Below are 111,810 nucleotides of genomic sequence, written 5' to 3'. Positions count from 1 at the left end.
GCGAACTGCGCGCGAGCGGTATCGTCAATGTCGCCTCCAACCAGGAGACCGCGACGGTGCTGGGCGATCGCGGGCAACTGGCGCAGGTGCTGCGCAACCTGATCGACAACGCGCTGAAATACGGGCGCAAGGACGGGACGGTGCACGTCTCGCTCGAAGCCAGCAGCACCGGCTGGCTGCTGGTCGCGGTGCACGACGATGGCGACGGCATCGCGCCCGAACATCTGCCGCGTCTGACCGAGCGGTTCTATCGCGCCGACAACAGCCGCAGCCGCGCGGCGGGCGGCACGGGCCTGGGGCTGTCGATCGTGAAGCATATCGTCGAGCGGCATCGCGGACGGTTCGACATCACCAGTCGGCAGGGTTCCGGGACCACCGCCTCGATGATGTTACCGCTGAAACAGAACTGACCCGCGCAGCATAGTCGCACTTCGGTCACAAAAGTGTCATCACAGACGAATAGGAGCACGTCACAGGCGAAGGGCCCGCAGTTCAAGGGCAGGGGTTATCCATGCACAGTGTCTTCAGAGCCGCCGCCATCGTCGTGGGCGCAACCGCGCTCGCGGCTTGCGGCTCTGGTGGGTCGGCGGGATCGCGCGACTATATCCGTGCGGTCGGCTCATCCACCGTCTATCCCTTCGCCACGTCGGTCGCCGAGCAGTTCGCCAAGACCGGGTTCAAATCGCCGGTGATCGAATCCACCGGCACTGGCTCTGGCATGAAGCTGTTCTGTGCCGGGCTAGGCTATGCGCACCCGGACATCGAGAACGCCTCGCGCCGGATCAAGAAGTCCGAGTACGAGACGTGCCAGAAGAACGGCGTGAGACAGATCGTCGAGATCCAGGTCGGCCTCGACGGGATCGCCTTTGCCGAAGCGGCGAACGGCCCCGGCATGCAACTGACCCCTGCGGACGTCTACAAGGCGATCGCCGCCAAGCCGTTCGGTCGGCCCAACCGCTACGCCTCGTGGAAGCAGGTCAATCCCGCGCTGCCCGACATGCCGATCATGGTTTACGGCCCGCCCTCGACATCCGGCACGCGCGATGCGCTGGCCGAACTGATCCTGACCAAGGGCTGCAAGACTGACCCCGCCACCGCCGCGCTCGAAAAGAGCGAACCGGACCGCTTCAAGGCGATCTGCACGCAAGTGCGCGAGGATGGCGGCTATGTCGACGCGGGCGAGAACGACAACCTGATCGTTCAGAAGATCTCGCAGAACCCGCGCGCAATCGGGATATTTGGCTATTCGTTTCTGGAGGAGAACCCGCAGAGCCTGCGCGGCATCCCGATGTCGGGCGTGACGCCGACGTACCAGACGATCTCCGACTTCACCTACCCCGGCGCACGTCCGCTCTACATTTACGTCAAGAAGTCGCATCTCGGCCCGATCAAGGGCTTGGCCGCCTATGTTCAGGAATGGCCCAAGGTCTGGGAGGCGAACGGCGTGTTGCAGAAGAAGGGCATGGTCATCGCACCGCGGGACGTGCGCGAGAACAGTGCGCAGATCATCGCCGCGATGACCCCGCTCGATCCGGCGGGCCTGAAATGACGAGGCACCTGACATGATCGGCAGCGTGGTCCTGATCGCGGTGCTGGCGCTGGGCGCGGTCGGCTGGTTCACCGCGCGTGGCCGGGCGCGGCTGCTCTATCATGGGCGCGATTCCATGCATTCGATGCCGGTCTATCACGCCTGGCATCTGGCGCTTTGGGTGCTGGTACCGGCGCTGGTGATGTGGGCGCTGTGGTCCTCGCTCTCGCCGGGGCTGGTGGATGGCGCCGTGCTCGCCAACCCTGCCGCCGCGAGCATCCCCGACGATCAGATGCAGCGCATGGCGATCCTGTCCGAAGCGCGGGTGATCGCCGATGATCCGCAGTTCGTCGGCTTCTACGAGCAATCGCCCAAGCTCGCCGAGCCGATGCGTGCGGCGCAGACGCGCTACTCGCTGATCGGCGCGCTGCTGGTCGCTATCGCCGCGTTGGCCGGCGGCGGCTATGCCTTCACCCGTGTGCGCAGCCGCTTTCCGGCGCGCACCCGCGTCGAGCGCGGCGTCATGCTGCTGCTGCTGGGTGCCTCGCTGCTGGCGATCCTGGCGACGTTCGGCATCGTCGGCAGCCTGGTGTTCGAGGCCGCACGCTTCTTCGGCGAGGTGTCGCCGCTCGCATTCCTGACCGGCACGCACTGGGCGCCCGCCAATGCGGTGGGCAACGATCTCGACGCCAATTTCGGCGCGGTGCCGCTGTTCTGGGGCACGCTCTACATCGGCGCGGTGATCGCGATGATCGTCGCCATCCCGCTCGGGCTGATGAGCGCGATCTACCTCACGCAATATGCCGACCGCCGTGCCCGCAAGATCCTCAAGCCGGTGCTGGAGATCCTCGCCGGCATCCCCACCGTCGTCTATGGCTACTTCGCCGCGTTGACCGTCGCCCCCGCGATCCGCGACCTCGCCGCGTCGCTTAGCTATCAGAACCCCTCGACCGAGAGCGCGCTCGCCGCCGGCCTGGTGATGGGCGTGATGATCATTCCGTTCGTTTCCTCGATGGCCGACGATGCCATTGCCGCCGTGCCGCGCGCGATGGCGGATGGCTCGCTGGCGATGGGCGCGACCAAGTCGGAAACGATCAAGCGCGTGCTGCTGCCCGCCGCCTTGCCCGGCATCGTCGCCGGCGTGATGCTGGCGGTCAGCCGCGCGATCGGCGAGACGATGATCGTGGTCATGGCCGCCGGCGCCACCGCGCGTCTTACCGCCAACCCGCTCGAATCCATGACGACGGTGACCTACCAGATCGTCCAGCTGCTCACCGGCGACCAGGAGTTCGACAGCCCCAAGACGCTGTCCGCCTTTGCACTGGGACTCGTGCTGTTCGTCGTCACCCTGATCCTCAACATCATCGCGCTTCGCGTGGTCAAGCGGTTCCGCGAGGCTTATGAGTAATCCCCTGAACTCGCCCGAGATGCTGCGCCGCATCGCCAAGCGCAACGCCTCCGAGCGTCGCTTCAAGGCGATTGGCCTTGGCGCCGTCGTGCTCTCGCTGCTGTTCCTGGCGGTGCTGCTGTTCATCATGCTCAAGAACGGGCTGAGCGGGCTCGATTGGGAGTTCCTCAGCGGGTCGGACTCGACGGACGCCGACACCGCAGGCGTGTGGGGCGCGGTGGTCGGATCGTTCCTGACGATGCTGGTGACGCTGCTGTTGTCGTTCCCGATGGGCGTGTGCGCGGCGATCTACCTCGAGGAGTTCGCGCCGCGCAACAAGTGGATCGACTGGGTCGAGGTGTCGATCAACAACCTCGCCGCCGTGCCTTCGATCATCTTCGGCCTGCTGGGCCTCGCAGTCTTCATCAACGCTTTCGGCATGCCGCGCTCCTCGCCGCTGGTCGGTGGCCTGACGCTGGCGTTGATGACGATGCCGGTCATCGTCATTTCGGGTCGCAACGCGATCAAGGCGGTGCCGCCGTCGATCCGCAACGCCGCCTTGGCGGTGGGGGCGAGCCCGGTGCAGACGGTGTTCCACCATGTGCTGCCCCTCGCGCTGCCCGGTATCCTCACCGGCACGATCATCGGCATGGCCCGCGCGCTGGGCGAGACCGCGCCGCTGCTGATGATCGGCATGCGCGCCTTCGTCGCCACTCCGGCGAGCGGCATCACCGACCCGTCGAGCGTGCTGCCGATGCAGATCTTCCTGTGGTCCGACGAGATCGACCGCGGCTTCGTTCGGGATACCAGCGCCGCGATCATCGTGCTGCTGGGCTTCCTGCTCGCCATGAATGGCCTGGCCATTTACCTTCGCAACAAGTTCGAAGTCCGCTGGTAGGATATGACCGTAGCCCAAATCTCCGAGCCGAAGCTCACCGCGCGCAACGTCGACGTATACTACGGCGACAACAAGGCGATCGACGACGTCTCGATCGACATCGGCAACGGCGTCGTCACCGCCTTCATCGGACCTTCCGGTTGCGGCAAGTCCACGTTCCTGCGGACCCTCAACCGCATGAACGACACCATTGCCGGGGCTCGCGTCGATGGCGAGATCCTGCTCGATGGCGAGGACATCTACGGCAAGCAGATGGACCCCGTTGCCCTGCGCGCACGCGTCGGCATGGTGTTCCAGAAGCCCAACCCGTTCCCCAAGTCGATCTACGAGAACGTCGCTTATGGCCCGCGCATCCACGGCCTCGCCCAGGGCAAGACCGAGATGGACGCGATCGTCGAAAAGGCGCTGACTCGTGCCGGCTTGTGGAACGAAGTCAAGGATCGCCTGACCGACGCCGGCACCGCGCTGTCGGGCGGCCAGCAGCAGCGCCTGTGCATCGCGCGCGCCATCGCGGTCAGCCCCGAAGTCATCCTGATGGACGAGCCGTGCTCCGCGCTCGACCCGATCGCCACCGCGCGGATCGAGGAACTGATCGAGGATCTGAAGAGCCGCTACGCCATCGTCATCGTTACCCATTCGATGCAGCAGGCCGCGCGGGTCTCGCAGCGCACCGCGTTCTTCCATCTGGGCAAGATGGTGGAATACGGCGACACCGACCAGATCTTCACCAATCCGCGAGAAGTCCGCACGAAGGACTACATCACCGGCCGGTACGGCTGAGGGGAACTGACATGGTCGATCACACCGTCAAGAGCTTCGACAGCGAAATCAGCCAGTTGCGCGGACTCATCGCTGAAATGGGTGGCCTCGCCGAAGTGGCGATCCGCGATTCCATCGATGCGCTGACCCGCCATGACGATGATCTCGCACGTCAGGTCGTCGCCGCCGATGCCCGGCTCGATGCGCTGGAGGCCGAGGTCGATCGCCTCGCCGTGCGCACGATCGCCCTGCGCGCGCCGATGGCGGACGACTTGCGCGACGTGATCGCCGCGCTGAAGATCTCCGGCGTGCTCGAGCGTATCGGCGACTACGCCAAGAACATCGCCAAGCGCGTCAACGAGATGGAAGGCCGCGCCAAGGTCGAGCCAATCACGCTGGTGCCCGCCATGGCCGAGATCGCGCAAGGCATGGTCCGCGACGTGCTCAACGCCTTCGGCGCGCGCGACCCCCAGCTTGCCGTCGAGGTGATCCGCCGCGACGAGAAGCTGGACCAGTTCTACAACACCCTGTTCCGCTCGCTGGTGACCCACATGATGGAAAACCCGCAGACGATCACCAGCGCCGCGCAGCTGCTTTTCGTCGCGCGCAACCTCGAACGCATCGGCGACCACGCCACCAACGTCGCCGAGATGGTCTACTACGCCGCCACTGGCGAATACTGCTCCGAGCGCGACAACAAGGAAACCGCGGTATGAACCCCAGCGTTCTCGTCGTCGAAGACGACCGCGCCTTGTGCGAGCTGCTCTCGTGGAACCTGTCCGCCGAGGGCTACGACGTGCGCTCCACCGGCGACGGCGAGGAAGCGCTGCTGATGGTGCGCGAGCAGATGCCCGACGCCATCATCCTCGACTGGATGATCGAGCAGGTGCCCGGCATCGAGGTGTGCCGCCAGCTGCGCAAGGACCGCGAGACCGCCAAGATCCCCATCGTCATGCTGACCGCGCGCGGCGAGGAGGAGGATCGCATCCGCGGCCTCAAGACCGGCGCTGATGACTATGTAACCAAACCGTTTTCCCCACGCGAGCTGATGGCCCGCGTCGAAGCGCTGCTGCGCCGCTCACGCCCCTCGCTCAACGGCGACAACCTGGTGTTCGGCGACATCGAGCTTGACCCCACCAGCCATCGCGTCCGCCGCGATGGCGAGGCGCTGCACCTCGGCCCCACCGAGTTCAAGCTGCTGCGCTACTTCATGGAGCGCCCCAGCCGGGTGCTGTCGCGCCAGCAGATCCTCGACGGCGTGTGGGGCATGGACTCCGACATCGACGAGCGCACCGTCGACGTCCACATCCGCCGCCTGCGCAAGGCGATCAACCGCCCGCTGGACGAAGACCCGATCCGCACCGTTCGCGCTGCGGGCTATGCGATGGACGTGAGCTAGACGCCCGCGCCGACGAAGGCAGGGCAAGGCTTCCAGCCCGCGCCAACCTCATCTATGCGGGTGACTTCAGCCGGGGCCCGCCTTTGATCGACGATACCGCCAACACTGCAGAAGAGCGCCGCGCCGGGTCGCCGCAGTCGGTGACGCGCGTCATCCGCCTGCTCGAAGCGCTGTGCGCCAGTGCCGACCCGCTGTCGCTGGCCGATCTCAGCCGCCGGCTCGATACGCCCAAGAGCAGCCTTGCCGCGCTGTTGCGCGGGCTGGCGGAGGAGGACTTCGTCTCGCCCGCGGACGGTGCCTGGCGATTGGGTCCAGGTGCGTTCGGGTTGGCCAGCGCGATCACCGAGGCACGCCGACGGTTGCACTCGTCCGATCTCATCCGCGACGGCATGCGGCGGCTGGCGGAGCGCGCGCAGGAGACTGTGCTGCTGGCGGTGGGCGATATCGAGGGCGACCAGCTTACTTACGTCGACATGGTCGAGAGCCGCCATGCCGTGCGATATGCGGTCGCGACCGGCGACCGGCGGCCGCTTTACGCCACCGCCGGTGGGCGGGCCTTGCTGGCGACTTGTTCGCCCGAAGCGGTAGCGCTTTACCTCAAGCGCGTGCGGCCCGAGCGATTCACCCCCGCCACCGATACCGCCCTGCCGGACTTGACGGCCGCCATCGAAGCGGCGCGGCAGGTCGGTTATGCGCAGACGGTGGATCAGGCGGCGGACGGTGTGACCGGCACCGCCGCGATCATCCGGGATGCGGCGGGCGGCATCGTCGGTGCGCTGGTGATCGCCGCGCCCAGCACCCGCACGCAAGGCCGCCTGGCCGAGCTTGCCCGCATGGTGCAGACCGAGGCGGCGGCGATTTCGCGCAGCCTGGGTTTCCGCTAGGCCGCGCGCCTGCGGGCGCTGCCGTTCAGCGCGAAGGTCAGCGCCTGTTCGAACTGGTCGGTCGCGCGATCCCACGAGAAGCGCGAGCCGAGACTGGCCGCAGCGCCGCGATCGATCGCCAGCGCCCCGTCGATGGCGCGCTCCAGGCTCTCGTCGATCGCCCCGGCGGCCTGTGGCAGGGCAGGCTCGCCGCGTCCGTCACGGCCCAGAATATCGAGCGGACCGGTGACCGGATAGGCCGCCACGGGCACGCCGCAGGCCAGCGCCTCGATCACCACCAGCCCGAAGGTGTCGGTGCGGCTGGGAAACACGAAGCAGTCCGCCGCGCGATACGCGCTCGCCAGGGCCTCGCCCGAGAGTGCGCCCAGGAACACCGCGCGTGGATACTTGCGCTGCAAGCCGGCCAGCGCGGGCCCATCGCCGACGACGACCTTGGTTCCGGGCACGTCGGCGTCGAGGAACGCGGCGAGGTTCTTTTCGGCGGCGACCCGGCCGACGTTGAGCAACACGGGGCCGGTGAGGCGCGCCATCGCCGGGTGGCGGGCGCCTTCGGGCCGGAACAGCCGGTCGTCGATACCCCGGCTCCAGGCCATCGTCGGCCCGATGCCGCGGCGTTCGAGTTCGGCCGCCAGACTTCGGGTGGAAACCAGCACCGCGCTGCTGGGCGCATGAAAGCGGCGCATGATCGGCCAGAACCGCTCGGCGCTGATGCCGGTGCGCACCGCCGCGTATTCGGGAAAGCGCGTGTGGAAGGCCGAAGTGAACGGCACCCCGCGCGACAGGCACCAGCCACGCGCGGCCCAGCCGATCGGTCCTTCGGTGGCGATGTGCACCAGTTCGGGCGCCATGGCATCGAGCATCCGGCGCACGCCGAACCGGGGGGCCATCGCCACCCGGATCGAGGGGTAGCCCGGCATCGGCACCGTCAGGAAGCGATCCGGCGCGATCACCTCGACGGCGTGACCGCGCGTGCGCAGCACGGCGAGGGTGGTCGAGAGCGACCGGACGACACCATTGACCTGCGGCGTCCAGGCGTCGGTGGCGATCGCGAGGTTCACGCGCTCGCCCCGGCCTCGGCTTCCCGTTCGAAGCGCACCGAAGCCTCGGCCGCCTTTTCCGCCGCCCAGTCGACGATGACGATGGCGCCCATCGCGTCCTCGGTCAGCGCGGTGCAGCTTTCGACCCAGTCGCCATCGTTGTAATACGTGATGCCGCCGAACTCGCGGATCTCGGCGCAGTGGATGTGGCCGCAGACGACGCCGTCCAGCCCGCGCGCGATCGCTTCCTGCGCCACCGCCTCCTCGTAGCTGGAGACGAACGCCACCGCGTTCTTGACCTTCTTTTTCATGTAGGCGGACAGCGACCAGTACGGCAGCTTGAACCGGCGGCGTATCGCGTTGAACACGATGTTGGCGCGCAGCAGCAGGCCGTATGCCTTGTCGCCCAGGAAGGCGAGCCAGCGGGCATAGAGCACCACGCCGTCGAAGGCGTCGCCATGCGTCACCAGCAGCTTGCGGCCATCGGCGGTCTCGTGGATGGCTTCGAGCACCAGCTCGACCCCGCCGAAGCTCATCCCGGCATAGTCGCGCAGCATCTCGTCGTGGTTGCCGGCGATGAACACCACGCGGGTGCCGCGATGCGCCATCTTGAGGATGCGACGCACGACTTCGTTGTGCGCGTCGGGCCAGTACCAGCCCTTGCGCAGGCGCCAGCCGTCGACGATGTCGCCGACGAGGTACAGCGTCTGGCATTCGATCGAGCGCAGGAAATCGACCAGCATCTCGGCGTTGCAGCCCTTGGTGCCCAGGTGCACGTCGGAGATCCACACGGTGCGGTACTTGCGCTTGGGCCGGAACGACTTGGGGTCCGGCAAGTCGAGCCAATCGGGGATCTTCCCTTTGGCGGACGGGTCGGCAAGCGGGGCGAAGCGGGTCAGCAGGCTGGCGGCGGCAGTTTGCGTCGGGGTCTGCACGGGGGCGATCTCCTTTGCTGCGACCTCGACGATTACGGCGTTCGGGTGGCGCCGCGATGACGTTTCGCGGTCACTTCGATGACACTGCGGTCTGATGGGCGCGGGCTGGATCCGGCATCGGCCCCGGCGTCGTCGATCTGTCACCCGCCCGTCATAAAACGGCGCCAGAGGTGCGTCGTACCGGCATGTGGCGAGGGTAGTGCAACGACAATGCAGCGCATCGACATCCTGCTGACGGGTGAGCTGGAGGGCGGTTTCGCACCATTCCGCCATGGCGACCTCGAACTTGTCCTGCATCGCTGGGCGACGTCAGCGCAGTTGCCCTTGATCGATGGCGCGCTGTGGGCCTTCGTCGACTGGGTGTTGCCCGATATGTCGGGGCTCGAACTCTGCCGGCGGCTGCGCTGCGATCCGCACACCGCATCCGCGCATGTCACCATCGTGCTCGAAGAAGACGATCGCGAAGACCGCAAGCGCGCCTTGCGCACCGGCGCGGACGATTACATCGTCGGCCCGCTGACCCGCACCGCCTTGCTCGATCGGGTGCTGTCCGGGCATGGAGCCGAGCCGGCCGAGGCGAACGGTCGTAACGTCGCTCTTGGCGAACTGGTGATCGACATTCCGGCTTATCAGGCGCGCTGGCGAGACCGCGCCATCGCGCTGATGCCCAACGAATTTCGCCTGCTGCGCTATTTCGTCGAGCATCCCGGGCGTGTCTTCACCCGCACGCAATTGATCAGCGCGCTGGGCAAGCAGGAGCCCGCGATCGACGAGCGTACGGTCGACGTGTGGATCGGCCGCCTGCGCCGCGCGCTCAAGGCGGCGGGGGCGGGCAACCCGCTGCGCACCGTACGATCGCTGGGCTACGTCTTCGACCGCGCTTGACAAAGCGAACCCATTAGGTTATATGCTGCGGCACTGGAGCAGGTCTCGGCCTGATCCGGTAAACGGCGGGTGCGGGTGGTGTGTAGCTGACGCCAACTGACCCGCACCGTGCGGCCGGCGCTTCACAGACGGGCGCCTGCACCCGATGCGACTGCATGACGACCGGCATCCGGCGGTACGCCCGCAGGCTCTCCCGATCGTTCAAACCGGCGGCGTTTTGCGAACCTTTCGCCGCCGGGGCATCGCATGACAAGAAGGTCGAGTTGACGGTCCGCTTACGCGCTTCCCCCGTCGGCCGGTCGCGAGATGGAACGTGAGCCAAGCCTGTCGTGCCAGGCACCCCGCGCCGGCCGCAACGTCCGCCGTGTGTTTCCCCTGGCGTAACCCCGCGCTCGCCGGCGGGCGCATCCGTTTGCCCACCCGCTCTTCGCATGCAAAAAAAAAGCCCGGCGCGCATGATTGCGGCCGGGCCTTGAGGCGTCATTCGGGAAGGCGAGGGTACACCTCCCCAGGGTGGAACTCAGAAGTTGACGGTGGCTTCTACGCCGAACGTGCGCGGTGCGTTGAAGTTGCCGTAGTCGCCCAGCACGTTGGCGATCGAGCCGTTGGTCAGGCTGGTGGTCGGCGTGCCCGGCAGGCTGTTCGACGGGTCGCGGCGGAAGATGTACTGTTCGTTGAACACGTTGCGACCCCAGACCGAGACGGTCACCCGCTGGCCACCCTGGCCCATCTGGATGTCCGCCACCGACAGGCGGGCGTTGACCAGGAAGGACTTCTCGGCCTTGTCCTGGAACTGGTCGAACGCCTGTGTTGCCTGCGAGTAGTTCGCGTCGGCATGGAACTTGAGCGAGGCGTCGTTGAAGCCCAGCGGCAATTCGTAGTCTAGCGAGCCGCTCGCCGCGTTGCGCGGGGTGAACGGGATGTAGAACTGCTGCAGCACCGGCGTCGAGGTCACCGCGCCGACCGTGAACGAGATCGGCACCAGCGGCACCTTGGTGTAGGTGTAGGCGTAGGAAGCGCCCAGCGTCAGGCCCTCGGTCGGGCGCAGCGTCAGGTCGGCTTCGATACCGCGGATCTTGGTCGTGCCCTCGGCGTTGATGGTGCGCAGGACGTTGACGTTGCTGCCGCCAGCGGGCTGGATGTAGCTGATGTCGATCTGGCTGTCCTTGCGGTCCATGATGTAGCCGGCCAGGTTCAGGCGCGCCTTTCGATCCCAGAAGTCCGCCTTCAGGCCCACTTCGTAGGACTTCACGTCCTCGGGATCGAACGCCTGGTAGTTCGCGGTGCGCGAGCTGGCGCCGCCGGCGCGGTAGCCGGTGGCATACTTGGCATAGACGTGAACATCGGCGTTCACGTCATAGGCGAGCGTCGCCATCGGGTTGAAGCGGTGCCACTTCTTGTCGAGCGGGGTGTAGCCGTTTCCGGCGACGATCGCGGCGTTGCTCGCCAGTCCGTAATTGACGTTGCGGAAGAACAGCAGGTCGCCGCGCTTCTTGTCTTCGGTATAGCGCGCGCCGACGGTCAGGTGCAGCGCGTCGGTGGCGTTCCAGGTTGCCTGGCCGTAAGCAGCATAGCTCTTGGACCGCACTTCCGAAGCGCGATCGATCGAGCGGAAGCCCGGCTGTGAGCCGAAGCCGCCCGAACCGCGGAACGGATCGAGGATCGTATAGACCGGCTGGCCGGCGGCGTTGAGGTAAACGCCGTTCGAGTTCGGGGTCGCCGCGTCATCGCTGACATGTTCGTTAAAGTAGAACAGGCCCGCGACGTAATCGACGGTGCCGACCGTGCCGACGGCCTGCAGTTCCTGGCTGAACTGGCGCTGGCGCAGCCCGGCGAGGCTGTAGCGGCTGAAGGCGCAGGGTGCGGCCTGGGTGCAGGCGGCGGTCAGGTTGACCACCGGCACGCGGTGCGCGCCGCCCGAGTTGTCGTACTGGTCGACATCGACGCCGCGCCAGGCGGTGATCGAACGCAGCTCGATCTCGGGTGAGATCGTCCAGCGCAGGTTGTTGGTGAAGCCGTGCGTCTTGTCGGTGCTGACGCGCTGCGGCACGCCGATGTCGGCGACCTTCTGGCGGCTGTCGCCATTGACGACGACGCCGGGCAGCAGCGGCTTGACCGGGCCACCGGTCAGCGTGGTGTAGGGCGCGCCGGGCAGGGTGCAGTTGGGCGAGTTGGCGATGGGTCCGTTGACGCAGTTGTTGGGGTTGTAATTCAGCAACTGGCTGTAGAACGGCGTGTTCTCATCCTTGGCGACATCGTACGAGAAGTCGTTGGTGATGTCGGGCGTGATCTTCCAGCGGGCCGAGACGCGCAGGCCCTGGCGATCGTACTGGTTGAAGCCGGCCTCGCCTGCGAGCGGGTTCTTGGTGGTCGGACCCTGCTTCTGCTTCACGCCGTCGATCTTCAGGCTGATGCCGTAGAACTCTGGCAGGTTGACGTGCGCGTCGATGGTGTTCGAACCATAGTTGCCCACGCCGCCGCTGATGCGGCCGCCGAACTCGCCGGTCGGCTGTGCCGACACGATCGAGAGTGCGCCGCCTTCGGTGTTGCGGCCGAACAGGGTGCCTTGCGGGCCCTTGAGGACTTCGATGCGCGCGACGTCGAACAGCGCGGCGTTGAGGCCGTGCTGGCGGCCCAGATACACGCCGTCGACATAGATGCCGACGCCCTGTTCGCGCGCGGGCTGGTTGGCGTCGAGCGGCACGATGCCGCGGATGCCGATGGTGAGTGCGGACTGGCGCGCCTCGAACGTGGCGATGCGGAGCGACGGGATGCCGCCGTCGGCCAGGTCGTAGAGGCTCTGGACGTGGCGCTTCTTGAAGTCTTCCTGGCTCAGCACCGAGATCGCGATCGGGGTCGACTGCAGGTTCGTCTCGCGCTTGGTGGCGGTGACGACGATGTCGGTCAGGCCGGTGGAATCGCGACCGTTGGGATCCGCCTCGGCGCCGGCGGCAGCTTCATCCGCGGCAGCTGCGGCTGCGGGGGCGTCGGCCGTGGCGGCCAGCGAAGGCGTGGCGGTCAGCGCCAGCGAAGCGCCTCCGATCATGAGCCACGAACGGAATGTTGTGGAACGGATCATCGCAAGAAATACCCCCTGGAAAACGGTGCTGGGCGGACAATCGTGTCTGCTGCTGCGCGGCCTCTAGAGCGGGGCGATGACAGTTTGCTGGCAGTTGCATGACACTTTCATGTCTGTCCCGATGTGCAGCATCCGCGCCACACGCCGGGCGGGGGCATGGTCGGCGGCGCCGTCATACCGCTGACGCAAAGGTGACCGATGGACCGTCGTTCGCGCGCACACCTAGGTAGGTGGGTCACCCATGTGACACCAAGAATGTGCAGAATGGCTTTACCGCATGATTCGGACGGAAAAGATGCAAACGACGACATTTCTTCGCCTCTCCCAGCCTATCGTGATCGCCGCCGCACTCGCTCTGTCGGATGCCGCGCACGCACAGGCGGTTGCCGCGCCCGATCCGGCGGGAAGCGGCCCGATCGTGGCCGCGCTAGGCTGGTTGCAAGGCACGCTCCTTGGTAACGTGGCGACGGCGGTGGCCGTGATGGCCGTTGCCGCGGTGGGTTTCATGATGCTGACAGGCCGGATGAACTGGCGTTTCGGGGCGACGGTGATCGTCGGCTGCTTCGTGCTGTTCGGCGCGGGCGCGATCGTGTCCGGCATCCAGTCGGCGGCGGTGGGCTGATGGCCTTGGCTCGCTACACCGTGCACCGTGCGCTGACCCGTCCGCAGATGTTCGCGGGCGTGACGTACAGCTATTTCATCATCAACGCGGCGGTGACGACGGAAGTGTTCCTCATCACCAAGAGCTTCTGGGCGCTGCCGGCGGCGGCCGCCATGCACGGTGTCGGCTATCTCGCCTGCCTGCGCGAGCCGCGGGTGTTCGATCTGTGGATCGCCAAAGTCAGCAAGTGCCCGCGCGTACCCAATTGGTCGCGCTGGGGCTGCAACAGCTACGCGCCTTGAGCGCGAGAGGATCGGTCATGGCCAAGCAACTCAAAGCCTGGGGCAAGAAGGAAGCCATGGCGGGCGACCGCCTGCCGTACCTCTCGCTGGTGGACGACAACGTCGTGCTGCTGCGCGATGGATCGGTGATGTGCGCGCTGATGGTGCCCGGCTTCGCGTTCGAGACCGCCGACACCGACGAACTCAACGCCCATGCCGCCACGCGCGAGGTGCTGCTGCGCTCCTCGCTCGATGCGCGGTTCGTGCTGTACCATCACGTGATCCGCCGCCGGGTCGAGATCGAGATGGAGAGCCAGTTCTCCGACCCGCTGACCGCGCACATCGACGCGCGCTGGCGCCAGCGGACCAGCTCGGGCGCGCTGTTCGTCAACGATCAGTTCGTCACGCTGGTGCGTCGTCCCGCGCGCGGCAAGGCGGGCTGGGCCGACAGGCTTTCGCGCATGATGAAGCGCAGCGGGACTGGCCCGGTCAAGGCAGACGTCGGCGACATACGCGCTCTGCGTGCCGCCGCCAGCGCCATGACCGCCTCGCTGGGCGCCTATGGTGCGCGGCTGCTTGGCGATTACGAGAGCCAGGCCGGACGCTGCTCCGAAGTGCTGGAATTGCTCAGCGCGCTCTACAACGGCGAGATGCGCCCGGTGCGCCGCCCGGCGGATGATACCGACATCGGCCACATGCTGCCGTATCACCGCATCAACTTCGGCATGGACGCGCTCGAATTGCGCAAGCCCGAAGGCCTGAGCTTCGGCTCGCTGGTCAGCCTCAAGGATTACCCGGACTCCACCGCGCCGGGCCTCACCGACCCGCTGCTGCGCCTGGGGTGCGAGATGGTGCTGACCGAGACATACGCCCCCGCCGACCGCCAGGTCGCACGTGAGCGGATCGACTTGTCCATCCGTCGCCTCAAGTCCGCCGACGAGGAAGCCTTGGCCGAGCGCCGCGAGATGACCTCGGCCCGCGATGCGCTGGGCACCGGCGCGGTCGGCTTTGGCGATCACCACCTCTCGGTGCTGGTGCGCGCGCCCAGTCTCGACCAACTGGATGAAGCCACCGCGCTGTGCACTGCCGCCTTGGCCGATGCCGGTGCGGTCGCAGTGCGCGAGGACGTCAACCTCGAGCCCGCATTCTGGGGCCAGATGCCCGGCAACGAGAGCTTCATCGTGCGCCGCGCGCTGATCTCCAGCGCCAACATGGCTTGCTTCGGCTCGCTTCACGGCTTCGCCATGGGGCAGGCGAGCGGCAACCACTGGGGCGAGGCGGTGACGCTGCTCGCCACCACCAGCCAGACGCCGTTCTTCTTCAACTTCCACCAGGGCGACCTCGGCAATTTCACCGTCATCGGCCCCTCGGGTTCGGGCAAGACGGTGGTGATGAACTTTCTCGCCGCCCAAGCGCAGAAGTACGATCCGCGCATGATCCTGTTCGACAAGGATCGCGGCGCCGAAGTGTTCATCCGCGGCATCGGCGGCAACTACAGCCGCATCGCGTCGGGCCAGCCGAGCGGCTTCAACCCGCTGTCGCTGCCCGACACCGCCACCAACCGCGCGTTCCTGCGTGACTGGCTCGGTGTGCTGCTGCAGGCGCATGGCCCTGAGGAACTGGCGACGATCGCCGGCGCGGTCGACGCGGCCTACCACAACGATCCCTCGCTGCGCCGCCTCTCGCATTTCCGCGAGCTGCTCGCCGGCTCGCGCCGCCCTGAAGCGGGCGACCTCGCCTCGCGCCTCGACGCCTGGCTCGTCGGCGGGGAGCATGGCTGGTTGTTCGACAACGCGGTCGACAAGCTCGACCTGTCCGCGCGCAAGCTCGGCTTCGACATGACCGCGCTGCTGGAAAGCCCGCGCCTGCGCACGCCGACGATGATGTACCTGTTCCACCGCATTGAGGAGCGCCTCGACGGTGAACCGACGATGATCCTGATCGACGAGGGCTGGAAGGCGCTCGACGACGAGATCTTCGCCGCGCGCATCCGCGATTGGCTCAAGACCCTGCGCAAAAGGAACGCGCTGGTCGGGTTCGCCACGCAGTCGGCGCGCGACGCGCTGGACAGCAAGATCGCCACCGCGTTGGTCGAGCAGACCGCGACGATGCTGTTCATGCCGAACGCCCGCGCGCGGCCCGAGGATTACTGCGAAGGGTTCGGCCTGTCCAAGCATGAGCTCGACGTCATCCGCACGCTGCCCGCGCAGTCGCGCTGCTTCCTGATCCGCCAGTCGGACGCCTCGGTCGTCGTCCGGCTCGACCTATCGGGCATGCCCGAGGTGCTGACCGTCCTGTCCGGCCGCGAAAGCACCGTGCGCAAGCTCGACCAGCTACGCGAGCGTTATGGCGATGCGCCGTCGGCGTGGTTCCCCGTCCTCACCGGCATGGAATGGCCCGATGACGCCGAGGATGTCGCCTTGTGGTCCGAGGCTGCCGAATAATGGCCAGCGCCTGCGATCAACTCACCCAGGTGGCCTCCGCCGGCGTCGGGCCTGCGCTTCGCGCGGTCGACTGCATTGCGGGTGAGACCACCGCCGCCGCGTTCGGTCGCCTGTTCGGCGCGCACGGGGCGATGGGGCCGGTGCTCACGATCCTGCTGACGCTCTACATTGCCTTCTTCGCGATCTCGCTGCTGACCGGGCGCTCGACGTTGGGCATCTCGGCACTGACGCCGCGCATGCTGACGCTGGGGCTGGTGCTCACGTTCGCGACCAGCTGGATCGCCTACCAGGGCGTGATGTGGAACCTGGCGGTCGGCGGTCCCGACTGGATCGCCTCGCTGCTGACCGGCACGAGCGGATCGGCGACGCAGATCTTCGGCGACCGTATCGACCTGATCTTCGGCGCAATCGCCGACAGCGCCAGCGCCGGCCAGCCAAGCGGCGCCCAGGCCGCCGGGCAAGTCGCCGGCGCCGCCGCCGCCGCCGCCGGATCGGCGCAAGGCCCGTTCACGCCCGAAAGCGTCATGTGGATGGGCGGGCTGTTGCTGCTGCTCGGCACCGTGGGCATGCTGCTGACCGCGCGGATCGCGCTTGCGGTGCTGATGGCGCTCGGCCCGATCTTCGTCGTGATGGCCCTGTTCAACGGCACGCGCGGCCTCACCGCCGGCTGGCTGCGCGGCGTGGTGCTGACCGCGATCACGCCGCTGTTCGTCGTGCTGGGCGGCAGCATTACCCTGGAACTGCTGGTGCCGATCGTGCGCTCGCTCTCGAGCAACCTCGTCGATATCGATGGCCGTGCGGCGATGGCGCTGTTCCTGGTGGCGGCCGTGCACTGTGCGCTGATGGTGATGGTGTTCAAGGTTGCCGGCACGATGGTTTCGGGCTGGCAGGTCTTCGGCCTCGGCAAGTCGGACAGGGACGCCGGCCTTGCCGGTGCGGCCGCGCAGGCTGCGGCGCTCGCGCCCGCCCATGGTACTTCCATGGCGGCGAGCGATGCGGCGGCGCAGTCCTCGCGCCGGGCCGCGCTCACCGCCGCGATCGGCATGCCGGTCGAGATGGTTCAGCCGCAGGACGGCGGCGGTCGTTCGGGTGAGCGCCCCACCCACGTCACCCAAATCAGCGGCGGCGGCATCGCGCCGCTCGCCCCCGGCGGCGCCAGCCGCGCCAAGGGCATCGGCAGCCGCTTTCGCGCTTCCAACGATATCGGCAGGGGCTCATCGGGGCGCCCGCCAAAGGAGATGATACGATGATCCGCGGCCTCTTCCTCGCCGCCACCGCCCTCGTTTCCATGAGCGCGCTTCCGGCTGCGGCCGCCCCCGGTTCCCATGGCGACGATCGTCTGGTCCAGCATATGTACACCGAGAACGAGGTGGTGCGGATCGATGGCCGTACCGGCGTGCAGGCGACGATCACCTTCGGCGCTGGCGAAGCGATCGAGAACGTCGCGGTCGGCGACAGCGCGGCATGGCAGATCACGCCCAACAAGCGGGCCGACGTGCTGTTCGTCAAGCCGATCGAGAGCGGCGCGCGCACCAACATGACCGTAGTGACCGATCGCCACACCTACTTCTTCGATCTCGTCGCCTCGCCCAAGGCAAGGCCGGTGTACCTGCTGCGCTTCACCTATCGCGACGTGCCCAAGCCCAAGGCCGACGGTGCCACGCTCGCCGCGCTGACGCCGGCCGAGCAGGCGGCGCTGGGCGGCAATCCGGGTGAGACCCCGGTGGACCCGGCGGCGCTGAACTTCGCTTGGCGGCCCAAGGGCGATAGCCGGATCCTGCCGGCGCGCATCTACGACGACGGCAACGCGACGTACCTGCTGTGGGGCGAAAAAAGCGAAGTCCCCGCGATCCTCGTGCTGAACGAGAAAGGCGAGGAGGGCGCGGTGAACTATTCCGTGCGTGGCCGCACCATCGTCGTCGACGACGTGCCGCGCGCGATCGTGCTGCGTTCGGGCAAGTCACAGGCGACGCTGTCGAACGAGCGCCCGGCGGGGCCGGCGACGCCGGCGATGAACGCCGGAACCGTGCCGGTGACCGGCGAACCGGCGGCGGCCGGGACGGCCCCGGCTTCGGTCGTCGCCGCCGCTTCCACGATGCCTGTCCGGGGAAACTGATCCATGGCTCCCAATACCGTCCTGCGTGAGCGTATCGACACCGATCGGGCCCGCGACCCGCGCGAACAGGGTGGCGCGCAGATCATCGATCTGGCTACCCGCAACGTCCTCCCCTCGGTCACCCAGCGCAAGAAGGCCGACGGCCTCGGCCTCGTCGCCGGACTGGCCATCGTCGCGGCGCTGGGCGGACTTACCCTGTGGTCGATGGATGCGGCGCGCAATGCCACGCCCAAGCCGGTGGCGCCGGTGGCTCCGGCGCCGGTCGTGATGCCGGCGGGCGCGATCACGCCGGTGCCCTCGGCTCCGATCGTCTCTCCCGATGGTATGGCCGCGCCGTTGAACGCACCCGCGCCCCAAGCCGTGCTCGCCGCATCGCCCAACGCGGCGATGAACCCGCAGGGCAATCCGGCCGCCAGCCCGACGGTGGTGTTCGATGCCGTCGGCACCTCGGCGCCCGAAGCGGCCACCGGCAAGGGCGACTTCAAGCCCGGCACCGCCAACGAGGATTTCGCCGCGCGCCTGGGCGGGCTTGGCGGATCGAGCGCGTCGGCCTCTCGCAGCTTCGATCCGGCGACCACGGTAACCCAAGGCACGCTGATCCCGGCGGTGCTGGAAACCGCGATCGACACCGACGTGCCCGGCTTCGTGCGCGCTATCGTCAGCACCGATGTACGCAGCTTCGATGGTCGCAGCGTGCTGGTCCCGCGTTCCTCGCGGCTGATCGGCCAGTACAAGAGCGGGCTGACAGCAGGCCAGAAGCGCGCCTACGTCATCTGGACGCGGCTCATCCGCCCCGATGGCGTATCGGTCGACCTCGGCTCGCCGGCGATTGCGTTCGGAGGCGAGACCGGCCTTGCCGGGAAGGTCAACACGCACTTCTTCGAGCGGTTCGGCTCGGCGGCCTTGCTGTCGGTGGTGGGTGGTCTGACCAACCTGATCGGCAACAACTCGTCGGTCATTGTCGGCGGCGGTCAGTCGGCGGCGGCGGCGGCAGTGCAGCAAAGCGGAACCGTGGGCCCGACGATCCGCGTGCGCCAGGGTGAGCCGATCCGGGTGTTCACCGCCAAGGATCTCGATTTCTCGAAGGCGAAGTAAGCGATGGCCGATGTCCATGCCCTGCCCAAGCGCGAGAACACCGAGCTGGTGACTACGCCCGCGGCATCGCGCAGCGTCTATCTCGATGCATACCTTGCACCGCTTCGGCCCTGGCTCGAGCGTGAGACGGTGACCGAGATCCTGGTCAACCGCCCCGGCGAGGTGTGGATCGAGGATGCCGACCATGCCGGCATGCAATGCGTGATGGTACCAGCCATGGACAACCAGCTGCTGCAGCGACTGGCCGAGCAAGTCGCGCGCGTCAGCCATCAGGGTATCAATCGCGAACATCCGCTGCTCTCGGCCACGCTTCCGGCGCTGGCGGGGCAATCGGGCGCGCGCATCCAGCTGGTCGGTCCGCCAGCCACTCGCGCAAACTGGGCGATGGCGATACGCCGCCACCGCCTGCTTGAACTGCCGCTCGATGCCTACGATCGCGGGCCGATCACGATCGCGCCCGAAATGCCTGCGCCCGATCCGCTGGTGACGCCGATCGCGTTTCTTCGCGATGCGATCCGGCGGCGCCGCACGATCCTGATTTCGGGCGGCACATCGACCGGCAAGACTACGTTCCTCAACGCGATGCTCACCGAGATCCCCGAGCACGAGCGGGTGGTGCTGGTCGAGGACACCGCCGAACTGCGCCTGCCGGGCACGAACGGCGTGGGCCTGATCGCGGTGAAGGGCGAACTGGGCGAGGCCAAGGTCTCGGCCAACGATCTGCTCCAGGCCGCGCTGCGCCTGCGGCCCGATCGCATCGTGCTGGGCGAGCTGCGCGGCACCGAGACGGTCAGCTTCCTGCGAGCGATCAACACCGGACATCCCGGCTCGTTCTCGACCGTCCATGCCAACAGCCCGCGCGGCGCGCTGGAACAGATCGCGTTGATGAGCATGCAGACCGGTATCGGCCTGACCCGCAGCGAAACACTGGAATATGCCGCCAGCGTCATCGACATCGTCGTCCAGCTCGACCGGCACGAGGGCAAGCGCGGGATCGCGATGATCGCCGAGAGCCGCTCGCTGGTAAGCTGATCGGGCGCCGGGCCCTCAGCTTTCGGGGGTGGACGTGACCTTCCAGCCCAGGCCCAGCCACTCGGCCAGATGGCGCAAGTCCTTGCCCGCGCTGTTGCTGTAGAGCGCTTTTAGCGGCTCGGTGAGGGCAAGTACGAGATCGTTGCCCGCGCGGGTCAGGGTGGTCCCGGCCAGAGCCTGCTCCGCGCAACCGGTCAGTCGGCGGCATAGGCGGATGCCCAGCCCCCACGAAACCGCGTGATGCAGATCCTCGGCCGAGGCGAGGCGCGACAATGCGGCGGGCACTTCGGTCAGGCCGGAATTGGCGAAGACGGTCATCGCCATCATCGCCCGGCCACGCGCGTTGAGCCCGATCCAGCGCTTGCGCAGCGCCCAGCCCATCGCCTGTTCGGCGCGCATGTTGGGTTCGGTCCGCATCGCGGCGAGCGCCAGCATCGTGGATGCAAGCCGCAGGTTGCCGTTCCGGCGTGGATCATCGCCCGCCGCCGATGTCCAGCGCGCTACGGCTGCGGCATGCTCGGGTGATACCAGCGAGGTTCGGGCGAAGGCGATCACGCCGGCCAGCATCGGATCCTGCGCGCGGACCTGCGGATCGAGCCGCGCGAACAGCAAGCCTTCACGCAGGCCCCATGAGGAAAATACGATCCGCGAAGGCGATATGCGCTCGACCAGTTGGCCCAGCAGCGCGGCGGCATCGGGTACGGTCCCGACGCGCGAGGCGGCGATGCGCGGGTCGGGCCGCTCAAGCTTGCCTTTCTCGAACTGGCGGCACATCCGCAGCGCCTCTTCGGGGGCGAGTTCGAAATCGTGCGGATCGTCCAGCGGCCAGCCGATCTCGTGCATCGCCTGCAGTGCCAGTGCCCGCCACGATCCACCGACGATGTAGAGTGGCAGGCCGGCGCCGCTGGACCAGCTGGCCTGCGAGAGGCCGTCGCGTACGGCGGCGGCGAAGCGGACCGGGCCGGCGGCGCGCAGGTCGCCCAGCCGCAACGTGCCATAAGGCAGGGTGATGCCGCCCCGGCATCCCGTGCCGTCGATCGCCACCAGTTCCAGGCTGCCTCCGCCAAGGTCGCCGACGGTCCCGCGCGCGCCGGGGAAGGCGGCCATCACGCCGATCGCGCTGGCTTGCGCTTCCTCCTCGCCTGTCAGCAGCCGTGGCGAAAGGCCGAGGTTGCGTACCGCTGCGAGGAATTCCGGCCCGTTGCGCGCATCGCGGCTCGCGGCAGTGGCGACGCAATCGACATCGTCGATACCCAGCAGCTTGAGCATGGCGGCAAAGCGCGCCAACGCGGACAAAGCGGTATCCATCGACTTGGCCGACAGCAGCCCGTCCTTGCCGATATCCTTGCCCAGCTTGGCGCTGATCTTCTCGTTGAGGATCACGATCGGGGCGCGCGGCGGGCCATTGTACACCACGAGCCGCACGGTGTTCGAGCCGATGTCGATGATCGCGCGCTTCATGCCGGCGTAGTCGGCGGCATACAGGCTGGCGAGCGCCGCATCGTCGGCGAGACGGGCAGGTGCGAACGCTTGCGCCGAAGACGCATCAGGGTTGGTACCGGTCATATTGTTCGCGCGATTCCCGTTGGACCCGTTTATCGGCGGGCTATGTCAGATGTTGCCGCGCCTAAGCGAGAGCTTGGGCACCTTTCGTCCACTGGCGAGTGACGCGCCGCGCCCTGAAAGCGACGGATTGGTCATGAAGTAGCGATGCAGGTTGAAACTGTCCTCTTCCGCCTCGCCACCGACCTCCTCGATCCGCTCGTACGTGCCGTCGCTTTCCAGGATCCAGCTCTGTTCGGTATCCAGCAGGTTGGCGAGCATCACTTGCCCCAGCACCTGATCGTGCACGGTGCCATGGCTGATCGGCAGCAACAGCTCGACCCGGCGATCGAGATTGCGGCTCATGCCGTCGGCGGAGGTGATGAACACCTTGGCATCGTCGCTCGGCAGTTCGCTGCCGTTGGCGAAAGCCCAGATGCGCGCGTGTTCCAGGAACCGCCCGATGATCGACTTGACGGTGATGGTTTCGGACAGGCCCTCGATCCTGGGGCGCAGGCAGCAGATGCCGCGAAGGACCAGAACGATGGTCACCCCGGCGCGGCTGGCGGCGTAGAGCTTGTCGATCAGGCCAGGGTCGGTCAGCGAGTTCATCTTGGCCCAGATCGCGGCGGTCTTGCCCGCCTTGGCATTGGCGATCTCGGCATCGATGCAGTCGTACAGTGTCGAGCGCAGGCTGATCGGCGAGATCGACAGCAGCTCGGTCTGCTTGGGTTCGATATAGCCGGTGATGAAGTTGAACAGCCGCCCGACGTCGCGCCCCGCGGCGGGGTCCGCGGTGAAATACGACAAGTCGGTATAGATGCGCGCGGTCACCGGGTGGTAGTTGCCGGTGCCGAAGTGGCAATAGGTACGATAGGCCTCGCCCTCGCGGCGCACCACCATCGAGACCTTGGCATGGGTCTTCCAGTCGACGAAGCCGTAGATCACCTGCACGCCCGCGCGTTCCAGCTGGCTGGCCCACAGCAGGTTCTGTTCTTCGTCGAAACGGGCTTTGAGCTCGACCACCGCCGTCACCGACTTGCCGGCCTCGGCCGCGGTGATCAGCGCGTTGACGATCGCGGACTGCTTGCCGGCGCGATAGAGGGTCTGCTTGATGGCGATGACGTCGGGATCGCGCGCCGCCTGCTTGAGGAAGTCTATCACCACCTCGAAGCTTTCGTAGGGGTGCTGGATCACGATGTCCTTTTCGCGGATCGCGGCGAAGCAATCCCCGTCGTGTTCCAGGATGCGTTCGGGAAAGCGCGGCGAATAGGGCTCGAACTTGAGCTCCGGCCGGTCCTCGTCGATCAGCGCGGACAGGCCCGCCATGCCGATCAGCCCGCCGGTCTTGATTACCAGCGCGCTGTCGAGCTTGAGCTGCGCGCGCAGCAATTCCTCAGCCGCCGGGTCGAAAGCGCCCTGCAACTGCAGCACGATCACCTTGCCACGCCGCCGTCGCTGGATCGCGGTGCGATAGTAGCGCACGAGGTCTTCGGCATCTTCCTCAAGCTCGATGTCGCTGTCGCGCAGCACGCGGAACACGCCGTTGCCGTTGAGGCTGAAGCCGGGGAAGATCTGGTCGGCGTGACGGCAGATCAGGTCTTCGATCGACATGTAGATCGCATCGGCGCCCGGCACCCGGACGAAGCGGGGCAGGGCCTGCGGGATCAGGATCATCTCCATCACCGGCGCGTCGTCAGCCTCCCGAGTTAGCGAGAACAGTACGCCGATGCCGGTATTGGAAACGAAGGGAAACGGGTGCGCCGGGTCGATCGCCTGGGGGGTGATCACCGGCATGATGTGTTCAATGAAGTAGTTCTTCAGCCAGGCCTCGCCCTCGGCACCGATGCGTTCCTCGCCGATGACGCGGATGCCACAGTCGTTCAGCTTGGCTTTCAGGCCCTGCCACGACTGCTGCTGCTTGGCCTCGATCTTGAACACTTCCTCGTGCACGGCGGCAAGCTGCTGGGTGGGCGTCATGCCGTCGATCGAGATCTCCTCGATCTGGCGGCGCACCTGGCCGGCGAGGCCGGCGACGCGCACGGTGAGGAACTCGTCGAGGTTGCTGCCCGAGATCGACAGGAAGCGCAGCCGTTCGAGCAGCGGGTAGTTCGAGTTCTCCGCTTCGGCCAGCACGCGCTCGTTGAAGGCCAGCCAACTCAGCTCGCGATTGAAGAAGCGCGTCGGCAAGGTGGCGATATCGGCATCGTTTGTCTCTACCGCCGGAGAGGTCGTTTCGCGCGCTTCGAGCATGGGTATCCGTTGCATGAGAAGAAGCTGCCTTATCAATCGCGAAGGGCCGAACGTCAAAAGCGATGGTCGATTGTCATAATTGACCTTCAACCGCGTATAACAAAAGCTGGCGAACTACGTTGCAGCGCAGCACGCTTTGCCGCAAGGTCGTAGCGATGATCAAAGCCGCTCTGCACCACCTGACGCGCTATGGGTACAACAAGCGCATCCGCCTCGGCCCGCAAGTGATCCGGCTGCGGCCGGCGCCCCACAGCCGCACGGCGGTGCCGAACTACTCGCTCAAGATCAGCCCGCCCGAGCATTTCCTGAACTGGCAGCAGGATCCGCACGGCAACTGGCTCGCGCGAGTGGTCTTCCCCGATCCGGTCGACCACTTCTCGATCGAGGTCGACATGCTGGCCGAGCTGGCGGTGATCAACCCGTTCGACTTCTTCGTCGAGCCCGACGCCGAGGAATACCCGTTCACCTATCCCGAGACGCTCAAGGGCGATCTGTCGGCCTATTTCGAGATCGAGCCGCAAGGGCCGCTGTTCGACGATCTGGTGGCGCAGCACGCCAGCTATCAGGGCCGCACGGTCGACTTCCTGGTCGACATCAACAGCCGCCTGCAGCAGCGCATCGGCTATGTCATCCGCATGGAATCGGGCATCATGGAGCCCGAGGAAACGCTGCAGGTCGGCATCGGCTCGTGCCGGGATTCCGCCTGGCTGCTGGTGCAGCTGCTGCGCCGGCTCGGCTTCGCCGCGCGGTTCGTATCGGGCTATTCGATCCAGCTGGTCGCCGACGTGATCCCCAAGGAGGGGCCGCAAGGCGTCCAGCAGGACGTGACCGACCTGCATGCGTGGGCCGAAGCCTACGTGCCCGGCGCCGGCTGGATCGCGCTCGACGCGACATCGGGCATGTTCGCGGGCGAGGGGCACATCCCGCTCTGCGCCACCCCACACTATCGCTCGGCCACGCCGATCGAGGGCATGGCCGAACCCGCCGAAGTCGACTTCCACTTCGAGATGGATGTCAGCCGCATCGCCGAGGCGGTACGCATCACCAAGCCATTCACCGACGATCGCTGGAACGCCTTGCTGGCGCTGGGCGATCAGGTCGATGCCGATCTGGCGGCGGGCGAGGTCAACCTCACCATGGGCGGTGAGCCGACCTTCATCGCCAACACCGACTTCGAAGCGCCGGAGTGGAACAGCGCCGCCGTCGGCCCGACCAAGGCGGCCTACGCTGACCAGCTGATCCGCCTGCTGCGCGACAAGTTCGCGCCGGGCTCGCTGCTCCATCACGGGCAGGGCAAATGGTATCCCGGCGAAAGCCTGCCGCGCTGGGGCTACTCCATCTACTGGCGCAAGGATGGCGTGCCGATCTGGACCGATGCCTCGCTGCTGGCGGGCGAGAGGCCGATGGCTAAGGGCGCCGAGGCTGAGCCAGTGCCGACGATCGACGTCGAAGTCGCCGGCGAGATCCTGCGCGCCGCCGCGCAGAACCTGGGCGTCGAGATCGACTACGTGCAGCCGGTGTTCGAGGATGTCGAGGAGTGGGCTGAGAAGGAGGAGGACTTGCCGGTCAACGTCACTCCGCTCGACCCCAAGATCGAGGACGAGGAGCTCGCCCGCCGTTTCCGCCGTACGTATCGCCGTGGGCTGGACAAGCCGGTCGGCTTCGTCCTGCCGGTGCAGCGCTGGAATGCCGAGAGCCAGCAGATCCCGCGCTGGAAGAGCGAGCAGTGGAAGGTCCGCAAGGGCACGCTGACCGCGGTGCCGGGCGACAGCGCCATCGGCTATCGCCTGCCGCTGGGCTCGCTGCCGCATGTGCCGGCGTCCGACTACCCCTACATCCACCCGCGCGACACCGCCGAGCCGTTGCAGCCGCTGGCTGACTTCCGCACCCAGGTGATTGAGCGCGGCAACGAAGTGCGCGATGCCGCGATGCCGGAGCAACGCTCCGAGCGGGTCGCTGGCCCGGACGGCAACGCGCAGGAAATTGTCGAGCAGAAGCTGATCGAGGGCGCGGTCCGTACCGCCGTCACCATCGAGCCGCGCGGCGATTTCCTCGCGGTGTTCATCCCGCCGACCGAGAAGCTGGAAGATTACCTCGAACTCGTCGCCGCCATCGAAGTGGTGGCGAAGGAACGCGGCGTGCCGGTGCGGATCGAAGGCTATCCGCCGCCGCCGGACCCACGCATCCAGGTGCTCAAGGTCACGCCCGATCCGGGCGTGATCGAGGTCAACATCCACCCCAGCGCCAGCTGGCGCGAGACGGTGGAGATCACCGAGACGCTCTACGACGCGGCGCGCTCGATTGGCCTCACCGCCGACAAGTTCATGGTCGATGGCCGCTCGATCGGCACCGGTGGCGGCAACCACATCGTCCTGGGCGGGCCGACGTTGCTCGACTCGCCGTTCATCCGCCGCCCGGACTTGCTCAAGAGCTTCGTCACCTACTGGCAGCGGCACCCATCGCTCAGCTATCTCTTCTCCGGCCTGTTCATCGGTCCGACCAGCCAGAGCCCGCGGATCGACGAGGCGCGTCACGATAGCCTCTACGAACTGGAGATCGCGCTGGGTCAAGTGCCCGGCCCGGATCAGGAGCAACCCGCGCCGTGGGTGGTCGATCGCCTGTTCCGCAACCTGCTGACCGACGTCACCGGCAACACTCATCGCACCGAGATCTGCATCGACAAGATGTTCTCGCCCGATGGTCCGACCGGACGGCTTGGCCTGGTCGAATTCCGCGCCTTCGAGATGCCGCCGGACGCCAAGATGTCGCTGGCTCAGCAACTCCTGCTGCGCGCGCTGACCGCCACGTTCTGGAAGAACCCGATCGACGGCCCGCTGATGCGCTGGGGCACGCAGCTGCACGACCGCTTCATGCTGGGCCAGTTCGTGTGGGAGGATTTCCTCGACGTCCTCGCCGACCTCGACCGCGCCGGCTACCACTTCGACCCGGCCTGGTTCGAGGCGCAACGCATGTTCCGCTTCCCCGTCCACGGCGAAGTCGAAGGCGGCGGCGTTCATCTCGAGATCAGCCACGCGCTGGAACCGTGGAACGTGCTGGGTGAGACCGGCGCGATCGGCGGCACCGTGCGCTATGTCGACAGCTCGACCGAGCGGCTGCAGGTCAAGGCCACCGGACTCGTCGCCGGGCGTCATGTTATTACCTGCAACGGTCGCCGCGTGCCGCTTATCCCGACCGGGCGGGGGCAGGGTGTCGGTGGCGTGCGCTACAAGGCCTGGGCTCCGGCCGAGTGCCTGCATCCCCTGATGCCCGCGCATGCACCGCTGACGTTCGACATCTTCGACACCTGGAACAGCCGCTCGCTGGGCGGCTGCGTCTATCACGTCGCGCATCCCGGCGGGCGAAGCTACGACGTGGTGCCGATCAACGACTACGAGGCCGAAGCCCGCCGCAAGGCGCGGTTTCAGGAGAACGGCCACTCACCGGGCCAGCTCGCCACGCCGCCCGAGGAGACGGTCGGCGAGTTCGCCTACACGCTGGACTTACGCCGACCGATCCGTGGCGTCTAGAACGCCGCAGCCACAAGGCGGCTGGCTCGACCGCTATCCGGTCGATGCCACCGCCGGTGATCTCTACGCCGATGCCGCACCTGCGGTCGCCGCCAAGTGGCGCGCGATCGCAGGGGGCCTGGCGGCGATGGCGCAAGGCGATCCGGCGGTGCTGGCCGACACCACCGCGCGCCATATCGACGACCTTGGCCTTACCTTCCGCATCGCCGGCGATCAGGACGAGCGCGCCTGGCCGGTCACACCGCTGCCGCTGATCATCGGCGCGGACGAGTGGGCCGGGGTCGAGCGCGGTCTGATCCAGCGCGCGACCCTGTTCGAGCAATTGGCGCGCGACATCTACGGGCCGCAGACGCTGGTAGCTCAAGGCCACTTGCCCGCTGCGGTGGTCGCGGGCAGCCCCTTCTTCGCGCGCAAGATGCTCGGCCGCAGTCCCGACAACGGACACTTCATCCACGTCTATGCCGCCGATCTGGCACGCGGTCCGAAGGGCCAGTGGCGCGTGCTGAACGACCGCGTCCGCCTCGCCACCGGGGTCGGCTATGCGCTGGAAAACCGGCTGGCGATGACGCGCACCACCGACGCACTGCTGGCCAAGAACAACGTGCGGCGCCTGGCCGACTTCTTCGCCGTCTTGCGCGAAGGCATCGCCGCCGATTGCCGCCGCGAGCGCCCGCGCATCGCGCTGCTGACCCCGGGACGCTTCAACCAGACTTATGCCGAGCAGGCACACCTTGCGCGCTATCTCGGCTTGCCGCTGGTCGAGGGGCGCGACTTGTCGGTGCAGGACGACAAGCTCTACGTCGGCACGATCACCGGGCCGCGCCGTGTCGACGCGGTCTGGCGCTGGCTCAATACCAATGCGCTCGATCCGCTAACCTTCGACGCCAAGTCGCAGCTGGGTGTCGCCAACATGTTCGACGCCTGGGCGGCCGGCAATCTTCAGATCGCCAACTGGCCCGGTGTCGAAGTGCTGGAGTCGCCGGCGTTCAATGCCTTCATGCCGCGCCTGTGCCGGGTGTTGCTGGGCGAAGATCCGATCCTGCCTACCGTCGCGACGTGGTGGTGCGGCCAGCACGCCGAAGCTCGTACCGTTCAAAGCCGCTTCGACCGCCTCGCGCTGGTTTCCGCGTTCGGTCAGCCGACCGAGGGGCTGGTCGATAGTAATCCGGTGCAGGGCGCCAGCCTCGACCCGACGCAGCGCAGCGCCTTGCTCGAAGCGATGCGGCGCCGACCGATGGATTATTGCGGGCAGGAAGTGGTCCAGCTTTCGACCACCCCGGTCGTGGTCGACGGCCAGTTGGTGCCGCGCCCGTTCACGCTGCGCGCATTCGTCGCCCGGGCTGAGGACGGCAGCTGGACGGTGATGCCCGGCGGCTTCGCGCGTATCGCTGCCAACGAGACGCTACCCACTTCGCTGATCGGCGAGGGCGATCTGTCCGCCGACTGCTGGATCGTCGACGATCATCCTTCCGCCGGTCCGGCATCGAGCAGTCTGGCCCTGGAGCCTCCCGTCTCGCGAGGCACGGGCATCCTGGCCAGCCAGGCTGCGGATAACCTGTTCTGGTTCGCCCGTTACAACGAGCGCGCGGATCTCACCGTGCGGATCGTGCGCGCGATCCTGGGCAGTTCGATCGCGGTCGATGCGGGGCGGGTCGGCGATCTGGGCGTGCGCCGCAGTCTGGCCGGCCTGCTGCATGAGTGGGACGCGATCGCCGAGCCGACGGTGCAAAAGCCGTTCGCCGCGATCTGTGCAGCGGCGCTGTCGGAAAGTCGCCTGCCCGGAGGTGTCGCCACGCTGATCGCGCGTCGCCTGGGCGTTGGCGCGGTGCTGCGTGAAAGACTGGCCCGCGATCTGTGGCGCATCGTCAGCCGGCCGATGCCGCCGATCGATCCGCAGCGCCCGCAAGACATGCTCGCAGCGGCCAACCAGTTGCTCGAACAGTTCAGCGCGCTGGCCGGGCTTGCCTCGGAGAACATGATCCGCAGCCACGCCTGGCGCTTCCTCGAGATCGGCAAACGGATCGAGCGCGCCCTGGGTACGTGCCGGATCGTCAGCCAGTTGATGGAAAGCGGCAGCGGGCTGTTCGATACCGACGAATTGGGCACCGTGCTCGACTTGTGCGACAGCCAGATCGTCTATCGCTCACGCTACCTGACCGAGCCGATGCGCAACCCGGTGTTCGACCTCGTATTGCTAGACCCCGATAATCCGCGCTCGCTGATGTTTCAGGTCGGCGAGATCGTCGCCAACCTCGAACAGCTCCCGCCCTTGCGCGACGATACCATGCCCGAACAACCGCTGCGTGAGGCGCGCGCCCTGCTGGGGTCGCTCGGCGCGGTGACCGCGCGGGAGATGGACTGGCTTACGATCATCGACCTGACCAAGCGCCTCTACGCGCTCTCCGATGCCATATCCCTGCGGTACTTCCTCCAGTTCGAGAAGGCGGAGAACACCGTCAGTCGGAGTTTGCTGGGATGATGCGCTATGCCGTCCATCATAGCACCACGGTCAATTATGCGACCCCCGTGCGGCTCGCGCGCTTCAATGTGCGGCTACGTCCGGCCTTGTGGCAGGGACAGACCGTGTCCGATTTCGTGCTGAGCGTCGATCCGCGTCCGGCCACGATCGTCGAGACCGGCGGCGCCTATTACATCAACGAGAGCAAGTTTACGTTGGGCGAAGCGGTCGATCGGCTGCACATGGAAAGCAGTTTCCAGGTGTCGAAGGAGCCGCTGCCGGCGCATGTGCTGACGGCGGACGGACCGCGACTGGCCGCCTTGCGTGAGCGGGCCATGACCTTGCGCGACCTCAGCACCACCGGCCCGGCGTCCTACATCTTCGCGTCGCCGATGGCCGCACCCGAGCGCGAGATCGCCTTGTGGGCGGGTGCGTTCCTGAACGAAGGCATGCCGGTGATGGCGGCCGGGCGCACGCTGATGCAGGCGATCAACCGCCAGTTCGCCTACGATCCCGATGCGACTTATGCCGATACGCTACCGATCGAGGCGTTCAACCTGCGGCGCGGCGTGTGCCAGGATTTCAGCCACATCATGATCATCGCCGCGCGCGCCCACGGGATCCCGGCGGCATACGTCAGTGGCTACCTGCGCACGCTGCCGCCGCCCGGCCAGCCCCGGCTGATCGGCGTCGACGCCATGCACGCCTGGGTCAACCTGTGGTGCGGCGAGGAACTGGGTTGGGTCGGTTTCGATCCCACCAACGACATGCTGGCGGACACCGGCCACATCTTCCTGGGCATGGGCCGCGACTATTCCGACGTCGCGCCACTGGACGGCACCTTTCGCGGCGGCGGCAAGCAGACGATGACCTCGTCGGTCGACGTCGCACCGCTGGACTGATCCAGCGGCGCGGACGACGTTCGCTAGGCGACCTCGGGCAAGTGTTCCAGGTGCTTGTCCAAGGTGATCGGATAGTCGCGCACGCGCACACCGGTCGCGTTGTAGATCGCATTGGCCAAAGCCGCCGCGACACCGCAGATGCCGAGTTCCGCCACGCCCTTCGCCTTCATCGGCGAAACCTTGTCGTCCACTTCGTCGAGGAACACCACCTCCTGGTGCGGAATGTCGGCATGTACCGGCACCTCGTATCCGGCAAGGTCGTGGTTCACGAACAGGCCATAGCGCGTGTCCACCGCGAGCTCTTCCATCAGCGCCGCGCCGACACCCATCGTCATCGCGCCGATCACCTGGCTGCGCGCGGTCTGCGGATTGAGGATGCGTCCCGATGCGCAGACCGCCAGCATCCGGCGGACGCGAACCTCGCCGGTGAACACATCCACGCCGACCTCCACGAAATGGGCGCCGAAGGTCGATTGCTTGAAGTCGTTTTCGATATCGCCCCATTCGATCCGGTCTTCGGCCACCAGTTCGCCTTCGCGCGTCGCGTCGGCCAGCGCATAGGAACGGTTGCCGCTGCGCACCTCGCCGTCGACGAAGTCCGCCGTCTCCCCGTCCACGCCAAGTTTATGCGCGATGGCCTCGCGCAGCTTGACGCAGGCGGCATAGACACCCGATGTCGAGCTGTTGGCGCCCCATTGTCCGCCTGACCCTGCCGAAACCGGAAAGTCCGAATCGCCCAGCCTTACGTCGATCGCTTCAAGCGGCAGACCGAGCATCTCGGCCGCGGTCTGGGCGATGATGGTGTAGCTGCCGGTGCCGATATCGGTCATGTCCGTTTCGACCGTGAGCTTGCCATCGGTGCCCAGGCGTACCCGCGCCGCGGATTTGCCGTTCTGGTTGTTGCGGAACGCGGTCGCCATGCCGTACCCGACCAGCCAATCGCCTTCGCGGCGCGAGGCTGGCTTCGCCGGACGCTCGCTCCATCCGAACCGATCCGCGCCGTCGCGCAGGCACTGGGTCAGGTTGCGCATGGAATAAGGCTGTTCCCGTTTCTCCGGATTGACCTGCGTATCGTTGATGATGCGCAGCGCGACGGGGTCGATCCCGAGCCTTTCGGCCAGCTCGTCCATGGCGATTTCCAGCGTCATCAGCCCGGTCGCCTCGCCCGGAGCACGCATCGCGTTGGACTCGGGCAAATCGAGGGTCGCCAGACGTGTCCGCGTCATGCGATTGTCGCCGGCGTAGAGTTCGCGCGTCTGGCTTACCGAGCTGTCGGCGGCGCCTGATTCCAGGTTGCCGCACCAGTTTTCGTGCCCGATGGCAAGGATCCTGCCGCTCTCGTCAGCGCCGATCCGCAGCCGCTGGATCGTGGCGGGGCGATGCGTGGTGTTGTTGGCGATCAGCGGTCGCTGCAGCGCCAGCTTCACCGGACGACCGCCGACGGCCTGGCTCGCCAGCGCAGCGCAGACGACATCGCTGCGCAGGAACAGCTTCCCGCCAAAGCCGCCACCGATGTAGGGAGAGATCACCCGGATCTTCTCCTTGGGCAGATCGAATGTCTTGCCAAGATCCTGCCGCGCCCACGCGATCATCTGGTTCGATGTCCACACCGTCAGCTTGCCGTCATCGTCCCAGGCGGCGATCGAGGCGTGCGGTTCCATCATCGCATGGGTCTCGCCAGGCGTGGTGTAGGTCTCGTCGAGCTGGATGGGTGCAGCGGCGAAAGCGGTTTCGAAATCGCCGTAGCTCGAGTCCGGCTCACCCAGCGGACCGCCGGCCTTGGGCTTGGTGGCGGTCGCCTTCGCGGCAGCAAGATCGAACTGGCCCTCGTCGCGGGCATACTCCGGCTTGATAAGCGATGCGGCGAAGCGTGCCTGTTCGAAGGTTCCGGCGACGACGATGGCGATCGCCTGATGATAGTGATCGATCCGGGGACCGGCGAACAGCCTGGCGACGTTTCGCCCGCCCTTGCCGGGCACGGTCGCATTGTCCGCCGTGACGACGGCCAGAACACCGGTCGCGTCTTGCGCATCCGCGATGTCGAGCGAGACGAGGCGGCCCTTGGCGATGCCGGCGCCCAGCACCCAGCCATAGGCGGGCTTGGCCGGCAGATCCCACTGCTCGTAGGCATAGGTCGCCTGGCCGGCGGTCTTCAACGGCCCTTCGATGCGGGGATGTGGGCGGCCGACATGCACGCCCTTGTCGATGGGGTTGAGACCGGCGGGTGTTTCAAACTTCATGATGGTTTGGCCTCCGCGAGCACGGCCGCAAGGGTCCGCTCGACCAGGGGAATCTTGAACGCATTGTCGGGACGTGGTGCAGCACCCTGCATCAGGCGGCTGGCGGTGGCTTTGGCGCCGTCACGCAACGTCGCCTCGGCCGCTTCTACCCGCCACGGCTTATGGGCGATGCCACCAACGGCGACCGCCCCGGTGCCATCCTCGTGGATCACCGCCGCGACGGAGACCAGCGCGAAGGCATAGGACGCGCGGTCGCGAACCTTGCGGTAGACATGCCGGCCGCCGACAGGGGGTGGCAAGGTCACCGCAGTGATCAGTTCGCCCGCGTTCAAGGCGGTCTCGATGTGCGGCGTATCGCCGGGCAGGCGATGGAACGCCTCGATCGGGATCGATCGGGTACCGCCGCTGGCATCGATCGTCTCGACCTGCGCATCCAGAACGCGCATCGCCACCGCCATGTCGCCGGGATGGGTGGCAATGCAGGCCTCGCTCGATCCGATCACGGCGAGCTGACGGGAAACGCCACCCAACGCGCCGCAGCCGGTACCCGGCTCGCGCTTGTTGCACGGCATGTTCGTGTCATAAAAATAGGGACAACGGGTACGCTGCAGCAGATTGCCCGCCGTCGTCGCCTTGTTGCGCAACTGGCCGGAGGCACCCGCGAGTAGCGCCCGGCTCAGGACACCATAGTCCCGGCGTACCCGCGCATCGGCGGCAAGATCGGTGTTGATGACCAGCGCGCCGATGCGAAGCCCGCCGTCCGGTGTGTCCTCGATCGTATCGAAGCCGAGCCCGTTGACGTCGACGAGATGCGTCGGCGTCTCGATCTGGAGCTTCATCAGATCGAGCAGGTTGGTGCCACCCGCGATGAACTTGGCACCAGGCTTCGCGCCTGCGATCGCCGCATCATGCGCCGAGGTCGCGCGTTCGTAGGTGAACGGCTTCATGCGCCGGCTCCTGCGACTTGCGCCATGGCTTCCGCGATGTTCGAATAGGCTCCGCAGCGACAGATGTTGCCGCTCATCCGCTCGCGCATTTCGGCGGCATCGAGCGACGGTTCGCGCATCAGGTCGGGCGTGACGTGGCTTGGAATGCCGGCACGGATCTCCTTGATCACCGAGATGGCCGAGCAGATCTGTCCGGGCGTACAGTAGCCGCACTGATATCCATCATGCTGGACGAACGCCGCCTGCATCGGATGCTGATCGTCAGCGGACCCAAGGCCTTCGATGGTGGTCACCTCATCACCCTGATGCATGATAGCCAGGCTGAGACAGCTGTTGATCCGCCGGCCGTTGACGATCACCGTACAGGCGCCGCACTGGCCGTGGTCGCAGCCTTTCTTGCTGCCCGAAAGGTGCAGATGTTCGCGAAGGGTGTCGAGCAGTGTGGTGCGGGTGTCCAGCGAAAGGTCAACGGTGGAACCGTTCACGTTGAAGGTGACCTGGGCATGGGTGGGCTCTGGCGTCGGGTGGCTCATCTGGTGGGTAATCTCGAAATGTCATGGGATTTGCGGCCTTCGGGCCGGCGCATGCGAGACTAACGAGCGGATGGGCGAGCCGTTCCCCGTTGCGGGACATGTTGCACCATGAGGCGGGCCGCACTGCGGGGAAAACCGGTGTAGGTATAGATGTTTACGGGACGTTGCGTGGCGCGAGCAGCCACGCGGAGCGAGATCTTGGACAGACGGGCCGGCCCGGTTTGGAAAGAACGCCCGTCGTGCGCCGATTGGCTGCGCAAGACGGGCGTCGGTATTCGGATCAGCCGATGATCGACTTCACTTCCAGGTATTCGGCGAAGCCATGCTCGCCCCACTCGCGGCCGTTGCCCGAGCGCTTGTAGCCGCCGAACGGCGCATTGAAGTCGAAGCCGCCGTTGACCCAGATCGCGCCGGTGCGCAGCTTGCGCGCGATGTTGCGGGCGAGGTCCGCGTCGGCGCCGCTGACATAGCCGCCCAGGCCGAACTGCGAGTCGTTGGCGATGGCGATGGCATCATCGATGTCGTCGTAGCCGATGATGACGAGGACGGGGCCGAAGATCTCCTCGCGCGCGACGACCTTGTCGTTGGTGGTCACGAACACGGTCGGCTTGACGTACCAGCCCTTGTCGAGACCGTCGGGGCGGCCCGGGCCACCGGCGATCAGTTCGGCGCCTTCGCTGATGCCCAGTTCGATGTAGCGCTGAATATCGTTGTACTGCGCCTTCGAAACGACCGGGCCCATCGCGACGTCGCTGGTCGGATCGCCCACGGTGACGCCGTTGGCAGCTTCGGCGGCGATCTTCTTCACTTCGTCCATGCGTGAAGCCGGCACCAGCAGGCGCGAGCCGGCGGAGCAGGTCTGGCCGGAGTTGCCCATCATGCCGGCGGTGGCGCCGGCGACGTGCTCGGCCAGCTTGTCGTCGTCCAGCACGATCCAGGCGCTCTTGCCGCCCAGTTCCAGGCCGACGCGCTTGACGGTGTCCGCCGCGTCCTTCTGGATCTGCACGCCGACCGGCTCGGAGCCGGTGAACGAGATCATGTCGACGTCCTCGTGCTTGGAAAGCGCGGCGCCGATCTCGCTGCCCTTGCCCTGGATCATGTTGAACACGCCTGCCGGGGCGCCGGCATCGTGGATGATCTCGGCCAGGATCTGAGCGGAATAGGGCGCGAGTTGCGGCGGCTTGAGGATCATGGTGCAGCCTGCGGCCAGCGCCGGGAAGATCTTCACGCAGGTCTGGTTCATCGGCCAGTTCCATGGCGTGATCAGGCCGCAGACGCCGATCGGCTCCTTGCGGATAAGCGTGGGGCCGCGCTGTTCCTCGAACTTGAACTCGCGCAGGACTTCGATGGCGGTGCCGAGGTGGCCCTTGCCCAGCATGGTGTGGAAACCAAGGGCGAGGCCGCGCGGCGCGCCCATCTCTTCGAGGATGGCGAGGCCGAGCTCTTCCTCGCGCTTGAGGTATTCGGCCTGGATCGCCTCGAGCAGTTCGAGCCGCTCCTTGACGGTGCTCTCGCCGAAAGTGGCGAAGGCGCGGCGGGCGGCGGCAACGGCCTTGTCGACGTCGGCTACCGAACCGAGCGAGATCGTGCCGGAGACGTTCTCGGTGGCGGGGTTGATAACTTCGGCGGTCTTGGGCTCGATGGGATCGACCCAGGCGCCGTCGATATAGAATTGGGTGTAGTTGCGCATCGCTCTCTCCAAACGCAAAATCCCCTCCCGGTGACGGGAGGGGGTGGGGAGGGCGATCCGGCCGGGAGGTCGGAAACCCGCCCCGTTGTCGTGGTGTCCCTCCCCGATCGGAGAGGGACAATCAAATCACTGCGTGCCTTCGGCGTACCAGGTGCGGAACTCCGAATAGTTCGGCATTTCCTCCGAGTTCGCGATCGGGTCGATCGGTACGTGGATCACGGTCACGCCGCCACGGGCGTAAGCGCGATCGATGGCCGGACCGATGTCCGCAGCCTTGGACACGAACTCACCGGCAGCGCCGAAGCCTTCACCGATCTTGTCGAAGCGGACCTTGTCGGACCAGTGCGTGCCGGTTTCCTTGGTGCCGTGGCCGAAGGTGCGCTTGTACACGCCCACTTCGAGACCCCACTGGAAGTCGACGCCGACGACGCAGACCAGGTTCAGGTTCTCACGCACGGCGACTTCGAGCTCACCGACATGGAACAGGAACGAGCTGTCCGAGGTCAGCAGCATGCCCGGACGCGACACGCCGGTCTCGGCGCGATCGGCTAGCATGGCGCCGGTGGCGTAGGGCAGGCCGGTGCCGATGTGGCCGTAGTTCTGGTTCCAGATCACGTCGTGCGGCTTGCACTGCGAGTAGGTCCACTGGAAGATCACCGTGGCGCCGCCGTCGCGGATCATGATGCCGTCCTTGGGGAACGCCTTGGTCGCCTCGGTGACGAACTGGCTGGTGTGCATCAGGCTCTCGCTGCCGTCCGGCTTGCTGCCGGCTTCCTCGGCGAGTTCGGCCAGCTGCGCCGCATCCTGCTGGATGAAGGCGGACAGCTTCTCGGTAGCCTGACGGCCACCCAGTTCCTTCAGCGCGCGGCTGAGCTGCGGCACGACACCACGCACGTCGCCGATCAGCGGCACGTCGATCGGACGGTTGACGCCGATCGCGGTGGCGTCCTGCTGGACGTAGATCCACTTGCGGTTGGCCTCGTTGTCGACCCAGTGGCGCCAGCGGCCGTAGTGCGAAGGCTCACCCAGCTCGGTGGCGAGCGCGACGCAGCAGTCGCTCTCGATCACGGCGTCGATCGACGCCTCGGAGAAGCCGTAGGGGAAGGTGCGATCCTCCAGGCCCTCGATGAAGCTGGTGCCGCCCGAGGTCTGGATGACCGGACACTGCATCAGGTCGGCCAGTTCCTTGACTGCCGCGCCGGACTTCGACGTGTGGACGCCGTGGCCGACCAGCAGGATCGGGTTCTTGGCGTTCATGATGATCTGCGCGGCTTCAGCGATGCGATCACCGTCCGCGCCTGCGTTCACGAGGCGATAGCGCTCGGGCGGCAGGATCGGCGTGTTGGGCACGTCTTCCAGAATCACGTGCTGCGGCAGCTCGATGTAGACCGGGCCGGGCGTGCCCGAAAGGGAAACGCGGATCGCCTCGCGGATGATCTCGTCGACCTGATCGCCGTACTCGATCGAGCTCGAGTACTTGACCGAATCCTCGACCATCGGCTCCTGGCGCACGAACTGGATGCGACCGCGACGCACGCGGCGCTCGGTCACGCGGGCGCGCTGGCCGGCGATGATGATGACCGGATCGTTCTCGACCTTGGCGCACTGCACGCCGGGCATGGCGTTGGCGAGGCCTGGCCCGAGCGTGGCGATGCAGACGGCGGGCTTGCCGGTGATGCGTGCGGCGGCCGCGGCCATGTGCGCGCTCGACGCTTCGTGGTGCGACGACACGACGGTCCAGCCACGGGTTTCGGCCTCGAGGAAGAGGTGGACGAAGTTGGGATCGGGAATGCCGAACAGGGTCTTGATGCCCTCGGCCTCGAACAGATCGAGCATGCGCTTGTATACGGGAATCATGTTCGCGTTGGTCGTCGGCGCTTCCGCCTGCGGCTCATTGTCGTACATCGTGTGCCTTCCTTCTCGATCCGGTCTCTTGCCAAACTTGACGAGGATCCGTTGCCGGTTCCTCCAAACGATGGGGCGGATTACCCTCCCAAGGCCAGCCGTGGAGTCGCTGTTAGACAACTGCGCACCGACTGCCAAATGCAAATCAACAGCAGTGTTCACTTACCGCGACGGCGTGTGCTGCCACGGCGTCAGTCGTCATTCTGCGCCGTACCGGCGAGCGACGCCAGCACCGCAGCGTTGTCCGCGCCCAGCCGGGGCGCCGGGCCACGCACGCGCCCGGGTGTCTGCGAGAACCATGTCGGCACGCCGGGAAACCGTGTCGGTCCTTGCGGCGTGTCGATTTCCTCGAAGAAGCCGATGGCGTTGAGCTGTTCGTTGTCGAACAGTTCGTCGGTGGTCTGCAACCGCGAGCAGGGGATGTGCAGCTCGGTCAGCGTGTCCAGCCACTCCTGCGTGGTCCGGGTCAGGAACGTCTCTCCCAGCAGGCCATAGACGCGGCCGATCTGCTTGGCGCGCTGGCCCAGGGTGGCGAACTCGTCGCTCGCCCACTCGGGCTGGATCGCGCCCACGAAGGCGTTCCAGTGCTTGTCGTTGTACACAAGCGCGGCGACGTAGCCGTCCTTAGTCCGGTAGGGGCGACGGTTCTTCTCGACCGCGCGGTGATAGTGCGCCGGCGTGGTCGGGGGCGAGAACATCGCACCATTGGCATGTTCGACCAGCATGAACGAGGACATCGCCTCGAACATGGTGACTTCGACCTCCTGGCCCTCGCCCGTGCGCTCGCGATGGAACAACGCCATCATCGTGGCGTAGAGCGCGTGCAGTCCGGCGACCTTGTCGGCCATGATCGTGGCGACGTAGCCCGGCTCGCCGTTCATCAGGCCTTGGACGTAAGGAATACCGCACTCGGCCTGGATGGTGTCGTCGTAGGCCGGCTTGTCGGCCTCAGGCCCACGGCGCGAATAGCCGTAGCAATTGGTGTAGACGATGTCGGGCTTGATCGCGCGCACGTCCTCGTAGCCGAAGCCCAGCTTGCCGATCGCCTTGCCGCGCATCGAGTGGATGAAGACATCCGCGGTGGCAATCAACGCCCGCAGCGTCGCCTTGTCGGCTTCATCGCGCAAGTTGAGCATGACGCTCTTCTTGCCGCGGTTCACGTTGACGTAGATGCCGCCCATGCCGGCTTCAGGGCCGGTGGTGATCCAGCGGGTGTTGTCACCTTCGGGCGGCTCGACCTTGATCACGTCTGCGCCCATGTCCGCCATGATCTGGGTGGCGTAGGGACCGAAGACGACGCTGGTGAGGTCGATCACGCGCACGCCATGAAGCGGTCCGTTCGCTCCTGCTGTGGTCGTGTTCATCCTCAACTCCCGTCTGTCGTTGCCGCTTAGGTAACCGAGCCTTAAACAAAAAGCTATGCGTATTTCCGCACGCCGAACCGTTATCGGCACACAAGAGGTTGTGCGGCGTCGTTCGACTTGCTAGGCGCGATGCATCCGAAGAACCGCTCGGAGCAGAGGAGCCGCAACGTGGATTTCGCCTTCAACGAAGACCAGCAGAATATCCGCGAAGCCGTGCTCAAGCACTGCTCGCAGTTCAGCGACGAGTACTGGCTTGAGAAAGATCGCTCCGGCGAATGGCCGGTCGAGTTCCATCAGTCGATGGCAGATGCCGGTTGGCTCGGCATCGCCATGCCCGAGACGGTCGGTGGGGCGGGTCTCGGCATAACCGAGGCTGCGGTCATGCTGCAGGCGGTGGCCGAGAGCGGTGGTGGCATGACTGCCGCGTCGTCGATCCATGGTCCGGTGTTCGGGCTGGAGCCGGTGATCCTGTTCGGCACGCCCGAGCAGCAAGAGCGCATGATTCCGCCGATTCTATCTGGCGAGGAAAAGATGTGCTTCGCGGTGACCGAGCCCAATACCGGCCTCGACACGACCAGCCTCAAGACGCGCGCGGTGAAGGTCGACGGGGGCTACAAAGTCACCGGCGAGAAGATCTGGATCACCAACGCCCACGTCGCCGATCGCATGCTGCTGATCGCGCGCACCACGCCGCTGGACGAAGTGAAGCGCAAGACCGACGGGCTGACGCTCTTCTATTGCAAGCTGGACCGTGACGCGATCGAGCACCGGTTGATCCCTAAGATGGGCCGGCACGCGGTGGGCTCGAACATGCTGTTCATCTCCGACTTGTTCATCCCCGAAGAGGACCGCATCGGCGCCGAAGGGCAGGGCTTCAAGATTCTGCTCCAGGGACTCAATCCCGAGCGCGTATTGCTGGGCGCCGAGGCGACGGGCCTGGGCCGGGTCGCGATCGACAAGGCTTCTCGCTATGCCCGCGAGCGTGTGGTGTTCGGCCGTCCGATCGGCCAGAACCAGGGCATCCAGCACCCGCTCGCCAAGGCGTGGATGCAGGTCGAGGCCGCCAGCCTGATGGTATTCAAGGCCGCCAGCCTGTTCGACCAGGGCAAGGACTGCGCGGTGGAGGCGAACACCGCCAAGTACCTCGCCGCCGAGGCGGGCTACGAGGCCTGCATGACCGCGGTGATGAGCATGGGTGGCATGGGCTATGCGCAGGAATACCACGTCGAGCGCTACTTGCGCGAAGTGATGATCCCGCGCATCGCGCCGGTGAGCCCGCACCAGATCATGAACTACATCGCCGAGCGCGTGCTCGAATTGCCGAAGTCTTACTGACGACGGCAAAGGAAGCGATCCCGGGCTTGATCCGGGATCGCTCTTCATTAAGCGCGGTGCCTCAAGGTACGCGATCCCGGCTTTCGCTTGGGATGACGAGGGGAATAGCCATGCACCACGAACCCAGCACCGCCCGCTCCTGGCTGTTCGCACCCGGCGACAGCGAGAGAAAGATGACCAAGGCGATGCAGGGCGATGCAGACATCGTCCTGATCGACCTCGAAGATGCGGTGACGATCGACGCCAAGCCCGCTGCGCGACCGCTGGTGCACGACTTCATCAAGGCCAACCGTGAGCAGCGCCACCGCCTGTGGGTGCGGGTCAATCCGCTGGACGGTCCGTTCACCCTGCTGGACCTCGCGGCGGTGATGCCCGCACATCCCGGCGGCATCATGCTGCCCAAGGTCTATGGCCGGCAGGATGTCGAGACCCTCGACAAGTACCTGTCCGCGCTGGAAGTCGCCAATGGAATCGAGGAGGGCTCCACGCCCGTCATCGTCCTGATCACCGAGACCGCCGAGGGCATGTTCCACACCGGCGCCTACAAGGGCGCGCCGCGTGTCGTGGCGCTGACCTGGGGCGCCGAGGATCTGGCCGACTCGATCGGCGCCAGTTCGAACCGCAACGAGGACGGCTCCTACAGCTTCACCTACGAACTGGCGCGCAGCCTCACCGTGCTGGGGGCCGCCACCGCCGGCGTCAGCGCGATCGAGACGATCAGCGCCGACTTCCGCGACCTCGAAGCCTTGCGCGTCCGCGCCGAGAAGGTCCGCCGCGACGGTTTTCGCGGCATGATGGCGATTCACCCGGCCCAGGTCCCGGTGATCAACACCGCCTTCACCCCGACCGAGCAGGAGATCGCCGACGCACAGGAAGTGGTCGACGTGTTCGCTGCCAACCCGGGCGTCGGCGCGATCGGCTGGAAGGGCGGCATGCTCGACCGGCCCTACCTCGCGCGCGCCGAGCGATTGCTCAGGCAGGCGGGCAAGCTCTAGATCATGGCTACTGTCGTGACGCCCGAGAACCTCGACCTCACGCAGTATCTGCGCCGGGGCGACCGCATCGTCTTCGGCCAGGCCTGCGGTGAGCCCACCACGCTGATCGAGACGCTGATCGCCCAAGGCGCCGCCGTCGGCGATCTCGGCGCGTTCATCGCCACCAGCTTCTCCGGCCTGTTCACGCCCGAGACCGCCAGCGCCTTTCGCCTGTCCTCCATGGGCGCGATCGGTGCGTTGCGGTCGATGACGAAGGCACATGCGCTGGACGTGATCCCGGTTCACGTCAGCCAGGTCGCGCCGCTGATCGCGTCCGGGGCGATGCCGTGCGACGTGGCGATGATCCAGGTCAGCCCCGCCGACGCGGACGGCAACCATTCGTGCGGCCTGATCAGCGACTACGTGCGCGCCGCCGTCGACAAGGCGCGGGTGGTGATCGCCGAGGTCAACGACCAAGTTCCCTACGTGCCGGGCGAACTGGTCCCGGCCAGCGCGATCGACGTGGCGGTGCAGGTATCGCGCATGCCGGTGGAAGTTGCCGCGGCGAAGATCGGTCCGACCGACGAGGCCATCGCCCGCTTCTGCGCCGAGTACATCGGCGATGGGTCCGTCATCCAGACCGGTGTCGGCGCGGTGCCCGATGCGATCCTGCGCTTGCTGCTCGACCGCAAGGACCTGGGCGTGCATTCCGGCATGCTGGGCGACGGTCTGGTCGATCTCGCCGAAGCCGGGGTGCTGACCAACGCCCGCAAGGAAATCGACCGCGGCATCTCGATCAACGGCGCGCTGATCGGCACGCGGCGGCTCTATGATTGGGCGGCAAACAACCCGACGATCCGCATGACGCCGACCAGCTACACCCACGATGCTGGTGTGCTGGGGCAGTTGTCGCGGCTGGTGACGATCAACTCCGCGTTGGAGGTCGACCTCACCGGGCAGGTCAATGCCGAGCAATCGGGGGCCTCCTATCTGGGCGGCACCGGCGGCCAGGTCGATTTCGTTCGCGCCGGCGCTCGTTCGCCCGGCGGCGCGTCGCTCATGGTGCTTTCGGCAACGGCCAAGGGTGGCACGCTGAGCAAGATCGTGCCGCAGCTTTCCGGACCGGTCACGTCGGCGCGCACCGAGGTCGACGTGGTGCTCACCGAATACGGCGCGGCCGAACTCAAGGGGCAGACGCTGGCCGAGCGTGCCCGCCGGCTGGTAGCTATCGCGCATCCGGACTTCCGCGAGGAACTGGACAAAACGGCGTTCGAAATTGCGAAGAGGGGCTTCTGACGATGACCGACGCCGTCCTGTTCGATGCCCGCGCCGATGGCATCGCGATCATCACGATCAACCAGCCCGACACGCGCAACGCGCTGAGCCGTGCGGTGCGTGAAGGTCTGCGCGACGCATGGGCACGGTTCGAAGCCGATCCCGCATTGCGCATCGCCATCCTCACCGGAGCCGGGGACAAGGCGTTCTGCGCCGGTGGCGACCTCAAGGAGATGGTCGAGACCGGCATGACGGTGCCGCCGCGCGACATGTTCGCGCTGCCCTACGACTCGATTGAACTGACCAAGCCGACGATCGCCGCGGTGAACGGCCACGCCTTCGCCGGCGGCTGGATGATCGCGCAGGCGTGCGACTTGTGCGTTGCCAGCACCAACGCGAAATTTGCGATCACCGAGGTCAAGGTCGGGCGCGGGGTGCCGTGGGCCTCGCCGCTGATCCACATGATCCCGCAGCGTATCTTCATGGAGATCGTGCTGACCGGCAAGCCGATAGATGCCCAGCGCGCTTACGAGATCGGCCTGGTCAATCGTTTGGCGGAACCCGGTGGCGCTCTGGACGCGGCGATCGCATTGGCGCTCGAAGTGCTCGACGGTGCGCCCTTGTCGGTAAAGGCCGCGCGCGAGACGGTGATGCTGTCGACCGAGATGGGCCGCTCCGCCGCGCTGCAGGCGGCGCGTGCTGCGCATGAACTGACCTACAATTCGCACGATGCCCAGGAAGGCCCGCGCGCCTTCGCCGAGAAGCGCAAGCCGGAGTGGACGGGGCGCTGAACCCGAACGACGGCCTCGACGGCAAGGTTCGCCAAGCCTAGAGCGCCGCCATGCCGACCGAGCCACACACATACGACGCCATCATTCTGGGTGCCGGCGCCGCCGGGCTGATGTGCGCGGCGGTGGCGGGGCAACGTGGCAAGCGGGTGCTGCTGATCGACCACGCTCCCGAGCCCGGCCGCAAGATCGTGATCTCGGGCGGTGGGCGATGCAACTTCACCAACCTGCACACCGCGCCCGATCGCTACTTGTCCGAAAACCCGCATTTCGCGCGATCGGCCCTGAGCCGCTACACCGCGCAGGACTTCCTCGAACTGGTCGAGCGGCATGGCATCGCCTGGCACGAGAAGACGCTGGGCCAGTTGTTCTGCGATGGCTCGGCCAAGCAGATCGTCGCGATGCTGCTGGACGAGTGCGATCGGGGCGGAGTGACTCTGCGCCGCGATACGTCCATCACCGGGGTCGACCATGCCGACGGCCAGTACACGGTGACGTTGGACAGCGGGCAGGCGCAAGCCCCGGCGCTGGTGATTGCCACCGGCGGCCCCTCGATCCCCAAGATGGGCGCGACCGGCTTTGCCTATGATCTGGCGCGGCAGTTCGGCCTCAAGGTGGTGCAGCCGCGACCGGCGCTTGTGCCGCTCAAGTTGCCGGCCGAGGAAGCGCTGTTCCGTGAGCTGTCGGGGGTAAGCACGCACGTGGTGGCCAAGTGCGGCAAGGCCGCGTTTGGCGAAGCGGCGCTGTTCACCCACCGTGGCCTGTCCGGGCCGGCGATCCTGCAGGTGTCGAGTTACTGGCGGCATGGCGAGCAGGTCGCGATCGACTTCGTGCCGGATCGCAGCGACGGTTGGTTGCGGCAAGCCAAACGTGAGCGTCCGCGCGGTTCCCTGCGCCGGATCTTGGAAGAGGCCTTGCCCGCGCGTCTTGCGGAAGCCTTGACGGAACGGCTTGGCACGTCAGGAGAACTTGGCACCCAAACCGACAAGTCCCTGGCCGCTACCGAGGCCCAGCTATCGGCCTGGCCATTCGCGCCGGATGGGAGCGAGGGCTACGCCAAGGCGGAGGTGACCGCCGGCGGCATCGATACGCGCGGTCTTTCGTCCAAGACCATGGCGGCGACGAAAGTGCCCGGCCTCTATGTCATCGGTGAGGCTGTGGACGTCACCGGATGGCTGGGCGGCTACAATTTCCAGTGGGCGTGGGCGAGTGGAGTGGCTGCCGCGCAGGCGCTGTGAACGGCCTGCGCAGGCTTTGGGATAATGCCGCATTGTAACTTTACACTCGTCATCCCCGCGGAGACGGGGATCCATCTCCTGAACTCGCGTAAAAGGAGCCACCTGGAGATGGATTCCCGCCTTCGCGGGAATGACGAAGTAGGGAGGAGGGAGGCGACAGCTGGGCAATCAAGCTCGCAACGAAAACGCCGAAGGCCTTTCGACCACCGGCGCTCTTCGCATCATCTGAAAAAGACTCAGCTGTCCAGGCGCATGCCCGGCATGTTGCCGGCCTGGCGCCAGGCTTCCATCTTCTGCTGCCAGTTGTCCCAGCCCAGGCCCCAGCCGCGGAACAGGAACCACTTGGACTCCTTGTCGCCTTCGTTGGTGAAGTAGCTGGGTGTGCACTCGTTGAGGATCATCGAGAGGTCCAGCTCGTTTTCGCGGAACTCCTTGATGTAGGCGTCCTGGCCTTCCTGGGTGGGCTCGACCGCCTTGATGCCCTGGTTCAGCGCCTGCGAGATGATCCAGGCAGCATGGCGGCCCTGCTCGCCGAACTGCAGGGTGGTGTTGCCGTTGAGGCCACCCTGAACGTATCCGGTGAAGAACATGTTCGGGAAGTTGTGCGCCATCGTGCCGTTCAGCGTCAGCGGGCCGTCCGCCCAGTAATCGTAGATCGAGACGCCATCGCGCCCGACGATCTTTTCGATCCCCCAGCGGCGCTTGAGGTCGCCGGCCACTTCGAAGCCCGAAGCGAAGATCATGCAGTCGATCTCGTACTCCTGACCGTTCTGGATGAAGCCCTTCTCGGTCATCGCTTCGAGGCCGGCGGTCAGCGACACGTCGATCAGCTTCACGTTGGGGCGGTTGAAGGTGTCGTAATAGTCGTTGTTCGACAGCGGCCGCTTGCACATGAAGCGATAGTACGGCTTGAGCGCTTCTGCCGTGTTCGGATCGGCGACGATGGAGTCCACGCGGCGGCGCAGGCGCTCCATCACGCGGAAGTCCATCTGCTCGCGCTGCTTCATGAACTCGTTGAAGTCCATTTCCGGCCAGCCGGCTTCGTCGAATTCGGCGTTGAGGTTGCGGTTGATCTCGGTCCAGATGTCGCAGATCAGATCCTTGTCGCCGCGCGGGATGGTCTCGTTGGCGGCGCGCAGGAAGTTGGCCTGGCGCTCGCTCTGCCAGCCCGGCGTGAGCGAGGCGGCCCATTCGGGGTCGGTCTCGGGGTTCGGGCGCTCATCCACGCTCGAAGGCGTGCGCTGGATCACGTAGAGTTGCTCGGCGTACTTGCCGAGGTATGGGATCGCCTGGATTGACGTCGCGCCAGTGCCCAGGATCGCGACCGTCTTGTCCGTCAGCTTGTCCAGCACGGGCACGTTCCACTCGCCGCCGGTGTAGTCGAAGTCCCAGCGGCTGGTGTGGAACATCTTGCCCTTAAAAGCATGGATGCCGGGCACTGCGGGGAACTTCGGCGTTGACAGCGTGCCGCCGCACATGATGACGTGGCGGGCGCGGATGGTGTCGCCCCGGTCGGTCGAGACCAGCCAGCGCTTGATGTCTTCTTGCCACTCGAGACCGGTGATCTCGGTGTGCATCAAGCCCTTGTCGCGAAAGCCGTACTTGTCGACGATGGTCTGGATGTACTCGTAAATCTCCTTGCCGTCGGCGAACTTCCTGGACGGCAGCGTGCCCATGTCTTCCAGCAATGGCAGGTAGCAGTAGGCGTCGTTGTCGCACTGGATGCCGGGGTAGCGGTTCCAGTACCAGGTGCCGCCAAAGCCGCCGGCATGCTCGATGTGGCGAAAGTTGGTGACGCCCGCCTGGGTCAGGTGGAAGCCCGCGAGGATGCCGGTCCAGCCGGCACCCAGGATGGCGACGTCGATCTCCTCATCGATCCCATCGCGTGGCACCACCGGCGTGAACGGATCGTGGGCGCGGGTATCGTGGACCAGATGGTCGTTGGGCGAGGCATACTGCGCGCCGGTTTCGGTACGAATGCGCTTGTCGCGCTCGGCGGCATACTTGGCCTTCAACGCCGGGATGTCGATTTCTTCGACGGCAGGTACGATGGATTTCAGGCAGTTCATGTCCGGTCCCATTCTTTTGACAGCGACGCACGAGCGTCCGCCGATCTTACGACGGTGATGATCTGATTGCGGTTAGTTGTCAACAGTGTTGTTCATTAGTGCGCGGCGTTGCCGGTCTTCGTCATGGCAAAGCTGTAGGTGATGTGGTCCACGTGACCGTGAAGTCCGAAGTCGAGGATCTCGTCCTTGGAGAGGATCCTGGATTGCGCTGCCGCGACCTCGTCGATGGTCCAGGCTGGCTGGTACGCGCCGGGTGTTTCGGCGATGAACAGGCGTGAGATGCGTCCGCCGATCGAGGCGATCAGTTCCCCTGTCAGCGTGCAATCCGCGTGAGCCAGCCAGGCGACGGTCGGCGCGACGAGTTCGGGCCCCATCGGCGGGTATTGCGACACGTCGATACCCTCCGCCATGCGGGTGACCGCGCTGGGAACGATGACGTTGCATCGCACGTCGTGCTCCTCGCCTTCGAGTGCGGCGACGTTTGCCAGGCCGATCATGCCGGACTTGGACACCGCATAGTTCGTGACGGCCTTGTTGCCATAGACGCCACCGATCGAGGAGGTCAGGACGATGCGGCCATAATTCGCATCGAGCATATGGGGGAACGCCGCCTGGACGACGTGGAAGGCCCCCATCAGGTGCACGTCGACGACCGACTTGAAATCCTCGTAGGCAAGATCGCGTATCGTGCCGTAGCGAACATTGCCGGCGTTGTGAATCAGCACGTCGATACGGCCCCAGGTGTCGATCGCGGCCTGGATTATCGCGCGTCCGCCCTCGGGCGTGGCGACCGAATCGGAGTTGGCGATTGCCTCGCCGCCGGCGGCGCGGATCTCATCGACGACGCTTTGCGCCACGTCGGCACTGGGATCGTCACCGCGAAGCGCGCCGCCAAGATCGTTGACGACGACCTTTGCGCCCAGCGACGCGAGCAGCAGCGCGTACGACCGCCCCAGGCCCCGGCCGCCGCCAGTGATGACCGCCACGCGATCCTCGAATGTCAACTTGGCCATCAGGCGATCCTCTCTCGTCAGAGGCGCCCGCGGCGCCGTTATGCGGATGGCAACCGGATATGCGCACGCAAAGCATGTGGCAACCTATGGTATCGCCATCGACGAGGGGCATGGCGACGGGGGAGCGATACCTGCACCGCAACCTGAGGGTGCGTTGCACGCCGCGGGCACTCACGATACCACTCGGCGCCAAAGATTCGGCAGCCAAGCCGATGGAAGAGGTGTTACCGATGCTAAAGCCAGACGGCAGAAATCAGGCGGGCTTGCCAGCCAAGCCCGGCGAGGGCTGGGCGCTGCATCGCATGACGCGGGCCAGTCGCCTGCAAAGCGCCAACGGTATCCGCACCGGTGCCGATGGGCGTATCTACGTGGCGCAGGTCGCCGGCAGCCGGGTCAGCGCGATCGACGTGGACAGCGGCGCGATCGAGGTCATCAGCCCTTCCAGCGGCGGGATCGTCGGCCCCGATGATCTGGCCTTCGACGAACACGGCAATCTGTACTGTACCGAGATCACCGAAGGCCGTGTCTCGATGATGACACCTTCGGGCGAGTACAAGGTCATCCACGGAGACATACCGGTCGCCAATCCGATTACCTACCATCAAGGCCGGCTGATCGCGGGCGAGCTGCGCATGGGCGGTCGGATCATGGAGCTTGATCGCAATGGCGGCAGTCCTCGCGTCATCTACGAAGGCGTGCCGATGGCCAATGCTTTCGAAGTAGGCCCGGATGGCAAGCTCTACTTTCCGGCACAGGGCGCGAACGAGATCTGGCGCATCGGGCTCGATGGCGGCGAGCCCGAGGTGGTCGCAAAGGATCTGGGCGTTCCGGACTCGGTCAAGTTCCATCCCGACGGTTCGATCATCTCGACGCAGGTCTATTCGGGCCAAGTGCTCAAGATCGATCCGCGCACCGGGGAAAAGACCGTGCTGGCCGACATCAGCCCCGGCCTCGATAACGTGGCCTTCGTCGGTCAGCGTACCTTCGTCAGCCACATCAACGGTTCGATCACCGAGATCCTCGAACCGGGCAAGACCAAGCCACTGGTCGAGGGAGGACTGGAATGGCCGCTGGGCCTCGCGGTGGGCCCCAATGGCCATCTGATGGTGGCGGATGGCGGCTTCACCTATTTGCTGACGCCGGGCGATCATCTGCAACTGGCCGGTATGCTGTTCTCGCCCGGCTATCCCGGCTGGGTGCGTGACATTGCGTCGGCTGGCACCGACGAATGGGTGGTGACGACCGCGAATGGTGAAGTGGCGCGCTGGAATCCTGCCGAACAGGCGAGTGCAGTGCTTGCGAGCGGTTATGACCGACTGATGGGCGTGGCCGTCGGCGCTGGCGACCGCGTGGTGTTCGCCGAAATGCCGACCGGCCGTGTACTGTCAATCGAGGGTGGAGCGGTCAGCGAACTGGCGTCGGGTCTCGATCGGCCTATGGGCGTTGCCGTCGCCGATGATGGCACCGTGTTCGTAGCCGAAAGCGGGGCCGGGCGGATCGTCAAATTCGCTGGTGGCCGCAAGGAAACGGTGATCGATGGCCTTGGTCGGCCCGAAGGTATCGCGATCGCCGGTGGCACCCTGTTCATCGCCGATCCCGGCGCGAATGCCGTCGTCGCCTGCGATCTTTCGGGCGGGGCGCGTGAGACGATCGCGTCTGACGTGCCGATCGGTGGTCCCGGTGGTGCGCCCACCGTCCAGCTCGGCGGGGTAGGCGATCTGTGTGGCCCGATGAATACCTTCGTGGGCATCGCCGCGGCGCCGGACGGGACGATTTATCTGTCGGCTGATGCGGAAGGCAGCGTCCTGGCACTGCGCAAGGTCTGAGGGACGACGATGCTCAAGCAGATTTGCTTCTTTCGCAAGAACCCGACCATGACGATGGACGAGTTCATGGACTATTATGAGAACCAGCACTCCAAGCTGGCTCTCAAAAACGGCGCGAAGCCCGCAATCCCTAACGCCGTCCGCTACGTTCGGCGCTACTTGGTGCCTGAGCGAAACCCGATAACTGGTCAGATCCATGATCCGGGCTATGACTGCATCATGGAAATCTGGTGGAACAGCCGCGAGGATTTCGAGCGATCGCAAGCCATAATCAGCGATCCCGAGCGCATGCCGATGACCAAGGCTGACGAAGCGATCCTGTTCGCCAGCCACGAAAATCCGGTTTGTACCTGCATCGAATACGATTCACCGATGGGCCCCGCGGGTGAGAACACGCACGTCGAACTGCGTTACGGCAATTGAGCGCGACCGTTTCTGAGCAGGGGAGTGGATCTGCTTCGGCAGAGTGGCGCGCCTATCCGATGCTGCCGGTCGCGGCGGCGTTCGGCTATGCGACCAGCGTCATCCACATCTATGGCTTCGGCCCATACGTGGTGCCGATCACGACCGAATTCGGCTGGTCGCGCGTCATGGCGACGGCGGGGATCAGCCTCGCCACCATCGTCCAGGCCTTTTTCGGCATCCTGATCGGACTGGCGGTCGACCGCTTCGGCCCGCGCCCTTTCGCCTTGCTGGGCATCGTGCTGGTGCCGGCCGCTTTCGCCATCATCGGGACCGCTACCGGATCGAGTGCGAACTGGTACCTGCTGTGGGGATTGCTCTCGATCTGCGTGTTGCCGGTGCAGGCGACGATCTGGACCAGCGCGGTTGCGTCGCGCTTCACCGTCTCGCGAGGTCTCGCCTTCGCAGTGACTCTATGCGGTGCATCGATCGCGGCGTTCGTGTTCCCGTTGATGGGCAGCTGGCTGATCAGCCAATACGGCTGGCGCACCGCCATCGCCGCGCAAGGCGGCCTGTGGCTGCTGATCGCCTTACCCGTTATATTCGTGTTTTTCCGCAGCGCTTTCGATCGCGAAAAAGGCGTTCGGGGGCAGCGCGGTGAAAAGCCGGTGCCACGCGACTTGCCCGGCGCGACCTTGCGTGAGGGCATTCTCTCCAGCATCTACATCCGCCTGTTCGTGGCGTGCCTGCTCTTCACGTTCACGATCCTGGCGTTGGTGGTGCACTTCGTACCGATCATGACCGATCGCGGCGTCGATGCGGTGACCGCCGCCGGTCTCGCCTCGCTGATCGGCATTTTCTCGCTGATCGGTCGCCTCACCACCGGTTTCCTGCTTGACCGGTTTCCTGCCTCGCTGGTCGGCGCGGTAGTATTCCTGCTGCCGGTCGGAAGCTGCCTGCTGCTTTTGCTGGCGGTAAGTTCCTCCGTCGCGCTGGCCGTGGCGGCGATCCTCATCGGCCTCACGCTGGGCGCGGAGATCGACGTCGTCGTCTATCTGCTCAGCCGCCATTTCGGCCTGAAGAACTTCGGTGGTCTGTACGGCGGCTTGCTGGCGGCGCTATCGATCGGCACGGCGGCGGGGCCCTTGGCCGCGTCGGCGGTATTCGACCGTACCGGCAGCTATGCACCGTTCCTGTGGGCGGTGCTGGCCTTCATGGCGGCGAGCAGCATCGCGATCGCCACCCTGCCGCACAAGGCTCGTGACTGGAGCAAGCCCGCCGGGGCGTGACCTTACGCTTCATGTCCGCCCACGCATCGTCATCGCCGCTCTTACAGCAATGACGATGCGTGGGCGGGCGCGATGTCCTAGAACTGACGCGTGCCGGTGGCGTCACTCGCCTTGAACACGTCGATCTCTTCGACCGCCTTCATCATCACAAGCGGGATCCGGCGTTCGGTCGAGGCCTGATAGCTGGCGTAGAAGGGGTGGCAGTCGACCACGAAGTTCCACACCTTCTCGCGCTCGTCCCCTTCCGGCTCGCGCCAGGTGCCCCGGAACGCCTGGGTCGCGACCTGGAACTCGATCTCGCTGGCTTCGCGGATGTTCAGGTACCACGCCGGGTGCTCGTCCGCTCCGCCCTTCGAAGCGACGATCACCACTTCGCCGCCAATATCGGCGTAGCATAGCGGGGTGATGAACTCCTTGCCGCTTTTGCGCCCGGTGTACTTGATCATGCAGTGAGTCGCGAAGTTGCGCCCGCCGACCGGCGTGATGTCCATGATGTGGCCTTTGGCGCCGCGGGATTCCAGGTACATCTCGCGGTGTTCGGTGACCCAGTCCTTGCGTACTTCGCGGATCGCAGCCGACGTGTCGTCACTCATGGGATAGTCCTCTCGTCCATTTGCGTTTGCGCGAACCTTGCCCATCTAGAAGCAAACGCCAAGCCGGCTTTATACGATCGCCGGGGCGGTAGGCGAGCAGGTTTGCGCTGTTCGGCGAATGATGGGATAACCGCACACCATGACCGCGCGGATGAATGAGGACGTTTGAGAATGGGTGATATCGGCAAGATCGTGCAGGCGGCGGAAGACCTCACCACCACGGTGAACATTCCCGCAGAGGCCTATACCTCACCCGAATATGCACGGGCAGAGCAGGATCGGTTGTGGCGCAAGGTATGGCTGCAGGCTGGCCGCATCGACGACATCGCTGAAGTCGGCAGCTACATCACGTTCGATATCCTTTCCGACTCGGTCATCATCGTCCGCACCGGGCCCGACACCATCAACGCGATCCACAACGTCTGTCCGCATCGTGGCCGCAAGCTGGTCGACGTGCCGGCCGGCAAGCGCAACGCCCGCGGCAAGCGTCCCAACTTCATCTGCGGATACCACGGCTGGACGTTCGACCTCGAAGGCAAGAACACCTACCTCGAGCATCCGGACGACTGGCAGGGCAAGCTGTGCGACGGGCTTGCCGACGTCGGCCAGGTCAAGGTCGAAAGCTGGGGCGGGTGGTTGTGGATCAACCTCGATCCCGAAGCGGGCCCGCTCAAGGATTACCTCGATCCGGCGATGACCATGCTCGATCCTTACCAGCTGCAGAACATGCGCCCGCGCTGGCGCAAGTGGGTGGTCTTCGAATGCAACTGGAAAGTCGCGATGGAGGCATTCGCGGAGACCTATCACGTCAACACTACCCATCCCGAATTCATGGAGTTCGGCCAGTTCCGTGGCTGGGCGCGAAACCAGGGATTGCATTCCAACATAGGCTACGAGGCCCCCAAGGGTCAGGAAGAGGACTCGGGCAAGCTACGCCTAGGCACTGGTGAAGATCCGCGCGTCACGACTGCGGAAATGCAGAACTTCACCTGGGCGAATGCGAACACGAACACCACCACCACGCTGGTTGCGGTGGCCAACCGCCTGAAGGACGAACTGCCCGAGGGTACGCCCGCCGCCGAAGTGTCCAAGTACTGGATCCAGACCGCACGGGCGGAGGACGAAGCGCGCGGCGTGGTCTGGCCGACGGTCGAACCGCAGCACACTTCGCAAGCGGGAACAGCTTGGCAGATCTTCCCGAACTTCCAGATCGGTCACGCCGTCAACAACATGCTGTGCTACATGGCGCGCCCCTACAAGGGTGATCCGGACAAGTGCATCTTCGAGGCAGCGGTGTACGAACTGTACCCCGAAGGTGAAGCGCCCGCGACGGATTGGGAGTACACCGAGCCGGCCGATTGGCCGCCGGTGCTGCAGCAGGATTTCAACAACATGGCTGCGGTGCAGCAAGGCATGAAGAACGTCGGGTTCCGGGGCGCGCAGCCCAACCCCTACATGGAACGTTCGATCGCCAGCCTGCACATGAACCTGGCGCGGTTCATGGGCTCTGGTTTCCCCCAAAGCTACTGAGGGTCGGATCGGCATGGCGATGATGCCGATCGCCCACATCAGCTGGGCGCTTGCCGACAATGCGCAGCGCCCGGCTTGCGATGGGTTTTTCCAGGACGTTTTTGGCGCGCGTGCGGTGTACGAGATGCTGGAAACGCCAGCGACGGCCGGTATGGGGCTTGATCGCGAAGAAAGTCTGATGATGGTGGGCGACACCATGATCATCCCCATCGCGCCGGCTGGCGATGGCACGCGCGAGACGTCGGCGCTGGGCAACATGCTGCGTCGCTCCGCTGCGCCGATGCGCTGGATCGGTGTCGCCTTGAAGGTCGCCAGCCTGCCCGAGGTCGACCAGCGGCTGCGTGCTGCCGGGTTCGATCTTCACTACGATCCGGGCATGGAGGCGGCGTACTGCCTTATCGCGCGGCATCAGGCGCTCGGGATGCGGATCGAGTTGCTGGCACAGGACCTGCCCAACGATCCACGCCGCGATCCGGCATGGCGGGACGATCCGGCCCGCAACCCGCTCGGGATCGAGGGGCTGCAAGCGATCGGGCTGTCCACGCCGTCGCTCGATACGGCACGCACGATCTTCGCCGATCGGTTGGGCTGGCCGGAAATCGGTTCGCGTCATCTTGCCGAGGCTGACGCGGATTGCGCCGCCTTCTTCATGGGCGATACCGTGCTGGAAGCCATGGCGGGTAGCGACGAGGACACCGCCGTCGCCAGGCACGCGCGCGATATCAAGGGGATCTACAACCTCGTCTTCAAGGTTCGCGATGCGGTGGCTGCGGCCGAGGTGCTGCGTGGCCGGCGCCTGGACCTGATCGGCGACGTGTCGGCGCGCTTTGCGATCGATCCAGGCCAGGCACATGGCCGCTTGATTTGGCTGACGGAGCAGACACCATCGGGCTATCCGGCCGTGGGCTCACGCATGGGCGCGTTCGCGCCAGGTTTCGGGACCACGTCTTAGCCCAATGACGCTTGATGCTGGGCCTCTCAGCGCGCCTCGCCGATCAGGGTGAGCGCCTCGGCATTGGTCCAGATCTTGCCCCCCATGAAGCGCCAGACTTCGCGGCCTTCCGAGTTGTAGAGGATCGTCGTCGGCAGGGTCTGCACCTGGTACTTGGCGCCAAGCTCGCCCTTGGGATCGATCCACGGCTCTAGGTTGTCCCCACCGCGCTCCTTGATGAAAGCGGCGACCTTCTCGGTTCCCGTCATGTCCTGCGACACGGTCAGCACTTTGAGCTTGCCCTCGCGGATGTCGACCAGCCGGTCGAGCGTAGGCAATTCCACGACGCAGGGCGCGCACCACGTCGCCCACAGGTTCACCAGCGTCGGCTTGCCGCGCAACGAGGACAGCGCCAGCGTCTTGCCGCTCGCATCCTTGAGCGTCATCTCCGGCATCGCTTCGCCTTTATGCGATCGATCGATCGTCCCGGACAGCTTTTCGCTTGTGGGCATCTCGGAAGGGTTAGGGTCCGGTTGCACAGCCTCGGGCGTTTGCTTATCGCAGCCCCCGACCATCAGGGCACAACCAAGGACGGCAAGCTTGAGCGAACGGGACATGAGCAAGGGCGAGGCCTCCGGGGCAGATGTGAGCCAAACGGGCAATCAGATGTGGGGCGGGCGCTTTGCGGAAGGGCCCTCGGCGATCATGCGCGAGATAAATGCCTCGATCCCGTTCGACAAGGCGCTGTGGAGGCAGGACATCCGCGCCAGCAAGGCGCACGTCGCGATGCTGGGCGCGATGGGTATCGTTGCCGGCGACGACGCGGTTACGATCGAACAGGGTTTGGATCGGGTCGCGGCCGACTACGAGGCGCACGGCGTACCCGAGGACTGGAGCCTCGAAGACATCCACATGACGACCGAGAGCCGACTGGCCGAACTGATCGGTCCCGTCGCCGGGCGCCTTCACACCGCGCGCAGTCGCAACGATCAGGTCGCGACCGATTTCCGCCTGTGGGTGCGCGACGCAATCGACGAAGTCGATGCCGGATTGCTCGCGCTGCAACGCGCGCTGGTGACTCGCGCCGGCGAACATGCCGATAGCATCATGCCCGGCTTCACCCACTTGCAGACGGCTCAGCCGGTTACACTGGGCCATCATCTCATGGCCTATTACGAGATGATCGCGCGCGATCGATCGCGGTTCGCCGACGGACGCAGCCGCCTCAACAAGAGCCCGCTGGGCGCCGCGGCGCTGGCTGGCACCGGCTTTCCCATCGATCGCGAGATGACCGCGCAGGCGCTCGGCTTCGATGCACCGACCTCGAACAGCCTCGATTCGGTCTCGGACCGCGACTTCGCTCTCGATTACCTGATGAGCGCGAGCCAGTGCGCGCTGCATCTCTCCCGCCTGGCCGAGGAGTTCATCATCTGGGCAAGCCAGCCGTTCGGCTTCGTCGCTTTGCCCGATTCGCTCTCCACCGGCAGCTCGATCATGCCGCAGAAGAAGAACCCCGATGCCGCCGAATTGGTGCGCGGGCACTCGGGGCGGATCAGCGGTTGCCTCGTTTCGCTGATGATGACGATGAAGGGCCTGCCGCTCGCCTATTCCAAGGACATGCAGGACGACAAGCCGCCGGTGTTCGAGGCGGCCAGCCTGTTGGCGCTGTCGATCGCGGCGATGACCGGCATGGTCGCCGAGACGCGCTTTCGCACCGATCGGATGCGCGCTGCCGCCGAGCTGGGCTTCGCCACCGCCACCGATCTGGCCGACTGGCTGGTGCGGCAGGCCGACATACCCTTCCGCGAGGCGCATCACATTACCGGCGCGGCGGTGAAGCTGGCCGAAAGCCGCGGAGTGGCTCTGGATGCCTTGCCGCTGGAGGATCTTAAGGCCATCGACAGCCGCATCGATACGCGCGTATTCACGGCGCTCTCAGTCGAAGCTTCGGTCGCCGCGCGCAAGTCGCATGGCGGCACGGCGCCGGACGAGGTAAGGAAGCGCGTGGCCGAAGCCCGCATGGCCCTGGGCCTGGAGTGAGACAGATGCGCATCCTGATCGCCATTGGCCTGCTGGCCGCTCTTGCTGCGTGCGGCTCGCGGAAGGATCTGGCACTGGAGCAGGGGCAGAAGCTGCCGCCGGCGCCTTATGGTCGCGCGGTGCAGCCTACCGCGTCGGAACTGCTCGATCCGCCGCCGCTGGCCATCCCCGAGCGCAGCGTGGAACTGCGTACCCGATCCGAGAGACGGGACGACGATCCCTTCGATCTGCCACCACCTGATCGCGACGACTGAGAACCATGGATCATTTTGCATTGAGAGACGGCGCGCTGCACGCCGAAAACGTCGCGCTCGCCTCCATCGCTTCGGCGGTGGGGACGCCGGTCTATATCTATTCGCGCGCCACGCTGGAGCGTCATGCCCGCGTCTTTAGAGAGGCGCTCTCGGCACTGCCACGCGTACATCTGGCGTTCGCCGTGAAGTCGAACCCCAACCTTGCCGTGCTCAGGCTGCTGGCGCGTGAGGGCTATGGGGCCGATGTCGTCTCGGCAGGCGAGATGCACCGTGCGCTGGCCGCCGGAATGCCGGGAAGCGACATCGTGTTTTCCGGTGTAGGCAAGACCCGGCACGAGATGGGCGAGGCACTGGATGCAGGGCTTGGCCAGTTCAATCTCGAAAGCGAGGAAGAGGGCGTCGAGCTGGCGGCGATCGCCGCAGCGCGCGGCACGGTCGCGGTCGCGACGCTGCGCGTCAATCCCGATGTCGATGCCAAGACGCACGCGAAGATCTCGACCGGTAAATCGGAAAACAAGTTCGGCGTGGCTTACGATCGTGCCGCGCAGATCTATGCCCGCCTGGCGGCGCTGCCCGGTTTGACCATGCGCGGCCTCGCCGTCCACATCGGCAGCCAGATCACCGATCTGGAGCCATCGCGGCTCGCTTTCGTCAAGATGGGCGAACTGATGCACGCGATCCGAGCACAGGGCCTGAGCGTGACGCACATGGATCTGGGTGGTGGCCTTGGCGTACCCTATCGCCTCGGTGAGACGCTGCCCGGGCCGGCGCAGTACGGCGCGATGGTGGCCGAAGTCACGCAAGACTGGGATGCGACCATCATGTTCGAGCCCGGCCGGGTCATCACCGGCAACGGCGGCGTGCTGGTAACCGAGGTGATCCGCGTGAAGCCGGGCGCGGTGAACCCGTTCGTCGTGGTGGACGCGGCGATGAACGATCTGGTCCGTCCGGCGATGTACGATGCCTGGCACGATTTCGTCGCGGTGCGGCCTTCGGGTGAACGGATGACCGCGAACATCGTGGGTCCGATCTGCGAAAGTTCGGACACTTTCGCGATGGCGCGCGACATCGATACGGTGGCGGCCGGCGACCTAGCGGTGTTTCGCACCGCCGGTGCCTATGGCGCGACGATGGCGAACACCTACAACAGCCGCGCGCTGGTGCCGGAGGTGATGGTCGATGGCGACAAGTGGGCGATCGTCGCCGACCGCATCGAACCTGCCACCATCCTGGCCGCCGAGCGCGTGCCGGAATGGTTGGCATGAGCTTGTCCGCGCGATGATCGCGAACCTGCCGCTGTTTCACCGCATCGCCGGCCAGCCCGTCATCGTGCTGGGGGTGGGCGAGGCGGCGGAAGCCAAGCGGCGGCTGGTCGAGCGGGCGGGCGCCATCGTCATCGACGATTTGCAGGAGGGCATCGACAAAGGCGCACGTCTTGCCTTCATCGCGCACGAGGATGCGGGCTCGGCCCAGTCGGATGCGATCCGTGCGCGCTGTGCCGGTCTGCTGGTGAACGCCGCCGATCGTCCCGAATTGTGTGATTTCACCGTGCCGTCCCTGCTGGACCGCGCCCCGGTGCTGATCGCGATCGGTACGGGCGGCGCGTCGGCCGGGCTCGCGAAGCAGCTGCGGTTGCGGCTCGAAGCGCTGCTGCCGCAATCACTAGGGGCGCTGGCGGATACGCTGTTCGCGATGCGGGGGGCCTTGCGCCAACGCTGGCCGGATGCCGGCGACAGGCGCCGCGCGCTCGATGGTGCGCTTGGCGAGGGTGGTGTCCTCGATCCGCTGTCAGACGACAGCGCGACGCGCGTCCCCGGCTGGATCGCTGGCGAGGCCGGCGCGATCGAGCCCGAGAACGTCGAGATCGTTTTGCGGAGTGCCGATCCCGAGGATCTCACCTTGCGCGAGATGCGCTGGCTCGGCGCAGCGGACAGGATCGTGCACGAACACGGAGTGCCGGCGCAGGTACTCGACCGGTCGCGCGCGGACGCCACGCGCATCGCGATCGCCGCCGGCGAAAGGTTGACGGGCTCGCAAGGCCTGACGGTGACGATCCGTACCTGATCGAATCGACCTGATGACGGGCAGTTGCAAGTCGTCCGCAGCGTCGTCGCGCCTCGCTTACACAATCGCACAATTGGCGACGCGCCTGGCATAGGTGTGTGACAGGCATGGTCGAGAAGCTGCGTCATCGATCGACAGCGAAAGAATCCCCGATGGCCCGCATGCTTCTGACCCTCGCGACACTTGCCACGACCTGCGGCATCGCCACCGGGATCACCGCAAGCCGCGTCGACACGCCTTCGCGCGAGGTGCAGATCGTGGGGCAGGAGCAACCGCTGGATCTTGGCGGTGTGGTCGTCACCGCCTCGGCGCTCCCCGCAGAGGGTTGAAGTCCGGACAGCGGCTGTCTTTGAGAAACGATCAAGCCGCCGTCAGGGTTAGAATGCTGCGCCCGACAGCGCATCGATCGCGCCTTGCAGGATTACCGCGGCTGCGGCCGAATCGATGCGTTCTGCGCGCTTTGCCCGGCTCATGTCCTGGGCGATGAGATCGCGTTCGGCACCGCTGGTCGACCAGCGCTCATCCCACAGCAGGATCGGCAGGTTCAAGATCGCCAGATTGCGCGCATAGGCGCGGCTCGATTGGGCTCTCGGCCCCGAACTTCCGTCCATGTTGAGCGGCAGGCCGATGACGATCCCCTTGATCGAGCGTTCGTGGATCAAGGCCTCTATCGCCGCCTTGTCCGCGCCGAACTTGCCACGTTTGAGCGTCTTGCCTGGCGAGGCGATGCGCCATCCGGCATCGCAGAACGCCGTGCCGATCGTCTGCGTGCCAAGGTCGAGGGCGATCAGCCCGCCGCCTGCGGGAAGGCCCGCACGATACTCCAGCGTACTGGTGGTAATCACGGGCGGCGTGGATTTCGCGGCGGGGGTTTCCAAGCTTGCTTGTGCTCCTGGCCGATTTACGGGCCCGCGCCGCTATAGCCGCCGGACGGCGCGTGACAAGCAAACCGGCGCTTGCACTCATCCGAGCCTGTGCCACACCCCTGCACGGGAAAACGGGTGAAAAGCCGATGACGAGGATGATGGTTCTGGCGGCGCTGGCGCTGCTCACGACGGCGGGCTGCGCCCGCAAGGCGGACCCGGGCGAGGTGGGTAGCGGCGCCGATTGGGCTTTCCATGGCGGCGGGGTCGACGAAAGCGGGTTCAGCCGGCTCGATGAGATCGATACGGGAGATGTCAGCCGGCTCGGCCTGGCCTGGGCGCTGGATCTTCCCGGCGAAGTGACGCTGGAGGCGACCCCGCTGGCGGTGAACGGCGTGCTGTACTTTTCCGGCACGTACTCGGCCGTCTATGCGGTCGACGCCGCGACCGGCAAGCTGCTGTGGAAGCACGATCCAGAGATCTGGAAGCATGAGCCCGAGCGCATGCGCCTCAATTTCGCCGCCAATCGCGGCGTCGCCTATGCCAATGGGCGGGTGTTCGTGACCAGCTTCGATGGGCGGATGATCGCGCTGGATGCCAAGACCGGTAAGCAGGCCTGGACCACCCCGACGCTCGCCCCGGGCACCGCCTACTTCAGCACCGGCGCGCCGCTGGCGTTTGGCGACAAGGTGATGATCGGCAACGGTGGCGGCGATTTCGGTTCGCGCGGCTACGTCACCGCCTATGACCAGGCCACCGGCAAGCAGGCTTGGCGGTTCTACGTCGTGCCCGGCAGCCCGCAACAGAACAAGGGCGACCCGGCGATGGAAGCCGCCGCCAGGACCTGGGCGGGAGAATACTGGAAGACCGGCAGCGGCGGCACCGTGTGGAATTCGATGATCTACGATCCGGAGCTGAACCGCGTCTACATCGGCACGGGCAACTCCGGCCCGTACGATCCGCAAGTCCGCAGCCCCGGCAACGGCGACAACCTCTATCTGGTATCGATCGTCGCGCTTGATGCCGCCACCGGCAAGTACGTCTGGCACTATCAGGAAAACCCGCGCGAGGCCTGGGACTACAAGGCGACCGCCAACATCGTCGCCGCCACGCTGCAGATCGATGGCAAGCCGCGCAAAGTGCTGCTGCACGCGCCCGTCAACGGCTTTTTCTACGTGCTCGACCGACAGACGGGCAAGCTGCTCTCGGCCGAAAAGACCGGCAAGGTGACCTGGGCCGATCGCATCGACCTGACGACCGGACGCCCGGTGGAACGCCCAGGCATCCGCTATGAGAAGGCGGGATTCGATATGTATCCCGGGCCTGCCGGGCGCCATAACTGGCAACCGATGGCCTACAGCCCGCAAACGGGTCTGGTCTATATGCCGGCACAGAACCAGGGCATTCGGTTTGCCGCGAGCAGGGTTGGCGCACCCAGCATGGCGGTGAGCCCGGCGGGCGCGATGGAACTGATCGACGAGCATCCCGACGATCGCACCGGCTGGCTGCTGGCATGGAACCCGCAGACGCAAACGGAGGCGTGGAAGGTAAAGCTGCCCACCTTCTGGAATGGCGGCGTGCTGACGACGAACGGCGGGTTGGTGTTCCAGGGCACGGCCGACGGCAAATTCAGCGGCTACGACGCGAAAGACGGCAGTCGTTTGTGGCAGTTCAACGCCGGCCATGGCTTTCAGGGCGCACCGATAAGCTATGCGGTGAAGGGCAGGCAGTATGTGGCGATTCTGTCCGGATATGGTGGCGCGGCGCCGGTCGGCGGCAACAACGTCGGCTGGAAATACGGCGCGCCGCGCCGCCTGCTGGCCTTCGCGCTGGATGGCAAGGCCAAGCTGCCGCCTGTCGCGCGCGCCGATACATCGGTTCACGCCGTGGATGACCCGAAGATCATGTTGGATGACGGGGACGTGAAGGCCGGCGCCGGCCTCTACGTCACCTGCTCGCTATGCCATGGCAAGGATGCGGTCGCCGGCGGCACCGCGCCTGATCTTCGCGAGTCGATGGTCCCGCTGGACGCCAACGCTTTCCGTTCGGTGGTGCATGACGGCGCCTTGCTGCGAAACGGCATGCCGCGCTTCGACGACCTGACCGATACGCAACTGCGCCAGATCAGAGCATATGTCCGTGCTCGGGCAAGAGAGGCACTGGGAAAAGTAGGGCCCGCGCCCAAGACGAAGGCGGCCCGCTACTGATCGCCGCCCTGTCCATCGCGAAAGTTCGGTATCACTTCCCGAACTTTCGCTGTGACTTGCCGTATCGCGTCTTGCGCGTGCCCGGCTTGCCTTCATTGCTGCGGCCGACGATCGGCGCGCGCTTGTCCTTGTCGGGTATGCCAAGCTCGTCGCCTTCGAGCTTGCGAATCTCGTCGCGCAAGCGCCCGGCTTCCTCGAATTCGAGGTCGGCGGCAGCGGCGCGCATCTTCTTTTCGAGGTCCTCGATATAGCCACGCAGGTTGTGGCCGACGAGGTTGTTGGCGCCTTCCGCGTCAATGTCGATCAGTACGCCATCGCGGCTCGCGGTGTCGGCGACGATGTCGGCGATGCGGCGCTTGATGGTGACGGGGGTGATGTCGTTGGCGAGGTTGAACTCGTGCTGGCGCGCGCGGCGTCGATCGGTTTCGGCGATGGCGCGTTCCATGCTGCCGGTCATGCGGTCGGCATAGAGGATCACGCGACCGTCGACGTTGCGAGCGGCGCGGCCGATGGTCTGGATCAGCGAGGTTTCCGAGCGAAGGAAGCCTTCCTTGTCGGCGTCGAGGATGCAGACGAGCCCACACTCGGGGATGTCGAGACCTTCGCGCAACAGGTTGATGCCGATCAGCACGTCGTAGACGCCCAGCCGCAAATCGCGGATCAGTTCGATGCGCTCCAGCGTCTCGACGTCGGAGTGCATGTAGCGCACGCGCACGCCCTGTTCGTGCATGAACTCTGTCAGATCCTCGGCCATGCGCTTGGTCAGCGTGGTGACGAGGGTGCGGAAGCCGGCAGCGGCGGTCTTCTTGCACTCGGCGATGCAGTCCTGCACCTGATCCTCTACCGGGCGGATCTCGACCGGCGGGTCGATCAGGCCGGTGGGGCGAATGACCTGCTCGGCGAACACGCCACCCGACTGCTCCATCTCCCACGAACCAGGCGTCGCTGACACCGCCACGGTTTGCGGGCGCATCGCGTCCCACTCGTTGAAGCGCAACGGGCGGTTGTCGATGCAACTGGGCAAGCGAAAGCCGTATTCGGCCAGCGTGATCTTGCGGCGGTGATCGCCCTTCGCCATCGCGCCGACCTGGGGCACGGTCTGATGGCTCTCGTCGACGAACAGCAGCGCGTTTTCTGGCAGGTACTCGAACAGCGTTGGTGGCGGCTCGCCGGGCAGGCGGCCCGAGAGGAAGCGGCTGTAGTTCTCGATGCCGTTGCACGATCCGGTGGCGGCGATCATTTCGAGGTCGAAGTTGGTGCGTTGCTCCAGCCGCTGGGCCTCCAGCAAGCGACCTTCGATCTCCAGCTCCTTCAGCCGCTCGGTCAGCTCGAACTTGATGGCCTCGCTCGCCTGCTTCATCGTCGGGCCGGGCGTCACGTAGTGCGAGTTCGCGTACACGCGCACCTTTTCGAGGCTCTGTCCCTTCTTGCCGGTGAGCGGGTCGAACTCGGCGATATCCTCGATGTCGTCACCGAAGAAGCTGATCCGCCAGGCGGTGTCCTCGAGGTGCGAGGGGTAGATCTCTAGGTTGTCGCCGCGCACGCGGAAGTTGCCGCGTTGGAAGGCGGCGTCGTTGCGCTTGTACTGTAGCGCCACCAGCTTGCGGATCGTCTCGCGCTGGTCGGCCTTCTCGCCCTTCTTGAGGTCGAAGATCATTGCCGAGTACGTCTCGACCGAGCCGATGCCGTAGATGCACGAGACCGAGGCGACGATGATCACGTCGTCGCGCTCCAGCAGCGACCGTGTCGCCGAGTGGCGCATGCGGTCAATCGCCTCGTTCACCGAGCTTTCCTTCTCGATGTAGGTGTCCGACCGCGGCACGTAGGCTTCGGGCTGGTAGTAGTCGTAGTAAGAGACGAAATACTCGACCGCGTTGTCCGGGAAGAAGTCCTTGAACTCGGAATAGAGTTGCGCGGCCAGGATCTTGTTGGGCGCCAGGATCAGGGCCGGGCGCTGCAGCTCCTCGATCACCTTGGCCATGGTGAAGGTCTTGCCCGAGCCGGTGACGCCCAGCAGCACTTGCGTCTTGTCGCCATCCTGGGTGCCGGCAACGAGATCGGCGATCGCGGTGGGCTGGTCACCGGCGGGCTCGTAATCGGACTTGATGACGAAGCGCTTGCCCGGGAGCGACTTTTCCGGCCGCTTGGGCTTATGCGGTATGAAGTTGCCGGAGGTGTCGGGCTCTTCCAGCCCGCGACGGATAACGAGTTCTGCCATGGCGGAACATATGGGGTATGCCGATGCCGCCCGCAACGGCGTCGGCTTGCCTGCTGGGTCAGGGGCGCTAGGGTGGAACAACTTAGGGGAGGATCATGATGCATTTCGCACTTAGGCCGTTCGCACTTTGCGCTGTCGCCGCCGTCACGCTTGCCGGATGCGGTGACAAGAAACCCGATGCCACGGCGAGCGAGGGCGCTGCCACCGCGAGCGCTACCGCCGAATCGGTCAAGCCGCGCCCCGGCCATTGGGATGTGAAGCTGGAGATGACCGACTTCGATGTTCCCGGAATGCCTGCGGAAATAAAGCAGACGATCGGGAAGCAGATCGCCCAGGCCGGCGCGATGGCGACGTGCCTCACGCCCGAACAGGCGGCGCGCAACGATGGCAAGTTTTTCGAACCCAAGAACAACAAGGATTGTACCTCGGAAAGCTTCGCGATGGAGAACGGCAAGCTGGACGCCAAGATGGTCTGCTCGCGCGCCGGCACCAAGCAAACGGTCGCGATGAAGGGTACCTATGGCGCTGACGCCTATGACCTGACGCTCAATTCTCAGGGCGATGCCAACGGGCAGCCGATGAAGATGACCATGCACGTCACCGGCAAGCGGACCGGCGAGTGCAATGGCAAGGAGCGTGGCTGAGCGTTTGCCGATATTGGTCGCGCAGCCTCGCGCTTGTTCAGCTTCTGTTTGCGCATAGTAGGCCAGGGTGGAAACTTCGAACTGGTGAAGTTCGTTCGAAAGGCCTCGTCCTCAATCCTGAGCGCCGAGCTCAACGAGAATGAAGGCAAACGGAACACAAGTGGCAGACGTGATGGCAGTGGCGGGCAATTTTTGGCGAAATGCGGGTAAAGCGCACGGAGAGTTCGTGCGCCGCTCCGCACTTGCACGCGAGCCGCGTCCGGAGGGGGTGAGCGGTCCACCCTTGCGGTATTTGTGGGGGGAGCTGGCCTCGCTGCGCCGGCAACGTGTCGCTTCCGGTCCGATCGAGGCGCTGCGCCCGCAACCGGTCATGCTGCTGCCCGGTTTCGGCGCGCATCCCAACCGAATGAAGCCGCTGGCCGATGGCCTGATCGCCGCCGGACACGAAGTGCATGACTGGGGGCTGGGGCTCAATCTTGGCCCGAGTGAGCAGAACTTCGCCTTTCAGATGCGCCGTGTCGGCGCGCTGGCCCGTCAGCACAAGGCGCCGATAGCCCTCGTCGGCTGGAGCCTGGGCGGATTGTTCGCGCGTGAGATCGCGCGGCGCCAGCCTCAGAACGTCTCGCGCGTCATCACTCTAGGCACGCCGTTTTCGGGCAATCCCCGCGCCAACAACGCGTGGCGTGCGTATCAGGCGATTACCGGCCATTCGGTCGACTCGCCCCCCGTCACTTGTGAATTGCGCGGAAAACCGCCGGTGCCGACGATCGCCTTGTGGAGCCCGCGCGATGGGGTGATCCAGCCGCGTTCTGCTTGTGGCTGGCCAGACGAGCGCGACCGGGCGGTGGCCCTGCGCTGCTCGCACCTCGGTTTCGCGCGCGATCCCAGCGTGATCGCCGAAGTGATCCGCCAACTCGATCTCGACTGAAGCTGCTCCGGCCGTGCTGATGCGCCTTCAAGCTCGAGGTGGGCGGCGGCGATAGCTCAGCGCCTCGGCAACGTGGATGCGCCCGATGGTAGGTGCCTGGGCAAGGTCCGCGATGGTTCTCGCGACCCTCAGGATTCGCGTATAGCCCCTTGCCGAGAGGCGCATCGTCTCGGCGGCCTGCATCATCAGCTTGCGCCCGGCATCGTCGGGAGTTGCATGAGCATCCAGCGAGTCGCCGTCGAGTTCAGCATTGGTGCGCAGTCCGGTGCCTTCGAGGCGGACGGTTTGGATCGCGCGAGCGTTCGCGACCCGCGCTGCCACTTCGGTGCTGCCCTCGGCCGCAGGTGGAAGCGCGAGATCGGCGGCGCTGACCGGATCCACGTCGACATGGAGGTCGACGCGATCGAGCAGTGGACCGCTGATCTTGCTCTGGTATTCGGCGGCGCACTTCGGGGCCCGGCTGCAGCCGAGCGCGGGGTCTCCCAAGTGTCCGCAGCGGCACGGGTTCATCGCCGCGATCAGCTGGACGCGTGCAGGATAGGTCACATGCGCGTTGGCGCGGGCGACGCTGACTTCTCCGGTTTCGAGCGGCTGGCGCAGCGAATCGAGCACCGCGCGCTGGAACTCGGGCAACTCGTCGAGGAACAGCACGCCAAGGTGCGCCATCGATACCTCACCCGGCTTCACTCGCAATCCCCCGCCGGTCAGCGCGGCCATGGAGGCCGAGTGATGGGGGGCACGGTAAGGGCGCGCGCGGCTGATGCGACCCTCCTCCAGCGTCCCGGCGACGCTCGCCACCATCGAGGTTTCGAGCGCCTCGCCCGCGGTGAGTGGCGGTAGAATGCCGGGCAGGCAGCTGGCCAGCAGCGATTTGCCGGCGCCGGGTGGTCCGATGAATAGCAGGTTGTGCGATCCCGCCGCGGCGATCTCGAGCGCGCGCTTGGCGGTTTCCTGGCCTTTGACCTGACGAAGATCCGGCCCGCGCGGTGGCGAATCGGCCTTACCCGGTTCGGGCACCGGCAGGACTTGCGTCCCCTTGAGATGGTTGAGCAGGCTGACGAGGTTGGGGGTGGCCAGCACGGGTACGCCGCTGGCCCAGCGGGCCTCCGATCCTTGCGCGGCGGGGCAGATCAGCCCCTTGTCCGCAGCGCTGGCGTGGAGCGCCGCCAGCAACACGCCGGGTGACGCGATGACCCGGCCGTCCAGCGCAAGCTCTCCCACCGCCACGAAGTCGCCGAGTTGCTCGGCATCGGCCACGCCCATCGCGGCAAGCAGCGAAAGCGCGATCGGCAGATCGTAGTGCGAGCCTTCCTTGGGAAGGTCGGCGGGGGACAGGTTTACCGTGATCCGTTTGGGGGGAAGGGCCAGACCCATCGACGAAAGCGCGGCGGTGACGCGCTGGCGGCTTTCACCGATGGCCTTGTCGGGCAAGCCGACGACGTGGAAGCAGGGCATGCCCGCCGCCACCTGGCACTGTACCTCGACGCCCCGCGCCTCCAAGCCAAGATAGGCCACCGTCGAGACGAGCGCGACCAACTGCTGATTTTCCCCGATTGCCCTGGCTATCAGCTGTGTCTCCGCGACACCGACAAGTCGAGTTACATTGCTGTAACCGGCGGTCGTAGGCTATGCTTGTGACGCAAGTGGCGTTGGTGCTCCGAGGTCCCTTGCCTTGACTCACCGACATCGGTGCACTAACGGCGCCAGCCTGATCAACGCACGCTCCGATTGTGGGCGGCCGTTTTCGTTCGACACGTTCCAGTTTGAGGTTTCGTCATGAAGCGCACGTTCCAGCCCAGCAACCTCGTCCGCGCTCGTCGCCATGGCTTCCGCCTGCGTTCGGCTACGCCGGGCGGCCGCAAGATTCTGCGCGCCCGCCGTGCGCGTGGCCGCAAGAAGCTGTCGGCCTGAATCAGGCACCCGCTGGATAGGCTTCGGCAAGAGGCTAGATCCCGCTAGGCGGCGCCGACCCTCGCTCTTGCGTATATTGCGCGAGGGCATGGGTCCGGTGCCGCTTCGTTTGGCGCGGCCTGCATCGACCTCCCCGCCTCTGTGACTATTCCTTACATCGTGATGGCGCGGCGTGCCGATTTCCTGGCCGCCAACCGTGGGTTGCGAGTCGCGCGGGCCGGCTTCGTGTTGTTGGCTCAGCCGAACCAGAGCCTGGGCGTTCGCCTGGGCATCACCGTCACCAAGAAGATCGGCAATGCCGTCGTGCGCAACCGCATGAAGCGCCGATTCCGGGCGCTCGCGCGTGAGATCCTGCCACTTCACGGCTTGCCCGATACCGACCATGTCCTGATCGGTCGCGAGGGCGGGGTCGAGCGGGACTATGCGCTGTTGCGCGACGAACTGGTCGCGGCACTCGGCCGGGCGCAAGCGGGCAAAGGCGATCCGCCGCGGCGAAAGCGCGATAAACGCTGATGCGCCGCCTCCTTTCCATGGTTACCGCCTTGCCGCGACAGGCTTTCATCGTCGTCGCGAAGGCTTGGCAGCTTGGCCCCTCGCGGTTCATGCCACCGACTTGCCGCTTCCATCCATCTTGCTCGCAGTACGCCATCGAAGCGCTTGGCCGGCATGGTGCGATTAAGGGTGGCTGGCTGGCGATCAAGCGTATATTGCGCTGCAACCCTTGGGGCGGGCATGGCCCAGACCCTGTGCCCTGACCCCCCGTGCCCTGACGTGTCCGCAAGGCACGGCGGGCAGCCGCTAGTATCGGGACTTTGAACGCTTCGTGGAAAATCAGCGCAACATCATTCTAGCGGTCCTGCTGACCGCTCTCGTCCTGTTCGGTTGGGATGCGGGCGTCGGGTACTTCTACCCGCAAAGCAAGACGCCGGCGCAAGTCGTCGCCAATGGCGGCGCGGACAAGGCTGTCAGCCCGCTCAAGCCGACTCGCGAAGGTGGCATCCGCGATGCCGCCGACCTTCAGCTGGAGCAGCAGGATCTCAGGACCGCACTTGCCTCTGGTGGACGGGTGCCGATCGTGGCCCCGGGCGTCGCCGGATCGATCAACCTGCAGGGCGCCGTACTCGATGATCTGGTGCTCAACCGCCATCGCGAGACCGTGAAGAAGGACTCGGGACCGGTCCGTATCTATTCACCTGCCGGCACGCCCGCGCAGGAGTTCGCGCAGTTCGGCTGGGTCGGAGAGGGCATCGCCACTCCGAACGCGCAGACGATCTGGACGGCACCCGCCGGCGCCAAGCTGACTCCCCAGTCGCCCCTGACGCTCACCTGGCGCAACCCGACCGGCCAGACATTCTCGCTGACGTTCGCGATCGATAACGACTATCTGATCACCACCAGCCAGCGCATTGCCAATGGCGGCGCCGGCCCGATCAGCGTTCAGCCGTTCGGACTGATCAACCGCACCGATCTTACCGCCAGCCTCGACACCTGGAACGTCCACTCCGGCCCGATCGGCGCATTCGACGGGTCGGTCGCGTTCAACACCAATTACTCTGATGTTGTTGACGGTGGCACCGTCGTGAAGCCGGGCCGCACCAACTGGATCGGCTTTACCGACGTGTACTGGATGTCCGTCCTGGCGCCGGTAAACGCACCTGCCACCGGTACTTTCAGGGCGCTTGGAAAGAACCTGTTCCGGTCCGACCTCATGTACGAACGGGCCGTGGTGCAGCCGGGCCAGAGCCTGGAGCACACGACCAAGCTGTTCGCCGGCGCCAAGGAGCACTCGGTCCTCGATCGCTACGAGGATGGCGGCATCACCAAGTTCGGTCTCTCGATCGACTGGGGTTGGTTCCGCTGGTTCGAAAAGCCGATCTTCTGGCTGCTCACCTCGTTGTTCAAGCTGGTCGGCAACTTCGGCGTCGCCATCATCCTGCTGACCGTCATCGTGCGCGGGATCATGTTCCCGGTCGCGCAGCGCCAGTTCTCCAGCATGGCGGCGATGAAGGCCCTGCAGCCCAAGATGAAGGCGATCCAGGAACGCTACAAGGACGACAAGCAGACGCAGCAGCAAAAGATCATGGAGCTGTACAAGACGGAAAAGGTCAATCCGCTTGCCGGCTGCCTGCCCGTCTTCCTGCAGATCCCGGTGTTCTTCGCGCTGTACAAGACGCTGATGCTGGCGATCGAGATGCGCCATCAGCCGTTCGTGCTGTGGATCAAGGATCTGTCCGCGCCCGATCCGCTGCACATCCTCAACCTGTTCGGCCTGCTGCCGTTCGATCCCCCCAGCTTCCTCGGAATCGGCGTGCTGGCGGTGATCCTGGGCATCACCATGTTCCTGCAGTTCAAGCTGAACCCGGCTCAGGGCGATCCGGCGCAGCAGCAGGTGATGATGCTGATGCCGTGGTTCATGATGTTCGTCATGGCGCCATTTGCGGCAGGTCTGCTGATCTACTGGTGCACATCCAACCTGCTCACCATCGCCCAGCAGCAGTTCCTTTACAGCCGGCATCCGCAGTTGCGCGCGCAGGCCGAAAGGGATGCGGCCGACAAGAAACGGGTCGCTGCGGCGAAGGGTTGATTGATGGACGATATCATCCCCGAAGACGCAGAGATCGCGCGCAAGTTGTTCGCCGGACCGGTCAACTTCCTGTTGAGCGCGCCGCAACTGCAATTCCTGCCCGAGCCGGAGCTTGCCGAAGTGGCGTTCTGTGGCCGGTCTAACGTGGGCAAGTCTTCGCTGCTCAACGCGCTGACCGGACGCAAGGCGATCGCCCGCACGTCGGTCACGCCGGGGCGGACGCAGGAACTGAACTTCTTCGACGTCGGTGATCCGCGTGTGTTCCGGCTGGTCGACATGCCGGGCTACGGCTTTGCCAAGGCCCCTCCGGCGGTGGTCGAAAAGTGGCGGCAACTGGTGCGCGACTATCTGCGCGGTCGGGTCGTGCTGAAGCGTACGCTGTTGCTGATCGACGCGCGGCATGGCCCCAAGGCGGTCGATCTTGATATGATGAAGATGCTCGATCAGGCAGCCGTCGGCTATCGCATCGTTCTGACCAAGGCGGACAAGATCAAGGCCAGCGAGCTTGACGCAGTGGTCGCCGTGACCGAGGCCGAGGCGCGCAAGCATGCGGCCGCCTACCCGGTGGTTCATATCACCTCGTCCGAGAAGGGCTTGGGTATCGCCGAACTGCGCACCGCGATCCTGACCGACATCACGACCTGACCATCACGGAACCTGACGGTTCGACGCGTCGTTCCCAAACGGCGGAGCGGGTCGAAAGGGTTCTCATGAAGGTTGGGTTTGTCGGGCTGGGGCAGATGGGTCACGCCATCGCCGCGAACATGTTGGCTGGCGGACACGACCTGACGGTCTGGAACCGCAGTCCGGAAAAGGCCGATGCTCTCGTGGCGAAAGGCGCCGCGCTCGCGGCCAGTCCGGCGGATGCCGCCAAGGGTGGCATCGTCTTCACCATGCTTGCCGACGACGCAGCGCTGGAAGCGGTGACGTTTGGCGAGCACGGGATACTGACGGCACCCGCGCCCGTGCTGCATGTCTCGTTGAGCACGATCAGCCCCGATCTGTCCGCGCGCCTTGCGAATGCTCATCGCGAACACGGTGGCCGGTTCGTCGCCGCGCCGGTGTTCGGGCGACCCGATGCGGCGGCTGCGGCCAAGTTGTTCGTCGTCGCGGCGGGCGATGCAGCTGACATCGAGGAGTGTCGACCGCTGTTCGAAGCCATCGGCCAGCGTACGTTCGTGGTCGCTGACCGACCGGACGCGGCCAACGTCGTCAAGCTGTGCGGAAACTTCATGATCATGGCGTCGGTCGAGGCGCTGGGGGAAGCTTTGACGCTCGCCGCCAAGAACGGCGTGGCGCGCGCCGCGATGCTCGAGGTGCTCACTGAAACACTGTTCGGCGGGCTGGTGCACCGAAATTACGGCAAGATGCTGGTCGAGGAGACGTATCGCCCCGCAGGTTTCGCCGCGCCGCTCGGCCTCAAGGACATGCGGCTTGTCGATGCCGTCGCCGAAAAATCGCGGGTGCCGATGCCCTTGCTGGGCGTTGTACGCGACCATCTGCTGTCCACCATCGCACGCGAAGGCGAGGACATCGACTGGTCGGGCATCGGCAAGATCATCGCCGCCGACGCGGGGCTGTAGTTCCGCTCGATACGGGGTAGGTCATCGCGCGCGATCGCTTACCTCGGTGGCGGGGCATCCTTGAGGTCGGCGCTGCCGATGTGCCACCGCAGTTGTGCGGGGCTCGCTCCGTCGACATCGTTGACCCGTCTAACGACGACGTCGCCTGCCAGGCGAAAGGGCGCGTTCGTCTGCGTGGTGCCGGTCACCACCACGGGCACGGTGTAGTACAGCGACCCCATCCCGGCATCGCTCTCGCCAGCCCCCATGGTGACCTTGATGGTGCGATAGCGACCCCACCATCGCGTAAAGGCGGAGCGGCTTGCCGGAGGGCTGCCGAACTGCTCCCAAGCCACACCGAACTGCCGCGTCTCCAGACCATGAGCCCAGGTCCGTATCACGGCGCGGGCACCCTTTTCGCCTTTTTCGTCCCTAGCCGAAAGCGGTGCCGCCGGGAGCGAAGGCGGGATTGGCGGCGCCGGGGGAGGGGTCGCCGTTGGTGCCGCAGCCGGAAGCACGGAGCCAGGATCGGGCGAAGTCTTCGGCTGCGATGGCGCTGCGGGAGCTGCAGGCGCGGCCTCCCCGGCGATCGGTGACGGCGCCTCGCTAGGCATCCCGTCCTCGGCCGCCTTGGTTGGATCGGTTGTCGTACCGGAACTACCACAGCCCGTCAGCGCTAATGCACCGGTGGCGGCCAGAAGGAAGGACTTGATCATCATTAACTCCTTGGCCCTCGATAATGCGCGCCGCCGGCCTGTGGTTCCGCGAGAGGCGGGCATGCCATCCAGCGTTCATCATCGACACGCGCAGGCTGAACCTCTAGGCGCGAAGCTGCAGCAGGAGGGATGCCGCCCATGAAGCTGATCATCGGCAACAAGAATTATTCGAGCTGGAGCCTGCGCGCCTGGCTCGCCGTCAAGCAGTCGGGCGTCGGGTTCGAGGAACTGACCGTGCCGATTCTCGACGAGGATTGGGAGCAGCGCAAGCGCAGCTCCGAGGAACTGGCGCCATCGTCGGGCAAGGTGCCGGTGCTGTGGGACGGCGACGCGGTCGTCTGGGACAGTGTGGCGATCATCGAATACCTTGCCGACAAGGTCGGGCGCGACCGCTTCTGGCCCAAGGACGATGCCGCGCGGGCGATGGCACGGTCGATGGTGGCGGAGATGCACTCCAGCTATCTGCCGCTGCGCCGCGCGTTGCCGATGAACGTGCGCGCCAAGGCGCATGGCGCGACCATCGACGCCGATGTCCGCGCCGACATCGTGCGCATCCTGACGCTCTGGGCTGAGGCGCGGGCACGGTTCGGGCGCGGCGGGCCGTTCCTGTTCGGGACGTTCAGCGCCGCCGACGTGATCTATGCACCCGTGGTCAGCCGTTTCCGCACGTATGGCATCGGCGTGCCCGGCTTCGCGGCTTCCTACATGCAGGCGATGTGGGAGCACGAGTGGATGCGTCAATGGGTCGCAGCGGCCGAGTCCGAGGATTGGGTTATCGAGCAATACGAGACGCCGGTCGTCGCATGATCCGGCGCCTGACGGTCATCCTCGCGGCGCTGGCGGGTAGCTGGTGCGCGCCGGTGCTGGCATGGGGTGCTTATGGTCATCGCACGGTCGCGGCGATCGCGCTGGAGAACGTCACACCGGCAACCCGCGCGCGCATCGCGGTGCTGCTCAAGGCCGAGCGGGGGCTTGGCACGCCCAAGTGCCGGGTCCGCAGCCTGGAGGACGCGGCCGTCTGGCCTGATTGCCTCAAGGGCGAAAGCTGGCGCTGGGGTTACGCGTCACCGTGGCATTATCAGGACGAGCCGGTCTGCGGCGCCTTCGACGTCAAGGCAGACTGCGCCAACGGCAACTGCGTCAGTGCCCAGATCGAGCGCAATCGTCGCATCCTGGCCGATCGCACGTTGCCGGCGGCGCAGCGACTCGAGGCTTTGGCGTTCCTCGCCCACTTCATCGGCGACATCCATCAGCCGCTTCACGGCGCGGACAATCATGACCAGGGTGGTAACGCGGTAAAGACGCCATACGGCATCGCACCGGGCTGGAACCTGCATTCGATCTGGGACACCGCGATGGCCGAGCGGGCGATCAGCGCCGCAAAGCCGCCTCTGGTGCGCCGCTACGATGCTGCCGAGCGGGCCGATCTGAGCGGTGGCAAACCCGAAGACTGGTTGCGCGAAAGCTGGCAGATCGCGCGCGACTTTCTCTATCCGCAGGCGTTCGGCGGCAAGATCCCCTGCGACAAGCCCGAGCCCAAGGTCACGACCTGGCCCGAACCGGTGATCGCCGCGAGCCTGCCGATCGTGCAGAGGCGGGTCGAGCAGGCCGGACTGCGCCTCGCCGCCATGCTGGACGGCACGCTGGGCTGAAAGCGACTGCGGCTTGTCGCAGGGGCGATGCCTATGCCACAGGAGCAGGCATGAGCCAGACCGAACCAGCCGCCGCACCGTCAGTCGTCGAGATGGCCCGTGCGCTGATGGCCTGCCCCAGCGTGACGCCGGCCACCGGTGCGGTGTTCGACTGCCTGGAAGACCAGCTCTCGCCGCTTGGCTTCGAGGTGATCCGCTTTATCACCGGAGAGGCGCCGGACGGCCCGGTCGAGAACCTGCTCGCCATCCGGCGTGGGCCGGAAGGATCGCGCCACTTCGCGTTCGCCGGCCATCTCGATGTCGTGCCGCCAGGAGAAGCGTGGACGAGCGCTCCCTTCACGCCCGAGATCCGGGGCGACCTGCTCTATGGTCGCGGCGCGGTCGACATGAAGGGCTCGATCGCGGCGATGGTGGCGGCCGCACGCGGAGTTCCGGTGGCGGCCGGGACGATCAGCTTCATCATTACCGGCGACGAGGAAGGCTCCGCACGCTTCGGAACGGTCGCCCTGATCGAACGGATGCGCGAAGTGGATGCCATTCCGGACTTGTGCCTGGTGGGAGAGCCCACGTCCTCCAGCCAACTGGGCGACATGGTCAAGATCGGTCGGCGCGGATCGGTCAACATCTTCATCGATGTCGAAGGTGTGCAAGGCCACGTCGCCTACCCGCATCTGGCCGACAACCCCATCACGCGCCTTGTCGCGCTGCTGGCCGAGCTCAAGGCGATGCCGCTCGACGAGGGCACTGACTGGTTCCAGCCATCGAACCTGGAAGTCACCGATCTGACCGTCGGCAATCCGGCGCACAATCTGATCCCAGCCAAGGCCAGCGCGCGGCTGTCGATCCGGTTCAACGACCAGCATACCGGCACTGGCCTCGCCGAGCGGGTGAGCGCCGTCGCCGCGCGCCATGGCGGCACCGCGCGGGCGGTGATTTCCGGCGAAGCCTTTTTGACGCAGCCCGGCGAATTTTCCGCCATGGTGGTCGCGGCGGTGAAGTCCGAAACGGGGATCACGCCCGAACTGTCGACCACCGGCGGCACCTCCGACGCGCGGTTTCTCAAGGCCGTGTCGCCGGTAATCGAGTTCGGACTGTGCAACGCGACCATGCACAAGCGCGACGAAGCGGTGGCGGTGCCCGATCTGGAGACCCTGTCGCGCATCTATCGCCGGATTAGCGAGGCGGTCCTGCGCGGCTGAGCCGGCAGGCGCTGCCGGAGATCCGGCCGAACCGTCTTTGGGGTGCGATTTCGGGTTGGCGAGCAAGCCTCGTCGGACAACTCGGCGCTTGCCTTGCGGTGGCCCCCTTGCTTCGTGTGCGCCGGGCGGCGACAAGGGATACGCCCCAAGAGGACCCGATTGCATGACTGACGCCGTAGCGGCCCAGACCACGACGACGAGCACAACGACGGAAACCCATGCCAATGGTTTGCAATGGCGGATCCTGATCGGCTTCATCGCCGGTCTCGGTGCCGGATTGCTGGTCTATACCTTCGCAGCCAATGCGCCTTGGGTTTCCACCGTGGTTACGTACGTCACCGGGCCGATCGGGCAGGTGTTCCTGCGCCTGCTGTTCATGCTGGTATTACCGTTGCTGTTCTCGGCGCTGGTCATCGGCATTGCCGAGATGGGCGAGATCAAGGCGCTCAAGCGGGTCGGGCTGGCGACCCTGATCTATACCGTCATCGTTTCGGGGATCGCGGTGGCGCTGTCGCTGCTGCTGGTCAACGTGCTGCGCCCGGGTGCGGGCGTCGATCGCGAGGCGGCGCAGGCGCTGCTGGCGCAAGGGGGCAAGGCGGCGTCGGGCATCGTCGCCGCATCCAAGGACGCCAAGAGCGGCGTCGATGCTGTGCTCAGCCTGGTGCCGACCAATGTCATTACCGCGATGAGCGAGAACGACATCCTGGCGGTCATGTTCTTCGCGCTGTTCTTCGGCATCGGCATCCTGCTGGTGCAATCGCCCAAGACCGACGTGCTCAAGGATTCGATCGAGGGCGTGTTCGAAGTGGCGATGAAGCTGATCGGCATCGTCATCCAGCTCGCACCGTTCGCGATCTTCTGCTTCATGTTCAACCTGGCCGCGCAGTTTGGCTGGGATCTGCTGTTCAAGCTGGCGGCCTACGTCGGCGTCGTGCTGCTGGCACTGGGCCTGCAGATGTTCGGCGTATTCTCGCTGCTGCTCAAGTTCGTGGCGAAGAAAAGTCCGATCGCGTTCTTTCGCCAGACTCGCGAGGCGAGCGTGATGGCGTTTTCCACCGCCAGTTCGAACGCCACGCTGCCAACTTCGCTGCGCATCGCGGAGGAGGAGTTGAAGCTGCCGGCCCGCGTCGCGCGCTTCGTATTGACCATCGGCGCGACCGCCAACCAGAACGGCACCGCGATGTTCGAAGGCGTGACCGTGCTGTTTCTGGCGCAGTTCTTCGGGGTCGATCTGAACCTTGGTCAGCAGGTATTCGTAATGCTGGTGTGCATCCTGGCTGGCGTCGGGACGGCAGGAGTACCAGCGGGATCTCTGCCGGTGATCGCGCTGATCCTGAACGGTGTCGGGGTTCCGCCCGAGGGGATCGGCCTGATCCTGGGGGTCGATCGCTTCCTCGACATGTGCCGCACGACGCTCAACGTGGTCGGCGACCTGGTCGCGGCGACGGTGATTTCGGCGGTGAGCAGCGACGACAAGGATGTCGTCGCGGCGGCCTGAGGGGATTCAGAACAGCGCGACGGCAAGCTCAAGTAACGGCCCCAGCAGCGATATGAGCTGCCAGAGCAGCCACAGCACCGTCAGAACGATCGACGTCGCGATGAACCAGTGTTCCTTGCAGTAGTAGACGTAGCGCAGCCAGAACCGCTTCAGCCAGCGTTTCACTGCGGTGCTTTCGGTTTCGCCTTGCCTGGCTTTGCCAGCACTTTCGCCTTGTAGGCGCACAGATCCACCACCGGGCAGCGCCAGCACTCGGGCGTCCGGGCCTTGCAGGTGTAGCGGCCGTGCAGGATCAGCCAGTGATGCGCGCCCACCCGGAAGGGCCCGGGGACGTTTTTCTCGAGGCCTTTCTCGACCGCCAGCGGTGTCTTGCCCTTGGCAAGGCCGGTGCGGTTGCAGACGCGAAAGATGTGCGTGTCGACCGCGAAGGTCTCGGCTCCATGCGCCGAGTTCAACACTACGTTTGCCGTCTTGCGGCCGACGCCAGGCAGAGCCGTGAGCGCATCGCGGTCTGCCGGTACTTCGCCGCCATGATCGCGCATCAGGATCTCGGACAAGCCGATGACGTGCTTGGCCTTCGAGTTGAACAGGCCGATGGTCTTGATGTGCTGCTTGAGGCCTTCCTCGCCCAGGTCCAGCATTTGCGCCGGGGTAGTGACGTCGCGAAACAGCGCGCGGGTTGCCTTGTTCACCCCGGCATCGGTCGATTGCGCCGAGAGCACGACCGCCACCAACAGTTGATAGACGTTGTCGCGGGCATATTCGAGCTCGGTCTGTGGATCGGGATTGAGCTCCGCCAGCCGGCGAAAGAACTCGAAGGTGTTAGCCTTGTTCACGTCTGCCGACCGTTCAAAGCCCCAGCACCTCGGGCATGGTATAGCGGCCCGCCGGCTTGCCGATCAACCATTGGCATGCACGCACCGCACCCTTGGCGAAGATCGCGCGGTTCTCGGCCAGGTGCGACAGGGTGATCCGCTCGGCATTGCCCAAAAACATCACCGAGTGATCGCCCGACACCGTGCCGCCGCGCAAGGCCGCGAAGCCGATCGTTCCCACGCCGCGCTTTCCGGTCACGCCGTCGCGTCCGCGCTCCGACGCCTCGTTCAAGTTCACGACGCGGCCCTCAGCCGCGGCTTCGCCCAGCAGTAGCGCGGTGCCCGACGGCGCGTCGACCTTCATGCGGTGATGCGTCTCGACGATCTCGATGTCCCAGTCCTCGCCGAGCCGGCTCGCCGCCTCGCGCGCCAGATGGGCGAGCAGGGTGACGCCGAGCGAGGTGTTGCCGGTCTGCAGGACAGGAATGGTCTCGACGGCGTGATCGATCAAAAAGTGATGGCGTTCTTCCAGTCCGGTCGTGCCCACCACGATCGGAATGCCAGCGGCGACAGCCGCATCGAGATTGCCTTCCAGACCGGCGGGCGAGGAAAAATCGACTAGAACGTCGCTGACCAAGGCGAGCGGCAGGGCATCTTCGTCCCGGCCGATACCACCGGCCACAGCTTCGCCCGCATCCGCGATCGCGGCTGCGATGGCCTGCCCCATGCGACCGGCGCTGCCGATGATGCCGATTCTGCGCCCCAGACTTGTCATTGCACGATCCCCTTTGAACGTGTCTCATGGCGGCGATGAAGGACATCCGCAACATCGTCATCCTCACCGGCGCGGGTATCTCGGCCGAGAGCGGCATCGATACGTTCCGCTCTGAAGGCGGGCTCTGGGAGAAGCACCGGGTAGAGGATGTCGCCACGCCCGAGGCGTTCGTCCGCGATCCCGATCTGGTGCTGCGCTTCTACGACATGCGGCGCGAGGCCATACAGACGAAGCAGCCCAATGCCGCGCATGATGCGCTGGCGAGACTGGACGCGCATTGGCCGGGCGAACTGCTGATCGTCACCCAGAACGTCGACGACCTGCACGAGCGCGCCGGGGCGAGACGCGTGCTGCATATGCATGGCGAGCACCTCAATGCCTGGTGTACCGCCTGCGACGTACGCTCGCGATGGACCGGCTCGCTGATCGACCGACCGCCATGCCCCGCCTGCGGGGAGCGCGCGCTGCGCCCGGACGTCGTCTGGTTCGGCGAGATGCCGTACCGTATGGACGAGATCTACGCGGCCTTGTCGCAGGCCGAGCTGTTCGTTTCTATCGGCACTTCCGGCGCGGTCTATCCGGCGGCCGGGCTGGTGCGGAACGCGCGAGAACTCGGCACCGCGACGCTGGAGCTCAATCTTGAGCCAAGCAAGGGATCGCTGTGGTTCGACGAGGCCCGCCATGGCCCGGCGACGCAAGTCGTGCCCGGCTGGGTGGAGGAACTGCTGGCTAGTTGATCAGCCGCAGCGTGGCGCCGTCGCGCTCGCCGAACCAGCGCTCGATCGTCGAACCGAACGGTGCTCCGGCGGCTTCGAACAGGGTCAAGGACGAGCGTAGCTTCATCGCGTCGACATTGCCGAAGACGCGCTCAGCCGTCGTGTCCGCCAAACCGTCGAGCGCGGCGACGCACTCGCGCAGCCTTGCACCGAGTAGCGGATGACCAAGGTATGCCCGCGCCTCTTCCAGAGACGTGATGGCATAACGTTGCGCCATCGCGCTATGGCCCAACCCTGCGATTTGCGGAAATACATACCACATCCAATGGCTTTGCTTGGCGCCATGCCGGATCTCGGCGAGCGCGGTGTCATAGCTGTCCGCCTGCGCCGCCACGAACCGGGCCAGATCGAACGATCCGCTCAATTGCCGCACCCTTTGCAATCCGGATCCTTGGCGATGTTCAAGGTGCGTAGCGAGGGGGCGAGCCCGTCGAGCAGGTGCAACTTGCCGAACTGTGGGTCGCCCAGCGCGGCGTGGCCTTCCAGCAGCACCCTGATCGCCTGCATCGCGCCGAACGTCGCGACCATGCCGGCCATCGCCCCAAGCACGCCGTCCGCCGCGCAAGTGTCGCAATCTTCCGCATCGAAGGCATCGCCCACGAAGCAGCGATAGCAGGCCTGTTCCGGCAAATGCCCGGCAAAGCTGGCAACCTGGCCTTGGAACCGCCCGATCGCCACGCTGGTCAGGGCGATGCCAGCGGCGACGCAGGCGTCGGACACGATAAGCCGCGTGGTGAAGTTGTCGCAGCCATCGAGCACGACATCCGCTCCATCGAGGATCCGCGCCACGTTGGCATGGTCGACCCGCTCGATAACAGCGCGGACATCCAGAGCGGGATCGAATCGGCGTACCCACTGCGCCGCGACTTGCGCTTTGGGCTGGCCGACATCGTCGGGTGTGAAGATGGTCTGGCGCTGGAGGTTGCTGAGGTCCACCGTGTCGGAGTCGGCCAGCGTCAGGCGGCCGATCCCGGCGGCGGCGAAATACTGCAGGGCAGGGCTGCCGATACCACCGCAGCCGATGAGCACGATGTGCGCATCGGCAAGTGCGACCTGCCCGGTGCCGCCGACTTCTGGCAGCACGATATGGCGGGCCAATCGCTCCAGCCGATCAGGAGCTAGCATGGCGCCGCTCATTCAGGACGCGACGGATCCACGCCGAGCGGCGCCTGCGCCAGGCGCTCCTTCTGGAAGCCATGCAGGCCATGCCACCATTGTACCGCGATCACCGCACCCTTGGTGGGCTGCAGCATGCCCAGCATCATCGCCACCGATAGCGGGATCAGGATGGCGATGATCGCCAGTGGCGATAATGGAGTATCCGCCATCGCGATCATGACCGGCGCCAGCAGATGGCCGACCACGAGGATGGCGATATAGGCCGGAAAGTCGTCGGCGCGATGATGTGACCAGTCCTGCCGGCAAGCGGCGCAATGATCGACCGACTTGAGCCACTTGCGAAACAATGGTGCCTGCCCGCAGCGCGGACACTTGCAGGTGATGCCACGCCGGGCGGCATCCCAGAAGGTAGCGGGCAGGGCGGAGGTGCCAGAAGCGCTGGCGTGGGTCGGGGTCATGCCATGCACATAGTGCCCGAGCGTCGCGAATGAAACCCGATCCGACGTCAACTTGGCGTTGCGCGGATGTCGAGGGCTGGCGCATAGTCAGGCGATGAACGAAGCTCCCGAGCGGCACCGGCTCCGCAACATCCTGGGCGGATCGGCCGGCAACCTCGTGGAGTGGTACGACTGGTACGCCTACTCTGCGTTCACGCTCTATTTCGCGCCGATCTTCTTTCCTTCGGGCGACCGTACGCTCCAGTTGCTCAACACCGCCGCGGTGTTCGCGGTCGGGTTCGTGATGCGGCCGATCGGCGCCTGGATCATGGGGATCTATGCCGACCGACGCGGGCGCAAGGCCGGTTTGACGCTATCGGTCACGCTGATGTGTACCGGCTCGCTGATGATCGCGTGCACGCCGGGCTACCGCACCATCGGCGCCTGGGCACCCGCGATTCTGGTACTGGCCCGGATGCTGCAGGGATTGAGCGTCGGCGGCGAATATGGTGCCAGCGCGACTTATCTGAGCGAAATGGCCGGGTCCAAACGGCGCGGGTTCTATTCCAGCTTTCAATATGTGACGTTGATCTCCGGGCAGTTGGTCGCGCTGGCGGTGCTGCTGGTTCTGCAGTCGACGATGTCGGACGCGGTGCTCAAGGCATGGGGCTGGCGCATCCCGTTCGTCATCGGTGCAGGGCTGGCGGCTCTGGTGTTCTATCTGCGCCGGCGTCTGGCCGAAACGCAAAGCTTCGCCAACGCGCAAGCCGCGGCGGTACCGTCCGACGTGCCCCGATCGAGCGGCACGGCCTTGTTCAAGCAGCACCCGCGTGAGGCTATGCTGGTCATGGCCCTGACCGCCGGGGGCACGCTGGCGTTCTATGCCTACACCACGTACATGCAGAAATTCCTCGTCAATACGAGCGGCTTCTCCAACGCCAGCGCCACCCGGATCACCGCTGCGGCGCTGTTCGTGTTCATGCTGCTGCAACCGGTATTCGGCGCGCTTTCGGATCGGGTGGGGCGAAAGCCGGTGATGATCGGCTTCGGTGTCTCGGGCGTGTTGCTGACGTATCCGATCTTTCGGCTGCTCGAAGGCACGACCAGTCCCTTTGCCGCCTTCGCGCTGGTTCTGGCGGCGCTGGTGGTGGTGAGCGGGTACACTTCGATCAACGCGGTGGTGAAGGCGGAACTGTTCCCCGCCCACATCCGCGCCCTGGGCGTGGCGCTGCCTTACGCGATCGCCAATACGATCTTCGGTGGCACCGCCGAGTACGTGGCGTTGTGGCTCAAGCTGCACGAGATGGAGCGGGCGTTCTACTGGTACGTCACGGCGATGATCGCGGTTTCGCTCGTCGTCTACGTCCGCATGCGCGACACGCGTCGCGCCAGCCTGATCCTTGAGGATTGAGGGGCACGGGGGAAGATGACACCGCTGGTCTACATCGCCGCTGCGTTAGCCGAGATCGCCGGCTGCTTCGCGTTCTGGGCCTGGCTGCGGCTTGGCAAGCCGGTGTGGTGGATCGGGCCGGGCATCGCCTCGCTTTGCCTGTTCGCCTACCTGCTGACGCTGGTCGACAGTGACAAGGCGGGTCGGGCCTACGCCGCATACGGCGGGATCTACATCGCATGCGCCCTGCTATGGCTGTGGCTGGTGGAAGGCGTGCGGCCCGACCGCTGGGACACGATCGGCGCGGTGGTCTGCCTGTCGGGTGCGGTCATCATTATGTGGGGGCCGCGGGGGCCGTGAGCAGAAACGGCCCGCGTACCGCTTGCCATTCCGCATCGGCCGTTCTACAGGCACCCCCGCCCGCAGGAGTGTAGCTCAGTTGGTAGAGCATCGGTCTCCAAAACCGAGGGCCGTGGGTTCGAGTCCCTCCACTCCTGCCAGGCAATATCGAAAGCAACCCAGGCGAACATGCACGGTTTGACCGGTCCCGAAGTCGGCACGATGACTGCGTTACGGGACTGGAAGCGCGACGTGGGGCTGTGGCTCGGCATCGTGCTTTCGCTTGCCGCGACGCTGCCCGTGCTGGTGGCCTGGGCGCCGCAGATGACCGACTATCCGTCGCATCTGGCCGGCTACAAGATCATGCTCGATCATGGGCGCGATCCGTTCCTGACGCGCTACTACAGCTTTCACTGGGAATGGACCGGCAATCTCGGCTCCGAATTGCTGATGGTGCCGCTCACCCCGTTGCTGGGGCTGGAGGCGGCCGGCAAATTCATCGCCTGGATTATCCCCCTGCTGACCGGCCTGTCGTTCCTGGCCGTCGCCTGGACCTTGCGCGGCCGCATCGGCGTCGGCGCGATCCTGGCATTCACCACGATCTGGTCGCCGGCGCTGCTGATGGGGTTTCTCAACTACTCGCTCAGTCTGGCGCTGGCGTTGTTCGCTTTTGCCGGCTGGGTCCGCTGGGAAGGCTGGCGCTGGCGGGCGCTGGCGATGGTGCCGATCGGTTTTGTCGTGTGGCTGTGTCACGTCTCCGGCTGGGGCGTGCTGGGCGTACTGGTGTTCGGCTACGAGTGGAGCCGGCGTAGCTGGAGAGAAAGCTGGCGCGCGATTGTGGCGCCATGGCCGCTGATCTTCCCGCTGTTCCCGATGCTGCTTGGCGCAGGCAGCAACACCAAGGTCGGCTACGGCCGCCAGGTGTTCGAATACAAGTGGTCGATCCTCTATCGCGCACTGCGCAGCCACGTCGAGTGGTTCGATATCGCCACCGTTTCGGTCGTCGTGGCGTTGCTGGTCGTGGCCGCGATCACCCGTCGGCTCGACGGGCGGCTGGGTTGGGCGGCGCTGATCCTCTTCATCCTGACGCTGATCGTGCCGCGCCATATCTTCGGCGGCGATTACGCGGACTACCGCCTGAGCACCGCCGCGCTGCTGGTCGCGTGCCTGGCGATAAACTGGCCGGCGCCGCGCTGGGGCCTGATCCTGGTCGGCTCGCTGTTCGCCATTCGTATCGCCATCACCACCCAGCATTGGTACGAGGATGGGCAGACTTCGCAGCGGATGATCCACGCGCTCGATCAGGTGCCGCAGGGCGCCACCGTCGCCACCGCGGTCGCAATTCCGCGCCGCCAATGGGAGTTCGGCAGCTTCGAGCACTTCGGCAGCTATGCGGTCGTACGGCGCAGCGCCAAGGAGAATTCAAACTTCGCGCTACCCGAAGTGCACTTGCTGGGCATGGCCGAGCGCAAGTACCGCCGCTTTGCCGATCCCAGCCAGCGCATCCTCTACGCGCCGTGGCAGCGCATCGACTTGCGTCGGTTCAAGCCCGCCAAGCAGGCCGATTACCTCTGGTACATCGGCACCGCGCACCCGGTTGCCCTGCCAGATGGCGCGCGCATCCTGTTCCGCTCGCCCAACTCGTTCCTCGCGCGGCTTGCAAACCGGCCAGAGTCTAGCTAGATCGCCTTCCTCTTCCGACAGAAGAAAGCTCTCTGCCCCTCCCGGCCTCGGCCGGGGCGGCGATGAAGCCTAGCCGGAAGACAGGCAACTTCCGCTATTCCGGCGGGCAGGCAAGAGACGAACGAGCATGGCCAAGACCAGCCCCGGCGAATTCATTCGGCAAGTGCGCGCCGAAGCATCGAAGATCTACTGGCCCTCGCGCCAGGAAACGATCACGACCGGGATCTTCGTGGGGCTGATGACGGTGTTCCTCGCCGTCTTCTTCCTGGGCATCGACACGGCATTCGGCACGTTCGTGCGCTGGCTGCTGTCGCTGATCTAATCTGCACTTTCGTTCCGGCCGCGCGGCAGACGCACCGGGACCGACCAAGAGAGACGAAATGGCCCGCTGGTATATCATTCACGCCTATTCCGGCTTCGAGAGCAAGGTGAAGGAAGCCATCCTCACCGAGGCCGAGCGCCTGGGTTTGTCGCATTACGTCGAGGACGTTCAGGTCCCTTCCGAGATGATCAACGAGGTCAAGCGCGGTAAGAAGGTCCAGACCGAGCGCAAGACCATGCCGGGCTACGTGCTCGCCAAGCTTTCGCTCAGCGACGACGTTTACCACCTCATCAAGAACACGCCCAAGGTCACCGGTTTTCTGGGCAACAACGGCAAGCCGCAGCCGATCAGCGAAAGCGAGGCCTCGCGCTACTTCGGCGCCGCCGAGGCCGCTGCCGCCGCCCCGCGCAAGACGATCAACATCGATTACGAGATCGGCGACTCGGTCAAGGTCCTCGATGGCCCGTTCGCGACCTTTAACGGCGTGGTCGAGGAACTCGATTTCGACAAGAACCGCGTAAAGGTTTCGGTTTCGATCTTCGGTCGCGCCACCCCGGTCGAACTCGACTTCGAGCACGTCGAACTTTCCAAGTAATCCGCAATGCCCCGTTCGGGGGTATCGCTGGACATCGTGCGCCGATCGCTGTATCGGCGCGCGCTTCCGGTCGAGGCAGCTCGATCGGGCATCGTGCGGGAGGAAGGGGCCAGCTCTTCCGTCTGACCGCTTAACATGAGCCGCACCCTCGGGTCGGCAAAAGTGTGAAAGGAACGCCCTCGTGGCAAAAAAGATTAACGGTTACATCAAGTTGCAGGTGAAGGCTGGCTCCGCCAACCCTTCGCCGCCGATCGGTCCGGCGCTGGGTCAGCGCGGCGTGAACATCATGGAGTTCTGCAAGGCGTTCAACGCCGCCACGCAGGAGCTCGAGAAGGGCATGCCGATCCCGACGATCATCACCGTCTATTCGGATCGCAGCTTCACCTTCGTCACCAAGACGCCTCCCGCCTCGTTCCTGATCAAGAAGGCCGCCGGCCTCAAGTCGGGTTCGAAGACCCCGGGCAAGGATTCTGCCGGCACCATCAAGCGCTCGCAGCTGACCGAGATCGCTCAGACCAAGATGGCCGACCTCAACGCGAACGATATCGACCAGGCGACCAAGATCATCGAAGGCTCCGCGCGTTCGATGGGTCTCGAAGTGGTGGAGGGCTGATCATGGCTAAGCAGACCAAGAAGGCACAGGCGCTCACCACCAAGCTGGGCGACAACATGAAGCTCTACCCGGTCGACGAGGCGCTGACGCTTCTGCGCGATCTGGGCACCGCCAAGTTCGACCAGACCATCGAAGTCGCGTTGAACCTGGGCGTCGATCCGCGTCACGCCGACCAGATGGTCCGTGGCATGGTGTCGCTGCCGTCGGGCACCGGCAAGACCGTGCGCGTCGCCGTGTTCGCCAAGGGTGACAAGGCTGCCGAGGCTCTGGCCGCCGGCGCCGACAAGGTCGGTGCCGAAGACCTGATGGAAGACATGCAGGCCGGCAACCTCGACTACGATCGCGTCATCGCGACGCCGGACATGATGGGCGTCGTCGGTCGTCTGGGTAAGCTGCTGGGCCCCAAGGGCCTGATGCCGAACCCCAAGCTCGGCACCGTGACCCCGAACGTCACCCAAGCGGTCAAGGACGCCAAGGGCGGCCAGATCGAGTTCCGCGTCGAGAAGCAGGGCATCATCCACGCCGGCATCGGCAAGATGTCGTTCTCCGATACGGACCTGCGTACGAACTTCGACGCGTTCGTCGATGCCATCGTCAAAGCCAAGCCATCGGGTTCCAAGGGCAAGTACGTGAAGAAGATCACGCTTTCGTCGTCGATGGGCCCGGGCCTCAAGATCGACACTGCTGAGATCGCTGGCGCCTGACGCCACGCTGCTTCTATTCGATGAAGGCCGGCGGGGGAGACCCTGCCGGCTTTTTTCGTTCCGGGCTTTGTCGCGACAGATAACCATTCTGTCGCGAGTTTGGCCAAAAACGTACCCAAGTGCACAGACTCGTAAGAAACGATGAGCTACGGGCGCGTCTGCGTCCAAAATAATGGTCTATATTCAATACGATGATACCACCACTCATGATTGGACGGCGGCAGTTGGTGCTTTCAGGCATCGTGGCCGCCGCCAGCGCATGCACCGGTTCGCCCAAGCACCTCGTCTCGGCGTCCAGGTCTCCCCTGTCGGGATCGTTGCCCGCAGCGGATCTGACGCAGGCGCGGACGGTGCCAATCGCAGCGAACCCGGCGCGCGAACCCCGTATCGTGCAAGAAGCACTTGCCGCTCTCGATCGGCATAGCCGCATGGTAGCGCATCGCGACCGTATCGCGATCGTCGACTTCTCCGGCCCGTCCTCCAAGCCGCGCATGCAGGTGCTGGATATCGCGTCGGGCAAGATGACCGACTTCCTCGTCGCCCACGGGTCCGGCTCCGATCCTGGTCATACCGGTTATCTTCAGCGCTTTTCCAACGTGCCGGACTCCAACGCCTCCAGCCAGGGCGCTTTCGTTACTGCCGATTACTACGTCGGCAAGCATGGTCGATCGCAGCGTTTGCTTGGTCTGGACCCGACCAACAACAACGCACTCGAACGCGCGATCGTGGTCCATGGTGCATGGTACGCCAATGCCGACATGATCCCCGCGCATGGCAAGCTGGGCCGCAGCCAAGGCTGCTTCGCCGTCGGCGAGAACGAACTCGCGCGCTTGTTCGATCTGCTTGGTCCCGGACGCATGATCTACTCGGCCAAGGCGTAACGACTGTCCGCCCCATGTAGGCGATCCTGTGGAACATGGTGCATCACACGAGCGTTAGATTCCCGATATAACGGGAGCGTATGCTTGAAAGTTGTTCTTACCTTGTCGGTCGCGGTGCTTGCGCTGGCGGGTTGTCGTCAGGCCGCGCCTGATGCCACCCAGCAGCCAAAGACGCAGGCATCGGCCGCGTCCCCCGTGGCAGGGTTTGGCTTCGTCGATGCTCCCGATTCGGGCCCGCCGTTTACGGCCCCGCCTGCGATGGCGCTCGAAGTTGCCTTAGACCGCCTCGGCTTTTCCTCCGGCGTGATCGACGGAAAGACGACCCGTTTCGACACGGCAGCCTTGCGCGGTTTCCAGGCGGCGCATGATCTTCCCGAAACCGGTAAGCTTGATGACGCCACCAAGCAGGCGCTTGGCGATGCGGCGAAGATGCCGGCCACGCGAATGGTCAGGGTTCCGGAGGATTTCGCCAAGGGGCCATTCATCCCTGACTTGCCCAAGGAAACCTCGAAGCAGGCCAGTTACGATCATCTGTCCTATCGCAATCTTACCGAAGCACTGGCCGAGCGGTTCCACACCACGCCCGAGACGCTCGCGGCGTTGAACGGCGGACCCAATGCAACGGTTCGGGCCGGAGCCACCATCCGCGTACCGAACATCCCCGAGGTCGATCCGGCGACGCTCGGAGAGGATGCGCGCGACTGGAACAAGACCCTGGTCACCTTGGGTGTCTCACCTGATCAGCCCAAGGCCGACAAGGTGGAAGTCTCCAAGTCGCAGGGGATGTTGCGTGCGTATGATGCCGCGGGAAAGTTGCTGGCGCAGTTTCCGGTCACTACCGGCAGCGCGCACGATCCGCTGCCGATCGGTGACTGGAAGATCCTGGGTGTCAGCAAGAACCCCGATTACCACTTCAATCCCAAGCTTTTCTGGGACGTCAGCGATTCCAAGAAGGATGCCTTGCTCAAGCCCGGCCCTAACGGACCGGTCGGTGTGGTCTGGATCGACTTGTCCAAGGATCACTACGGTATTCACGGAACCGGGGAACCGGCCTCGATCGGTAACAGCGAGAGCCATGGCTGTGTGCGTCTGACCAACTGGGATGCCGCGCGGCTTGCTCAGATGGTGAAAGTCGGCACGGCGGTGGTGTTCAAGAAGTAGCCTCGTTCGCAAACCCGTTTACGCGCAGTGCGAACCGGTCTAACAGCAGCTGCTGTACACCTGTTCAGCACATAAAATCCGGGAGCGGGCCAATGGCTATCCACTTCGAGAACATCAAGGAATTCATCGGTTCGCGCGTTGTCTGGGACGACCGACAGGATCTTTTCACCCCCGAGGCAGCGGCGGCAATCCGCACCAAGGTGGAGGAGCGGACAGTTGTCGTCTTTCCGCAACTCGACCTTACGGATGAGGAGCAGTTGAAGATCACCGACCTGATGGGGGGCACCGTACGCCTGACGGCACGCAACAACCAGCAGGCCAACAACGAAGACGTCTATCAGGTAACGCTCGACGAAAAGATCAATCCGCAACCCGAATATGTGCTGGGCACGTTCTTCTGGCACATGGACGGTATCACCGTCGACATGCCGCCGCCGTTCGCCACGCTGCTGTCATGCCGCATCGCGCCCGACAAGGGTGGCGAGACCGAATTCGCCAGCACTTATGCGGCCTACGAAGGTTTGCCGGACGAGGAGAAGGAAGCCCTGGAGGGGATGAAGGCGGTCCACTCGGTCCGTGCAAGCCTGTCACCGATCGCCGACGCCATCCCCGAGAAGCACCGCGAAAAGGTGCTGGGGATCGGCCTGATCAAGGAGCATCCGGTGGTCTGGACTCACGAGTCCGGGCGAAAGTCGATGGTGATCGGCACGACCGCCGATCATATCGTCGGTTTGAACGTCCCCGCCGGACGCGCACTGCTGATCCGCTTGCAGGAGTGGGCGGCCCAGCCGGCGTACTCCTTGCGGCACAAGTGGACCAAGGGCGACTTCGTGATTTGGGACAACACCGGCGCGATGCACCGGGCCATACCTTACGACAAGTCGACCGGTCGCATGATGCACCGCACGTCCATCGCCGGCAGCGAGACGGTAGCGGCCTGACACTGCGGTACCTCGTTCGCAGGTTTCGTACGAGGTACCAGACGCGGCCACGTGAGGCGGCTACCGATCGGCGTCAGATCCCGCCGATCATGGCCGGCTTGCCCAGAGCTTCGAGGCCTTGACCAAGTGACTTTGCGCAAGCGGCGAGCTGCTCGGCGTCGACCGAGCGTATGACGAAGTTGGCGCCTCCACGGCCTTCGCGCCAGAAGGGATAACTGCCGATCTGGCAGCTCGGATGGTCGGCCTCGGTCTGGCTCAACAAGCTGGCGACTTCGCTTTCTGCCACCCAGCACCCGACGGTTTCGGTCAGTAACAAGGCGCCACCCGGCAGCGTGCCCGATAACGCATCCAGCATGCCGGCGGTAATCTGCGGCACGCCAGCCATGATGAACAGGTTGCCAAAGCGGATGCCGGGCGCGCCGGTGAAGCGGTTGGGGATCAGTTCGGCCCCTTGCGGCACGCGCGCCATGCGCAGACGTGCATCGTTCAAACCGCCTTTTGCCTCGTAATATACTTCGAGGATTCGGCGCGCCTCGGGGTGGACGATGACCGGGACGCCAAGCGCTTCGGCGATGGCGTCGACGGTGATGTCGTCATGAGTCGAGCCGATGCCCCCGGTGGTAAACACATAGTCGTTGCGAAGGCGCAGTGTGTTGACGGCTTCGACGATGGCGGCGGTGACATCGGCGACCACCCGCACCTCGGCAAGCCGGATGCCCTGGATGCCGAGCCAGGCGGCGACCTGCGCGATGTTCTTGTCATGCGTGCGCCCGGAAAGGATTTCGTCGCCGATCACGATGAGCGCGGCGGTGTAGATGCGGGATGAATCGGCCATGGCTGCAGGACTAGGGCAATTGCGGGAGCGCTGCCAGTCGGCGCGGCAGGTCGATCGCGTGGCCCATGCGGGATCGAACAAAAAAAGGGCCGATCCGAGGACCGACCCTATGAAAGTTTGGGAGAGGATGCCTGAAAGGCACGCCCTCTATGCTGACGTTTACGTCATGCTGCAAGTGCGAAACAGACAGCCTGACATGCAAACTTTGCAATCGAAAGCGCAGTTACGATGGCCTGTCGGTTAGCACCGCACCATACAGGTCGTGCGCGTCGGCATCTTCGATCAGGGCTTCGACGATGCTGCCGGGTCGAAGTTGCGCGTCGACCTGGCGCAGGTACACCGCACCATCGATCTCCGGTGCGTCTGCCTGCGAGCGGCCAGTTGCACCGATATCACCATCCTCGTCAGGCTCACCGACCTCATCGATGATCACCGGCAAGACGCGGCCAATCTTTGCGGCAAGCTTCGCGGCGCTGATGGCGGCGGTCTTTTCCATGATGCGGGCGTAGCGCTCTTCCTTGACGGCCTCGGGTACCGCTCCGGGCAGCAGGTTGGCAGCAGCACCTTCGACAGGTTCGAAGCGGAATGCGCCGACCCGATCGAGTTGAGCCTCCTCCAGCCACTCCAGCAGGTACTCGAAATCGGCCTCGGTCTCTCCTGGAAAGCCGACGACGAAGCTCGACCGGATGGCAATATCGGGACAGATCTCGCGCCATTTGTGCAGGCGCTCCAGCACCTTGGCTTCGTTTGCTGGTCGTTTCATCGCGCGCAGCACGTTGGGTGCCGCGTGCTGGAACGGAATATCGAGGTACGGCGTCAGCAGCCCTTCAGCCATCAGCGGGATGACCGAATCGACATGGGGATAGGGATAGACATAGTGCAGGCGCACCCACGGCCGCACCCCGTCGGGCGACCGCAACCCGCCAAGTTCGCGCGCCAGATCGGTCATGTGCGCACGGACCGGTTGACCATGGAACATGCGCTCTTCGTGGCGAATATCCACGCCATAGGCCGAGGTGTCCTGGCTGATCACCAGCAGTTCGCGCGTACCGGAGGCGACCAGCTTTTCAGCCTCGCGAAGTACGGCATCGATCCGACGGCTCGCAAGTTTGCCCCGGATCTGCGGGATGATGCAGAACGCACAAGCGTGGTTGCAGCCCTCGGAAATCTTGAGGTAGCTGTAATGGCGCGGAGTCAGCTTGATGCCCCGCTCGTCCGACGCTTGCGGTATGAGATCGAGATAGGGGCCAAGTTCAGGCGGGGCCGCCTCGTGAACCGCCTCGACGACGGCCTCGTACTGATGTGCGCCGGTCACCGCGAGAACTTGCGGGAAACGGGCGCGGATCGCCTCGGCCTCGTTGCCCATGCAGCCCGTGACGATGACGCGACCGTTCTCGGCGATCGCCTCACCGATGGCGGACAGGCTTTCCTCCTTGGCCGAGTCGAGGAACCCGCAGGTATTGACCAGGACGACGTCAGCGCCCTGATAGTCCGCGCTCATCGCGTAACCATCGGCGCGCAGCCGCGTGAGGATGCGCTCGCTGTCGACGAGCGCCTTGGGACAGCCGAGGCTGACCATGCCCACCTTGCGGGCCGAGGGAAGTTCTAATGCCATGGAACGCGGCGCCATATACCTTTTCGCACCTTTTCGCTACCATTGCGAAAGGCAGCCGGCACAACGCCGCGCGGGAGAGACATCGATGGGTCCGGTAAACTGGTTGGCGGTGGTCCTTGCCACCGTTCTGGCTCTGGCCCTCGGGATCGTGTGGAACGGGCCGATGTTCCGCACGGGGCGCCCCTTGCTGGGCGGTCCGGCGCGTTCGCCCGGCAAGTTCTGGATGGTCGGGCTGATCCTGCTGCTGGCGGCGATCATGCTGGGGCACAACTTCGCGCGGATTGGGGCCGCGGTGCTCGATGCCAGACCGTGGCTCTATTTCATGCAGACCGGCGGTGTCGCGTTGTTCTTCGTCATCCCCGCCGTGTGGCTGACGCATGCGCGGTCGGGAACCGAACCGATGCGACGGCTGCTCGACTGCGGGTTCTGGCTGATCGCCTACCTCGCCATGGGGGCGGTCTTCTGGCTGCTGGGCTGAACCTGCGGCGACGGGCCGAGGATCAGCCGCGTGAGGGGCCATCGACAGGAGCGGTGCTTTCCTTGTCGCAGGTGGGCGCGATCTCGACGATCTGATCGCCCGCTTCGAGCCGCTTGGCGCCGTCTTCCCAGAAGCCGATCGCCTTGCCGTGGCGATAGATTCGCAGACCTCTGCCGCCGCTGGACAGGTCCGACAGTGGTCGGCCCACCTCTTCGGGGGTTGCGGCGCGCTCGACAAGTTGCACCCTGCCACCGACCGAGGCTAGATCGGACAGGTACTCCGATACGTGCCGCCCCTGTGCCGAGCCTGCCAGCATAAGACCGGTGATGCGCACCGGATTGATGACGTTGTCCGCGCCGGCCTGCCGTGCCAGCAGTTCGTTGTCGTCGGCGCGCACAACGGCCGTGATCGGCACCTTGGGCGCCAGATGCTTGACGGTCAGGATGATCAGGATCGAGGTATCGTCGCGCCCGGCCGACACCAGCACGGCGCGCGCCTGATCGATGCGCACCGCCGCCAGAGTCGCATCGCGCGTGGCATCGCCTTCGAGGACGTTGCAGCCGGCGGCTTCGGCATGTTCGAGCCTGGCGCTGCCCTGGTCGACCACGACGATTTCGTGCGGATCAGTGCCGCGGGCGATCAGTTCGCCGACCGCCTCGGCGCCGCTGACGCCATAGCCGAGCACGACGATGTGGCCCGACAGTTGTTCCTGAATGCGGCGCATGCGCCATTTCTCCCAGCTACGCCGAATCACGAATTGGTAGGCCGTTCCCACGAAGATGAAGATCACCGCGAACCGAATCGGCGTGACGATTACCGCCTCGATCAGCCGCGAACTGTTGCTCACCGGGGCGATGTCCCCAAACCCGGTGGTGGTGATCGAGATCATCGTGAAATAGAATACGTCGAGGAAGCTGACCACGCCGTCGTGGGCGTCCTTCAGCCCTTCGCGGTCGCTCCAGTGGATCAGCACGACCAGGAACACCAGTCCCAGCGCCGCGCCCAGGCGTAGCGCCAGGTCGGCCCAGACCGGGACCGCCAGCGCGCGGCGCAAGGGCTTGGCTGCGCGTGTCGGGGGACGTCGTATCATGCGGGCCAAAGCGCAATACGCGGCTTCATGGCGATTTGGGTAGCGCGACCATGGGATCGATCGGAAGACCGCTTTGCCGCACTTCGAAGTGAAGCTCGTTACCGCGTGCCTTGCCGGTATTGCCGACCAGGCCGATACGCTCGCCCGATCTGACGCGACTACCCTTTGTCACGGTGATCTTGCTTAGGAAGGCATAGGCGGTGTTCCAGCCGTCTCCGTGATCGAGCACGACGAGATTGCCGAACTGATCCTTCTCCTCGCCGGCGAAGATCACGGTGCCGGCGGCCGCCGCGCGCACCGCCGCGCCGCGTGGCGCGGTGATGTCCAGGCCGTCGTGATGATCCTCACCCGCCGATGCCCTCCAGCCGCGCCGGATCGCGCCGGAAAGCGGCCAGGTGAGGCGCGGAGGGGCCTTGCCGGCAGGAGCTTTCGCCGCGGCTACGGCGGCTGTCGCCACGGCGTTGGCAGTCGCGGCCGTCTTGACGGCGGTTGCGTCCGCAGCCTTGCTGGCGGGCGACGTACCCTGCGGCTCCAGCATGGTGGGGATCAGCAATTGCTTGCCGGCGGTCACCGGAGCGGCCGCATCCAGCCCATTGGCGACCGCGATCTGCGACCACGGCACGCCGTAGCGATAGGCGATGGCAAAACCGGTATCGCCGGCCTTGACCACGTAGTGCCGCGTGCGCGGGATCAGCAGCTTCTGGCCGGGACGCACGTCATAGGGCGCGGCGATGCCGTTCGCTTCGGCGATCAGCACGCGGGGAACCTTGGCGCGGCTGGCGATGCCGCCCAACGTCTCCCCCTCGGTGACGAGGTGGACGCTTTCCTCTACTGGCGCGGAGCGGTCGGCGGGGCGGGCCGCACCAGCCTTACCCGGCGACTGGGTGGCACCCGGAGATTTTTGGGTTGCACGCGCAGGTTTCGCGGCCAGCTTGGTCTTTTTCGTGGCTTCTTCGGGATTGGCGCGAGGAAGCGTCAGCTTCTGACCCAGGCGCAAGGCGAACGGTGCCTTCAAACCGTTGGCCTCGGCCAGCGCCTTGCCGGTCACGCCATTGCGATTGGCGATGCCGTTGAGGGTCTCGCCTTCGCGAACGACATGCTCGGGAGCGGCGTGAGCCGGCAGTGAAAGCGGCAGAAGGGCTGCGGCGAGCAGTAACGCGGCACCCTTCATCCGGCGTAGCGTTCCGCCAGTTGCGCGAGAGACGCTTCGTGCGTCAGGTCCACATGAAGCGGCGTCACCGAGACATAGCCGTCGGCGATCGCCTCCAGATCGGTATCATGGCCCGGCGTGTGCTCGATGCCGTGCAGACCGAACCAGAAATAGGGGAATCCGCGCGGGTCCACGCTCTCGATCAATGAGCCACGCGCATAATCGTGGAAGCCCTGGCGAGCGACGCGGATGCCCTTGACCTCCTCGGAGGCGATCGGCGGAAAGTTGACGTTGATCAACGTGCGAGGGGCGAACGGCGTCTCCAGCAAAGGCGCGATGACCTTTGCGCCCCAGTTCTCGGCCACAGCGAACGACACGCCATCGCCCACGCCCTCGCGCCGATAGACCTGGCTGAGCGCGATCGAGCGTATGCCCGCCAGAGCGCCTTCCAGCGCAGCCGAGACCGTGCCGGAATATGTCACGTCGTCGCCCAGATTGGCGCCGCGGTTGACGCCCGAGAGGATCAGGTCCGGTTTGCCGGGCAGCACCTTCTTCAAGGCCATCGTCACCGCATCGGTGGGAGTGCCGGTGACCGAAAAGCGCCTGGCCGCGTGTTCGCGCAGACGGACCGGACGGTTGAGCGTCAGCGAGTGGCCAGCGCCCGATTGCTCCTCGGACGGAGCGCAGATCCAGATATCGTCGGAAAGCTGCGCGGCGATCTTCTCCAGGACATAGAGGCCAGGAGCGTTGATGCCGTCGTCGTTGGTGAGCAGGATACGCATGCGATTGTTCCTAAGGCGTTATCGTCCAGCCTGCAAAGGCGCTTCGCATGACCATTTGATGGAGAGTGGGGGTGAATCCTCAGCCCGGGGTCAAGCGTTCGAGACCGCCCATCCATGGCTTGAGCGCCTCGGGCACCCGCACCGATCCGTCTTCGTCCTGATAGTTCTCCAGCACCGCCACCAAGGTGCGACCGACCGCAAGGCCGGAGCCGTTGAGGGTATGGACGAATTCGGTCCGCTTCGAGCCTTCCGGCTTGTAACGGGTGTTCATCCGTCGCGCCTGCCAGTCGCCGCAGTTGGAGATCGAACTGATCTCACGATAGGCGGCCTGCCCCGGAAGCCAGACTTCGAGGTCGAACGTCTTGCGCGCGCTGGCGCCCATGTCGCCGGCGCAGAGCAGCATCTTGCGATAGGGGAGCGCGAGCGCCTGCAGCACTGCCTCGGCGGCGGCGACCATTCGCTCGTGCTCGGTGGGGCTGTCCTCGGGCTTGCAGATCGCGACAAGTTCCACCTTCTCGAATTGATGCTGGCGGATGAAGCCGCGCGTATCACGCCCCGCAGCGCCGGCTTCGGAGCGGAAGCAAGGGGTCAGTGCGGTCATCCGCACGGGCAGGGCGGCCAGGATCTGCTCGCGCACGGCGTTGGTCAGCGAGACCTCGGCGGTCGGGATCAGCCAGCGACCATCACCGGTGCGGAACAGATCCTCAGCGAACTTGGGCAATTGTCCGGTCCCATAAACGGCTTCGTCGCGAACCAGCAGCGGCGGTGCGCATTCCATGAAGCCGTGCCGGTCGGTCTGCATGTCGAGCATGAACTGGCCAAGCGCGCGATGCAGCCGCGCCATCGCGCCGCGCAGGAACGTAAAACGCGATCCCGCGATCGCGGCTCCGGTCTCGAAATCAAGGCCTAGCGCCGGTCCAAGATCGGCATGTTCGCGCGGTGTGAAGCCAAATTCGGGCAGGGTGCCCCAACGCGCGACCTCGACGTTATCGGCCTCGTCCGCACCCGCCGGCACATCGTCCGCGGGCAGGTTGGGCAGCCGCGCCAGCGCATCGCGCAGCCCTTGGTCGAGTTCACGCTCCTCAGCCTCGAGGTGGGGTAGCGTCTCCTTGATCGCGGCGACTTCGGCTTTCAGCGCCTCGGCCGTGGCAGCGTCGCCCTTGCCCATCGCCTGGCCGATCGCCTTGGACGCTTCGTTGCGGCGGTTTTGCGCATCCTGCATCCGCGTCGCCACGTCGCGCCGCCGGGTGTCGAGCGCGATGAGATCCGCCGACGCCGCATCGACGCCACGAAGGGCAAGCGCGGCGTCGAAGGCCGCAGGATCGTCGCGAATGAGGCGGATATCGTGCATGGCCGGCGCTATGCCGCCTCGCACGCCGACAGGCAAGGCGTGCCAGCGTGACGCGCGCTGATCACAATGTGGGTCACCGTGCACCGCGAAGCGAAGGAATTTAGTGCTGTGCATATGCTGTGCACGACCGGTCAGGGTGGCCGGAATGTAGTGGTTGGGAAGGTCGCCTCAGGCGCAGTTTCCAGCCGGGTTAAGGCTGGTGGGCGCGGCAGGGTTTGAACCTGCGACCCCACCCGTGTGAAGGGTGTGCTCTACCGCTGAGCTACGCGCCCGCTGCCGAAGCGGAAGGCGGGCGGTTAGACGAAGAGCGTTGCGTTGACAAGTGGCCAATGCGACGTAAAGCCACCGCCATGACCGACGAACCAACCGCGCCCACCGAGGCCGCGATCGACAGCGAAGCACAAGCCGGCGAGCAGGGCGGTGCGCAACCGGCAGCACAGGACAGCGCCGGCGGCGCCGACGTTCCGCCCGATCGCCTCGCGATCAATCCGCGCAGCCCGCACTTCGATGCGGACAAGCTTCAGCGCGGGATCGGGATCCGCTTCAAGGATGCGGTTCGCACCAACGTCGAGGAGTATTCGATCTCCGAAGGCTGGATCAGGGTGCAGGCCGGCAAGACGCGGGATCGCAACGGTCAGCCGTTGACGCTCAAGCTGAGCGGGCCGGTGGAAGCGTGGTTCGAAGACCTGGGCGACGATGCGCCCGTCGCCCGGAAGGGCTGAACGCCTAGCGTGAACTGGCGATGATTGCGCCGATCGGGTCCCGGCCCGATCGCAGTCTCGCCGCCTGCGCCCGCCAGATTCGCGCATTCGCCAAGCTCACCGGCGCCTGTGCCGGACCAGATGGTCGCGTGGCCTTGTTCGCTGGTTCCGGCCGGTGGGGCTCGTTTCCGAAACGCACTTTCGCAAGCTTCGATGGCACCACGCGGGTGAGCGTCGTGCGCGGAATGGATTTGCCGGATGAAGTGGCACGTCCGGGCTCGGCAAGCGAAGTCTCGGCCAAATCCGCTCCGGGCCGTGCATTGTAGATGAATCCTGAAACCGGCCAGTGACCGCCACCCAGGCTGGCGATCGGTGCGTACCACACTCTCACCTCGCTCCAATCGTTGGCCGGCGATACGTCCCTTGCCGTGACGTTGCGCTCTATCTGGCCGGGAGCAGACCAGTTGGCGTGACTGATGAGGATGGTGCGCGCATCGACGATGCGGCTGACGGTCGCGACATGGCCCAGGCTCGAGCCGCCATGCGGGCGGATCGTCATTACCGCACCGGGCCGGGGCACACTGCCGCGCGCATATCTGCCCTCCGCCTGGCGCCACCAGGTATGGGCATCGCCGTAAAGCCTGATCCCGGAGGTATTGCGCGCGAATGGGACGCATTGCAGGACTCCCGCCATCGGCCCGTTGGGCCGGCCATCGCGAGCGATGGCATAGGCGAGCGACGATCTCGCTTGTACCGGATCTAACACGGGTGCTCCCAAACCGATCGCAAGACCGGTGATCGCGATGATATGCAGCCCCCTCATGCGCGCAGTCTTCGCATTGTTTGGTTAGCGAAAGCTAAAACGACGTGGTTACCGACAATGGTAAATGTGTCGGTAAGCCTGTCGTACGAACATTGAGGCCGAGGACGGCGGCGAGGCAGAACTGTCGCCATCGCCTTGTGCACCCTTCTAAATCTGCCTCCGTAGAGCCTGATCGTTCATCCCCCGATGGTCGGGTCGATGCACAGCGAAGTCACTTCCGAAACGGAACGATTGAAGGGCGCGACGGCAGTGCGCTGATAGCAGCGATCTCCTCCTCCAACAGTCGCGGAAGGCGCAGCAGCGGGCAGGCAGCGGGCGAACTATCAGCACGGGACTTGCCATGACGGGCACAAACCGCCACGTCCCCAACGATCATGTCCCCGCAAGTCATCATCATCGGCCGGCCCAACGTCGGCAAGTCCACTCTCTTCAACCGCCTGGTTGGCAAGAAGCTGGCGCTTGTCGATGACCAGCCCGGCGTCACACGCGATCGTCGGTTCGGCGATGCCGAGCTACTCGGCCTCAAGTTCCAGATCGTCGACACCGCCGGCTGGGAGGACGAGGATGCCGAGAGCCTGCCCGGCCGCATGCGCCAGCAGACCGAAGCGGCGCTGGAAACAGCCGAAGTCGCGTTGTTCGTCATCGATTCGCGGGCCGGCCTCACCCCGCTTGACGAGGAAATCTCGCGCTGGCTGCGCAGTTCGCCGGTGCCGGTGATCCTAGTCGCCAACAAGGCAGAAGGACGGGCCGGCGAAAGCGGGCTGCTGGAATCCTATTCGCTGGGCCTGGGCGATCCGGTGCCCATCTCCGCCGAACATGGCGAGGGCATGGGCGATCTGTTCGAAGCCCTGCTGCCGATCCTCGAACCGCTTCAGGTGGAAGAGGAGGAGGAAGAAGAATACGATGAGGAGGCGCTGCTGCGCGCGCCTTTGAAGCTGGCGATCGTCGGGCGCCCCAATGCGGGCAAGTCGACGTTGATCAACAAGCTGCTGGGCCAGGATCGCCTGTTGACCGGGCCGGAGGCGGGGATCACCCGCGATTCCATCGCGATCGATTGGGAATGGACGCAACAGAATGGCGAGGTCCGGCCGGTTCGGCTGATCGATACCGCCGGCATGCGCAAGAAATCCAACGTGATCGAGAAGCTTGAGAAGATGGCGGTGGCCGATGCGCGCCACGCCGTCGATTTCGCCGAGGTGGTCGTGCTGCTGCTCGATGCGACGCGCGGGCTGGAGCATCAGGATCTCAAGATCGCTTCGATGGCGCTCGAAGAAGGCCGGGCGCTGATGATCGCGATCAACAAGTGGGACGTCGCCGAAGGTGCCAGCTCGCTGTTCCAGGGCATTCGCGCCGCGCTTGAGGATGGGCTGGCGCAAGTGCGTGGATTGCCGTTGCTTGCGGTCTCGGCGCGGACCGGCAAGGGGCTGGACGAGATGATCAAGGCGGCGTTCGAACTGCGCGAAGCGTGGAGCCGGCGCGTCACGACATCCGCGCTCAACCGCTGGTTCGACGATGCGCTGACCGCGACGCCGCCACCGGCACCCGGCGGCAAGCGCATCAAGCTGCGCTACATAACCCAGGCCAAGACCCGGCCGCCGGGGTTCATCGTGTTTGGCACGCGGCTCGACTTGCTGCCCGAGAGTTACAAGCGCTATCTGATCAACGGCATCCGGCGCGAACTCGGTTTCGCTGCGGTGCCGATCCGGCTTACGCTGCGCAGCGCCAAGAACCCCTTCGCCAAGGATTGAGGCCGGCGATTTCAGTCCTGCTGTGAATGCTCACGCTGCTTGCTCACGGCACCGAGGTTGACGGTAAGTTGCAAGCTCAAGGCGTGGTCGCTTTGGGCACGTGCGCCGTCGCGCGCGAAACGATACTGATTGAGGTAGGCCACATCCGCGCTCATCGCCGGTGAGATCGGCACCACCAGCCCCAGCCAGTTGCGCATGCGCTCGTAGCCGCGCCGCTGCCCCCAGGCCGTGGTGTTGGCCAGGAAGAAGCTCTCGTGGCTGACGAAGATCGCCAAGCCCTTATCGTTGATGGGGTGATTGTAGCGCACGAGTGGCCGGATTCGGATCCCCACTTCATCTCCGCGCGGATTGAAGCGCTCATCGATCCGGAAGCGGGTGGAAAACCGGCCGAAGGTTCCGACGACCTGCTGCCGAAACCGGTCTTCATCCGCGCCGGTGTTGCCGTTGTAGAAGCCGACATGCCGATATCCGAAGCCGAGCTCCAGGTTTTTGGATACGCGCTGGCCGATCAGCGCTCCGAACTCGGTAGTGTAAAGACCATCCTGCCGATCGCTGAACCGGGCGATCTGTTCGAGCGTGACGCGCGTGTTGCCGTCCAGCGATACGTTGGTATTCGCCTGAAGCCAGAGCTGCTCATCGTTCTGCTGAGCCAAGGCGGGGCACGCCGACGCGAGCAAGGGGAGGGCGATGAGATGGCGGATGCGGGCGGTCACGTCGGCGTGCCTAGGTCATTGCTTGTCGCTCCGCCAGCAACAACGTCACGAAGCGGTTACGTTCCAGCAACCCGCGATCGATCTGGCCCCGCGATCAATCAGACAACATGCTCGTCGGCATCAGGTGTCGTCGTTGCGATGTTCGCCATGGCGGGCGCGCGCTGCTCGATCACCATGTTCCACACCGCGATGAACAAGGCGGCGATGACGGGACCGATGATGAAGCCGCTGAGTCCGGCCATCTCAAGGCCTGACAGGGTCGCGATAAGGACGACGAAGTCGGGCATACGGGTATCGCGGCCCACCAGGATCGGACGCAACAGGTTGTCGACCAGCCCGATGACGAAGACGCCGCAGAAGATCATGATCGCGCCCTTGATCCAGGCGCCGCTCACCAGCAGATAGATCGCCACCGGCACCCAGACGATGCCCGTGCCCACGGCCGGAAGCAGGGACAGGAAGCCCATCAGCGTGCCCCACAGCAGCGCGCCCTCGATACCCAGTGCCCAGAAGATCAAGCCGCCAAGGCCGCCTTGCACCAGGGCGACCACGACGGTGCCCTTCATCGTCGCGCGCACGACGACGAGGAAATGGTCGATCAGTCTGTCGCGCACGCTGTTGCGCAGGGGCAAGGCGGAGCGGATCAGTTCGCCGTAGCGTCGGCCATCGCGCAGGAGGAAATATGTCAGGTAGAGCATGACGCCCAGCGCCGCGACGAAGCTCAGGGCACCCTGGCCAACCACCAGCGCACTGGAGGCGATGTTCTGCAGACCGCTGGCGACGCCCGAGCCGAGCATGCGGCGAACGTTGTCGAAATCGGACAAGCCCTGACGATCGATGAAGCGCCGGACGCTGGTCGGCAAGGCGTCGCGCAAATGATTGAGCATGCCGGGTACGTCGATCTGGCCTGTACGGATACGCTCGTAGAGGGAGGCCGCTTCCTGGACCAGGCTGGAGCCGAGTATCAGCGCAGGGATGACGATCAGGGCGATAATCAGCAGCAGGACCAGCAAGGCGGCCAGTCCCTTGCGGCCATTAAGCCTGGCGGCGAGGCGCTGTGTCGCAGGCTCGAACAGGATCGCGGCGACCAGGCCCCACAGGATCGCACCGAAGTACGAAGCGATCAGCCACAGGAACAGCAACGAAACGATGAGGACCACCGCCATGAAGCTGCCGTCCTCGAACCGAAATTTGCGCCCCGTGCCCCCAACCATGCTTCGTCCTTACATCGTGCCCTGGCCGGTAGAAGTGGAGCGGCGGCGGATGGTTGCATGCGATCGACGACGCGGGATCAAGTTTGGCGGGGGCTGCGCCTATGCGAGACTGGATTTCGGCGTCGTCACGTTGCAGTCTGGGAGCAGACATGATCCGGAGACCCTGACTTGCGCCATTCCCTGACAATCCTGATGGCGGCAAGCGCCCTGGCGGGCCTTTGCGCGCCGATCGCACCGGCGTACGCCGCCGATGGCGCCGAAAATGCCACCGCCACCGCGCCGACCCGCAGCTTCACCGGCGAAGATCTGTTCAGCCTTAGCGGCGCGACCGATCCGCAGATCAGCCCGGACGGCAGCCGGGTAGCCTACGTGCGGATGAGCGCGGACATCATGTCCGACAAGGAGGTGCCCGGCATCTGGCTGGTCGACCTCGCCAGCGGCCGGCAGACACCGCTGGTGGCGGGGCAGGGATCGCACCGCTCGCCGCGCTGGTCGCCCGATGGCAAGCGGCTCGCGTATGTCTCGTCCGACGGGGAGGCGGCGCCGCAACTCAACGTGATGTGGCTCGACAACGGGCGCAGCGTGAAGGTGACGGGTATGCCGGACAGTCCGGGCAGCATCGCCTGGTCGCCCGATGGACGATCGATCGCCTACACCATGCGCGTGCCGGGCGAAGCGATGAAGCTGGGCAAGGCGCCGGCCAAACCCGAAGGCGCGAAGTGGGCGGAAGGCCTCGAAGTGATCGATCGCGTGGCCTATCGCGCCGATGGCGGCGGCTATGCGCAACCAGGATACGATCACATCTTCGTCGTCGCCGCGGATGGCGGCGCGGCGCGGCAGGTGACATCTGGCAATTTCGACGATGCCGGCCCGCTGTCGTGGATGCCGGACCAGCGCAAGATCGTGTTTTCCGCCAACCGCCGTCCCGACTGGGAGCGCGAGGCAAACAACTCGGAGATCTATACCGTCGACGTGGCGAGCGGTGCGATCACCGCGCTGACCACGCGCAACGGTCCGGACAACGAGGCTCAGGTTTCGCCCGATGGCCGGCACATCGCCTATCTCGGCTTCGACGACGTCAACCGCAGCTTCGAGAACACCAAACTCTACGTGATGAACGCGGACGGCAGCGGGGCCCGATCGCTGACTGCATCGCTCGATCGGTCGATCGAGACGGTCTATTGGGGCGGCAACTCGCAGCTTTACGTCGCCTATGACGATCACGGCAAAAAGCGGGTCGCGCGCATCGGCCTCGCCGGTTCGATGAAGACCGTTGCCGACGGGCTGACGGCGGGCACGCACTATGACCGGCCCTATACCGGCGGACAATTCTCCGTCTCGAACGGAGGCAAGGTCGCCTACACCGCCGGCGGTACAGCTGCCCCGGCCGACCTGTGGGTCGAGGGCCGGCGACTGACCGATCTCAACGCCAACTGGCTGGCGGCAAAGTCGATCGCACCGGTGCGCAAGCTGCCGGTCACCGCCCCCGATGGCCGTGCGATCGATGCCTGGCTGGTCACGCCGGCAGGCCTGCCGGCCGGTCAGCGCGCGCCTTTGATCCTGGAGATCCATGGCGGTCCGAACAGCGCCTACGGTCCCGCGTTCTCGACCGACGATCAGCTTTACGCGGCGCACGGCTACGCGGTACTTTACGTCAATCCGCGCGGCAGCACGTCCTATGGCGAGGAATTCGCCAACCTGATCGACCGCGCCTATCCCGGTACCGACTACGACGACCTGATGGCATCGGTGGATGCCGCGATCGCCGACGGGGTCGCGGATCCGAACAACCTGTTTGTCACCGGCGGCTCGGGCGGCGGCGTGCTCACCGCCTGGATCGTGGGCAAGACCGACCGCTTCAAGGCGGCGGCCTCGCAAAAGCCGGTGATCAACTGGATCAGCGAGGCGCTGACGATGGACGCCACCACCTTCACCTCGCGCTACTGGTTCGACAAGAAGCCGTGGGAGGATCCGATGTCCTACTGGAACCGCTCGCCGTTGAGCCTCGTCGGCAACGTCAAGACGCCGACGCTGGTGGTGGTCGGAAGCCAGGATTATCGCACCCCGGTCAGCGAGGCGGAGCAGTATTACGCTGCGCTGCAAATTCGGGGCGTGCCCACGGCACTGGTCAAGGTGCCGGGCGCGAGCCACGGTGGCCTGACGGCGCGGCCATCGCAATCGGCGGCCAAGGCGGCCGCCATCCTCGCCTGGTTCGACAAGTATCGCGTGAAATAGACCGGAGCAGTCGTCCCGGGGAGCACCCGGGACGACGTAGCGTTCAAGGCAACGTTCAGGCCCCGGTGTCGGTGCTGCCCTCGCCGGCAGAAGGACTGTTGAGCTGGATGTAGTTCTGGATGCCCATCAGCTTGATGAGGTCGAACTGCTTTTCCAGGAAGTCGACATGCTCTTCCTCGCTCTCAAGGATGCGTTCGAAGATTTCGCGGCTGATGTAGTCGCGCACCGCCTCGCAATGGGCGATCGCTTCCTTGAGCAGGGGCAATGCGTCATACTCGAGCGCCAGATCGGCCTTGAGGATCTCTTCGACGCTCTCGCCGATGCGCAGCTTGCCGAGTGCCTGAAAGTTGGGAAGACCATCGAGGAACAGGATGCGCTCCGACAAGGTGTCGGCATGCTTCATCTCGTCAATCGATTCGTGCCGCTCGTAATCGGCGAGCTTCTTAACCCCCCAATGCTCCAGCATGCGGTAATGCAGCCAGTACTGGTTGATCGCGGTCAGCTCGTTGAGGAGCGCCTTGTTGAGAAAATCGATGACCTGCTGATCGCCCCGCATGGCGCTGTCTCCTGTACGTTGTCGACCGGCCCTATGGACCGTCAAGCGTCAGGAGGCAATGTCAGGGTCGATCAGGTCAGGGATGCATCGGCTGAAAGGTGCGGTCCACGACCATCGGCATCGGCAACTGGCTCGCGAGTCGTTCGTCAGCGACGATGTCGTCCGCGTCGTCGATGCATTGACGGCACTGCGGTGGCCGACCGAGGCTGGCATAAAGCGCCTCCGCGTCGCCGCGGCTGGCGCGGGCCGCCTTGCGCAGTTCACATTCACGGATGGCGTTGCAGATGCAGACGTACATTCACGTTCCTCTCGAATCGCAATATAGACTGCTGCGAATGGATCGCAATAGCATTCATCGTCGATTTGGCAGGATCCGTCGCGCGGTCAGCGAACGCCACGACCATTCAAGCGGGCCACGCCGCCAGCGATCGAGCCAGGGTTTGCTCCACGCCAGCATCAGTCCCCAGCCAAGCAGGACGAATCCCCACTGGCCAAGCGGATCGACCCGCCCGAACAGGCCCAGGCCCCAGCCATAGAAGATCGCGGTCATTACCATCGTTATGCCGAGATAATTGGAAAAGGCCATCCTTCCGGCGGCAGCGATCCGGCACCCGATAGCGGTCGACAAGAGCCACGGCGTCGCCATCACCAGCAGCGCGGCATAGCCTGCCGCCATGAGCAGGTGCGGCAGTGCCAGCCCGTAGCGCAGTGCCCCATCCATCGCGATCGGGGGAAAGTGCCGAGGCCATAGCCAGGCGAGAGATGCCAGCGTCGCCGCTCCCCCGATCGCGATCCCGCCGACAGCGATGGCGATCATGTGGCTGCGCTGGCAGGTACCGGCAAAGAAGCCGCGCCGTTGCACGATCAGGCCGAGCGCCATGAGCGGCAGGTACTCGCCGAAACCGTCCCGTACGCCGGCCAGGAGCCAGAACGGATGTTCACGCATCTTGATCGCCAGGATATGGAGGAAGCCACCGGTATATTGGTCGACCTCCTGCCGCGCCGCGGCGGCGATATAGCCGTGGTACTGCGCGACGGCCTGAGTCTGGGCCACGCTCGCATGAGCCGAACGCACCGCTTCCTCCGCGTCGATCATCGGCAGCGTCGTCGCGATGCCTTGGAGGTGCAGCACCACGAACAGCGTGGCGGCACCAATGGCGAGCAAGCGGTCGGGCAGGCGGTGCAACAACAACAGCACCAGCCCGCAGGCGGCATAGGCGAACAGGATATCACCCCACCACAGCAGCACGTAATGCAGCACGCCGAACAGCAGCAACCAGCCGAGGCGGGCGGCCTGGAGCATGTCGCCATCGTGACCACGCGCTTCGGTCTGATCGATGAACAGGGCCATGCTCGCCCCGAACAGGATCGCGAACAGCGCACGCATCTTGCCTTCGAACACCACGAACCCGAAAGCGAAAGCGGCTTCGTTCCACGCCCCGGCCGGCGCCATGAGGTTCGGGCTAAGCGTCGCGGCGGACGGTCCGGCGAACCCGGCGATGTTGATCGCCAGGATGCCCATAACGGCGACGCCGCGGATCAGATCGAGCGAGGCGACGCGCATGGCCGCCTGTGTAGCCGCCTCAGTCGCGTGTGGCGAGGCAGGTGAACCCACCGCTCTTCAGCTTTGCACACGCTGCATTCGCGTCACCCTGGCTGGCAAAGCCGGTTGCAAGTAGCCGGGTGAGCTTGCCGGCAGGCGCCAGCTGCCTGGCATGACCGGCGAGTTCGGCACGGCCTTTTACCCTCGCCCAAAGCGAATCGGCGTTGCCCGGCACGCCGAATGCGCCAAGCTGCAGCTTCCAGGGGCCCGCAGCCGAAGTGGGCGCTTGTACAGGGGCGCGACGTGTTGGTGTGGCAGGCGCCGGGGTCGGCCGGCGCGCCGGCGCTGCCATGGTGGCCGATGATCCGCCTCGCGTCGCCGTTCGTGCATCGACGGGCAGGCGGTCGCCGGTAACATCCTCGGCCGCGATCGCCGCGCGAACGGCGTCGTTGCCCGCCCGATCGGAAGCGGCGACGCGGGGCCGTGACGGTGCTCTTGCCGGGATGCCTGCATCGCGTGGCGCAGAAACGGCAGCAGCCGGCGCAAGATCGGCAGACGCGACCTGCCGCGCGCGGGCCGAGTCGCTTTCGGCAGCGATCTGCGCCGCGACCGCGACGGATTTCTGGCGATCCGCCATCGGCACGTGCTGATCCATCTGCGCCAACGCACCGGTCGCCTGCGGCAGGCCCGCCTGCTGGGCCAGGCTTACGAGGGCATAGGCACGAACCCAGTCTTTCGGCACGCCGTCACCGTTGAACAAGGCCAGCCCCAGGATGTATTGCGCACGGGCATCTCCGCGACCGGCGGCCGCGCGTACATACGGCATGGCGCGCTCGCGCTCGCCGCGCTGGAACAGCAGCAAGCCGTAATTGTCGCTCGCTTGCAAATGCCCCTTGGCGGCGGCGGCGGCATAAAGGCTTTCGGCGCGGGCCAGATCACGCGGAACGCCGCGTCCCAGCTTGTAGGCCTGCGCAAGGTTGAACTCGGCGTCCGGGTCGCCGGCGGCGGCGGGGCCCTGCCACTCGCGGACCGCAGCGGGGTAGTTGCCGATGGCCCAGGCATCGACGCCGGCCTTTACGTCCGCCATCGCCGGGACGCCGGATAGCCCCAGGACGCTCACGATAAGCGCCGCCGTTGCGTGACCCCGAACTGCTTTGATCACGACCGCCGACCCTTTCGCACATGCGACGCTGCGCGCGCCACCCCAGCTTCCACGTGGGAAGACCTACGTTAAGTGACATAGTGAAGAACCGTTTAGCAAAGTCTTTATGCGGCGCTGTTGATTGCGGCGATGCCCGCGATACCGGGCATTAACCTCGAATTAGGGGCGATCTGCGATGTCGATGGAGCAGGGGCATGCTCGCGATCCATTTGCGACGCCACGCCGCGGTCGACCAAGGGGATGAGTTTCGATGCCAGCGCAGATACAGCAGGCCAAGTTCCACCGCGCCGCGCTGGCGGGGGTGATCGCGGTGGTTTGCGCCGTCGGACCCAGCTTCGTGCATGCCACGACCGCCGGCTACGATGCCACGGACTCGCAAGCGCGCCCCGACAAGAAGATCATGAAGCAGGTTGCCGCTGCCGAGCGTGCGGTGAGCAAGGCCCCGCAAGATGCGACGGAACGCGCGCGCCTTGGCCAAGGCTATCTCGCGGCTGGTCGTTTCGTTTCGGCGGGCACCACTTTCGAAGAGGCGGTCTCGCTCGGCGATAAGTCTCCGGCAACGGCATTGGGCATGGCGCTGTCCTACATCGCCATGGGCCGTAATGCCGAGGCGAACGCCTTGCTCGGGCAGTGGGGCGATACCTTGCCGGCAAGCGACCATGGGCTAGCGCTGGCGCTGGCCGGCCAGCCTGCGCAGGCGATCACGCTGCTCGGTAATGCGATCAGGCAAGGCGACAACACCACGCAGACTCGTCAAAACCTGGCCTATGCCTATGCGCTTGCCGGCCATCTGCCCGAAGCCAGGACGATCGCTGCGCAGGATATCGCGGCCGACAAGCTTGAGGTCCGCATCAGCGAATGGGCGCTGCAGGCCAGCATCGGGTCATCACAATCGCGTGTCGCGGCGCTGCTGGGGGCTCCGGTCAGCCGCGATCCCGGCCGGCCGGCGCAACTGGCGATCGCAGCCGCACCCTCGGCCCCGGCGCTTGCCGCCAACGAGCCGCTGCCTGCACCGCCCGCGCCCGACACCGAATTGCCGCCGCTTGCTGGGGGTGCGCCTGCGTTGGCCCAGGCAGAAGCGCGCGAGCGATACGAGCCGGCAGCGGCCTCGCAAGTCAAGCCTGCATCGCTGCGGCAGGCTGCTGATCCCGAGACGAGCGACACGGTAAGCCTTGTGAATCGCTATATCGCGAGCATGGAGGAGCGCCACCTTTCGCCCACCACCGCGCGTCGTAGCGCCGTCGACGCGGTGCGCGAGCGCCATCGGGCGCGGATGGCATCCACGAAGGTGGCGACGGCCACATCGCCGGGCACGCATGCCATACAGTTGGGTTCGTTCGGGACAGAAGCGGGCGCGCGCAGAGCCTGGGCTATCTTCGTCAGCCGAGACCCCAGCCTCAAGGCGCGCGAGCTACGCATCACGCCGGCCACCGTCAATGGCCGACAATATTTCCGCGTGGCAGCCGCCGGCTATCAGGCCGCGGAGGCAAGGGGCAAATGTTCGAGCGTGAAGGGCCGGGGCGGACAGTGCCTGGCTTATACCGAGCGGGCCGCGCCACGCGTCGCAGGCACGATCAAGACGGCGGTGCCGATGCTGGCGCGCCGCTGATCACAGGTTACTTCACCCCCATGTGAAGCCACTTCGCGCCCCTGTCTCACGACAGGGGCGCTTTTTCGTGTGATCGAGTTCGGTTTAGCGGCAGATTCTTACGCGGCGCTGATTTCTCCAGACCGTACGGCAATCGCGACCACGGTTGTAACCCCGGCGATCGTCGCCGCGCCGGTTGGATCGATAAGAGCGCCGGTCGTCGTTGCGCCGGTCGCGCCGATAGTCCCGACGATCGTCGCGGCGGTCCGCCCGGCGATAGTTGGGGTTTGCGCCACCTGGAATGCCTAGCACGTCACGATTGTATTCGGCCCGCGAGTTTATCCGATTGTCATGGCTCTGTGCGCTTGCGGCGCCGGTCACGCCCAGACTGCTGGCCGCGAGGGCGATAGCAAAAGACAGCTTCGTCAGAATACGCATCGTAATCTCCTCTATGTGGGGGAGGTAACGCCGCGCGACGGTATTGGCTTCCCATCGGTCGATTAAAGCGGAGGCGCGATGTCTGGCCGAGCAACGGTACTGGTCAAGCTCCGGTTAAGCAGGCTTGAGCCCCACTCTGGCTCCACCCTTGAACAGCGCCAGCACGCGGCCCTGGACGGGCTGGCGATCGAACGGTGTGTTGCCCGCGCTGGCCGCCATCTTGCGGGAATCGACGATCCATGGACGGTCCGGATCGATGATCGCGATGTCGGCATCGGCGCCTGCTGCGAGCCGACCGGCCGCTACGCCCAGCAGTCGCGCCGGGTTGGCGGCGAGCAGTTCGAACGCGCGATTCATGTCGATCACGCCATCGCGCACCAGCGTCAACGTCAGCGGCAGCAGCGTCTCGGCACCTGCCATGCCGGGCGAGGAGTCGGTGAATGGCAGGCGTTTGTCCTCTGCCCCGCGCGGATCGTGACCGGACCCGATGATATCGATCGTCCCGTCACCGATCGCGGCGATCACCGCCCGGCGGTCCGCTTCGGATCGCAACGGCGGCGACAGGTGCGCAAAGGTGCGAAACTGTGCGGTCGCGAGATCGGAGAGCATGAAGTAGGCTGGCGTCACACCCGCCGTCACCGCCAGCCCGCGCGCTTTCGCCTGACGAACCAGCGCGAGACCGGCGGTGGTGGTCACGGTGCGCAGATGTATCGCACAGCCCGCCATCTCGGCGATCGCCAGGTCGCGGGCGATCGCCAGGGCTTCCGCCTGTGCCGGCGCGGCGGGCAGGCCGAGCCGTGTCGCCATCTCGCCCGCAGTGGCCACCGCGCTGCCGACCAGTCCCGCATCCTCGGCATGGGTGCATATGGTCATGCCCAGCATCGCCGCGTACTGGCACAAACGCAGCATCGTTCCGGAGTCCGCGATCCATTGTCGCCCGGTGGCGATGCCGCGTGCCCCGGCGTCACGCATCAGCGCGATCTCGGCCAGTTTCTCACCCTCCAGATCGCGCGTCGCGGCGGCGAGCGGATGAACCCAGAAGTCCGGCTTGCCCGACGATGCGGCGAAGCGGACCCGTGCCGGCACGTCGAGCGGCGGGCTCTGGTCCGGCATCAGGGCGGCGCGGGTGATACCGCCGAAGTGGAACGCCGGCTTGTCGGTGGCGAATACGCCGAAATCGACGAGGCCCGGAGCGATCAGCTGCCCTGCCGCGTCGTGTACGCGATCGCCGTCCCGCGCCGTCACGTCGGCGCCGACGGCAACGATCTTGTCCCCTTCGCAGCGGATCGCGCCGGGAGCGATGGCGCCATCGGGCAGAACCAGCCGACCGTTCCTGATGACGAGCGGAGCGGCGATGCTCATACCCAGCCCTCCACGGCACGCGTCCGGCGGGTCAGCACATCGAGGCAGGCCATGCGCAAGGCCACGCCCATCTCGACCTGGGTGGTGATCTGCGATCGACCGACCATGTCGGCGACGTTGCTGTCGATCTCGACGCCGCGGTTCATCGGGCCCGGGTGCATGACCAGCGCGTCAGGCCGGGCGGTCGCCAGACGGTCGAGCGTGAGGCCGTAGAGATGCCGATATTCGCGCGGCGAGGGGATGAACTGGCCCTGCATCCGTTCGAGTTGAAGCCGCAGCATCATCACCACGTCCGCCCCCCTGAGCGCCTCGCCGAAGTCATGGAAGACCGCGACGTTCATCATCTCGATCGCCTCGGGCATCAGCGCCGGGGGAGCGCAAACACGCACTTCCGCCCCGAGTGAAGTGAGGCACAGGATGTTCGAGCGCGCGACCCGGCTGTGCAGGATGTCGCCGCAGATCGTCACCACCAGCCCGTTGAAGTTGCGCTTGGCGTGGCGGATGGTCAGCGCGTCCAGCAAGGCTTGCGTGGGATGTTCGTGCTGGCCATC

104 protein-coding genes and 2 tRNA genes (2 of these 106 cut by a window edge) are annotated in these 111,810 nt (G+C 65.5%); 64 read left to right on the top strand and 42 right to left on the bottom strand.

Features of this window, described 5'->3' with window-relative positions; genetic code table 11:
- The 8 genes from ACXJ1Z_RS03710 to ACXJ1Z_RS03675 all read left to right on the top strand — a co-directional run.
- Positions 1-410, top strand: partial view of a sensor histidine kinase gene (locus ACXJ1Z_RS03710; RefSeq protein WP_463779619.1) — the 3' end only. It extends 577 nt beyond the left edge of the window; only the last 410 of its 987 coding nucleotides appear in the window; its start codon lies off the left edge, out of view; its stop codon occupies positions 408-410.
- A 101-nt stretch (positions 411-511) separates the two neighbouring features.
- The gene (locus ACXJ1Z_RS03705; protein ID WP_463779618.1) at positions 512-1,549 is read left to right on the top strand and encodes a substrate-binding domain-containing protein; all 1,038 of its coding nucleotides are present in this window, start codon (positions 512-514) and stop codon (positions 1,547-1,549) included.
- 13 nt (positions 1,550-1,562) lie between these two features.
- Positions 1,563-2,936: a phosphate ABC transporter permease subunit PstC gene (gene pstC / locus ACXJ1Z_RS03700; RefSeq protein WP_463779616.1), complete on the top strand. Its 1,374-nt coding sequence runs from the start codon at positions 1,563-1,565 to the stop codon at positions 2,934-2,936.
- The gene (gene pstA, locus ACXJ1Z_RS03695; protein ID WP_463779615.1) at positions 2,929-3,813 is read left to right on the top strand and encodes a phosphate ABC transporter permease PstA; all 885 of its coding nucleotides are present in this window, start codon (positions 2,929-2,931) and stop codon (positions 3,811-3,813) included. The genes pstC and pstA overlap by 8 nt, the downstream gene beginning before the upstream one ends.
- Before the next feature lie 3 nt (positions 3,814-3,816).
- A complete protein-coding gene (pstB, locus tag ACXJ1Z_RS03690; protein ID WP_463779613.1) occupies positions 3,817-4,593 on the top strand; it encodes a phosphate ABC transporter ATP-binding protein PstB in 777 nt (258 codons plus the stop codon).
- Between the two features lie 11 nt (positions 4,594-4,604).
- Positions 4,605-5,288 (top strand): phosphate signaling complex protein PhoU, encoded by a 684-nt coding sequence (gene phoU / locus ACXJ1Z_RS03685; protein WP_463779611.1) that lies wholly within the window; start codon positions 4,605-4,607, stop codon positions 5,286-5,288.
- Positions 5,285-5,971, top strand: coding sequence for a phosphate regulon transcriptional regulator PhoB (gene phoB, locus ACXJ1Z_RS03680; protein WP_463779610.1), 687 nt, complete (start codon positions 5,285-5,287; stop codon positions 5,969-5,971). Before phoU ends, phoB begins: the two co-directional genes overlap by 4 nt.
- Positions 5,972-6,054: 83 nt before the next feature.
- A complete protein-coding gene (locus ACXJ1Z_RS03675; RefSeq protein WP_463779608.1) occupies positions 6,055-6,855 on the top strand; it encodes an IclR family transcriptional regulator in 801 nt (266 codons plus the stop codon).
- Here the strand turns inward: ACXJ1Z_RS03675 and ACXJ1Z_RS03670 are convergent.
- The gene (locus ACXJ1Z_RS03670; RefSeq protein ID WP_463779606.1) at positions 6,852-7,913 is read right to left on the bottom strand and encodes a glycosyltransferase family 4 protein; all 1,062 of its coding nucleotides are present in this window, start codon (positions 7,911-7,913) and stop codon (positions 6,852-6,854) included. The two genes, ACXJ1Z_RS03675 and ACXJ1Z_RS03670, sit on opposite strands and share 4 nt — an antisense overlap.
- The gene (locus ACXJ1Z_RS03665) at positions 7,910-8,746 is read right to left on the bottom strand and encodes a UDP-2,3-diacylglucosamine diphosphatase (RefSeq protein WP_463781162.1); all 837 of its coding nucleotides are present in this window, start codon (positions 8,744-8,746) and stop codon (positions 7,910-7,912) included. The genes ACXJ1Z_RS03670 and ACXJ1Z_RS03665 overlap by 4 nt, the downstream gene beginning before the upstream one ends.
- A gap of 291 nt (positions 8,747-9,037) precedes the next feature.
- On the opposite strand from ACXJ1Z_RS03665, the gene ACXJ1Z_RS03660 reads away from it, so the two are divergent.
- Entirely contained in the window at positions 9,038-9,712 is a 675-nt protein-coding gene (locus tag ACXJ1Z_RS03660; RefSeq protein ID WP_463779605.1) for a response regulator transcription factor, read from the top strand.
- 520 nt (positions 9,713-10,232) lie between these two features.
- On the opposite strand, the gene ACXJ1Z_RS03655 is transcribed toward ACXJ1Z_RS03660, so the two are convergent.
- Positions 10,233-12,791: a TonB-dependent receptor gene (locus tag ACXJ1Z_RS03655; protein WP_463779604.1), complete on the bottom strand. Its 2,559-nt coding sequence runs from the start codon at positions 12,789-12,791 to the stop codon at positions 10,233-10,235.
- A gap of 295 nt (positions 12,792-13,086) precedes the next feature.
- Here ACXJ1Z_RS03655 and ACXJ1Z_RS03650 point away from each other — a divergent pair, with 295 nt between their 5' ends.
- Genes ACXJ1Z_RS03650 through ACXJ1Z_RS03620 form a run of 7 tightly spaced genes read left to right on the top strand, consistent with a single transcriptional unit; the run spans position 13,087 to position 20,360 of the window.
- Positions 13,087-13,413, top strand: coding sequence for a TrbC/VirB2 family protein (locus ACXJ1Z_RS03650; RefSeq protein ID WP_463779603.1), 327 nt, complete (start codon positions 13,087-13,089; stop codon positions 13,411-13,413).
- The gene (locus tag ACXJ1Z_RS03645) at positions 13,413-13,694 is read left to right on the top strand and encodes a VirB3 family type IV secretion system protein (RefSeq protein WP_463779601.1); all 282 of its coding nucleotides are present in this window, start codon (positions 13,413-13,415) and stop codon (positions 13,692-13,694) included. Before ACXJ1Z_RS03650 ends, ACXJ1Z_RS03645 begins: the two co-directional genes overlap by 1 nt.
- Before the next feature lie 17 nt (positions 13,695-13,711).
- Positions 13,712-16,117 carry a VirB4 family type IV secretion/conjugal transfer ATPase gene (locus tag ACXJ1Z_RS03640; RefSeq protein WP_463779600.1) on the top strand — a complete coding sequence of 802 codons (2,406 nt, stop codon included), beginning with the start codon at positions 13,712-13,714 and terminating at the stop codon, positions 16,115-16,117.
- A complete protein-coding gene (locus ACXJ1Z_RS03635) occupies positions 16,117-17,367 on the top strand; it encodes a TrbL/VirB6 family protein (RefSeq protein ID WP_463779598.1) in 1,251 nt (416 codons plus the stop codon). The genes ACXJ1Z_RS03640 and ACXJ1Z_RS03635 overlap by 1 nt, the downstream gene beginning before the upstream one ends.
- On the top strand, positions 17,364-18,233 hold the full coding sequence (locus tag ACXJ1Z_RS03630; RefSeq protein ID WP_463779596.1) for a TrbG/VirB9 family P-type conjugative transfer protein: 870 nt from the start codon (positions 17,364-17,366) through the stop codon (positions 18,231-18,233). Before ACXJ1Z_RS03635 ends, ACXJ1Z_RS03630 begins: the two co-directional genes overlap by 4 nt.
- Before the next feature lie 3 nt (positions 18,234-18,236).
- Positions 18,237-19,328 carry a TraB/TrbI/VirB10 family type IV secretion system protein gene (locus ACXJ1Z_RS03625; protein WP_463779594.1) on the top strand — a complete coding sequence of 364 codons (1,092 nt, stop codon included), beginning with the start codon at positions 18,237-18,239 and terminating at the stop codon, positions 19,326-19,328.
- Between the two features lie 3 nt (positions 19,329-19,331).
- A complete protein-coding gene (locus tag ACXJ1Z_RS03620; protein ID WP_463779592.1) occupies positions 19,332-20,360 on the top strand; it encodes an ATPase, T2SS/T4P/T4SS family in 1,029 nt (342 codons plus the stop codon).
- A 15-nt stretch (positions 20,361-20,375) separates the two neighbouring features.
- On the opposite strand, the gene ACXJ1Z_RS03615 is transcribed toward ACXJ1Z_RS03620, so the two are convergent.
- The gene (locus ACXJ1Z_RS03615) at positions 20,376-21,926 is read right to left on the bottom strand and encodes a Ppx/GppA phosphatase family protein (protein ID WP_463779590.1); all 1,551 of its coding nucleotides are present in this window, start codon (positions 21,924-21,926) and stop codon (positions 20,376-20,378) included.
- Between the two features lie 45 nt (positions 21,927-21,971).
- Positions 21,972-24,155: an RNA degradosome polyphosphate kinase gene (locus ACXJ1Z_RS03610; protein ID WP_463781161.1), complete on the bottom strand. Its 2,184-nt coding sequence runs from the start codon at positions 24,153-24,155 to the stop codon at positions 21,972-21,974.
- Between the two features lie 155 nt (positions 24,156-24,310).
- On the opposite strand from ACXJ1Z_RS03610, the gene ACXJ1Z_RS03605 reads away from it, so the two are divergent.
- The 3 genes from ACXJ1Z_RS03605 to ACXJ1Z_RS03595 are packed head-to-tail and all read left to right on the top strand — an operon-like array spanning position 24,311 to position 31,042.
- On the top strand, positions 24,311-27,682 hold the full coding sequence (locus ACXJ1Z_RS03605; protein ID WP_463779589.1) for a transglutaminase family protein: 3,372 nt from the start codon (positions 24,311-24,313) through the stop codon (positions 27,680-27,682).
- Complete coding sequence (locus ACXJ1Z_RS03600; protein ID WP_463779588.1) at positions 27,672-30,161, top strand: circularly permuted type 2 ATP-grasp protein; 2,490 nt, start codon at positions 27,672-27,674, stop codon at positions 30,159-30,161. Before ACXJ1Z_RS03605 ends, ACXJ1Z_RS03600 begins: the two co-directional genes overlap by 11 nt.
- Positions 30,161-31,042: a transglutaminase family protein gene (locus tag ACXJ1Z_RS03595; RefSeq protein WP_463781160.1), complete on the top strand. Its 882-nt coding sequence runs from the start codon at positions 30,161-30,163 to the stop codon at positions 31,040-31,042. The genes ACXJ1Z_RS03600 and ACXJ1Z_RS03595 overlap by 1 nt, the downstream gene beginning before the upstream one ends.
- A gap of 23 nt (positions 31,043-31,065) precedes the next feature.
- On the opposite strand, the gene paoC is transcribed toward ACXJ1Z_RS03595, so the two are convergent.
- The 6 genes from paoC to ACXJ1Z_RS03565 form a co-directional block, all read right to left on the bottom strand.
- On the bottom strand, positions 31,066-33,282 hold the full coding sequence (gene paoC / locus ACXJ1Z_RS03590) for an aldehyde oxidoreductase molybdenum-binding subunit PaoC (RefSeq protein ID WP_463779586.1): 2,217 nt from the start codon (positions 33,280-33,282) through the stop codon (positions 31,066-31,068).
- On the bottom strand, positions 33,279-34,229 hold the full coding sequence (locus tag ACXJ1Z_RS03585) for an FAD binding domain-containing protein (protein ID WP_463779585.1): 951 nt from the start codon (positions 34,227-34,229) through the stop codon (positions 33,279-33,281). Before ACXJ1Z_RS03585 ends, paoC begins: the two co-directional genes overlap by 4 nt.
- Positions 34,226-34,762, bottom strand: coding sequence for an aldehyde dehydrogenase iron-sulfur subunit PaoA (gene paoA / locus ACXJ1Z_RS03580; protein WP_463779584.1), 537 nt, complete (start codon positions 34,760-34,762; stop codon positions 34,226-34,228). The genes ACXJ1Z_RS03585 and paoA overlap by 4 nt, the downstream gene beginning before the upstream one ends.
- A 280-nt stretch (positions 34,763-35,042) precedes the next feature.
- Complete coding sequence (locus tag ACXJ1Z_RS03575; RefSeq protein WP_463779583.1) at positions 35,043-36,452, bottom strand: aldehyde dehydrogenase family protein; 1,410 nt, start codon at positions 36,450-36,452, stop codon at positions 35,043-35,045.
- A 126-nt stretch (positions 36,453-36,578) separates the two neighbouring features.
- Positions 36,579-38,357 (bottom strand): thiamine pyrophosphate-binding protein, encoded by a 1,779-nt coding sequence (locus ACXJ1Z_RS03570; protein ID WP_463779581.1) that lies wholly within the window; start codon positions 38,355-38,357, stop codon positions 36,579-36,581.
- 191 nt (positions 38,358-38,548) lie between these two features.
- Positions 38,549-39,721 carry a CaiB/BaiF CoA transferase family protein gene (locus ACXJ1Z_RS03565; RefSeq protein WP_463779580.1) on the bottom strand — a complete coding sequence of 391 codons (1,173 nt, stop codon included), beginning with the start codon at positions 39,719-39,721 and terminating at the stop codon, positions 38,549-38,551.
- Positions 39,722-39,889: 168 nt separating this feature from the next.
- On the opposite strand from ACXJ1Z_RS03565, the gene ACXJ1Z_RS03560 reads away from it, so the two are divergent.
- The 5 genes from ACXJ1Z_RS03560 (at position 39,890) to ACXJ1Z_RS03540 (ending at position 45,331) form a co-directional block, all read left to right on the top strand.
- Positions 39,890-41,056 carry an acyl-CoA dehydrogenase family protein gene (locus tag ACXJ1Z_RS03560; RefSeq protein ID WP_463779579.1) on the top strand — a complete coding sequence of 389 codons (1,167 nt, stop codon included), beginning with the start codon at positions 39,890-39,892 and terminating at the stop codon, positions 41,054-41,056.
- Between the two features lie 110 nt (positions 41,057-41,166).
- Positions 41,167-42,051: an HpcH/HpaI aldolase/citrate lyase family protein gene (locus tag ACXJ1Z_RS03555; protein ID WP_463779577.1), complete on the top strand. Its 885-nt coding sequence runs from the start codon at positions 41,167-41,169 to the stop codon at positions 42,049-42,051.
- Positions 42,052-42,054: 3 nt separating this feature from the next.
- Positions 42,055-43,326, top strand: a complete 1,272-nt coding sequence (locus ACXJ1Z_RS03550) for an acetyl-CoA hydrolase/transferase family protein (RefSeq protein ID WP_463779576.1) — start codon at positions 42,055-42,057, stop codon at positions 43,324-43,326.
- Between the two features lie 2 nt (positions 43,327-43,328).
- The gene (locus tag ACXJ1Z_RS03545) at positions 43,329-44,096 is read left to right on the top strand and encodes an enoyl-CoA hydratase-related protein (protein WP_463779575.1); all 768 of its coding nucleotides are present in this window, start codon (positions 43,329-43,331) and stop codon (positions 44,094-44,096) included.
- Positions 44,097-44,146: 50 nt separating this feature from the next.
- The gene (locus ACXJ1Z_RS03540; protein WP_463779574.1) at positions 44,147-45,331 is read left to right on the top strand and encodes a BaiN/RdsA family NAD(P)/FAD-dependent oxidoreductase; all 1,185 of its coding nucleotides are present in this window, start codon (positions 44,147-44,149) and stop codon (positions 45,329-45,331) included.
- A gap of 236 nt (positions 45,332-45,567) precedes the next feature.
- Here the strand turns inward: ACXJ1Z_RS03540 and ACXJ1Z_RS03535 are convergent, their stop codons facing one another.
- Entirely contained in the window at positions 45,568-47,400 is a 1,833-nt protein-coding gene (locus tag ACXJ1Z_RS03535) for a flavin-containing monooxygenase (protein ID WP_463779572.1), read from the bottom strand.
- Between the two features lie 95 nt (positions 47,401-47,495).
- Positions 47,496-48,413 carry an SDR family NAD(P)-dependent oxidoreductase gene (locus tag ACXJ1Z_RS03530; protein WP_463779571.1) on the bottom strand — a complete coding sequence of 306 codons (918 nt, stop codon included), beginning with the start codon at positions 48,411-48,413 and terminating at the stop codon, positions 47,496-47,498.
- 230 nt (positions 48,414-48,643) lie between these two features.
- Between ACXJ1Z_RS03530 and ACXJ1Z_RS03525 the strand changes: the two genes are divergently transcribed.
- Genes ACXJ1Z_RS03525 through ACXJ1Z_RS03515 form a run of 3 tightly spaced genes read left to right on the top strand, consistent with a single transcriptional unit; the run spans position 48,644 to position 51,930 of the window.
- A complete protein-coding gene (locus ACXJ1Z_RS03525) occupies positions 48,644-50,239 on the top strand; it encodes an SMP-30/gluconolactonase/LRE family protein (RefSeq protein WP_463779570.1) in 1,596 nt (531 codons plus the stop codon).
- A gap of 9 nt (positions 50,240-50,248) precedes the next feature.
- Positions 50,249-50,662, top strand: a complete 414-nt coding sequence (locus ACXJ1Z_RS03520) for an EthD domain-containing protein (protein WP_463779568.1) — start codon at positions 50,249-50,251, stop codon at positions 50,660-50,662.
- Positions 50,659-51,930, top strand: a complete 1,272-nt coding sequence (locus ACXJ1Z_RS03515) for an MFS transporter (RefSeq protein WP_463779567.1) — start codon at positions 50,659-50,661, stop codon at positions 51,928-51,930. Before ACXJ1Z_RS03520 ends, ACXJ1Z_RS03515 begins: the two co-directional genes overlap by 4 nt.
- 77 nt (positions 51,931-52,007) lie before the next feature.
- Here ACXJ1Z_RS03515 and ACXJ1Z_RS03510 read toward each other — a convergent pair whose 3' ends face one another.
- Positions 52,008-52,523 carry a nitroreductase/quinone reductase family protein gene (locus tag ACXJ1Z_RS03510; protein WP_463779565.1) on the bottom strand — a complete coding sequence of 172 codons (516 nt, stop codon included), beginning with the start codon at positions 52,521-52,523 and terminating at the stop codon, positions 52,008-52,010.
- A 171-nt stretch (positions 52,524-52,694) separates the two neighbouring features.
- Between ACXJ1Z_RS03510 and ACXJ1Z_RS03505 the strand changes: the two genes are divergently transcribed.
- Both ACXJ1Z_RS03505 and ACXJ1Z_RS03500 read left to right on the top strand, forming a co-directional pair.
- On the top strand, positions 52,695-54,053 hold the full coding sequence (locus ACXJ1Z_RS03505; protein WP_463779564.1) for an aromatic ring-hydroxylating oxygenase subunit alpha: 1,359 nt from the start codon (positions 52,695-52,697) through the stop codon (positions 54,051-54,053).
- Positions 54,054-54,066: 13 nt separating this feature from the next.
- The gene (locus ACXJ1Z_RS03500) at positions 54,067-55,005 is read left to right on the top strand and encodes a VOC family protein (RefSeq protein WP_463779563.1); all 939 of its coding nucleotides are present in this window, start codon (positions 54,067-54,069) and stop codon (positions 55,003-55,005) included.
- Between the two features lie 26 nt (positions 55,006-55,031).
- Here the strand turns inward: ACXJ1Z_RS03500 and ACXJ1Z_RS03495 are convergent, their stop codons facing one another.
- Positions 55,032-55,496: a TlpA family protein disulfide reductase gene (locus tag ACXJ1Z_RS03495; RefSeq protein WP_463779562.1), complete on the bottom strand. Its 465-nt coding sequence runs from the start codon at positions 55,494-55,496 to the stop codon at positions 55,032-55,034.
- 154 nt (positions 55,497-55,650) lie between these two features.
- Between ACXJ1Z_RS03495 and argH the strand changes: the two genes are divergently transcribed.
- From argH to ACXJ1Z_RS03470, 5 genes are all read left to right on the top strand, one after another.
- Complete coding sequence (gene argH / locus ACXJ1Z_RS03490; protein WP_463781159.1) at positions 55,651-57,024, top strand: argininosuccinate lyase; 1,374 nt, start codon at positions 55,651-55,653, stop codon at positions 57,022-57,024.
- A 5-nt stretch (positions 57,025-57,029) separates the two neighbouring features.
- Entirely contained in the window at positions 57,030-57,278 is a 249-nt protein-coding gene (locus ACXJ1Z_RS03485; RefSeq protein WP_463779561.1) for a hypothetical protein, read from the top strand.
- 5 nt (positions 57,279-57,283) lie between these two features.
- Positions 57,284-58,543 (top strand): diaminopimelate decarboxylase, encoded by a 1,260-nt coding sequence (gene lysA / locus ACXJ1Z_RS03480; protein ID WP_463779560.1) that lies wholly within the window; start codon positions 57,284-57,286, stop codon positions 58,541-58,543.
- A 13-nt stretch (positions 58,544-58,556) separates the two neighbouring features.
- The gene (locus ACXJ1Z_RS03475) at positions 58,557-59,342 is read left to right on the top strand and encodes a precorrin-2 dehydrogenase/sirohydrochlorin ferrochelatase family protein (RefSeq protein WP_463779559.1); all 786 of its coding nucleotides are present in this window, start codon (positions 58,557-58,559) and stop codon (positions 59,340-59,342) included.
- Positions 59,343-59,494: 152 nt separating this feature from the next.
- Positions 59,495-59,671 carry a hypothetical protein gene (locus tag ACXJ1Z_RS03470; RefSeq protein ID WP_463779558.1) on the top strand — a complete coding sequence of 59 codons (177 nt, stop codon included), beginning with the start codon at positions 59,495-59,497 and terminating at the stop codon, positions 59,669-59,671.
- A gap of 48 nt (positions 59,672-59,719) precedes the next feature.
- Here ACXJ1Z_RS03470 and ruvX read toward each other — a convergent pair whose 3' ends face one another.
- Entirely contained in the window at positions 59,720-60,187 is a 468-nt protein-coding gene (gene ruvX, locus ACXJ1Z_RS03465; RefSeq protein WP_463781158.1) for a Holliday junction resolvase RuvX, read from the bottom strand.
- 167 nt (positions 60,188-60,354) lie between these two features.
- On the opposite strand from ruvX, the gene ACXJ1Z_RS03460 reads away from it, so the two are divergent.
- Positions 60,355-62,412 (top strand): PQQ-dependent dehydrogenase, methanol/ethanol family, encoded by a 2,058-nt coding sequence (locus tag ACXJ1Z_RS03460; protein ID WP_463779557.1) that lies wholly within the window; start codon positions 60,355-60,357, stop codon positions 62,410-62,412.
- 31 nt (positions 62,413-62,443) lie between these two features.
- On the opposite strand, the gene uvrB is transcribed toward ACXJ1Z_RS03460, so the two are convergent.
- Positions 62,444-64,630, bottom strand: a complete 2,187-nt coding sequence (gene uvrB, locus ACXJ1Z_RS03455) for an excinuclease ABC subunit UvrB (RefSeq protein ID WP_463779556.1) — start codon at positions 64,628-64,630, stop codon at positions 62,444-62,446.
- Between the two features lie 95 nt (positions 64,631-64,725).
- Here uvrB and ACXJ1Z_RS03450 point away from each other — a divergent pair, with 95 nt between their 5' ends.
- Both ACXJ1Z_RS03450 and ACXJ1Z_RS03445 read left to right on the top strand, forming a co-directional pair.
- Positions 64,726-65,274: a DUF3617 domain-containing protein gene (locus tag ACXJ1Z_RS03450; protein ID WP_463779555.1), complete on the top strand. Its 549-nt coding sequence runs from the start codon at positions 64,726-64,728 to the stop codon at positions 65,272-65,274.
- Between the two features lie 172 nt (positions 65,275-65,446).
- Positions 65,447-66,202 carry an esterase/lipase family protein gene (locus ACXJ1Z_RS03445; RefSeq protein WP_463781156.1) on the top strand — a complete coding sequence of 252 codons (756 nt, stop codon included), beginning with the start codon at positions 65,447-65,449 and terminating at the stop codon, positions 66,200-66,202.
- Between the two features lie 27 nt (positions 66,203-66,229).
- On the opposite strand, the gene ACXJ1Z_RS03440 is transcribed toward ACXJ1Z_RS03445, so the two are convergent.
- On the bottom strand, positions 66,230-67,738 hold the full coding sequence (locus tag ACXJ1Z_RS03440; protein WP_463779554.1) for a YifB family Mg chelatase-like AAA ATPase: 1,509 nt from the start codon (positions 67,736-67,738) through the stop codon (positions 66,230-66,232).
- Between the two features lie 240 nt (positions 67,739-67,978).
- Between ACXJ1Z_RS03440 and rpmH the strand changes: the two genes are divergently transcribed.
- From rpmH to ACXJ1Z_RS03410, 6 genes are all read left to right on the top strand, one after another.
- Entirely contained in the window at positions 67,979-68,113 is a 135-nt protein-coding gene (gene rpmH / locus ACXJ1Z_RS03435; protein ID WP_463779553.1) for a 50S ribosomal protein L34, read from the top strand.
- 162 nt (positions 68,114-68,275) lie between these two features.
- On the top strand, positions 68,276-68,626 hold the full coding sequence (gene rnpA, locus ACXJ1Z_RS03430) for a ribonuclease P protein component (protein ID WP_463781155.1): 351 nt from the start codon (positions 68,276-68,278) through the stop codon (positions 68,624-68,626).
- Positions 68,627-68,643: 17 nt separating this feature from the next.
- Complete coding sequence (gene yidD / locus ACXJ1Z_RS03425) at positions 68,644-68,868, top strand: membrane protein insertion efficiency factor YidD (protein ID WP_463781154.1); 225 nt, start codon at positions 68,644-68,646, stop codon at positions 68,866-68,868.
- A 68-nt stretch (positions 68,869-68,936) separates the two neighbouring features.
- A complete protein-coding gene (gene yidC, locus ACXJ1Z_RS03420; protein WP_463779551.1) occupies positions 68,937-70,697 on the top strand; it encodes a membrane protein insertase YidC in 1,761 nt (586 codons plus the stop codon).
- A gap of 3 nt (positions 70,698-70,700) precedes the next feature.
- The gene (gene yihA / locus ACXJ1Z_RS03415; protein WP_463779549.1) at positions 70,701-71,342 is read left to right on the top strand and encodes a ribosome biogenesis GTP-binding protein YihA/YsxC; all 642 of its coding nucleotides are present in this window, start codon (positions 70,701-70,703) and stop codon (positions 71,340-71,342) included.
- 65 nt (positions 71,343-71,407) lie between these two features.
- Positions 71,408-72,280 (top strand): NAD(P)-dependent oxidoreductase, encoded by an 873-nt coding sequence (locus tag ACXJ1Z_RS03410; RefSeq protein ID WP_463779548.1) that lies wholly within the window; start codon positions 71,408-71,410, stop codon positions 72,278-72,280.
- 38 nt (positions 72,281-72,318) lie between these two features.
- Here ACXJ1Z_RS03410 and ACXJ1Z_RS03405 read toward each other — a convergent pair whose 3' ends face one another.
- A complete protein-coding gene (locus tag ACXJ1Z_RS03405) occupies positions 72,319-72,660 on the bottom strand; it encodes a hypothetical protein (RefSeq protein WP_463779546.1) in 342 nt (113 codons plus the stop codon).
- A gap of 453 nt (positions 72,661-73,113) precedes the next feature.
- Here ACXJ1Z_RS03405 and ACXJ1Z_RS03400 point away from each other — a divergent pair, with 453 nt between their 5' ends.
- From ACXJ1Z_RS03400 to ACXJ1Z_RS03385, 4 genes are all read left to right on the top strand, one after another.
- A complete protein-coding gene (locus ACXJ1Z_RS03400) occupies positions 73,114-73,782 on the top strand; it encodes a glutathione S-transferase family protein (protein ID WP_463779545.1) in 669 nt (222 codons plus the stop codon).
- Positions 73,779-74,627 carry a S1/P1 nuclease gene (locus ACXJ1Z_RS03395; protein ID WP_463779543.1) on the top strand — a complete coding sequence of 283 codons (849 nt, stop codon included), beginning with the start codon at positions 73,779-73,781 and terminating at the stop codon, positions 74,625-74,627. The genes ACXJ1Z_RS03400 and ACXJ1Z_RS03395 overlap by 4 nt, the downstream gene beginning before the upstream one ends.
- Before the next feature lie 50 nt (positions 74,628-74,677).
- Positions 74,678-75,826, top strand: a complete 1,149-nt coding sequence (gene dapE, locus ACXJ1Z_RS03390; protein ID WP_463779541.1) for a succinyl-diaminopimelate desuccinylase — start codon at positions 74,678-74,680, stop codon at positions 75,824-75,826.
- A 163-nt stretch (positions 75,827-75,989) separates the two neighbouring features.
- Positions 75,990-77,324 (top strand): dicarboxylate/amino acid:cation symporter, encoded by a 1,335-nt coding sequence (locus ACXJ1Z_RS03385; protein WP_463779540.1) that lies wholly within the window; start codon positions 75,990-75,992, stop codon positions 77,322-77,324.
- Between the two features lie 6 nt (positions 77,325-77,330).
- Here ACXJ1Z_RS03385 and ACXJ1Z_RS03380 read toward each other — a convergent pair whose 3' ends face one another.
- Genes ACXJ1Z_RS03380 through dapB form a run of 3 tightly spaced genes read right to left on the bottom strand, consistent with a single transcriptional unit; the run spans position 77,331 to position 78,914 of the window.
- Positions 77,331-77,489: a hypothetical protein gene (locus ACXJ1Z_RS03380; protein ID WP_463779538.1), complete on the bottom strand. Its 159-nt coding sequence runs from the start codon at positions 77,487-77,489 to the stop codon at positions 77,331-77,333.
- Positions 77,486-78,160 carry an endonuclease III gene (gene nth / locus ACXJ1Z_RS03375; RefSeq protein WP_463779537.1) on the bottom strand — a complete coding sequence of 225 codons (675 nt, stop codon included), beginning with the start codon at positions 78,158-78,160 and terminating at the stop codon, positions 77,486-77,488. The genes ACXJ1Z_RS03380 and nth overlap by 4 nt, the downstream gene beginning before the upstream one ends.
- A gap of 13 nt (positions 78,161-78,173) precedes the next feature.
- On the bottom strand, positions 78,174-78,914 hold the full coding sequence (gene dapB / locus ACXJ1Z_RS03370; RefSeq protein ID WP_463779536.1) for a 4-hydroxy-tetrahydrodipicolinate reductase: 741 nt from the start codon (positions 78,912-78,914) through the stop codon (positions 78,174-78,176).
- Positions 78,915-78,949: 35 nt separating this feature from the next.
- Here dapB and ACXJ1Z_RS03365 point away from each other — a divergent pair, with 35 nt between their 5' ends.
- Positions 78,950-79,651: an NAD-dependent deacylase gene (locus tag ACXJ1Z_RS03365; protein WP_463781153.1), complete on the top strand. Its 702-nt coding sequence runs from the start codon at positions 78,950-78,952 to the stop codon at positions 79,649-79,651.
- On the opposite strand, the gene ACXJ1Z_RS03360 is transcribed toward ACXJ1Z_RS03365, so the two are convergent.
- From ACXJ1Z_RS03360 to ACXJ1Z_RS03350, 3 genes are read right to left on the bottom strand one after another with little or no spacing between them, the layout of a single operon-like run.
- A complete protein-coding gene (locus ACXJ1Z_RS03360; protein WP_463779534.1) occupies positions 79,644-80,054 on the bottom strand; it encodes a DUF1810 domain-containing protein in 411 nt (136 codons plus the stop codon). The genes ACXJ1Z_RS03365 and ACXJ1Z_RS03360 overlap by 8 nt on opposite strands.
- The gene (locus ACXJ1Z_RS03355; protein WP_463779531.1) at positions 80,051-80,815 is read right to left on the bottom strand and encodes a HesA/MoeB/ThiF family protein; all 765 of its coding nucleotides are present in this window, start codon (positions 80,813-80,815) and stop codon (positions 80,051-80,053) included. Before ACXJ1Z_RS03355 ends, ACXJ1Z_RS03360 begins: the two co-directional genes overlap by 4 nt.
- Before the next feature lie 8 nt (positions 80,816-80,823).
- A complete protein-coding gene (locus ACXJ1Z_RS03350; RefSeq protein WP_463779529.1) occupies positions 80,824-81,267 on the bottom strand; it encodes a DUF983 domain-containing protein in 444 nt (147 codons plus the stop codon).
- Between the two features lie 94 nt (positions 81,268-81,361).
- Here ACXJ1Z_RS03350 and ACXJ1Z_RS03345 point away from each other — a divergent pair, with 94 nt between their 5' ends.
- The 11 genes from ACXJ1Z_RS03345 to ACXJ1Z_RS03295 all read left to right on the top strand — a co-directional run bounded on the left by ACXJ1Z_RS03345 (position 81,362) and on the right by ACXJ1Z_RS03295 (position 89,875).
- Positions 81,362-82,657 carry an MFS transporter gene (locus ACXJ1Z_RS03345; RefSeq protein WP_463779527.1) on the top strand — a complete coding sequence of 432 codons (1,296 nt, stop codon included), beginning with the start codon at positions 81,362-81,364 and terminating at the stop codon, positions 82,655-82,657.
- Positions 82,658-82,672: 15 nt separating this feature from the next.
- Entirely contained in the window at positions 82,673-82,996 is a 324-nt protein-coding gene (locus tag ACXJ1Z_RS03340; RefSeq protein WP_463779526.1) for a YnfA family protein, read from the top strand.
- A 64-nt stretch (positions 82,997-83,060) separates the two neighbouring features.
- A tRNA-Trp gene (locus tag ACXJ1Z_RS03335) sits at positions 83,061-83,136 on the top strand.
- Between the two features lie 28 nt (positions 83,137-83,164).
- Positions 83,165-84,658 carry a hypothetical protein gene (locus ACXJ1Z_RS03330; protein WP_463779524.1) on the top strand — a complete coding sequence of 498 codons (1,494 nt, stop codon included), beginning with the start codon at positions 83,165-83,167 and terminating at the stop codon, positions 84,656-84,658.
- A gap of 127 nt (positions 84,659-84,785) precedes the next feature.
- Positions 84,786-84,980 carry a preprotein translocase subunit SecE gene (secE, locus tag ACXJ1Z_RS03325; RefSeq protein WP_463779523.1) on the top strand — a complete coding sequence of 65 codons (195 nt, stop codon included), beginning with the start codon at positions 84,786-84,788 and terminating at the stop codon, positions 84,978-84,980.
- 58 nt (positions 84,981-85,038) lie between these two features.
- Positions 85,039-85,575 carry a transcription termination/antitermination protein NusG gene (gene nusG / locus ACXJ1Z_RS03320; protein ID WP_463779521.1) on the top strand — a complete coding sequence of 179 codons (537 nt, stop codon included), beginning with the start codon at positions 85,039-85,041 and terminating at the stop codon, positions 85,573-85,575.
- A 181-nt stretch (positions 85,576-85,756) separates the two neighbouring features.
- Positions 85,757-86,188: a 50S ribosomal protein L11 gene (gene rplK / locus ACXJ1Z_RS03315; RefSeq protein ID WP_463779520.1), complete on the top strand. Its 432-nt coding sequence runs from the start codon at positions 85,757-85,759 to the stop codon at positions 86,186-86,188.
- Between the two features lie 2 nt (positions 86,189-86,190).
- A complete protein-coding gene (rplA, locus tag ACXJ1Z_RS03310; RefSeq protein WP_463779518.1) occupies positions 86,191-86,892 on the top strand; it encodes a 50S ribosomal protein L1 in 702 nt (233 codons plus the stop codon).
- A 191-nt stretch (positions 86,893-87,083) separates the two neighbouring features.
- Complete coding sequence (locus ACXJ1Z_RS03305) at positions 87,084-87,773, top strand: murein L,D-transpeptidase catalytic domain family protein (protein ID WP_463779516.1); 690 nt, start codon at positions 87,084-87,086, stop codon at positions 87,771-87,773.
- 84 nt (positions 87,774-87,857) lie between these two features.
- Complete coding sequence (locus ACXJ1Z_RS03300; RefSeq protein WP_463779515.1) at positions 87,858-88,934, top strand: L,D-transpeptidase family protein; 1,077 nt, start codon at positions 87,858-87,860, stop codon at positions 88,932-88,934.
- Positions 88,935-89,026: 92 nt separating this feature from the next.
- Entirely contained in the window at positions 89,027-89,875 is an 849-nt protein-coding gene (locus ACXJ1Z_RS03295) for a TauD/TfdA dioxygenase family protein (protein WP_463779513.1), read from the top strand.
- A 73-nt stretch (positions 89,876-89,948) separates the two neighbouring features.
- Here ACXJ1Z_RS03295 and ACXJ1Z_RS03290 read toward each other — a convergent pair whose 3' ends face one another.
- Both ACXJ1Z_RS03290 and rimO read right to left on the bottom strand, forming a co-directional pair.
- Positions 89,949-90,710, bottom strand: coding sequence for a competence/damage-inducible protein A (locus tag ACXJ1Z_RS03290; RefSeq protein WP_463779512.1), 762 nt, complete (start codon positions 90,708-90,710; stop codon positions 89,949-89,951).
- Between the two features lie 223 nt (positions 90,711-90,933).
- Positions 90,934-92,325, bottom strand: a complete 1,392-nt coding sequence (gene rimO, locus ACXJ1Z_RS03285; RefSeq protein WP_463779510.1) for a 30S ribosomal protein S12 methylthiotransferase RimO — start codon at positions 92,323-92,325, stop codon at positions 90,934-90,936.
- Between the two features lie 85 nt (positions 92,326-92,410).
- Between rimO and ACXJ1Z_RS03280 the strand changes: the two genes are divergently transcribed.
- On the top strand, positions 92,411-92,803 hold the full coding sequence (locus ACXJ1Z_RS03280) for a DUF1761 domain-containing protein (RefSeq protein WP_463779509.1): 393 nt from the start codon (positions 92,411-92,413) through the stop codon (positions 92,801-92,803).
- A gap of 22 nt (positions 92,804-92,825) precedes the next feature.
- Here the strand turns inward: ACXJ1Z_RS03280 and ACXJ1Z_RS03275 are convergent, their stop codons facing one another.
- The 5 genes from ACXJ1Z_RS03275 to ACXJ1Z_RS03255 all read right to left on the bottom strand — a co-directional run bounded on the left by ACXJ1Z_RS03275 (position 92,826) and on the right by ACXJ1Z_RS03255 (position 97,448).
- Positions 92,826-93,893, bottom strand: coding sequence for a potassium channel family protein (locus tag ACXJ1Z_RS03275; RefSeq protein WP_463779507.1), 1,068 nt, complete (start codon positions 93,891-93,893; stop codon positions 92,826-92,828).
- Between the two features lie 25 nt (positions 93,894-93,918).
- The gene (locus ACXJ1Z_RS03270) at positions 93,919-95,064 is read right to left on the bottom strand and encodes a LysM peptidoglycan-binding domain-containing protein (RefSeq protein WP_463779506.1); all 1,146 of its coding nucleotides are present in this window, start codon (positions 95,062-95,064) and stop codon (positions 93,919-93,921) included.
- The gene (gene surE / locus ACXJ1Z_RS03265) at positions 95,061-95,825 is read right to left on the bottom strand and encodes a 5'/3'-nucleotidase SurE (protein WP_463779504.1); all 765 of its coding nucleotides are present in this window, start codon (positions 95,823-95,825) and stop codon (positions 95,061-95,063) included. Before surE ends, ACXJ1Z_RS03270 begins: the two co-directional genes overlap by 4 nt.
- 79 nt (positions 95,826-95,904) lie before the next feature.
- On the bottom strand, positions 95,905-97,176 hold the full coding sequence (serS, locus tag ACXJ1Z_RS03260) for a serine--tRNA ligase (protein ID WP_463779503.1): 1,272 nt from the start codon (positions 97,174-97,176) through the stop codon (positions 95,905-95,907).
- A gap of 197 nt (positions 97,177-97,373) precedes the next feature.
- A tRNA-Val gene (locus tag ACXJ1Z_RS03255) sits at positions 97,374-97,448 on the bottom strand.
- A gap of 78 nt (positions 97,449-97,526) precedes the next feature.
- Between ACXJ1Z_RS03255 and ACXJ1Z_RS03250 the strand changes: the two genes are divergently transcribed.
- Positions 97,527-97,898: a DUF3297 family protein gene (locus ACXJ1Z_RS03250; RefSeq protein WP_463779501.1), complete on the top strand. Its 372-nt coding sequence runs from the start codon at positions 97,527-97,529 to the stop codon at positions 97,896-97,898.
- Positions 97,899-97,902: 4 nt separating this feature from the next.
- On the opposite strand, the gene ACXJ1Z_RS03245 is transcribed toward ACXJ1Z_RS03250, so the two are convergent.
- Positions 97,903-98,643, bottom strand: a complete 741-nt coding sequence (locus tag ACXJ1Z_RS03245; protein WP_463779500.1) for a CHAP domain-containing protein — start codon at positions 98,641-98,643, stop codon at positions 97,903-97,905.
- A 431-nt stretch (positions 98,644-99,074) separates the two neighbouring features.
- On the opposite strand from ACXJ1Z_RS03245, the gene der reads away from it, so the two are divergent.
- Entirely contained in the window at positions 99,075-100,448 is a 1,374-nt protein-coding gene (der, locus tag ACXJ1Z_RS03240) for a ribosome biogenesis GTPase Der (protein ID WP_463779498.1), read from the top strand.
- An 11-nt stretch (positions 100,449-100,459) separates the two neighbouring features.
- Here der and ACXJ1Z_RS03235 read toward each other — a convergent pair whose 3' ends face one another.
- Positions 100,460-101,161, bottom strand: a complete 702-nt coding sequence (locus ACXJ1Z_RS03235; protein ID WP_463779497.1) for a DUF2490 domain-containing protein — start codon at positions 101,159-101,161, stop codon at positions 100,460-100,462.
- A 98-nt stretch (positions 101,162-101,259) separates the two neighbouring features.
- Entirely contained in the window at positions 101,260-102,375 is a 1,116-nt protein-coding gene (locus ACXJ1Z_RS03230; protein WP_463779495.1) for an AI-2E family transporter, read from the bottom strand.
- Between the two features lie 192 nt (positions 102,376-102,567).
- On the opposite strand from ACXJ1Z_RS03230, the gene ACXJ1Z_RS03225 reads away from it, so the two are divergent.
- Positions 102,568-104,610: a prolyl oligopeptidase family serine peptidase gene (locus ACXJ1Z_RS03225; protein WP_463781152.1), complete on the top strand. Its 2,043-nt coding sequence runs from the start codon at positions 102,568-102,570 to the stop codon at positions 104,608-104,610.
- Between the two features lie 55 nt (positions 104,611-104,665).
- On the opposite strand, the gene bfr is transcribed toward ACXJ1Z_RS03225, so the two are convergent.
- The 4 genes from bfr to ACXJ1Z_RS03205 all read right to left on the bottom strand — a co-directional run bounded on the left by bfr (position 104,666) and on the right by ACXJ1Z_RS03205 (position 107,871).
- Positions 104,666-105,166: a bacterioferritin gene (gene bfr, locus ACXJ1Z_RS03220; protein WP_463779494.1), complete on the bottom strand. Its 501-nt coding sequence runs from the start codon at positions 105,164-105,166 to the stop codon at positions 104,666-104,668.
- 76 nt (positions 105,167-105,242) lie between these two features.
- On the bottom strand, positions 105,243-105,464 hold the full coding sequence (locus tag ACXJ1Z_RS03215; RefSeq protein ID WP_463779492.1) for a (2Fe-2S)-binding protein: 222 nt from the start codon (positions 105,462-105,464) through the stop codon (positions 105,243-105,245).
- Positions 105,465-105,518: 54 nt separating this feature from the next.
- Positions 105,519-106,730: a DUF418 domain-containing protein gene (locus ACXJ1Z_RS03210; RefSeq protein ID WP_463779490.1), complete on the bottom strand. Its 1,212-nt coding sequence runs from the start codon at positions 106,728-106,730 to the stop codon at positions 105,519-105,521.
- A 19-nt stretch (positions 106,731-106,749) separates the two neighbouring features.
- Positions 106,750-107,871, bottom strand: coding sequence for an SPOR domain-containing protein (locus ACXJ1Z_RS03205; RefSeq protein ID WP_463779489.1), 1,122 nt, complete (start codon positions 107,869-107,871; stop codon positions 106,750-106,752).
- A 250-nt stretch (positions 107,872-108,121) separates the two neighbouring features.
- On the opposite strand from ACXJ1Z_RS03205, the gene ACXJ1Z_RS03200 reads away from it, so the two are divergent.
- The gene (locus tag ACXJ1Z_RS03200; protein ID WP_463779487.1) at positions 108,122-109,480 is read left to right on the top strand and encodes a tetratricopeptide repeat protein; all 1,359 of its coding nucleotides are present in this window, start codon (positions 108,122-108,124) and stop codon (positions 109,478-109,480) included.
- A gap of 84 nt (positions 109,481-109,564) precedes the next feature.
- Here ACXJ1Z_RS03200 and ACXJ1Z_RS03195 read toward each other — a convergent pair whose 3' ends face one another.
- From ACXJ1Z_RS03195 to ACXJ1Z_RS03185, 3 genes are all read right to left on the bottom strand, one after another.
- Positions 109,565-109,897 (bottom strand): hypothetical protein, encoded by a 333-nt coding sequence (locus ACXJ1Z_RS03195; RefSeq protein WP_463779486.1) that lies wholly within the window; start codon positions 109,895-109,897, stop codon positions 109,565-109,567.
- A gap of 114 nt (positions 109,898-110,011) precedes the next feature.
- Positions 110,012-111,259, bottom strand: coding sequence for a dihydroorotase (locus tag ACXJ1Z_RS03190; protein WP_463779484.1), 1,248 nt, complete (start codon positions 111,257-111,259; stop codon positions 110,012-110,014).
- A protein-coding gene (locus ACXJ1Z_RS03185) for an aspartate carbamoyltransferase catalytic subunit (RefSeq protein ID WP_463779482.1) crosses the window boundary here: on the bottom strand, positions 111,256-111,810 show its 3' portion. The gene runs 426 nt beyond the window's last position; 555 of the gene's 981 nt are visible here — the last part of the coding sequence; the start codon falls outside the window, past its right edge; its stop codon occupies positions 111,256-111,258. Before ACXJ1Z_RS03185 ends, ACXJ1Z_RS03190 begins: the two co-directional genes overlap by 4 nt.

Source organism: Novosphingobium sp. TK46 (genome assembly GCF_055361525.1).
Note: the sequence above shows the minus strand (reverse complement) of the source record. Positions and strands in the feature narration are given on the sequence as shown.

What these genes read in the sequence shown, in the direction of transcription:
- ACXJ1Z_RS03280 (WP_463779509.1), top strand. Translation starts at nt 92,411, where the DNA reads ATGGGTCCGGTAAACTGGTTGGCGGTGGTCCTTGCCACCGTTCTGGCT.
- ACXJ1Z_RS03355 (WP_463779531.1), bottom strand. Translation starts at nt 80,815, where the DNA reads ATGCTAGCTCCTGATCGGCTGGAGCGATTGGCCCGCCATATCGTGCTG.
- ACXJ1Z_RS03385 (WP_463779540.1), top strand. Translation starts at nt 75,990, where the DNA reads ATGACTGACGCCGTAGCGGCCCAGACCACGACGACGAGCACAACGACG.
- ACXJ1Z_RS03345 (WP_463779527.1), top strand. Translation starts at nt 81,362, where the DNA reads ATGAACGAAGCTCCCGAGCGGCACCGGCTCCGCAACATCCTGGGCGGA.
- dapB (WP_463779536.1), bottom strand. Translation starts at nt 78,914, where the DNA reads ATGACAAGTCTGGGGCGCAGAATCGGCATCATCGGCAGCGCCGGTCGC.
- ACXJ1Z_RS03520 (WP_463779568.1), top strand. Translation starts at nt 50,249, where the DNA reads ATGCTCAAGCAGATTTGCTTCTTTCGCAAGAACCCGACCATGACGATG.
- uvrB (WP_463779556.1), bottom strand. Translation starts at nt 64,630, where the DNA reads ATGGCAGAACTCGTTATCCGTCGCGGGCTGGAAGAGCCCGACACCTCC.
- ACXJ1Z_RS03620 (WP_463779592.1), top strand. Translation starts at nt 19,332, where the DNA reads ATGGCCGATGTCCATGCCCTGCCCAAGCGCGAGAACACCGAGCTGGTG.
- ACXJ1Z_RS03530 (WP_463779571.1), bottom strand. Translation starts at nt 48,413, where the DNA reads ATGGCCAAGTTGACATTCGAGGATCGCGTGGCGGTCATCACTGGCGGC.
- ACXJ1Z_RS03225 (WP_463781152.1), top strand. Translation starts at nt 102,568, where the DNA reads ATGGCGGCAAGCGCCCTGGCGGGCCTTTGCGCGCCGATCGCACCGGCG.
- ACXJ1Z_RS03705 (WP_463779618.1), top strand. Translation starts at nt 512, where the DNA reads ATGCACAGTGTCTTCAGAGCCGCCGCCATCGTCGTGGGCGCAACCGCG.
- phoU (WP_463779611.1), top strand. Translation starts at nt 4,605, where the DNA reads ATGGTCGATCACACCGTCAAGAGCTTCGACAGCGAAATCAGCCAGTTG.
- ACXJ1Z_RS03410 (WP_463779548.1), top strand. Translation starts at nt 71,408, where the DNA reads ATGAAGGTTGGGTTTGTCGGGCTGGGGCAGATGGGTCACGCCATCGCC.
- ACXJ1Z_RS03445 (WP_463781156.1), top strand. Translation starts at nt 65,447, where the DNA reads ATGGCAGTGGCGGGCAATTTTTGGCGAAATGCGGGTAAAGCGCACGGA.
- ACXJ1Z_RS03555 (WP_463779577.1), top strand. Translation starts at nt 41,167, where the DNA reads ATGCACCACGAACCCAGCACCGCCCGCTCCTGGCTGTTCGCACCCGGC.
- ACXJ1Z_RS03460 (WP_463779557.1), top strand. Translation starts at nt 60,355, where the DNA reads ATGACGAGGATGATGGTTCTGGCGGCGCTGGCGCTGCTCACGACGGCG.
- ACXJ1Z_RS03650 (WP_463779603.1), top strand. Translation starts at nt 13,087, where the DNA reads ATGCAAACGACGACATTTCTTCGCCTCTCCCAGCCTATCGTGATCGCC.
- serS (WP_463779503.1), bottom strand. Translation starts at nt 97,176, where the DNA reads ATGCACGATATCCGCCTCATTCGCGACGATCCTGCGGCCTTCGACGCC.
- ACXJ1Z_RS03640 (WP_463779600.1), top strand. Translation starts at nt 13,712, where the DNA reads ATGGCCAAGCAACTCAAAGCCTGGGGCAAGAAGGAAGCCATGGCGGGC.
- ACXJ1Z_RS03660 (WP_463779605.1), top strand. Translation starts at nt 9,038, where the DNA reads ATGCAGCGCATCGACATCCTGCTGACGGGTGAGCTGGAGGGCGGTTTC.
- paoA (WP_463779584.1), bottom strand. Translation starts at nt 34,762, where the DNA reads ATGAGCCACCCGACGCCAGAGCCCACCCATGCCCAGGTCACCTTCAAC.
- lysA (WP_463779560.1), top strand. Translation starts at nt 57,284, where the DNA reads ATGGATCATTTTGCATTGAGAGACGGCGCGCTGCACGCCGAAAACGTC.
- ACXJ1Z_RS03475 (WP_463779559.1), top strand. Translation starts at nt 58,557, where the DNA reads ATGATCGCGAACCTGCCGCTGTTTCACCGCATCGCCGGCCAGCCCGTC.
- ACXJ1Z_RS03525 (WP_463779570.1), top strand. Translation starts at nt 48,644, where the DNA reads ATGCTAAAGCCAGACGGCAGAAATCAGGCGGGCTTGCCAGCCAAGCCC.
- bfr (WP_463779494.1), bottom strand. Translation starts at nt 105,166, where the DNA reads ATGCGGGGCGATCAGCAGGTCATCGATTTTCTCAACAAGGCGCTCCTC.
- ACXJ1Z_RS03470 (WP_463779558.1), top strand. Translation starts at nt 59,495, where the DNA reads ATGGCCCGCATGCTTCTGACCCTCGCGACACTTGCCACGACCTGCGGC.
- ACXJ1Z_RS03290 (WP_463779512.1), bottom strand. Translation starts at nt 90,710, where the DNA reads ATGGCCGATTCATCCCGCATCTACACCGCCGCGCTCATCGTGATCGGC.
- ACXJ1Z_RS03450 (WP_463779555.1), top strand. Translation starts at nt 64,726, where the DNA reads ATGATGCATTTCGCACTTAGGCCGTTCGCACTTTGCGCTGTCGCCGCC.
- ACXJ1Z_RS03645 (WP_463779601.1), top strand. Translation starts at nt 13,413, where the DNA reads ATGGCCTTGGCTCGCTACACCGTGCACCGTGCGCTGACCCGTCCGCAG.
- ACXJ1Z_RS03535 (WP_463779572.1), bottom strand. Translation starts at nt 47,400, where the DNA reads ATGAACTGCCTGAAATCCATCGTACCTGCCGTCGAAGAAATCGACATC.
- ACXJ1Z_RS03575 (WP_463779583.1), bottom strand. Translation starts at nt 36,452, where the DNA reads ATGCGCAACTACACCCAATTCTATATCGACGGCGCCTGGGTCGATCCC.
- ACXJ1Z_RS03400 (WP_463779545.1), top strand. Translation starts at nt 73,114, where the DNA reads ATGAAGCTGATCATCGGCAACAAGAATTATTCGAGCTGGAGCCTGCGC.
- ACXJ1Z_RS03215 (WP_463779492.1), bottom strand. Translation starts at nt 105,464, where the DNA reads ATGTACGTCTGCATCTGCAACGCCATCCGTGAATGTGAACTGCGCAAG.
- ACXJ1Z_RS03275 (WP_463779507.1), bottom strand. Translation starts at nt 93,893, where the DNA reads ATGATACGACGTCCCCCGACACGCGCAGCCAAGCCCTTGCGCCGCGCG.
- nusG (WP_463779521.1), top strand. Translation starts at nt 85,039, where the DNA reads ATGGCCCGCTGGTATATCATTCACGCCTATTCCGGCTTCGAGAGCAAG.
- ACXJ1Z_RS03195 (WP_463779486.1), bottom strand. Translation starts at nt 109,897, where the DNA reads ATGCGTATTCTGACGAAGCTGTCTTTTGCTATCGCCCTCGCGGCCAGC.
- phoB (WP_463779610.1), top strand. Translation starts at nt 5,285, where the DNA reads ATGAACCCCAGCGTTCTCGTCGTCGAAGACGACCGCGCCTTGTGCGAG.
- ACXJ1Z_RS03495 (WP_463779562.1), bottom strand. Translation starts at nt 55,496, where the DNA reads ATGCCCACAAGCGAAAAGCTGTCCGGGACGATCGATCGATCGCATAAA.
- ACXJ1Z_RS03585 (WP_463779585.1), bottom strand. Translation starts at nt 34,229, where the DNA reads ATGAAGCCGTTCACCTACGAACGCGCGACCTCGGCGCATGATGCGGCG.
- der (WP_463779498.1), top strand. Translation starts at nt 99,075, where the DNA reads ATGTCCCCGCAAGTCATCATCATCGGCCGGCCCAACGTCGGCAAGTCC.
- pstB (WP_463779613.1), top strand. Translation starts at nt 3,817, where the DNA reads ATGACCGTAGCCCAAATCTCCGAGCCGAAGCTCACCGCGCGCAACGTC.
- ACXJ1Z_RS03210 (WP_463779490.1), bottom strand. Translation starts at nt 106,730, where the DNA reads ATGCGCGTCGCCTCGCTCGATCTGATCCGCGGCGTCGCCGTTATGGGC.
- surE (WP_463779504.1), bottom strand. Translation starts at nt 95,825, where the DNA reads ATGCGTATCCTGCTCACCAACGACGACGGCATCAACGCTCCTGGCCTC.
- ACXJ1Z_RS03625 (WP_463779594.1), top strand. Translation starts at nt 18,237, where the DNA reads ATGGCTCCCAATACCGTCCTGCGTGAGCGTATCGACACCGATCGGGCC.
- ACXJ1Z_RS03510 (WP_463779565.1), bottom strand. Translation starts at nt 52,523, where the DNA reads ATGAGTGACGACACGTCGGCTGCGATCCGCGAAGTACGCAAGGACTGG.
- ACXJ1Z_RS03570 (WP_463779581.1), bottom strand. Translation starts at nt 38,357, where the DNA reads ATGTACGACAATGAGCCGCAGGCGGAAGCGCCGACGACCAACGCGAAC.
- ACXJ1Z_RS03330 (WP_463779524.1), top strand. Translation starts at nt 83,165, where the DNA reads ATGCACGGTTTGACCGGTCCCGAAGTCGGCACGATGACTGCGTTACGG.
- yidD (WP_463781154.1), top strand. Translation starts at nt 68,644, where the DNA reads ATGGTTACCGCCTTGCCGCGACAGGCTTTCATCGTCGTCGCGAAGGCT.
- ACXJ1Z_RS03230 (WP_463779495.1), bottom strand. Translation starts at nt 102,375, where the DNA reads ATGGTTGGGGGCACGGGGCGCAAATTTCGGTTCGAGGACGGCAGCTTC.
- ACXJ1Z_RS03365 (WP_463781153.1), top strand. Translation starts at nt 78,950, where the DNA reads ATGAAGGACATCCGCAACATCGTCATCCTCACCGGCGCGGGTATCTCG.
- pstA (WP_463779615.1), top strand. Translation starts at nt 2,929, where the DNA reads ATGAGTAATCCCCTGAACTCGCCCGAGATGCTGCGCCGCATCGCCAAG.
- ACXJ1Z_RS03610 (WP_463781161.1), bottom strand. Translation starts at nt 24,155, where the DNA reads ATGCTCGAAGCGCGCGAAACGACCTCTCCGGCGGTAGAGACAAACGAT.
- ACXJ1Z_RS03605 (WP_463779589.1), top strand. Translation starts at nt 24,311, where the DNA reads ATGATCAAAGCCGCTCTGCACCACCTGACGCGCTATGGGTACAACAAG.
- rplA (WP_463779518.1), top strand. Translation starts at nt 86,191, where the DNA reads ATGGCTAAGCAGACCAAGAAGGCACAGGCGCTCACCACCAAGCTGGGC.
- ACXJ1Z_RS03565 (WP_463779580.1), bottom strand. Translation starts at nt 39,721, where the DNA reads ATGAACACGACCACAGCAGGAGCGAACGGACCGCTTCATGGCGTGCGC.
- rpmH (WP_463779553.1), top strand. Translation starts at nt 67,979, where the DNA reads ATGAAGCGCACGTTCCAGCCCAGCAACCTCGTCCGCGCTCGTCGCCAT.
- ACXJ1Z_RS03305 (WP_463779516.1), top strand. Translation starts at nt 87,084, where the DNA reads ATGATACCACCACTCATGATTGGACGGCGGCAGTTGGTGCTTTCAGGC.
- ACXJ1Z_RS03595 (WP_463781160.1), top strand. Translation starts at nt 30,161, where the DNA reads ATGCGCTATGCCGTCCATCATAGCACCACGGTCAATTATGCGACCCCC.
- ACXJ1Z_RS03270 (WP_463779506.1), bottom strand. Translation starts at nt 95,064, where the DNA reads ATGAAGGGTGCCGCGTTACTGCTCGCCGCAGCCCTTCTGCCGCTTTCA.
- ACXJ1Z_RS03540 (WP_463779574.1), top strand. Translation starts at nt 44,147, where the DNA reads ATGCCGACCGAGCCACACACATACGACGCCATCATTCTGGGTGCCGGC.
- ACXJ1Z_RS03295 (WP_463779513.1), top strand. Translation starts at nt 89,027, where the DNA reads ATGGCTATCCACTTCGAGAACATCAAGGAATTCATCGGTTCGCGCGTT.
- ACXJ1Z_RS03350 (WP_463779529.1), bottom strand. Translation starts at nt 81,267, where the DNA reads ATGACCCCGACCCACGCCAGCGCTTCTGGCACCTCCGCCCTGCCCGCT.
- ACXJ1Z_RS03485 (WP_463779561.1), top strand. Translation starts at nt 57,030, where the DNA reads ATGCGCATCCTGATCGCCATTGGCCTGCTGGCCGCTCTTGCTGCGTGC.
- ACXJ1Z_RS03395 (WP_463779543.1), top strand. Translation starts at nt 73,779, where the DNA reads ATGATCCGGCGCCTGACGGTCATCCTCGCGGCGCTGGCGGGTAGCTGG.
- argH (WP_463781159.1), top strand. Translation starts at nt 55,651, where the DNA reads ATGTGGGGCGGGCGCTTTGCGGAAGGGCCCTCGGCGATCATGCGCGAG.
- ACXJ1Z_RS03635 (WP_463779598.1), top strand. Translation starts at nt 16,117, where the DNA reads ATGGCCAGCGCCTGCGATCAACTCACCCAGGTGGCCTCCGCCGGCGTC.
- rnpA (WP_463781155.1), top strand. Translation starts at nt 68,276, where the DNA reads ATGGCGCGGCGTGCCGATTTCCTGGCCGCCAACCGTGGGTTGCGAGTC.
- rimO (WP_463779510.1), bottom strand. Translation starts at nt 92,325, where the DNA reads ATGGCATTAGAACTTCCCTCGGCCCGCAAGGTGGGCATGGTCAGCCTC.
- paoC (WP_463779586.1), bottom strand. Translation starts at nt 33,282, where the DNA reads ATGAAGTTTGAAACACCCGCCGGTCTCAACCCCATCGACAAGGGCGTG.
- ACXJ1Z_RS03630 (WP_463779596.1), top strand. Translation starts at nt 17,364, where the DNA reads ATGATCCGCGGCCTCTTCCTCGCCGCCACCGCCCTCGTTTCCATGAGC.
- pstC (WP_463779616.1), top strand. Translation starts at nt 1,563, where the DNA reads ATGATCGGCAGCGTGGTCCTGATCGCGGTGCTGGCGCTGGGCGCGGTC.
- ACXJ1Z_RS03655 (WP_463779604.1), bottom strand. Translation starts at nt 12,791, where the DNA reads ATGATCCGTTCCACAACATTCCGTTCGTGGCTCATGATCGGAGGCGCT.
- ACXJ1Z_RS03190 (WP_463779484.1), bottom strand. Translation starts at nt 111,259, where the DNA reads ATGAGCATCGCCGCTCCGCTCGTCATCAGGAACGGTCGGCTGGTTCTG.
- ACXJ1Z_RS03550 (WP_463779576.1), top strand. Translation starts at nt 42,055, where the DNA reads ATGGCTACTGTCGTGACGCCCGAGAACCTCGACCTCACGCAGTATCTG.
- ACXJ1Z_RS03200 (WP_463779487.1), top strand. Translation starts at nt 108,122, where the DNA reads ATGCCAGCGCAGATACAGCAGGCCAAGTTCCACCGCGCCGCGCTGGCG.
- ACXJ1Z_RS03250 (WP_463779501.1), top strand. Translation starts at nt 97,527, where the DNA reads ATGACCGACGAACCAACCGCGCCCACCGAGGCCGCGATCGACAGCGAA.
- ACXJ1Z_RS03500 (WP_463779563.1), top strand. Translation starts at nt 54,067, where the DNA reads ATGGCGATGATGCCGATCGCCCACATCAGCTGGGCGCTTGCCGACAAT.
- ACXJ1Z_RS03340 (WP_463779526.1), top strand. Translation starts at nt 82,673, where the DNA reads ATGACACCGCTGGTCTACATCGCCGCTGCGTTAGCCGAGATCGCCGGC.
- yihA (WP_463779549.1), top strand. Translation starts at nt 70,701, where the DNA reads ATGGACGATATCATCCCCGAAGACGCAGAGATCGCGCGCAAGTTGTTC.
- secE (WP_463779523.1), top strand. Translation starts at nt 84,786, where the DNA reads ATGGCCAAGACCAGCCCCGGCGAATTCATTCGGCAAGTGCGCGCCGAA.
- ACXJ1Z_RS03545 (WP_463779575.1), top strand. Translation starts at nt 43,329, where the DNA reads ATGACCGACGCCGTCCTGTTCGATGCCCGCGCCGATGGCATCGCGATC.
- ACXJ1Z_RS03505 (WP_463779564.1), top strand. Translation starts at nt 52,695, where the DNA reads ATGGGTGATATCGGCAAGATCGTGCAGGCGGCGGAAGACCTCACCACC.
- ACXJ1Z_RS03615 (WP_463779590.1), bottom strand. Translation starts at nt 21,926, where the DNA reads ATGACCGGTACCAACCCTGATGCGTCTTCGGCGCAAGCGTTCGCACCT.
- dapE (WP_463779541.1), top strand. Translation starts at nt 74,678, where the DNA reads ATGAGCCAGACCGAACCAGCCGCCGCACCGTCAGTCGTCGAGATGGCC.